The sequence below is a fragment of the Congzhengia minquanensis genome, assembly GCF_014384785.1.
GTDB lineage: Bacteria > Bacillota > Clostridia > UBA1381 > UBA9506 > Congzhengia > Congzhengia minquanensis.
In genome coordinates, this window is sequence record NZ_JACRSU010000003.1 from 346,029 (window position 1) to 461,371 (window position 115,343).

A 115,343-nucleotide genomic window follows, 5' to 3' on the forward strand; every position below is an offset into this window, starting at 1 on the left:
TCCGTCAATAGCTGATACACACCGTTGTAGGCGTTTTCCGGCACGGAGTCGCTGTAAACCACGGGCAGGGCGCTTGCCCCTGTGCCATATCCGTCAAAAAAGCCGCTTATGCGCTGACGGCCTGTTGACGAAATTTCCGAGTGGGCCGCAACAATAATTTTGCCCTGGCCGCCGGTGAGCGCGTGCAGAGTTTTGCCTGCCTTTTGCCCTGCGGCAAAATTGTCGGTGGCAATTAAAACGTGCCCGTCGTCTAAATTCACGTCGCTGTCTAAACAAACGTAGGGAATTTTGGCGGCTTTCATTTTTTTTGCGCTTTCTATCAGCGCGTCTTCGTCGGTGGGAATGAAAATTACCCCGTCGGGCTTTCTTGCAATTACCTCGTCTGTCAAGGCAATTTGCCCTGCAACGTCGCTTTCATAAAGGGGCGCGTCAATGGTAACATGCACGCCCTGTTCCTCTGCCGCAAGCTCAATGCCCTTGTTCACCGCCGTCCAGAACTCAATGCCCGTATCCGACGATTTGCCGATTACCGCAATGGTATAGTCCTTTTTTTCTGCGGGGTAGAACATCACCAGCGCTACCGCCGTCAGCAGCGCCGCCACGGTGAGGCCGGTTATAATTCGGTTGTAAATTGGTTTCATGCGTCCCCCTCCTTTGTGCCTGTTTTGGGAAGCAAAATCATGACCCGGGTGCCGCGCCCCGGTTCGGAGGAGTAGGTGAGGCCATATTCTTCGCCAAAATAGAGTTTAATGCGTTTGTCTACGTTTTTAACGCCAATGCCGGACGAATGCCTGCCGCCAGCCGCAGGTTCGCTGTTTGCGTCAAGCAAACTGCGGATTTGCTCCTTTGTCATGCCCGTGCCGTCGTCTTCTACGTTCAGAATGAAATCTGCCCCGGCGTCGAAACCAGAAATTACCACCATGCCCGGCCCGTTTTTCTCTTTAATGCCGTGATAAATAGCGTTTTCCACTAACGGCTGGAGCATAAGCTTAATTACCAAACAGCCATACAGCTCCCCGGGAATGTCGATTTTAAAGTTTAACTTATCCGCGTAGCGGTATTTTTGAATGGTTAAATAAGATTCAATGTTTTTCAGTTCCGTTTCCAGCGGCACAAGCTCGTTTTGGTCTGATATGCTGGAGCGGAACAGATTGGAAAGGGCCAGGGTCATTTCCACCACGTCCTGCGATTTTTCCATCTCTGCCATCCACACAATGGAGTCTAACGTGTTGTAAAGAAAATGGGGATTAATTTGTGCCTGCAGAGCCTTTAACTCGCTTTTGCGCTTGTTTTCCAGTTCCTCCTTGTTTTTTTCCACCAGTTCGTCAATGTGGGAGAGCATGGTGTTAAACACGCTGGCTAACCGGCCGATTTCGTCTTCCGTGGTGATGTTCACCTTTGTGTCAAACGCGCCCTGCTCGGCCCGGCGCATTCCGGCAATGAGCTGGTTCATGGGCTTTGTCAGCATGGAGGAAAGCTTTTGGGAAATGAAAAAGCCAATTGCCAAAAACACCAAAAACAGCACAATATAGGTGTTGTTCACCATGCGCCGGTAGGTGAGGATTTCTTTTAAATCGTAGGTTCCTGCCACTTTCCAGCCGCTTTTTTGCGAGGTTTCCACGGTGTAGTAGCGGCCTGTGGCGTCGTTCCTTGTGGTAAACGCCGTGCGCGGATCGCGGCTCACAACGTCGGTGGCCTCTTGCTTGATGTTGGCATAAATTAATTGCTGGTGGGGGTGGTAAACCATGCTGCTGCTGTTTAATATGAACACATATCCGTTTTCGCCCAGCGTAATGTTTACGCACAGGTCGCGGATTACGTTATAGTTTAGGTCAATCAGCAAAACGCCGGCAGGCGCGCCGTCTTTGTTTCTCACGGTTTTCGCCATGGAGATAACCCAGCGGTAATCGTCTTTGATGATATTCTGCACATAAGACGAGGTGATGGCATAGCCGCTGTCTGCGGCCTTCGCCTGCTGATACCACTGGGTTTCCTGATAGTTTGCATAGGGGTTTAGGGTTTGGTTTTCCTTGTCTAACACAACCCTGCCGTCGTCTGAAAACAAAATGATGCTGCTGATGTCGCTGCGCACGCTTAAAACCGCGTTCATGCGTTCCCGCACCTCTTGGCCGTTATCCGAACCGGACAAAAAGCGTTTTACGTCGGAATCGGCCGCTATGGTGTCGGAAATGTTGTCCATGTAGCTGATGTAGTTGTCCACCTGGTCAGACAGCATTCCCACCAGCTTTTGAGTGTAGGCTATGGTGTTGTTTTCCATAATGCGCAGGGTGAAATAATACGACAGCGAGAACACCGTCGCAGTGATGGTGAAAATTAAAATAATAAAGGAAATCAGAATTTTAAAGCGAATGCTTTTCGTGTATTTCATGTTTTTCATTTCTGTAGTCCTTCGGCGTCATGCCCGTATGTTTTTTGAAAATTACGCTGAAATAGTGGGGATCGGCATAGCCGCTCCTTTCGGCAATTTCATACAGCTTAAAATCGGTGGTGGAAAGCAGGCTTTTTGCCTTTTCAATCCGCAGATCTGTTAAATATTCCAAAAACGTTTTGTGATACTTTGCCTTAAACAGCGCGCTGAAATAGCTTTGGCTCACAGAGAGAAAGTCGCAAACGTCACTGAGGGACAAGTCCTGAGATGCAAAGTTTGCCCGGATATATTCCTCAGCCCGCTCCATTAACAGCCTGGAAAAGCCGCCCTTTGCACTGTTAATGCACGAAATGCACAGCTCGGTGAAGGCGAGGAGGGAAGCTTTTAACTCATCCGGGCCAACGCTGTCTGAAATTTCGGGAATAGAAAAGGTGCGCAGGTTGTCCGCGCAGGTTTCTGTCAGTTCCTCCACGGCTTCTGCCGCGTCTGCTGCCATGTCGTGAATATATACGTTAATGCGGGCATAAGACAGGTATTTTCGCCGCATGTGGTCCAGCATGGCGGAAACCACTTCTTTTGCTTCATTCCCCTGACCTTGGCGAATGGCTTTCACAAACTCGGCGTTGTAGCGCTTTGCATGGAACTCCGGCATAGACTCGCCCTTGCCCAGCCCCTCTGTGAAAATCACGCTGCCGTCTTCAATCATGGCATTTAAGGCAGCAATTTCCGCTGTTTTTTGAAACAGCGCGGGAAGGGCAGCCAAATCTTTTTCCTGGTCGCTGACGTAAACAGACAAGCTTACGCCTAAGGATAGGCTGGCCTCTCTTTGAATTTTATTTGCCATGCGTTCTGCTTTTGTGCCATCATTTAAAATGAGCACTGTGTTTTCAAACGCAAAGGCTGTGCCGTCTGCTCCCGAAATCTCTCCGGCCAACTGCGCCAGCGAAGCGTTAATATCCTTTGGGGTAACACTTTGTTTTGCCGCTGCTTTTGCCAGCCTGTCCACACAGAAAATAAGCACGCGATAGCCGTTTCTTTGCGGAGATATGCCAGCCTCGGCGGTTAAGGCCTCCGGCGGCAATTGGCCAGAAACCGCGGCCCTCAGCGCGTCTTCCCGCATAATCTGTTCCGAGCGGGTAAGCTTGTTTTCCATCTGTGTCAGCTTTTGCAGCTCCTCGGTTTCGCGGTCTAACTCCTGTTTAATGCGTGCCAATAGTTCCCGCAGAATTTTTGCCGAAATGGGTTTTAGCACATAGTCGTTTACTTTAAGAGCCACTGCGGCTTTTGCATATTCAAACTCGCTGTGGCCCGTTAAAAACACAATTTTTGTTTTGGGAAACCGTTCTTTTGCTTCCTCTGCCAGCGCAATACCGTCCATTACGGGCATGCGAATGTCGGTTATCACCAGTTCGGGGCGGTGTTTTTCCATAAGCGCAAGAGCCTCGCGGCCATTTTCGCACATGCCGCAAAGGGAAAAACCCGCAGCAGCAAAGTCCACGGTTTTGGCAATGCCTTCCCGCACGTTGGGCTCGTCTTCCGCTATAATCACGCGATACATGCCGGTTGCCCCCTTTCTTTTACAGGTGAGATTTTTTCTTCAGCTCGGCGTAAAAGCTTCTGCCCTCAAACAGCAAAAGCCCCGCCAATAAAACCGCGCTCAGCGCAATGCAGATGAACGTAGGGTAGACCACCCTGATGTTCCCCGTGAGGTAGAGCGCAATGGGCGCAAGACCAAGAAGAACGTCGGTGAACAAACTCAGGATATATTCCTTCGGCGGCACCTTCAGCACAAAGTTGGTGACAGAAACCGAAATCAGCGCAGCGGAGCACAAAATGGGCACCGCATAATCGAACGACCAATTGTGCCAGCCTGTGACATAGTCCCACAAGATGCTGAAAATGCAGAACACCAGCGTAAGATATGTGATGTGCTTTGAGATGTTGGTAAGCCGCCGGAATGCAATGGTTGTGATGATGAAAAAGCACACGGCGCCAAACGCCACAAAATGTGCCCACATGCCGCTTTGGGGAATCATCAAATTCACGGCGGCAGACAGCACGCAAACGGCGATGGTGGCGAATAAAATCAGTTTTTTAAGGATTTTAAACCGGCTTTGTTTTGCTGTTCCGATTTCGGGGAACATTTTTTCGCTTTCGCCTGTCACCTGCGCCTGGCACAGGGGGCAAACGTTCTGCGTGCCCCGGATCTGCACGTTACATTTACTGCAAAATTTCATTTATGGCAAGTCCTTTCTAATCGTCTTCAAAGTTGCTCACAATTGTGACGTCAATTCCCAAAGACGTCAGCTTTCTGAAAAAACGGCGCTCAATGTCCGTGCTCACAAAGGCAGAGGCGAAGCCAACGGTAAGCCTGTTTTCAAACGAACAGACGCAGGCCTGAATTTTGTCTGTGCTGTTATACACGTCGAACTGATGGATAAAGGGCGCAATTTCATCGGGCATGGAAACAACGCCTACGTTTGAAATGGTGGCCGTGGTGTCTTTGCCTGAAACCCGGTAGGCGAGCTTCAGTCCCTTGTCTTTTATCATCAGCGGGATGGGCTTTATAAAAATGTTGTGCTCAATGCGGGAAAACTGGTTTAGCTGGTTTAACAGATTTTCTTTGGTGAGCTGGCGTTTTAAATCCGCGTCTACCGCGCGGCAGACCTCCTCTAAGCCGGGATTTTTTTTATAAAAGTTATATTGCACGGAAACCAGGTTGAAAAAGTTCCGGGCTGAAACCGAGGGGAAAAATCTGCGCAAATTTACCGGCACGGCTAACGACACTGGCCTCCGTTTTGCACGCATGGGCAGCTCCTCAGCAATGGCCGTCATAAAACAGGCAGATAAAAAGGCAGTTACGGTAGCATGGTTTTGGTGGGCCGCGTCTAACACCTGATTTACGGGCATGCAGCCGCTCACAATCCGCATGCGGTCTTCAAAATACTGGGGCGATTTAATGGCACACCCCTTTTTTTGTTTTTGCTTTCGTTTATTTGCTTTTTCCTTGGTGTAATATTTTGAAAAGCTGTCGTCGCCCATCTGCGCGCGGGACGCATCGTAGTCAAACTCAGGCTCAGCCACTGCATATTTTTTTGAAACATATTTTATCACCAGCATCCGCAAAAAATGCATGGCGCCGGTGCCGTCGGTTAAGGCGTGAAACACCTCTAAATTAATGCGGCGGCTAAAATAGGTCACCTCAAACAAAAGCCCTTTGTAGCCGCTCTCATAAATTTTGGCACAGGGGAGCTTAAACTCCTTCCGCACTTTGGGGGAAAGGTCGGTGTCCTCAAAATAATACCAGAACCAGCCCCGCTTTAACACTGAGCGGAATACGGTGAATACCTTAATCGTGTCGTCTAATGCCTGCTGCAAAACGGTTTCGTCAACCTCCTCGTTCAGTTCGCAGGAGATACGGAACACCTGGGTGTTAAATTTTGCAATGGACGACGGGAAGATTTTTGCCGCGTTGTCCAGTTTACTCCAATTCGTATCCATTTATGTGTCATCCCTTTCAAGGGTATCCAGTTTTGTATCGTCGCAAGTTTCATTTAAAAACAGGTCAATCAGCCTGTGGCACTTTTTCACCTGCTCAAAGGTTGCAGGCAATGAGAAAAAGCCGTGCAGCGCGTCCTCAATCCGGAAGGTTTGCACCGGGGTTTTCGCCAGCCACAGCCTTCTGGCATATTCCTCACCCTCGTCGCGGAGGGGGTCGCACTCGGCGGTAATCAGCAGTACGGGGGGCAGGTTGGACAAATCTTCCGCCAAAAGCGGCGCAAAATAGGGATTGCTAAGATTTCGTTTATCCTGCACATATAAATCCATATACTCGCAGATGCGCTTTGCTGTCAGCAAAAAGCCCTCGCCGAATTTTTTCACCGACGCAAAGGGGGATGTTTCCGTGTGGTCGTGAAACGTTGCGGGATAGATTAAAATTTGCGCCCGAACCGGCGGACCGCCCCGGTCGCGCGCCATTTGGCAAACCACCGCGGCAATGTTCCCCCCAGCGCTGTCGCCAATAACAATGGGCTTGCCAAAGGCTTTTTCTACCTGGCACAGGGCGCTGTAGCTGTCGTTTACAGCGTAAGGAAACGCAAACTCCGGCGCTAAGCGATAGTCCAAAGCAATCACGCGGCTTTTGGTGCTTTCGGCCAAAGACGCGCAGGTGGCGGTGTAGCTGTCTACATCGCCAACCACCCAGCCGCCGCCGTGAAAAAACAGCAAAACTGCTTTCCGCGCCAAATTTTTGGGCGTGAAAATCCTGGCGGGAACATAGAACCCGTCTTCCGCCTGAAACGAGGTTTTTTCAATGGTGCAGGTAAGCGCAATGGGCGGGTGAATGAGCCGCTGGATTTTTCGGTTAATTTTATAGGTTTTACGAACGTCTAATTCGGGATATGACAGGGCGGCAAGTGCCGCTTTCGTCAGTTTGTTAATGGCCATTGCCTGCCGCCTCCAATCCGTATCGTTTTCTTTATTTTATCACAAAGACAGCGTGTTTACAAGGGAAAACGAAGGCTGATTTCAAAAATTTAACATTCGACAAAAGCCGCGGGCTTGTGCAGGAATACAAACGCCTGACAAAACAAAAAGCACACCGTGCATCAAAAAGTGTGCTTTTTTGCTTTGTTTATATAGCGGAGCTTTGTTTTCAAATTTAATTGTCAATTGGCTAATTTTATCACTGCTGTTTCAATTTGTTTACCATATGCTTTCGTTTCATAAATTAAACCATTTTTTGTTTTAATTGCGTTATAACTTTCTGTCCTGTAATCCTTATAACTGCTTTTATAAAAGCTCCGGAATAAGCTCACGGATATTTATGCTGCGCACGTCAGTCCTGTGTTTTGCACAGTGGCTGGCGGCAATGCCTGCCGCCTCGCCCATGGCGGCGCAGTTGGCGGTTACGCGAAAAGATGCCATTGCCTCATGGGTGCCGGATATGGTTCTGCCCGCAACCAGCAAATGGTGAATGTCCTTTGGAATGAGGCACCGGAACGGAATTTCATAAGGCTTTACGCTCCTTACGTCCTGCCCCAAATTGCTCTGGGTGTGAATATCAATGTTAAATGCCGCTTTCGTTATGCCATCGGGAAACGATGCGCCGGAAAGCAGGTCATTTGCCGTCAGCGTATATTCTCCCACAACCTGCACCGACTCCCGCACGCCCATCACCTGGGAAGAGCAGATAAGGTCTAAGTCAGAAAACGCCTTGTCGCTGCGTTTCAACAGCTCCACCGCCTCAATCATTTGCCGCCTGCCTTCAATGGCTGCGGCAGTTAAATCTTCGGCGGAGAAAGGATCTAGCCCATACATGTGGGTATATTGAATGGCCCCAAACCGGGAGTTGGGTGAGGTGATTAGATAGGGCATGTCAAAGGGAAGAGGCTTGCCCGCTTTTTTGAACATAGCGATAAAAATATCCTTCAAAAGCGCTCCGTCGCGATATGCCTGCGGCACATTGCCCACCAGAAACATCAGCGTCATGGCCTGGCGCGTTTCACTGTTTTCCTTTGTAACGTTTGCGCCGGCAGAAATTGCGCACAGCGCGTCGCCGGAGCAGTCTACAACAAAGTCGGCAAAATAGGCTTTTCTGCCGGAAACGCTTTCACAAATTACGCCAGTGATGGTGCTGCCCTCCATAACGGCCTTTGAAAAGGCTGTTTGAAACAGCAGTTTAACACCTGCTTCGGCGCATTTTTGCTCCAACAGGTGCTTCATATACTCATAGTTCATGCTTTCGTTCCAAAAACCGCCCCAGAATCCTTTCTTGTCTAATTCGTTAATCAATTCCCGCATAATGCCATTTTTGTTCTCATGGTCAAAAATGGGGTTAATAAAGCCGCTGGTCCACATGCCGCCTAAACAGTTTTGCCGCTCAATCAAAAGGGTTTTTGCTCCACAGCGCGCAGCGGCAATGGCCGCACAGCTTCCGGCGGGGCCGCCGCCCACCACAATTACGTCAAACCGACCCGCCACCGGGGTTGTGAGCTGTTCATTCATAAATTCCATTTTTCTCTCCATTTTATTTATAATTTATTGATAATCCGTAATTCCTTTGCCGCTGTTGGGGTTAAAGTGTGAATATACCTGATCGGCGCAGAACAGCGCTAAAAGCACAGTGCAAATTGTTCGTTTCTGCCGCTGCGGTATTTTTTGAAACAGGCCGTCCAGAGCGGGAGCAATGAGGTAGACTGCTGCGCAGCCGCCCAGAGCGAAAACTAAAAGCCCTTCCAGACAAATCCGGCCGTTTAAATTGAGGAAATAACCGCTGTAATCCCACCATTTCATGCCTTTGCTGAACTCCAAGTACCAGGACGTGGCATATTCAACAACGCCGCACAGCACCATGGTAGCGGCAAACATAAGTACGGGCTTGCTTCTGAATTTTTTTAGCAAAATAAGAACCAAAACGCCGCCTGTCCCGTAAATAGGCAGCCACGGCCCAAAGGAAACGCCCCTGTTTACAAAAACGCCGTCCTTAAACAAATGCAGACTGACCTCCCACACCCAGCCAACAAAGGAAAACGCAAAAAATATTAAAATCAGCGACGAGACGCTGTAACTTCTGTTGTAATCTGCGCGGGCCCAGTGCCTTGCAGGAGCAGGGGGAATAAAATAATCGTTAACAGGATATTCGCCAATTTGCTCCTCTTTATCCAGCAGAACATCGCACAAACGGTCGACTCCCGAAACGCAGCCAGCTTTGGCTTGGGCGCGGAGTGCCATATAAAATTCTGCGTCTGTCAGCTTTTTATATGGCTGAATAAAAAGGATTTCCAGCAGGTTAAACGTAAGCATATTCAAAAGGCTCCACGGCAGGAACGAAATATCCAGCACAAAGGCCCTCCATTTGTTCCCTTTCATCATTTCACGAGAAAGAGAAATCGCCTCCCGCGGGCTGATGTCCGGATTTTCTGCAGCGATAAACGGAACAAGCCGGTAAGAGTATGTTTTAATCAATCCGCCGACAATGGTAAAGGTCCAAAAAAGCTGGAACAGCCACTTGACAAACATAATTTTTACAATGCTGAAACAGCGTTTAATGTGCCAGGGAAATAAAATCCTGTTGAGCCGCGTACGACTGTAAATTCTGGCCTCAAGCAGATACCGGCAGAAGCCAATTTGCAAAACGTTTTTTAGAAAAATAAAAATTAAAAAACTGATAAGAGCACCTGCACCGATAATAATGCCGGGGCTGATCCGGTCGCTGAACACAATTTGGTTTATGGTGTTCATAATTCCATAAATCACGCTGCCTGCACCCTGGGTGTTGTTTGCAAACTGCGACAACACGCCGCCTGTCCAGCGTTTTGCCGTGTCGTTTTCTATGCCCATTCCGCCCAGAAAGCTGTCGACGATTTCCGTGTTACTGGTGCTTTCCTGCCGCGCGTTATCCACTGTTTTAGCGGCAGATGCCCCGGCAGACGGCCTGCTGTTCGGATGAAACATCTGTTCCGCGCTTTTAACCGGACTTACGGCATATCCCAGGGCAATTGAAACAAGCATACAGGTTATGACAATGCCCAAATAATTTCTTTTTAATGCGCCTTTCGCGTGGTGCTTTAAATCTTTTCTGTTCCACATAGCTAATTCTCCCTGTTATTAAAATTGAAAAGCCGAAAGCGGCAGAATGATATGCCCCAAAACGGTGGTAATCAAAACCGTATAAAATAAAATTTTTCCAAAAAATTCTGCAAATCCGCTCTCATTATATTTCGACCGTATTCTGTTAATGACAACAATCAGAACGGTTGCAATCAGAACGGTGTAAATTCCCCACACATTGATAAACTCAAGCAGGCCGGTGTGCAAAGCATCGGGCACAAGATTTGCACCAATCATCAGGTTGGTTACAGTTCCGATTAAAATTGCGGGCATCATACCCAAAGAATCTGTTTGGTGGTGTGCACAAATATACAACGTTATCAGCGCCCAAATTCCCGTTCCGATTAATGCAATAATACATTTCAAATAAAGGCCGATAGAATTGCGCTTTAATTCCATCGCAGTTAAAACTTCTGAATAGCTCTCCGTGCCGCCGCCTTTGTAATAGGCGCCCTCTGTATTGGCACTGCGGCGGTGAATAAAGAGCGCAGTGCCGCTTCTGTCAAGAGAAAACCCCGCTGCGTTCAGCTTCGGATTAATTCCGCTGTTTTCCTTATCTGGAATAAGCACAATGTGCTCAATATTATCAAGGGGCTTTAAATAGAGCCTGAGCTGATACGACCCCAGGGGAAACCGTTTTGTGCCAAATTCCTTCGACACATCTGCCGTCACTTCAAAAAGCTGATAATTGTTTCCGTTTTCCCTGTGTTCATCCTTTTTCACAATGTTTTTTATAGTCCCCTCATACAGTTCAAAACGGTGCTCCATATCCAAATCGTCAAAGCCGCTCCAATTAAACCAGCATTTGAATGTGACAGCATATTTTGAGTTTTTAATATCCACGCTGTCCAGCCGCTCAACATACGTGCCGGTTGTCAATTTCGCAGCGTTAGCAGAGGCGGCGATTTCAGCCTCCGTATAGGTGTCTGCTTCTGTGAAATAATAGTCCCAGCTTAGCTGTTCATTTTTTTTATCTGCGATAAGATAAACGCTTGCAGAAGTGATAAAAGCTGCCGCTGCAAATGAGACAAAGCAAAACCAGAAAAGCAGCATTTTTCGCTGCTGCGATGTTAATTTGTATCGTTTCATATTTACAGGCCCCGCTTATTAAATTTGTTGGAAACTCAAAAAAATCCCCGGCATTGGTTGCCGGGGTAATTTTTATGAACTATAAATTGCCGCCGCGGTAAAGCGGATATTTTGCACAAAGTGCTTCTACGCGCTTTGCAACGGCTTCTTTGGAATTTTCAAAATCGGAAATGAGCATATGAATTAGCGTGCCGATTTCCACCATATCTTCCTCTTTCATGCCGCGGGAGGTAACCGCCGGCGTGCCGATGCGAATGCCGCTGGTGATGAACGGGCTTTTTGTTTCAAACGGAATGGTGTTTTTGTTCACCGTAATGCGCACCTCGTCCAGCCGTTTTTCCGCTTCTTTTCCTGTTACGTCAAAGTTCGTTAAATCTACCAGCATCAGGTGGTTTTCCGTGCCGCCGGAAACTAAGCGAAAGCCCTGCTTGGTTAAAGTGTCGGCCAAAACAGCCGCGTTTTTCACAATCTGATTCTGATAAGCCTTAAACTCGTCTGTTAACGCTTCTTTAAAGCATACGGCCTTAGATGCGATAACGTGCATCAGCGGGCCGCCCTGAATTCCGGGGAAAATGGCCTTGTCAATCATCTTCGCATATTCCTCGCGGCAGAGGATTAGTCCGCCCCTGGGGCCGCGAAGGGTTTTGTGGGTGGTGGTGGTTACAAAGTCGGCATAGGGCACCGGGTTGGGGTGCAGCCCTGCCGCAACCAAGCCTGCAATGTGGGCCATGTCCACCAAAAGATATGCGCCCACCTCTTTTGCAATTTGAGCAAAGCGCTCAAAATCAATGATTCTGGGATATGCGCTTGCGCCTGCAATAATCATTTTCGGCTTGCATTCCTTTGCAAGCTTTAAAATTTCGTCATAGTTAATTTTCTCGTCCTTTTCGCTTACGCCGTAGGGAACGATGTTAAAATATTTACCGGAAATATTCACCGGGCTGCCGTGGGACAAATGTCCCCCGTGAGAAAGGTTCATGGAAAGCACGGTGTCGCCGGGTTCAAGGGCAGCAAAAAACACGGCCAGATTGGCACTTGCGCCGGAGTGGGCCTGCACGTTTGCGTGCTCTGCGCCAAACAGCTCTTTTGCGCGCTCTCTTGCCAGTTCCTCGGCCTTGTCAACAACTTCGCAGCCGCCGTAGTAGCGTTTGCCGGGATAGCCTTCCGCATATTTATTGGTGAGCGGCGAGCCCATGGCGCTCATCACCGCCTCGGAAACACAGTTTTCCGAAGCAATCAGTTCAATGTTCCTGTTCTGCCGTTCCAGCTCTTCTGAGATAACGCCGGCAATTTCAGGGTCGGTGTTTTTTATGTAGTCGAAACCAAACATTTTTTATAAAACCTCTTTTCAGTTATGTAGTAAAACGACGGCAAAGCCGCCCGAAAGCCAAGCGGCTTATTTTTTCTTTTTCTTCTTTTTACCCTTAGAAGCGTGCTGAATTTTCTTCTTTTCCACCGGCGCTTCGGGGTGGGTTTTTAAAATAACCGCTGTTACAATGGACAGCACAATGAAATATACCGCCATTAAAATGAAAACAGAAACAACGGCGACCTTCATTGTGAAAGCCGGAACGAGCTTTGTAACAAACCCAAACCGCGGCGCATAGGTAACCAGTGCGGCAATGAACATGCCGAAAAAGATTGCGCTGTAGTTTTTGATTTTCGGAAATTTTGTTTTGCCCAGCACAAAAAACACAATTGCCGCCACGGCGGAAATGATGCCGATAATCCCCACGGTGTAAGCCGTTTGAATTGCGTAGCCCGCGCTGATAAAATTGTAGACGTAGAGCATAATGAGCGCCCCGCAGAGCAAAATTCCAAAGTTTAAAATCAGCCTGTTGGATAGTTTTTCCCGTTCTTCCCTTGTCATAACTTTTGTCATTTGTCCCCAATACCTTTCTGCCCATAGATATTTAACGCGCCCGGCGCGGGCAAAGCCGGGGGTTTCAATTGTTAACTGAGTTCGCCAAATGCATACATCACGGCGGTGAGCACGGCACAGCCGGCAGTTTCGGTGCGCAAAATCCGTTTTCCAAGCGTTACGGCAGGAATTCCCGCCGCGGAAAATGACGCAATCTCCTCCGATTCAAACCCGCCCTCAGGGCCGATGAAAAAGCCCAGGCTTTTTGGTTTTCCATTGCCGGAAGCGGCCTCTAAAACAGATTTTAGCGGCATGTCCCGCTCGTTTTCATAGGCCGCAAAGGTAACGTCCAGCGCGCCGGCCATTAAAATGGCCTCAGGAAGCGGAACAACGCCTGTTACCTCAGGAATTACGCCTCTGCCGCACTGTTTTACAGACTCTGCCGCAATTTTGCGCCAGCGGGCAAGCTTTTTTTCCTCCGCCTTTGCGTCCCGCACAGCCGCCACACAGCGGTGGGCGGATACGGGCACAATACGGCCAATTCCCAGCTCGGTGCACTTTTCAATGATGAAATCCATCTTTCCCTGCTTGGGCAAAGCCTGAAACAGGGTAACGGCAAGCTCCGGCTCTGCCAGACAGGGGTGCGATTCGTTGATGTTCAGCTCCACCCGGTCTTTATAAAGGTCTGTAATAACAGCGGAGAAGTCTGTTCCCTGGCCGTCGCACAGGGTGATCGCGTCGCCCGCTGATAGTCTTAAAACCTTAGTAATGTGAGCCGCGTCGCTGCCGGAGATAACGGTGTGCCCATTTATAATTGAGTTTTTTTCTATAAAAAATTTCGGCATTTTTCCGCCTTTCTAAGCAAAAAACGCTTATTCATTATATCATTTTGCGTCCGGTTTGTCAAGAGAAGACGCACCGGCTTTGCCGCCGGCAAAAAACGCGTGCAGAGCGGCGCAGTCTGAAAAAAACGCGTCGGAGCGTGCGCGGATTTGTGTTTCGTCCTGAGCAGAATTCCGGTCTGCCACGGCAACGACTGCAATGTTTGCAGCATTTGCCGCCTCCACGCCGGCCAGGGAGTCTTCCACCACCAAACAATCGTCAGGGGATGCACCGAGGGCGGACAAAATCAGCTCATGCACCTGAGGCGAGGGCTTTAGCTCTGTTACATCGTCCCGGGTGTAAATGCGCGAAAACAGCGCGCCAAAGTTTGCCTTGCTTTTGATGTTTTCATTCCACTGCATATACTTTTCCACATTGGCCCGGGAGGTGGTGCTGGCAAGCACCAGGGTTCGCCCCTGCGCCTTTAAATAAGACAGCAGTTCCGCCGCGCTGGGCTTTAACTTCACGGTGTTTTTCAAATAGCCGTCTGCTATTTCATACCGCAGTTTGTGAATGTCCTCCGCTGACAGGCCTGATCCGCAAAGCATTCCTAAACTGGCACAGTAAGCTGCATAGGGGGCTTTTTCTCCGCGGAACCGGGTTAAAAGCTCGTCACGCCGCGTTTGAATAACGGTTTCTTCTTCAGGATGGCCGCCCAACTGCAAAATCAGCCTGCGGTCCACCTCGTTCCACATGCCGACCGAGTCTATCAGTGTGCCATCTAAATCGAAAATGATTACCTTTTTATCTTTCAGCATTGCTTACTTTTTATAAATATCCGCGTTTTCTAATCGGCGCATAGCTTCTTTCGTCTGCTCCGGGTCGCCGAAAGCCGTGAGCCGGAAGAACCCTTCGCCATTTTCGCCAAAACCCGCCCCCGGCGTGCCGTTGATGGAAAGCTTGGTGAGCAAATAGTCGAAAAAGTCCCACGACTTCATGCCTTCCGGGCACTTAAGCCAGATGTAGGGTGAATTTTCGCCGCCGGTGTAGAAAATGCCCAGCTTTTTCATGGTTGCTACAATTACTTTGGCGTTTTCCATATAACCGTCAATGTTTTCCTGAATTTGCTTTCTGCCCTCGGGGGAGAACACCGCCTCGGCACCACGCTGAACGATATAGTTCACGCCGTTAAACTTGGTGGTTTGGCGGCGCAGCCACATTTTGTTTAAGGAAAGACCGTCTGACTCCAGCTCCAGAGGAACAACGGTGTAACCGCAGCGCGTTCCCGTAAAGCCTGCCGTTTTCGAGAACGAGCAGAATTCAATGGCACATTTTTTCGCGCCCTCAATTTCAAAAATACTGCGGGGAAGGGAGCTGTCCCGCACAAAGGCCTCATAGGCTGCGTCGAACAGAATTATCGCGTGGTTATCAATTGCATAGTCCACCCACGCTTTCAGCTGATCTTTGGTATAAACCGCACCGGTGGGATTGTTGGGCGAGCACAGGTAAATAAGGCCGGCTTTCACCGCTTCGTCCGGCATGGGCAAAAAGCCGTTTTCTTCATTGGCGTTCATGTAAACAATATTTCTTCCGTCCATGATGTTCGTGTCCACATACACTGGATACACCGGGTCGGGAACCAGTACGGTGTTGTCTTTGTCGAACAAATCTAAAATGTTGCCCACATCACTTTTTGCTCCGTCGCTGACAAAAATTTCATCTAATTCCAGGCTTACGCCTTTTTCTTTATAATAATTTAAAATGGCTTCTTTTAAAAAGCCATAACCCTGCTCCGGGCCATATCCGCGGAAGCTTTCTGCTTTGCCCATTTCGTCGCAGGCCTTTTTCATGGCGTTTACCACGGCGGGGCAAAGGGGGCGGGTTACGTCGCCAATGCCAAGCTTAATGATGGGAAGCGCCGGATTGGTTTTTTGAAAATCTGCCACTTTTTTTCCGATGGTGGAAAACAGATAGCTCTGTTGTAAATTTTTGTAATTGGTGTTTAAGTTCATATGTTGCATCTCCTCCAAAGTATGTTGTATGTTTATACCTCAACCTCGCCGCAAAACGCATAGGCGGCAGGGCCGGTCATGTAAACCGCGTCGTCTGTGTAACAAATGGTTAAATCGCCGCCGCGGAGCTTTACCAAAATGTCTGCACCCTTTTCGCACAGTCCATTTTCACAGGCGGCTACCGCCGCCGCACAGGCGCCTGTGCCGCAGGCCCAGGTTTCGCCGCTGCCGCGTTCCCACACGCGCATTGTAAGTTCGTTTTTGCCCGTTAACCGAACAAATTCGGTGTTCACCCGCTCCGGGAACAGGGGGTCGTTTTCAAACCCGGGGCCAATTTTTTCAAGGTCTAAGCCATAGGGGTCGTCTGTAAAAATTACGTTGTGTGGATTGCCCATGGAAACACAGGTGATTTTGTGCACCTCGCCGCCCACTGTTGTTTCAAAGCCCACAATTTTGTCGCCGGTGAGCGTTACGGGGATTTTCTCCGGCGCAAGCTCGGCTTTGCCCATGTTCACGCGCACCGCCGCCACTTCGCCGTTTTCTACGGAAAGGGTCAGGCGCTTTGTTCCGCTTTTCGTTTCCACCAAGATGGTGGTTTTAGAAACAAGCCCGTGGTCGAACAAAAATTTTCCCACACAGCGAATGGCGTTGCCGCACATGTTCCCCTCCGAGCCGTCGGCATTAAACATGCGCATTTTTGCATCAGCTTTTTCAGGCTCGTCCGGCGGCAAAATCAGCACAATGCCATCGCCGCCCACAGAAAAGTGCCGGTCTGAAAGCCGAATTGCAAGCTCCTCGGGGTTTTCAATTTCTGTTTCAAAACAGTTAAAATAAATATAGTCGTTTCCAATGCCGTGCATTTTTGTAAAATGAAGTTTCATTTATCGATTCCTTTCTTTAAAGGGTCTGTGCCTCCATAGGTGGCGAGTACCGCCCGGGCGACCTTTTCTTTTGTCACACGCATGTCCATGGCGTGGCGCTTTAAATAGCTGTAGGCCTGGTCTTCTGACAAAGACAGCCGTTCCATGAGCACGCATTTTGCCCGGTCAATAATGCGGATTTCCTCAATCCGCTTTTGCAGCTGGACGTTTTCGTTCTTGAGCCCCAAAAGACGGCTGCGCGAGGCCTCTAACAGCTTCACCGCCTGATAGAAAAACGGTTTGTGAAAGGGCTTTTCCAGCACAAAAATCCCAAATTCCTCCACCCGTTCTAAAATGGAGTCTGCCAAATCGGATTTTACTAAAAGCATAACGCCGGAGACGGTAGAGTCTGCACAGTAAAGCGCAAAGTCGTGACCAAACTCGTCTGACAGCGGCGTGTTGATGATTACCAAATCGTAGTCGGCGTCAATCACCATGCGCCTTGCCTCGCTGCCGCTTGATGCAAAATCAAGGGTTTCACAGTCGCCCGAGGAAACCAGGTCTTTTAAGTAATTCTGGTTTTTGGGGGCGCTGTTGGCAATTAAAATGCTGTTCACGTTTCACTCTCCTTTTAAGGCAATTTCGGCCGCGATCAAACCGTTAAAAAGTAGGCGTTTTGGCAAAAAGCCTCCGCTGATTCCGCCGCCTGCATTGTTTCAAACTCTTTTATTTTGCAGGCTGTGTAAAAATCTACAAGCTGACGCGGCAAAACCGTGCTGATAAACGGGGAGTCTGCTGCGGCCTGCGCCGCGTCTTTTAAGGAAAGGGGCAGGCGTTCGCTGTTGCCAATGGCCTCTTGCGTTTCAGCAGGAGGGCAGAGGGGAAGACCGCGGGCAATGCCGTCTAACCCGGCGTTTAAAATCAGGCACAGGGCCAAATAGGGGTTTGAAGCTGCGTCCGGCGAGCGCAGGTTTACCGTTGTGCCGCCGGGCGTTTCCTTCACCCGGAGCAGGCTGGTCAAATTTTTGTAAGACCAGGAAACGTCGTTCGGCGCGCCGGTTCCAAACCGTTCATAGGAGTTGGTGAGGGGGTTTAAAAACACGGTTATTTCCGCGGCGTGGTTCAGCACACCGGCAATAAAGCTTTCGCTTACCGCGTTTGCACCGCCCTTTTCCAGCGATATGTTAACATGCAGGCCGCTTGCGGCCTCATTTTCTAAGGGAAGAGGCAGAAACGAGGCAAACAGCCCGTTTGAAGCCGCCATGGTTTTCACCACCGACTTAAAGGTGATGAAATTATCCGCCGCCAAAAGGGGCGGCGCGCTGTTAAAGTGAATTTCGTTCTGGCCCGGCCCCTTTTCGTGGTGGGAGGCCGAGGGGGAAATGCCCATTTTTTCTAAGGTGAGGCAAATATCACGACGCACGTTTTCGCCCTTGTCTAGGGGTGCCACGTCCAGATAGCCTGCATGGTCGAACGGAATGCTGGTGGGGCGGCCTGCGTCGTCCCGCTCAAACAGGTAAAACTCGCACTCTGTGCCGATTTGCGCCGTAAGCCCCTTTTTTTTCAGCTTTTGTTCTGTTTGCCGCAGCAGGTTTCGCCCGTCCCCTAAAAAGGGCGTGCCGTCGGAGCAGCGAATGTCGCAGAACAGCCGCACAACCCGCCCGTGGGACGGCCGCCAGGGCAGCACTTTTAACGTGGCGGGGTCGGGGAACAGGGAAAGGTCCGTATCCGTAAAATCCATCATTCCCAAAAGACGGGAGGCATCGAACGATATACCCGTTCGAAATGCCCGGGAAAGCTCACCGGGCATGATGGAAATGTTTTTCATGTTTCCAAAAATGTCGCAGAACGCCAAACGGATAAACTTCACGTCGTTTTCCGATACAAACTGCAGCACCTCTGATTGTGTATAGTCCATTATTCCACATCCTTTACGATGGTATAGGTTCCGCCTTCCAAATCGCAGCACGTACCGCCGCGCAAAAATGAATATCCTTTTGGCAGAACAATTTGGCCGTGAATGGTTTCCGGCGCGGTAACGCTGAGCACAATGGTGTTTATAGCGCCGCCTGCGTCAGTGTTTCGAATTTTGTTTACAAAGTCGTCTACGTTCCGGTCTGCACGTTTCCAGCCCACAGAAATTTTTCCGTCGGGTGCGGTAAACTCGGCTTTGGCAAACGCAAGTCCGTCCACAAATGAGGGGCAAACGTCCGCCCGGCGCACGTCGTCTGCATTGGGATTAAAGCGCAGTCCGGCCAAAGATTTTACAAACCAGCTGGCAATATCGCCCAAAAAATGGTGGTTTAAGGAAGGTATGTGTGCCGTTTCACCCTCTTGAAAGCTCAAATCCTTTTCAAAATTCTCGTATAACGTAGTAGCACCATCCTTTACCCATTGACCGTAACCAGGGTAAGTGTCATTTGTAATCATGGCGTATGCTAGTTCGCTTTCTCCCAGAGCGGACAGCACGTGGAATAGATAGCGGAGCCCGATCATGCCGGAGCTTAAGTGATCATTTTTCTCATGAATCATATCTAAAAGCACTTGCTTTGCCTGGGGAATCTCTTCGTCCTTAAACAGCCCCAGTGCTAAAAACAGCGCCTGAGAGGTCTGGCAGTTTCCGGCCGCGGTGCAGGTTTTAGGATCCATTAAATTGATGCGGAGGGCATTTAAAAGGTTTCCCGCAATGTGTGCCGCAAATCGCGCCTGGGGGAGAAGTCCCACTTGCTCAAACAGGAAAGATGCCTTGTTTGCCATATCGAATACGATAGCACTATCGGTAAGTTCTAGGGGTGCATCTGCCGAGTTAGTGGCGGCAGTGCCATCCTCCATGGGCTGGAGCCAGTCACCAAGACCAATGGCCAAAAGCCCCCGTTCGTCAAACTGGGTCGTGGCGTAGTGAAGATAGCGCATAATCATGGAGGCGTTGTCGATTATAATCTTTTTATCGCCGGTGTATTGATACGTGTAGTAGGGCAGGTTCACAATAACCGAATCCCACGCGGGGCCGTTGCCCCATTCAAAGCCCCAGCCGCCAGTGGGCACTATGCCGGGAACTGCGCCGTCCTCTCTTTGGCAGGCACGGATGTTTGCCAGCCATTCTGCAAAGCTTTTTTCTGCGCCCAGCCACTGGAGCATGTGCTCGGCAGACATGGAAGCGTCTCCCGTCCAGCCGTTTTTTTCCCGATGGGGGCAGTCTGTGGGAAAGTAGTAAAAGTTTGCAAGGTCTGAGCGGTGGGCCATTTCATATAATTTGTTCACGGTGCTGTCAGAGCAGGAGAAGCTGCCCCGCACCGGAAGGTCTGAGTGCATTTCAAGATAGGTCAGCGCATCCTTTGTGGCCTGATCTTCCGATAGGCCCTCCACAAACACATACTGAAACCCGTGGTAGGTAAAGCACGGCACAAACTCGGCCTCGCCGCCGCGACAGATGTAAACGTCTTTTTGGTTATATTTTTGATAAATATCCCAGCTTTCGGGGCGGACAAAGGAAATATTTTCTAGATAGGGCTTTTTGTCCATCAATATTTCCACATGCGTCATGGTGATTTTTTGACCCGGCCTGCCGTTTATCTTTAAGCGGCACACACCGGCGGTGTTCACCCCGAAGTCGTAAATATATCCGCCGGTACACTTAAAAATGTTCACCGGTTTTATTTCGGCAGACACCGCGATGGGTTCGGCCTCACATAGCTTGGGCGTGCCTCTGGGAGCGTCAGCGGATTGGGCGGGCTGCCAGGAAGAGTCGTCAAACCCCGGTTCGCTCCAGCCGGGAAGCTCTAAATTTGCGTCGTACCAGCACCCCATGCGCAGGTCGTCGAAAGTGATGGGGGAGGGATGTGTAACAAAGGTTTCGTCTGCTGAGAAAAGCTCCTGGCCGTTTGCTGTTAAGGTCATGGCGAACTTAACGCTGCTGCGCCAGCTTGCTTTTTCAAAATCCCAAATAAAGCCGCCAAATGCGTTATGCATGCCATTGCCCAGCATTACGCCAATCACATTTTCTCCCTCGGTAAGATAATCTGCTACGTCGTAGCAGTCAAAATAGCAAAGGTCGTCCGGCGCGCTGATATAGGGTGCCAGCGGCCCTTTGGTAATGTTTTTGCCGTTCACATACAGCTCATAAAATCCCAGACCGCAAATGGTAATTTTAGCCCACCGGGGTGTATTGTCCAGCGTAAAGCGTTTGCGGAACAGCGGCGCGTTTACGTGGTGGTCGAAGGTACACATTTGGTCGTTCGCCTTGATAAAATTCATTGACAGGTTCATTATGTTCAGTCACCTTTCCGCCCATGTTTTGGGCTGTGTTGTCTGCCGTCCCGTTAAAAAGAGCCGGCCGATTTTTCTATAATAAATGTGACAGAGCTGCCAGGCGTCTGCCGTCCTAACCGAAAATCGATGAGATAAGCCGTTTCTTCCGGCTTCATGTCCATTTTACAAATGCTGAGCCGGGGGGTAAACACCTCTTTTGACACGTACACCTCGGCCTTTACACCGCAGACAATGGTGAAGTCTGCAATTTTTACTACGCCGCCCCCCAGCATTTTCGGCTCAATACGGGTGACAAACCGTTCGGTGAAATCGTTGATTTCGCCGGATAGGGTGTCGGTTACAATCAGCGCTGCGTCGCTTATGGTAAAGCTCCGCTGGAAGGAGTTTAAGCCCGGCGCGCTGTAGGCTTTGGAAAGCTCTAACCGAAAGCCCGCCTCCGTGTGGGACAGCACCTTCGCACTGTAAGCTTCCCCTGCCGGCTGAGGCTTTCCGTCAATCATGGGCACGCTGTGCCCCCGGGAGGAGGCGCAAAGGTCATTTTCGCGCTTTTCGCCGAAATAGCCGTTATAATATTCTGGCCAGCCTAAATCGTCTAAAATAAAATTGCCGCCGGAAAACAAAACAAAGCTGCCTAAATCGCAGTGGTTGTGCGGCTCGGCATTGCTGCCGCCCTTTGCGGCAAAATAAAGCCGATGCTTTTTGTTGATATACCAGCCAGAGTCCTCTAAAAAATAACAGCTTCTGTCATAGGTTCCTTCCGTTTCTAATTTTTCGTCATACCAGAAAAAGTTGCGGATTAGTGCGCAGAAGTGGTGGCGAATGTCGTCGCCGAACACTGCCTCATATTTTGCGTCGGGCACGGTTACCGAAGAAAATTTCTTCTTTAAATAATGCAAAAGCCCAATGTCGAACCTTAAATTGTGGGGCGCGTCAGCAAAGGGCAGAACATAGTCTGCCGTGATGTGGGCCTTTTGGGCAAATTCCGCCATGCGCCGCACCTTTTCGCCGGAAAGCAGGTTTAGCCGCCCGTTGGTATATTCACAAATTAATTCCGCGCTGTAAACGAAAAAACCAAACCCATATTGCCAGTAGAGCGGACCCTCTAAGCAGCCGCCGTCATTTTCATAGCTGTCTAAAAAGGTCTGAAGCGAGGCAAGCACCCGGTTTTCAATGGTGTTCCACACGTCGCTTAGCCCCAGATAAATCACGGCACAGGCAATGGAGCCTGCGCACACGGCAGACCAGTTGTTTTTCGGCCAGGTTATGTCGGTTTTCACATAAGGCGCAATTACCCTGCGCTGAATTTCAGAAACGGCACGTGTTCGTACAAAGGGGGCAATTCGGTCTCCCAGCAAATAGAGAATTTCGCTCAGCGTGAACGCAGTTTCCGTGGAAAACAAATCCAGGTTTTCCGCGGCTTCTTTTGGCGTTTTGTCCTTAGCAATATGAGCGGGGAACGACCACGAGAACTCGTCTAAAACTGCCCAGACGGCATCCTCCAGCGCAGAAATCCATTTGCCGTCGGCCTCATAAAGGCTCATAACTGCAAACACGTTTAAGCGTTTGCGGTGCTCAATATAAAGCGCTTCATATTCCGTTCTGCTGCCCGTTTCGTGAAACAGGCGGAATTTTGAATAGGGCAGACAGCCGGCGGTTGTGTTGATTAGCTCCTCCGCCGTCTTTTTTATGGGCGCAATCAATTTTTTTGTGTGCCTGCCTGCCGGCAGCTTTGTCTGAAACTGGTTATACATTGGCGTTTGTCCCTCCCGCGCTTTTGCCGCGTCATAAATTTTTCCTTTTTATTATATCAAATATATTTCATTATACCAAATCCTGCACCTGTTTTCAATGCTGTTTTCAAAAAAATGCGCGAAAAAAAGGCCGGCAAACCTGCCGGCCCGTTGACGCATTTAGTTTTTGGTATACATCTGTTGATACGGATTTTTCGAGTCCGGCGTGAGTACAAAAAAGTCGGACGAGATAATGGCTTCAAAATCCTCGCCGAATAGGGCGCAAAACTCGGCAATGTCGGCCTCAATTTCTTTTAAGTCCGCCTTAGTGGCTTTCACAGCGCAAACCTGCTTCGGCAAGTTTTTCGGCGGTGTGTTTCCCCTTAAAAACATTTTGCCGCCGTGCATGCCCGTTCCGCAGAAATTTTTCACCGGAGCGCCGCCGTCTGCGCCCAGGCCCAGAACAATAATCCTGCCGCCGGCCTGATATTCGCCCAAAAAGCTCCCCGCCGTTCCGCCTATTACGATTACGGGGATTTTTTCGTGGTATTCCTTCATGTGAATTCCGGCCCGGTAGCCCGTGTTGCCGCGGACAAATATTTTGCCGCCTCGCATGGCATAGCCTGTCGCGTCTCCCGAGGAACCGTGGATGACAATTTTGCCGTCGTTCATGGTGTCGCCCGTGGCTTCCTGGGCGTTGCCAAACACCGTAATTTCCCCGCCGTTTAAATATGCTCCCAGGGCGTTTCCCGGTGTTCCGTGAAGTTCAATTTGCTTTTGCTCCAGGCCGCTTGCGATATACCGCTGGCCAATGCAGTTGTTAATTATAATTTTTTGTTCACTTGCCTGGCGCACCTTTTGGTTCAGGTCAGAAAAATGCATGGAATTTGCTTCAATAATCATGACTTGGCACCTCCTAAAATAACGTCGCGCTTTTGTCTGGAAAAGGCCATCAGACCGGGACTGCGGCGAATTAAATCAAAATCAATGGTATCTAAAGGCGTTTGGTTTCGGATGAGGGAAGTGTAGATGCCCGAACGTGTCACGTCGCCGATAATGATAAAACCTTTTAAAAGTCCGTCCTTCACCACCAGTTTTTTATAGGCATTTTCCGATTTTTCAACGTACGCTATGCCGTCGTAAGAGCCGGCAGTGACTAAGTGAAGACCAAAAAAGCCGGCAGCGTTAATGGGAATTGCGTTGTCATAAACTGCTTGGCCTAAGGCCATGTTGACACCGGCGCAATGTCCCTGCATGTAGGCGTTGGGCAGCAAAGCCAAAATTTTATTCTGTCCGGTGGTGAGATCGCGGCTTACGGTGCAGTCCCCGGCAGCAAAAATGTTTGTAAATTCTGTTTGCTGACGATTGTTGGTCACAATGCCGCGCTTTGCGTCTGCTCCTAAATTGCATATCAGTGAAGTGTTTGGCCGCACGCCAACAGCCACTACCAAAACGTCAAACTCAATTTCCCTGCCGCTTTTCAAAAACGCCTTTTTTTCCTCAAACCGCGATGCACCATCGGCCAAAACAAAGTTTATACCGTGGTGTTCCATTTGCCTTTGCACAATGGCGGCTGCATCTTCGTCTAACACGTTGGGCAGAATCCGGTCTGCCAAATCCACCACGGTTATTTTGCCTGCCAAACCGGCAATGCCTTCGGCACATTTTAGCCCAATCAGTCCGGCGCCTAAAATTAAAACGCGTGATTTTGGCTTAAGCGCCTGTTCTAATGCTTCTGCATCGGACAGGGACATAAAGGTGAATTTATTTTGCACTGTGCTCAGACCGTCGATGGGAGGAACGGCGGGGGAGGAACCTGTGGCAATCAGCAGCCTGTCGTAGGAAAGTTTTCTGCTGTCTGACAGCGTGACGGTTTGTTCCTTTTCGTCAATTTTTTCACATTCCGTTCCGAAAAAAACCGTGCACCCGTTATCTTCATAAAATGAGTCCGGGCGGTATTTCATTTTTTCCTTGGTGGTCTGGCCGCACAACAAATAGCTGATAAGCGGACGCGAATAGGTGTGATGGGACTCGTTTGAAACAATAGTGATGTCCCCCTCTTTATCCACAGTTCTGATTCCCTCAACGGCGCCAATTGCTGCTGCGGAATTTCCGATGATTACATAACGCATATTTTAGCCCTCCTCCCGTTCTTCAAATACAATTGCGCGGTTCGGACAGCCGGCCACGCACGCCGGCTCCCCGTTAGTTGTTTGCGCACACAATTCGCACTTTTGCACTGCTGTACCCTCGCCTGGCACAATTGCCCCATAGGGACAGCTTAAAATGCAGGTAAAGCACCCCACACACTTGCCGCTGTCGATGGAAATGAGTCCGTTGCGTTGCGTGAGCGCACCGGTGATGCAGGCTTTCACGCACAGGGGGTCTTCACAGTGACGGCACGAAACTGCAAAGCAAATGCCGTCGGCTTCTTCTATCTGAATTCTTGGATGAATTTTTACACCTTTTAACGCGCTTACCATGTCTTGACTGCCGGAGTTTGCAAAAGCGCAGTTATATTCGCAAAGATGACAGCCCAAACACCAGTCTTCGTTTACATAAACTCGTTTCATCGTTTAAAACCCTGCCTTTCTTTTTTTATTCTCCAGCATGTTTAATCCCCAAAATTGCAAGTTCTTTTTCGGTAAGTCCCACACCCCGGAGCATGAGCCGGTTGCCCCGCAGGGCTTCGATGGAGTTAATGCCCATGCCGCCCATCATTTCTTTTATCTCATGTGTCCAGGCATTTACCAGATTTACCAGCCGGTTTTTGCCAATTTCAGGGTTTAACCGTTTCACCAAATCAGGCCGCTGGGTGGCAATGCCCCAGTTGCACCTGCCCCCCTGGCAGGACCTGCACAAATGGCACCCTAAGGCCAAAAGGGCCGCCGTGCCGATATATACCGCGTCGGCACCTAAGGCAATTGCTTTCACCATGTCTGCGCTGGAGTGGATGCTGCCGCCCACAACGATTGACACGTTGTCGCGGATGCCCTCCTGGCGGAGCCGCTCATCTACGCTGGCCAAAGCCAGCTCAATGGGAATGCCTACGTTGTCGCGGATTCGGGTGGGCGCCGCGCCTGTGCCGCCGCGAAACCCGTCGATGGCAATAATGTCCGCGCCGCTTCTTGCAACACCGCTGGCAATGGCCGCCACGTTGTGCACCGCCGCAATTTTCACAATTACGGGCTTTTGATAGTTGGTGGCCTCTTTTAAAGAAAACACCAGCTGCCTAAGATCTTCAATGGAATAGATGTCGTGGTGGGGAGCGGGGGAAATGGCGTCGCTACCCTCTGGAATCATGCGGGTTTTCGCAACGTCGCCCACAATTTTTTCGCCGGGTAGATGACCGCCGATGCCCGGCTTTGCGCCCTGGCCCATTTTAATTTCAATTGCCGCGCCGGCGGAGAGAAAATCCTTGTGCACGCCAAACCGGCCCGACGCCACCTGAACAATGGTGTTTGCGCCATATTCATAAAAATCTTCATGGAGGCCGCCCTCGCCGGTGTTGTAATAAATGCCCAGCTCTTTGGCTGCCAACGCCAAGCTCTTGTGGGCGTTATAGCTAATGGAACCGTAAGACATGGCGGAAAACATTACCGGGGTGGAAAGCGTGAGGGATGGGGTGCGGTTGTCAACAATGTCACCGTTTTCGTCCCGTTCAATGCGGCTTGGTTTTGCGCCCAGGGTAACTTTGGTTTCCATCGGTTCCCGCAAAGGGTCTATGGAGGGGTTCGTCACCTGGGACGCATTGATGAGAATTTTATTGAAATAAACAGGAAAATCTTTGGGATTGCCCATGGAGGAGAGCAAAACGCCGCCGCTTTCGGCCTGTTTATATATTTCAGTAATGGCGTTGCTGTCCCAGTTTCCGTTTTCCCGGAAGGTGTGGTCGGTCTTCACAATTTTCAGTGCCCGGGTTGGGCAGAGCGAAACGCACCGGTGGCAATTGACACATTTTGCACTGTCGGAGAGCACGATGCCTGCTTCTTCATCAAACGTATGCGCTTCGTTGGCGCATTGGCGCTGACACACCCGGCAAGCAATGCATTTGTTTGTGTCGCGTATGATTTCATATTCAGGATAGAGAAAATTAATTGGCATTGGGTTCACCTCCGTTTAACGTTACAATTACAGGCTCGCCGCCTGCGGGGGACCAGATTTTGTCCAGTTCAGGCGCAATAATCCGAATTGCCGCCTCCTCGCTGGCAACGTAGACAATGTCACCGCGTTCTGCAGCCACCATCGACCGCAGCTTCAGCCGGTCGTTCAGCGCCATCATACCGCCCTCAAAGCCCAAAAGAATGGAAAACGGGCCGGTGATGAGCAGGCCGGGAAAAGTTTCCCGCAGGTATGTCAGCCGTTTTTTATCCTTTTCCGGCATCTGATCAATGGTGGACCAAAACGGCGCGGCTATGACCTCTGCGGTTTCTTTTAAAGAGAGGCCCTTGCGTCTGTTTAAGAAATCTATCATATAGGTGATAACCTCGGTGTCGGTGAGCAGGCAGCACTTGTAGCCGAACATTTCAATATAGCGGCGATTCGCGTCGTAGGACGAAATTTCGCCGTTGTGGACAATGGAATAGTCCAGCATGGCAAAGGGATGGGCACCGCCCCACCAGCCTGGGGTGTTGGTTGGGTAGCGGCCGTGAGCCGTCCAGCAGTAACCCTCATATTCCTCTAAGCGGTAAAATGCGCCCACGTCTTCGGGAAAGCCCACCGCCTTAAACACTCCCATGTTCTTTCCGCTGGAAAACACATAGGCACCAGAAATGTGGGTGTTGATTTTCATTACGCTCCGCGCCACAAACTCGCGTTCTTCTAGCTGACTGTCGGCAAGTTTTGTTGGAAGCGGCGTTACAAAATAGCGCCAGATGAGGGGTTCGTCGGTGATGGACGCAACCTTTCTGGTGGGAATTTTTGAAAGGTTTACCACGTCGAAATGCAAATCCAAAAACTTTTCACATGCTGTTTTTGCTTCCAAACTGTCATAAAAAATGTGAAACGCATATAAATCGCGGTATTCGGGATAAATGCCATAGCCGGCAAAGCCGCCGCCTAATCCGTTGGAGCGGTCGTGCATTACGGCGATGGATTTTATGATGTCGTCCCCCGCCATACGTCTGCCATTCTTAGAAAATATGCCGGAGATGGCGCAGCCGGACGGAATGCGAACCTGGCCCTCTTTTACCATATGAAAAACCTCCTTTAAATTCAAAAAAAAAAATAGAGCACCACCGAAAAGCCAGACCTGTCTTTTCGGTGGAACTCCATTGTTCCGTTATTCCTATTATAAACAAAAAATGAAATTTTGTCAAGGAAAAATTTCAAAAAAATTTAAACTTCCATCAGTTCGTCAAAGGTAATGCCAAACACCTCTTTCAAACTTTTTAGCTCATCCGCCCGAACGTGTTTTTGACAAAGCTCAATCCGCGATAGGGTGTATGGGCTTATGTCGCAGCCCGAAAGCTGCAGTTTTTTTGCTAGCTGCTCTTGGGACAAATCTCGCATTTTGCGCAGCTTTTGAATGTTTTTTCCCAACCTCATTTCATAATCTGTGCTCATGAAAGAAATTTCACCCTCTTTTAAGCATAAATAATGACCGGACAATTAAGAATAAACGTCCGGCAGTTAGTTGTTATTTCACCTCCGGTTCCAAATCGGAGAAAACCGGATCGTCATAAAAGGACTTCAGTTCAATTTCCAGTCCGTCACAAATTTTTTTCAGCAGAACAGTGCCAACGTCCTTTCGCTCTTCATTAAATATGCTGTAAATGGTAGATGGAGAAACTGCGGACATTCTGGCAAGTGTAGTAATTTTAATTCTACGTTCATCGCATAAATCTTTAATGCGAATGACAATAGCCTGTTTAATCCCCATAACCGTAACCTCCCTTAGTCTAAATTTTACACAATTGTGCAGTTTGGCGTATACGTTTCCGCGTAATATTAAGAAATACTTAAAGATTCGATTACGAGTAATGAGTGAAAAAACAAGAATTTTGTCAATATTCATAGATTTATCGCATTGGTTACATCGTGTAGCTTTGGGAAAAGTAAATAGGTTTTGGCTTTTTTGAAACGCAAAAACTGTAAAAATTATAAAAATTCAAAAAAAATGAAAAAAAGGGATTGACAAAAAAAAGCTTTCGGCGTATAATGACAACTGTAAACAGCAAAGGCGCTGCGAAACGTATCCCGTTTCCGCAGTGTCTTTTTTTGTTTTTACCGCATATGTTGAAATTGATGATATAGGGAGGAATTGAATATGGCAAACATACCGGAATTTTTCGGCTCGCTGGTTTTTAACGACCAGACCATGCGGCAGCGTCTGCCGAAGGATACATACAAGGCGCTGAAAAAAACCGTCCGCATGGGAAAACCCATTGACAAAAGCATTGCAAACGTTGTTGCGGCAACCATGAAGGACTGGGCGGTGGAGCACGGCGCAACCCACTACACCCACTGGTTCCAGCCCATGACGGGCATCACGGCGGAAAAGCACGACAGCTTTATTACCCCCATTGAAGACGGCAGCGTGATTTTGGAGTTTTCGGGCAAGGAGCTTGTTCAGGGTGAGCCCGATGCTTCGAGCTTCCCGTCTGGCGGACTTCGGGCCACCTTTGAGGCAAGGGGATACACCGCGTGGGATCCTACGTCATATGCATTCATTAAAGACGGTGCGCTGTGTATTCCTACCGCGTTTTACTCCTATGGCGGCGAGGCGCTGGACAAAAAAACGCCATTGCTCCGTTCTATGGAAGCGTTGAACATTCAGGCTCTTAGAATTTTAAAGCTGTTTGGCAAAACCAACGTAAAGCGCGTGTTCACTACTGTTGGGCCGGAACAGGAATATTTTTTGGTAGAGCGTTCCATGTTTGACAAACGGAAGGACTTAATTTTTACAGGCAGAACGTTGTTCGGCGCAATGCCCCCCAAGGGTCAGGAGATGGACGACCACTATTTCGGCACCATTAAGCCCAGGGTCAGCGCCTTTATGAAAGACTTAAACGAGGAGCTGTGGAAGCTGGGGGTTTTGGCAAAGACCGAGCACAACGAGGTTGCCCCTTCTCAGCATGAGCTGGCCCCCATTTTTACCACCACCAACATTGCGGCGGACCACAACCAGCTCACCATGGAGATTATGCAAAAGGTGGCCCAGCGTCACGGGCTGGCCTGCCTGCTTCACGAAAAGCCCTTTGCCGGCGTAAACGGCAGCGGCAAGCACAACAACTGGTCTATGAGCACCGACACCGGCATAAACTTGCTTGAGCCCGGCGATTCTCCCATGGAAAATGCACAGTTTTTGCTGTTTTTGTCTGCGGTTATCAAAGCAGTTGATGAATATCAGGATTTACTCAGAATTTCTGTTGCAACACCGGGCAATGACCACCGCTTAGGTGCAAACGAAGCGCCTCCGGCTATTGTGTCTATGTTCTTGGGCGAGGAATTAGAAGCGGTGTTAAAAGCCATTGTGAACGAGGACGAGGACTATGTTCACCACGGCAGAGAAGAATTTGAGGTGGGCGTTTCGGTGCTTCCGAAAATTTCGAAGGATGCAACCGACAGAAACCGCACGTCACCCTTTGCATTCACGGGCAACAAGTTTGAGTTCCGCATGCTGGGCTCTGCAAGCTCCATTTCTGATGTAAACGTTGTGCTGAACACTATTGTGGCCGAAGCGTTGTGCCAGTTTGCCGATGCACTGGAAAAAAGCCCCACTGTGGAGGAGGACTTACATTCCCTCATTCAGGCAACGGTGGAAAAGCACAAGCGCATTATCTTTAACGGCAACAGCTACAGCAAAGAGTGGGAGGAAGAGGCGGCAAGGCGCGGCCTTTATAACTTAAAGACAACCGCAGAGGCGCTGCCATATTTTGTTTCCGACAAAAACGTGGCGCTGTTTAACAAGCACCACATCTTCACCGAAGTGGAAATGGAGTCGCGGCTGGAGATTTTGCTAGAAAATTATAGCAAAACTATTAACATTGAGGCGCTGACCATGCTGGAAATGATTAAAAAAGACATTATTCCCGCAGTTTGTTCCTATATTAAAGATTTAACAGAAATTGCTACCATGAAGAAAGGCCTCTCAGCCGACATCAACGCAGATGTGGAAACAGAGCTCATCGCAAAGCTTTCGTCTCTTTCCGCTTGTCTTTATAAGAAGGCGGAGAAACTGCAGGCCGACATGGTTTCAGCCAGCGACTATGAAGATGATGCGCAAGCGCTGGCAAACTATTATAAAAACACCATTTTTGTAGATATGCAGGAAGCCCGGGCCGACGCAGACGAATTGGAAACCTTAGTTGGCGAACGGTATTGGCCCTATCCTACCTACGGCGAGCTTCTGTTCGGTGTTAAATAAGTGAAAATAAAATAAAATTTACCTGAGACACAACGGCGTGCCCGGGGAGAAACGGTTTTACGTTTTTCCCCACGGCGGGCCGTTGTTTTATTTTATAAATAAATTTAGCATAAAATAGGAGGAAGGAACTATGGACGTAAACAGCATTCTCACAAACGGGGAAATCACTTCCTTTATTGAAGGGGTTGTGGACAATGCCGCTTTCGGTATTTGGTTTTTAATCGGCGCGGCACTGGTGTTCTTTATGCAGGCGGGCTTTGCCATGGTGGAGTCGGGCTTTACCAGGGCGAAAAACGCCGGGAACATCATTATGAAAAACCTGATGGATTTTTGCATTGGCACGGTTTGCTTTATATTTATCGGGTTTTCCCTGATGATGGCAGAAGACTATGTTATGGGCATTATCGGCGTACCAAACTTAGGAATTTTCACTGATTTTGGCGGATTTATCGAAGCAAATGCTTCAAGCTTTGTGTTTAACCTGGTGTTCTGCGCAACGGCGGCCACCATTGTTTCCGGCGCAATGGCAGAGCGCACAAAATTTGTTTCCTATTGCATCTATTCTGCGGTTATTTCGCTGGTGGTGTATCCCGTCGAAGCGGGCTGGATTTGGAATTCTCAGGGCTGGCTGGCGCAGATGGGCTTTCACGACTATGCAGGCTCCTGCGCAATTCACATGGTGGGCGGCATTGCAGCCTTCATTGGCGCAGCTATTTTAGGGCCTCGTCTTGGAAAATATACAAAGGACAAAAACGGCAAAGTGGTTAAGGTAAATGCAATTCCGGGCCACGCCATTACCATTGGCGCACTGGGTTGTTTCATTCTGTGGTTTGGCTGGTATGGCTTTAACGGCGCGGCGGCAAAAAGCGTGTCTGAGCTGGGTTCCATTTTTCTCACCACAACCATTGCCCCGGCAGTTGCAACAGTTGTCTGTATGATTTTCACCTGGATTAAAAACGGCAAGCCAGACGTTTCCATGTGCTTAAACGCCTCGCTGGCAGGGCTGGTTGGAATTACGGCAGGGTGTGCGGCGTTAGACGCTGCAGGCTCGCTAATTGTTGGCGTGGTTTCTGGCATTTTGGTTGTGGTTGTGGTTGAATTATTAGACTTAAAGCTGCACATAGATGACCCAGTGGGCGCGGTGGGCGTGCACCTGGCAAACGGCATTTGGGGCACATTGGCGGTGGGCCTGCTGGCAAACCCCGATGCACCTGCGGGCTTAAACGGCCTTCTTTACACAGGCGATCCGCACCAGCTTTTTGTTCAGTTCATTGGAGTCGTAGCCGTTGCAGCATGGGCAGTGGTAACCATGTTCATTACCTTTACGGTAATTAAAAAGACCATTGGTCTGCGGGTAACACCGGAGGAAGAAATTATGGGACTGGATGCAACAGAGCACGGCCTGCCCAGTGCCTATGCAGACTTTGTGCCTGCGGTTGAAAAGCTGGACATTCCTACATTGGGTGCTGTTGGAGCTGTTCCCAAATCAAGGGCAATTGACGTGAAGGACGTTTCCACAAAGGCGCCCGAGGGCTCGGCAAAGCTTACAAAAATAACCATTATTGCCAAGCAGGGCAGGTTCGAGGCATTAAAAGAGGCGCTGAACCAAATCGGCGTAAACGGCATGACGGTAACCCAGGTCATGGGCTGCGGCGCGCAGAAGGGTAAGCCGGAATATTACCGCGGCGTTCCCATTGAAATGAATCTGCTGCCCAAAGTGCAGGTAGACGTGGTTGTAAGCAAAATTCCGGTTATAACTGTGGTTGAAGCGGCAAAAGACGCGCTTTACACCGGCCACATCGGCGACGGCAAAATTTTTGTTTACGACGTGGAGGATGCAATTAAGGTCCGCACTGGGGAAACAGGCTACGATGCGCTTCAGGACGATTAAAAAAGTTAAGATACTGTAAAAAAAGCACGGTTTTTCGAAAACCGTGCTTTTTATCTGATATTTTACTTGACTAAAGTGATTTTATGAACTATAATATAGATTATGTCAAATTTTACAGTTTCCGGAGGTTTCCCGTGCTACAAAAAGTGTTAGGCGGCAGAAGATTTTGGGGGTCGGTTTTGTCCCTTGCAATTCCCATTGCCGTGCAGAATTTGCTTACAAGCTCGTTTACGCTGGTAGATACGCTCATGGTTGGCCAACTTGGCGACGTAAGCCTTGCGGCTGTGGGCATGGCGGGCCAGTGGAGCTGGTTTTTAAATATGGTTTTATTCGGAATTTGTTCCGGTGCGTCAGTGTTTTTCGCCCAATATTTTGGCGACAAAAACCACGGCGGCATTGTAAAAACGTATGGAATTGCAGTGTCGTCTGCCTTTTTGGTGTCGCTGGCGTTTTTGGTTGTGGGACTTTCCGTTCCCAAAGGCGTTATCAGCATTTTTAACCGGGACGCCGGCGTGTTAGACGCCGGAAGCAGATATTTAAAAATTGCGGTGTTTTCCTATCCGGCCATTGTGCTGAACATGATAGCATGCGCCGTTCTGCGCTCTACAAAACGGGTGAAGCTGCCCATGTATGTGGCGTTTTTCACCACCATTGCCAACGCCTTTTTAGACTATGGCTTAATTTTCGGCGCATTCGGCCTGCCGGAAATGGGCATTGAGGGCGCGGCTGTGGCAACGGTGATTTCGTCTTGGTCCGGCCCAGTGATTATTTACATCGTTATGGCCATTCAGAAAGACGACATCTTTTTCGCCCCGGTGAGGGAGATTTTCGGCTTTACCAGGCACATGGTGGCAGACTTTTATAAAAAAGCCCTGCCAGTTATTTTAAACGAATCGCTGTGGGGCCTCGGCACCATTTGCTATAACATTATTTTTGCAAACTTAGGGTATGAATATTCCGCCGCAGTGACCATTCTGCGTACCTTTGAAAACATTGCTTTTGCGTTCTTTGTTGGGTTTAACAACGCGGGCTGTGTTATGGTTGGGCAGGACATTGGCGCGGGCAACATCAAGCGCGCTTTAAAAGACGCAAGGCGGTTTATGATAATTGTTCCCTTAGCGGGCGTGGTAGTGGGCATTTTTGTGCTTTTCTTCCGCGAACAGCTCATTTACATCTTTAACATGGGCGGCAAAATTACAGAGAAAACCCTGTCCGCCGCAATGGGCATTATGCTTGTTTACGCCATTGAGGTGCCCATTCGAAACATTCCTTATGTGATTATTGTGGCTATTTTCCGTTCCGGCGGCGACACGAAAACCGGCATGAAATATGACCTGATTTGCCTTTGGGCAATTTCGCTGCCTGTTACATTCATTGCGGCGTTTGTTATTAAGCTTCCGTTTGTGCTGGTGTTTGCGTGCAGCTATGTGTTTGAGGACTATTTAAAATCCGTGTTGTGCCTGAAACACTTTTTCTCGAAAAAATGGATTAAACCCGTAACCGAAACGGGCCGGGCGGCCTTACAGGAATATATGGCTGAAGCGGAGTGATTTTAAAATGTTAAAAGAAACATTAAACGGGCTGAATTTGCCAAAGTTTCCTTTTGGCATGCCCATTGAAGAAGCAAAAAACACCATGCTGGGTGTTTTGCTGGAAGAGGAATATGGCGTTTTGCCAAACCGTGAAACATCTTTAAGCTGGGAAACCGTTAGTGAAGAAAAAGATTTTGCCGCAGGCAAGGCCATTTTGCGCACGGTGAACATAACGGCGCAGTTTGAAACCGACGCGTTTACGTTCCCCGTTCGGGCGGCCATTCCAAAGGGCAAAAAAAAGGTGCCGTTTTTTGTGCACATCAACTTCCGGCCCGACGTGCCGGACAGATATGAACCAACAGAAGAAATTATCGACAGCGGCTTTGCCGTTTTATCGTTTTGTTATAAGGAAGTAACGTCAGACGACGCAGATTTTTCCAACGGCGTTAGCCCCTTTCTTTTAGGAGCAAACGAGCAGGTTCGCCCGAACGACTGCGGCAAAATTGCCATGTGGGCCTGGGCGGCCTCGCGGGTGTTAGACTATGCCGAAACCCTGCCGGAATTAGACCAAAACCGGGCCATGACGGTGGGACATTCCCGCTTGGGCAAAACGGCGCTTTTGGCCGGCGCGCAGGACACGCGCTTCGCCCTTGCCATTTCTAACGATTCCGGCTGCAGCGGCGCGGCAATTACCCGCGGCAAACAGGGCGAGCGAGTGGAAGACATTTGTTCGCGGCTGGGCTATTGGTTTTGCAAAAACTATGAGAAATATCGTGGGAAAGAAGACGACATGCCGTTCGACCAGCACTTTTTGCTGGCGGCAATTGCGCCGAGAAAGGTTTATGTAGCCAGCGCGGCTGAAGATTTGTGGGCAGACCCGAATTTTGAATTTTTGTCCTGCGTTATGGCAGGAGATTATTTTGAGCACTACGGCCAAAAAGGCTTCGTTTACAGCGACAGGTTCCCGGCGGTGGGTGAAAAGCTGCACAAAGGGAACGTGGCATATCACAGGCGCGGCGGCACGCACTTTTTAAGCCGTGAGGACTGGCGTTTGTTTATGGAATATGCCAAAACTATTTAGCTTATAAGAGAGGTGAACCCCTCTTTTATATACATACACACATAAAGCAAGCACGAAAAAAGGGGACGCGACGGTAGATTTTTACCGTCGCGTCTTTCTGTCAAGGGGTAATTTTAGCATATAGGGGATTATTTCTATATGAATCGGTGCAAGACGGGATTCAGTGAAACCGTCTTGTCCCTTTTGACAGCTGAGGGGACGGTAGTTATGAACACCTCCGCCCCTGGGAGAATCAAAAATTGACAATTGAGCTGCAAAATGATATAATGATTCTGTCTAGGAAATACTATATCTGTCTTTGTGGCTTTTTTTGTGCTCTTTTTGATTTCACTCTTATTATAATACGCTTTTGAGCGCGAATTGTGAAATTGCACAAAACGAAAGGGTGAAAATTATGGATAATGCACAAGTGGCAAAGAGAATTAAAATACTTTGCAGTGAAAAAGGTGTTTCTGTTGCAAAAATGCTGAATGAAAGTCATGTTACAAAAGGAATTATTCACGATTTAGAGGTCAGAGACAGGACACCATCAACGGCAACTTTACTCAAGATTGCAAATTATTTTGATTGTTCAGTTGATTATCTTTTAGGTAGAACAAACAATTCAAATTCGCACCGCAGTTAAAGAGGGACAGATGTATGCAAAATGAACAAATAGCAAACAGGATTAAGCGGTTATGCAAAGAAAAGGATATTGCTGTTAACACGCTAATTCGCGAATGTAATTTAAGTAAAAGTTTAATTTACGATTTAGAAAAGAGAAACACCTCTCCGTCAGTGAGAACTTTGACCAAAATCGCAGACTATTTCGATTGCTCGCTGGATTATCTTACAGGTAGATGCAAAAACCAAAACGCTCATCGTAGCTAGGAGGACAGAGATTTGCAAAACGGACAAATTGCGAATAGAATTAAACTGTTATGTAAGAAGCACAATGTTACAGCAAAAGCTATGCTTGAGGAGATTGGACTAAATAAAAATTTTATGTATGATTTAAGCAAAGGTAAATCTCCAACTGTGAAAAATTTAACCAAAATAGCAGATTATTTCGATTGTTCGCTGGATTATCTTACAGGCAGATGCAAAAACTAAAACGCTTATCGTAGCCAGGAGGATGGAGATTTGCAAAACGGACAAATAGCCAAGAGGATAAAATGTTTATGTAGGGAAAATAACATTACAGCAAAATATTTCTTAGCGGAAGTTGAGTTAAACAAGAATTTTATTCAAGAATTGGAGAAAGGTAAATCTCCAACTGTGAAAAATTTAACCAAAATAGCAGACTATTTCGACTGCTCGCTGGATTATCTTACAGGCAGATGCAAAAATCAAAACGCTCATCGTAGCTAGGAGGACGGAGATTTGCAAAACAAACACATTGCAAAGATGATTAGGAAGCTGTGTAAGGAAAAGGGCGTTACGATTAAAACGTTGTCGGAAGTGTGCGGCTTAAGTACAAGTTTTATGTTTGATTTAGAAAAGAAAGACGCATCTCCATCAGTCAAAACCTTAACCAAAATCGCAGACTATTTCGACTGCTCGTTAGATTATTTAGCCGGTAGGTCGGACAAGGAGTAACCATGACGACATTTCAAAAAATATATGAGGTGGTGGGGCAAATTCCAGAAGGATTTGTTGCCACCTATGGTCAGGTGGCGGCAATGGCCGGCAATCCGCGCTGGGCAAGAGTGGTGGGCTACGCTCTTCACGTTCTGCCCGACCCTGCCTTTGTTCCGTGGCACCGTGTGGTTGCCAAAGACGGCCGCATTTCCACCGCCAGCGATATAAACGGCGAAAGCTTACAGGAGGCCCTACTGCGGTCTGAGGGCGTAACGTTTACCTTAGACGGAAGGGTAGACCTTCAAAAACATTTGTGGAAACCTGTTGACAGAACCGGGTTTGTGTGATATACTTTTTCTCAAGTAAAATCTTTAAGTGGCACAGAGATGCCAGCAAGGTTTCATATGGTCAGCGGATACAGCAGCGGTGCGTATCTGTGTAAGTTTGCGCGTACAAGCCTTGTCGGTATCGATAAGGCTTTTTTCATTTGGCATATTCAAGAAAGGCAGGAGATTGCTGTGACGTATTTGCTGAAAGGCGCGGTTGACTTAAAAACAGGGGAAAAAAGCCCCGTGGTAACCGGGGAGGACAAAACCAACGTTGAAATTTTAAACTTGGAGGGCTGTGTGGCGGTTCCCGCCTTTGCCGACGTGCATGTGCACTTCCGCGAGCCGGGCTTTTCCTATAAAGAGACCATTGAAACCGGGGCGGCCGCAGCCGCAGCAGGCGGATTTACCGCCGTTTGCCCCATGCCGAACCTTTCCCCCGTGCCGGACAGCGTAAAAAAACTGGCCGCGGAGCAAAGCTGCATTGGGGAAAACCCCAAAATCCGAATCATTCCTTACGGCGCAATTACCATTGGACGGCAGGGTGAAACCCTTTCCGACATGGAGGGCATGGCAAAAGACGTTGTGGCTTTCACCGATGACGGAAGCGGCGTGCAGAACGACGGGGTGATGCTTGCCGCTATGGAACGGGCAAAGTCTTTGGGCAAAATTATCTGCGCCCATTGTGAGGATAATTCCTTGCTGCGCGGCGGCTATATCCACGACGGGGAATATGCCAAAGCCCACGGCCATGCGGGTATTTGTTCGGAAAGCGAATATAAACAGATTGAGCGGGATTTGGAGCTGGTGGAAAAAACCGGCTGTGCCTATCATGTTTGCCATGTGTCTGCGGCGGAAAGTGTGGACTTAATCCGCAAAGCAAAGCAGGCCGGGCTGAATGTTTCCTGCGAAACTGCACCGCACTATCTGGTGTTGACGGAAAACGACTTACAAGAAGACGGACGGTTTAAAATGAACCCGCCAATTCGGGCCGAGCGGGACAGGCAGGCGCTAATCGACGGAATTTTAGACGGCACGGTGGACATGATTGCCACCGACCACGCCCCCCACAGCGCCGAGGAAAAGGCAAAGGGCTTAAAAGAAAGCGCCATGGGCGTGGTGGGCTTAGAAACCGCATTTCCCGTGCTTTATACCCATCTGGTGAAGCCGGGGGTGCTGACCCTTGAAAAGCTGATTGAACTGATGAGCACAAACCCGCGCAAACGGTTTGGCCTGCCGGAACACCCCGGCGATGTTGCGGTGTTTGATTTAAGCGACGAATATGAGGTTGACCCGGTGGCGTTTTTCAGCATGGGCAAAAGCACGCCCTTTGCCGGAATGCGGGTGTTTGGCAGGTGCATGGCCACGTTTTGCGGCGGAAACCTCGTTTGGAGGAGATAACATGAAACAGGAAATTTTTGAGGTTGCGGGAAAACGAAACCTAACCGACACGGTGTTTGAAATGCTTTTATACGGCGACACGTCGGCTATCACCGCGCCGGGGCAGTTTATTAACATAAAACTGAACAACTTTTTTTTAAGGCGCCCCATTTCGGTGTGCGACTGCGACGAAAACGGCCTTACCATTATCTACAAGGTGGTGGGCGGCGGCACGGCGGCTTTGGCAAACATGGTTCCCGGCGACGAGGCAGACTGCCTGACAGGCCTCGGCAACGGCTACACGCTGGAGGAAAGCGGGGCAAGGCCTCTGCTTGTTGGCGGCGGCGTGGGCGTTCCGCCTCTTTTTGGCTTGTGCAAACAGCTCGTTGCCCAGGGCAAACAGCCTACGGTGATTTTGGGCTTTAACACAAAGGCAGAAATTTTTTATGAAAACGAGTTTCGCGCTCTTGGCGCGAAGATTCTTGTGACAACGGCAGACGGCTCTTACGGCATGAAAGGCTTTGTGACAAACGCTATGGGCGGATTGGATTATACATACTGTTATACCTGCGGGCCGGAGCCTATGCTGAAAGCAGTTTACAGCGCCGCTGAAACCGGCGGCCAGTTCAGCTTTGAAGAGCGCATGGGCTGCGGCTTCGGCGCGTGCATGGGTTGTTCGTGCGAAACAAAATACGGCGCAAAACGCATTTGCAAAGACGGGCCGGTGCTAAGAAAAGAGGAAATCGTATGGTAGACACAAAAGTTGTTTTAAGCGGAACAGAGCTTGCAAACCCCATCATTCCCGCCAGCGGCACCTTTGGGTTTGGATATGAGTTTGCAGAAATTTATGATATTAATATTTTGGGAACGTTCTCCACAAAAGGCACCACAAAAGAACCCCGGTTTGGAAACCCCACGCCGCGGATCGCCGAGTGCGAGGCCGGCATGTTAAACTCTGTGGGACTGCAAAACCCCGGGGTGGACAAGGTGATTTCAGAGGAATTGCCCAAGCTCTCCAAGTGCTTTCACAAAAAGGTGATGGCAAACGTCAGCGGTTTTTCGGTGGAGGACTATGCTTACAGCTGCGAAAAGTTAGACAAAGAGCCTCAAGTGGGCTGGCTTGAGGTGAACGTTTCTTGCCCTAACGTCCATAACGGCGGCATGAGCTTCGGCACCTCGCCGCAGTCTGCCGCAGAAGTGGTGCGGGCAGTGAAGCAGGTGACGAAAAAGCCGGTGTTTATGAAGCTTACTCCCAACGTGACGGACATTGTTTCCATTGCTAAAGCCTGTGAAGATGCAGGGGCAGACGGAATTAGCCTGATAAACACCCTGCTGGGCATGCGGATTGATTTGAAAACCAAAAGACCTGTTTTAGCAAACAAAATGGGCGGTTTTTCCGGCCCGGCGGTGTTTCCTGTGGCGCTGCGCATGGTGTATCAGGTTTACGAGGCGGTGAAAATCCCCATCATCGGCATGGGGGGCGTAATGTCTGCTGAAAATGTGATTGAAATGATGCTTGCGGGAGCTACGGCAGTGCAGGTGGGCGCGGCCAATTTAGTGGAGCCGCTGACCTGCAAACAGATTATTGAAGCTTTGCCGGGCGAAATGGAACGGCTGGGAATTGAAAAATTATCAGATATAATAGGAGGAGCGCACTGATGGGAAAAGATGTAATTGTGGCCTGTGATTTTGCAGGCAGGGAAGAAGTGCTTTCGTTTTTGGACAAGTTCACAGAGGAAAAGCCTTTTGTGAAAATCGGCATGGAGCTGTTTTATGCCGCCGGGCCGGACATTGTGCGCGAGATAAAGCGCCGCGGCCACAAAATATTTTTAGATTTAAAGCTTCACGATATTCCGAACACCGTGAAAAAGGCCATGGCGGTGCTTTCAGGCCTTGACGTGGACATGACAAATCTGCACGCGGCAGGCACCCAGGCAATGATGGAGGCGGCCATAGAGGGGTTAACCCGGCCGGACGGCACGCGCCCGATTTTAATTGCGGTGACGCAGCTCACCTCTACCAGCCAAGAGCGCATGGAGCGCGATATTTTAATTGAAAAGCCCATAAACGAGGTTGTAATGCATTATGCCGAAACCGCCAAACACGCGGGACTTGATGGGGTTGTGTGCTCGCCCCTGGAGGCAGAAGCGGTGCATGAAGCCTGCGGCAGTCAGTTTTTAACCGTAACCCCCGGGGTGCGGTTTGCCGGCGGCGAAGTGGGCGACCAGGTGCGGGTTATGACGCCGGAGCAGGCAAAAAAAATTGGGTCGGACTATATTGTCGTGGGCAGGCCCATCACCGCAGCGGAGAACCCCGTTGCGGCCTACCGCCGCTGCGTGACAGAATTTGTTGATGAATAGAAAGGGTTGTGAAACAATGGATATGAAAATAAAAATTGCACAGGATTTATTAAAAATTAAAGCGGTGTTTTTCAGACCGGAGGAGCCGTTTACCTGGGCCAGCGGTATTAAAAGCCCGGTTTATTGCGATAACAGGCTTACGCTGACCGCGCCCGAGGTGAGAAACGATGTGGAAAACGGCTTGGTGGAACTGATTAAAACGAACTTTCCTGAGGCGGAGGTGCTCATGGGCACGTCTACCGCGGGAATTGCCCACGCCGCCATCTGCGGCCATTTGATGGGCCTGCCCATGGGCTATGTGCGTTCGGGCAGCAAAGATCATGGCCGGCAGAACAGAATTGAAGGTAAGCTCAATCAGGGAGACAAGGTTGTGGTAGTGGAGGACTTAATTTCCACCGGCGGCAGCGTGATTGACGTGGTGGAAGCCCTGCGCGATGCCGGGGCCGAGGTGCTGGGCGTTGTGAGCATTTTTACCTATGGCATGCAAAAGGGGTTAGACCGCCTGCGCGACGCAAAGGTAGAAAACCACAGCTTAACGGATTTCGACACGGTGGCACAGGTTGCGGCTGAAACGGGCTATGTAAAGCCGGAAGACGTGGCGCGGCTGATTGCGTTCCGCAACAACCCGTCTGACGAGTCGTGGATTGGGAAATAAGATTCGTTCCAACGGCGCCGCCGGCTTAAATGGTGCCGAGGGCGGCAAACGCCCCGCGGGGGAAGAAAGGCAGGTTTTTTTATGAACCATTTAATAGACATTTTAGAGCTTTCCGAGCAGGAGATTGACCGGCTGATTGAAATAGCAGAGGACATTATCGCCCGGCCGGAGCAATATAGCGAAGCATGCCGGGGCAAAAAGCTTGCTACGCTGTTTTTTGAGCCGTCTACCCGCACGCGGCTGAGCTTTGAAGCGGCCATGTATGAGCTGGGCGGAAATGTTTTGGGTTTTTCCGAGGCGCAAAGCTCCTCGGCCTCAAAAGGCGAGAGCGTAGCCGACACCGTGCGGGTGGTGGGGTGCTATGCCGACATTATCGCCATGCGCCACCCCAAAGAGGGGGCGCCGGTGGTGGCGTGCCAGTCTTCTACCGTGCCGGTGATTAATGCTGGGGACGGGGGGCACAACCACCCCACCCAGACGCTGACAGATTTGCTTACCATTCACCGGGAAAAGGGCAGGCTGAACAACTTAACCATTGGCCTTTGCGGCGACTTGAAGTTCGGCCGCACCGTTCATTCGCTGCTTTTGGCCATGTCGCGGTATGAAAACATCAATTTTGTGCTTATATCGCCGGAAGAGCTGAAAATTCCCGACTATTTAAAAGAAGACTTTTTAATGAAAAACCATGTGCCGTTCACCGAAACCACCTCGTTGGAGGAGGCCATGCCAAAGCTGGATATTTTGTATATGACCCGGGTTCAGCGGGAACGGTTTTTTAACGAGCAGGACTACATTCGCCTGCGGGACAGCTATATTTTAACCGCGGACAAGCTCAAGGCGGCAAAAGACGACATGTGTATTCTGCACCCTCTGCCCAGAGTGAACGAAATTTCGAAAGACGTAGACAGCGACAGCCGCGCCTGTTATTTTAAACAGGCGCTGAACGGAAAATTTATCCGCATGGCACTGATTTTAAAACTTTTGGGGCTGGAACGTGAAGGGGGCAAGGCATTATGATTATTGGACAGATTAAAAACGGCATAGTGCTTGATCACATCACCGCGGGCATGGGCATGGAGCTTTATAACAAGCTGGGTTTAGGCAGCCTGGCCTGCCAAGTGGCGCTGATTAAGAACGCGGAAAGCAAAAAAATGGGCCGCAAGGACATTATTAAAATTGACGAGGCAATTGACATTGATTTAGACGCGTTAGGTTATATTGATGAGAGCATTACCGTAAATATAATAAAGGACGGAAAGCTTTTTAAGCGGAAGCACCTGGAGGTGCCGGAGCGGGTTGTGAACATTTTAAAATGTAAAAATCCCCGGTGCATCACCACCACCGAGCAGGAGCTGCCTCACATTTTTAAGCTTACCAACCGGGAGAAAAAGGTTTATCGCTGCATCTACTGCGAAAGCAAGGGAAACTGATTGCAATTTGGTTTGATTTGTGATATACTGGAAAAAAATAAATGTTTAGGAGACGAAATATGAACAACAATATTGTGGCAAACGTTGGCGGGAACGCCGTTTACGCACAGGAAATTGACGAAATGGTGGCAGCTTACGCCCAGCGCGGCCAGAACTACGACACGCCCCAGGGCAGGGCGGCGCTTTTGGAGCAGGTGATTAACAAAAAGCTTTTGCTGCTTGATGCAAAGAAAAATTTGCTGGAGCACAATCCGCAGTTTAAAGCGGAGCTTGATAAAATTAAAGATGAAATGCTGGCAAACTTTAACGTGCAGAAGGTGATTGAAAACATCACCGTGACAGACGACGAGGCGCAAACGTTTTTTAACGAGAATAAAGACCAGTTTCAAAAGGGCGAAGCCGTTAGCGCAAGCCACATTTTGGTGGACAGCGAGGACAAAGCAAACGAAATAAAAGAAAAGATTGAAAGCGGCGAAATCGGTTTTGAAGACGCGGCAAGACAGCACAGCACATGTCCGTCGTCGCAAAACGGCGGCGCGTTGGGCGAGTTTACCCGGGGACAGATGGTGCCCGAGTTCGACCAGGCGGTTTTCTCTATGGACGTGGGCGAACTTCGCGGCCCGGTGAAAACTCAGTTTGGCTATCATTTAATTAAGCTGACAGGCAAAACCGGCCCGGAAAAACTAAAGTTTTCCGACGTAAAAGACCAGGTGAAAAACATGGCGCTGACCGAAAAACGGCAAAAGGCGTTAAACAGCAAAATTAACCAATTGAAAATTTTATATCCGGTTGACAAAATGTAATTAAAAATCCGCCGGCACGGCCCGTGGGCAGGCGGAATTAAAAAATAATACGGGAAGAAAGGTTATGTGGCGTTTATGATTACACAGGCTTATAAGGCGGCGCTTTCGGTTTTGGCAAAAAAACCGTTTGTGCTGTGGGGACTTTCACTCATGTCGGGGCTGCTGTGCATTTTGGCGGTTATTTTCTGCCTGCCGCTGCCCATTGTGTTCATTCCGGTGAGCTTAACGCTTTCCGCTGGCATGTCGATTATTTATTTAGACGGGCTGCGGGGTAAACAGGTCAATTCCGACCAGCTGTTTTTAGGGTTTAAAAATTTCTGGCACGTTGCCGGCGGCATGGCGTGGATGATGCTTTGGGTGCTGATTTGGTCGCTCATTCCCTTTGCAGGCATTATAATCGGCATTGTTAAGGCATATTCTTACCGCTTTACGCCCTACATACTGATGACGCGGCCCGAAATTTCTGCAACCGAGGCGCTGCGCGTTTCCATGCGCGAGACCCAGGGCAAAAAGGGCGCAATGTTTGGCGCAGATATTATCATTGCGTTGGGATTCCTTGTTGTGGTTATGATTTTGGCGCTGCTTGCCCAAATTCCCATTCTGGGCGTTTTGTTTGCCTTGCTTTTGGCGATTGTGTATATTGTGTTTATCGCGTTCGGCCCGCTGTTTTTAGGGCTGGTGGAAGCTTATTTTTATGAAACCAGAAACCACAGGCCGGTGTATTATCAATATCCGCCCTATGGCCAGACGCCCGGCGGCGCACCCAATGGCGGACCATATTATCAGCAATATCCGCCGCAGTCTGCGCCCAACGGCGCGCCAAACGGCGCACAGCCCCGCCCGCCGGTAACACCGGCGCCTGAGCCGAAACCGGCAGCACCGGAACCGAAGCCGGCAGCGCCGGAGACAAAAGCTGAGGAGCCGAAGCCTCAAGAACCATCTGAGACGAAATAGCACAGAAAAAAACGCGGCGGATTTTCCGCCGCGTTTAAAAATTACTGCTGATTGCAATCACACTTACCACAGGAGATATACAGGAAAGGAGCAGTAATTCATTTTAGGGGGAGAGAAACGGCGTGGGACCGCTGTTTCTCCGTGAAATCAGTTGACAGAAAGCGCAATTGCTGTTATAATGATATTGTCACATATTACTATTCCAGGGCAATCTCTGTCTTTTTTTGATTTCATTGTTATTATACAACAGGAATATCTGTATGTCAATACCGAAAACAGAAATTTCTGTAATTTGTGAACTGTTACTAAATAAGGAGGGGAGCTGTTATGCAAAATAAACAAATTGCAGAACGTATTAAAGCACTTTGTGAAGAAAAGTCACTTGCAAAGTCTGCTGTTTTGAAAGCTTGCGAAATTAATCGCAATTTTATTTATGACTTAAAACATAACGATACATCTCCATCCTGCGACAAAATCGTAAAGTTAGCAGACTATCTCGACTGTTCAACGGATTATCTTTTGGGCAGAACGGATAACCCGAAGATAAACAAATAAAATTTTTAAGGCCGCATGAAAGCGGCCTTTTTTGTGTCTTTTTGTCCTTTAGCGGTTTGACAAGTTTAGCCAAAAGTGGTAAAATTAAAAAATATATGTGATAAAAGGGGTGGGAAAATTTGAGAAAGCTTTTTGAATATATTGCGCCGCTGAAGTTCTATATGCTGGGCGGCCTGTTTTTAAAATTTTTTGCCGCCATGATGAACCTTTTGGTGCCGTCGGTGCTGGCAAAAATAATCGACGACGTGGTGCCCGCAGGCAACGTCAGCATGATTTTTGTCTGGGGCGGCGTTATGGTTTTGTGCTCGGCGGCAGATCTTGTTTCCAACGTAATTGCCAACCGAATGGCCACAAAAAGCGCGGGTAAAATTACCCGAAAGCTGAGGCGGGACGTTTATGAAAAAATCTCTTACCTTTCGGCAAAGCAAACTGACACGTTCACCATTCCTAAGCTCATTTCCGTGCTCACCTCCGATACATACAACGTGAACCAAATGCTGGCGAGAATGCAGAGAATTGGTATTCGCGGCCCGGTTCTACTCATCGGCGGCCTGTTTGTCACCTTCAGTTTAGACCGTGCTTTAACCCTGGTGCTGGCGGCCCTGCTTCCGCCCATTGCCGTAATTGTATATTTCATTACGAAATACAGCATGCCAATTTACGCCGCCATTATGCGGTCGGCCGACTCGCTGGTGCGGGTTGTGCGGGAAAACTTTGCCGGTATTCGCGTAATTAAGGCGCTCTCGAAAACCGACTATGAAAAAGAACACTTCCGCACCATTAACACGGAGCTGTTTGAAAAAGAAAAAAAGAGCGTAAATTTAATGTCCATCACAAGCCCCGCCACCACGCTGATTTTAAACGTGGGGCTGTGCCTGGTAATTTTGGTGGGAGCATATCGCGTAAACGGCGGCCTTTCCCAGCCGGGCAAAATCATTGCGTTTATGACCTATTTTACCATTATTTTAAACGCAATGATTGGCATAACCAATATTTTTATTATGTATTCTAAGGGCGCGGCGTCTATGGAGCGTATTGCCGAGGTGCTGGCGGCAGAGGGCGATTTAAAGGTTTTAGACCTTCCGAAAACAGACACAGCGTTTCACGTGGTGTTCGACCGCGTTTGCTTTTCCTATAACAAGGTGAAAAACAATGTAGAAGATATAAGCTTTGCACTGAAGCGCGGCGAAACCTTAGGCATTATCGGCGCAACGGGCAGCGGAAAATCTACGCTGATTAACCTTTTAATCCGGTTTTACGACTGCGACTCCGGCGGCATTTTTATTGATGGGCGCGATGTGCGCAGCATTCCGAAAAAAGAGCTTTACAGCAAGTTTGGCATTGTGTTCCAAAACGATTTTATCATGTCCGACACCATTGCGGAAAACGTGCGGTTTGGACGCAGCATAGAAGATGAACAGGTGGTTCAGGGATTAGAAAACGCCCAGGCAATGGATTTTGTGTCCCATCTTGCGGAACGGCAGCAGCACGAGCTTACCGCCGGGGGCAGCAACATCAGCGGCGGACAGAAACAGCGGGTGTTAATCGCCCGCGCTTTAGCCACACGGCCCGAAATTCTGATTTTAGACGACTCGTCCAGCGCGCTGGACTATAAAACCGACTCCCAGCTTCGCAAAACGCTGAGCCGCCTGCTTCCGGACACCACAAAAATTATTGTGGCACAGCGCATCAGCTCGGTGAAAAACTCCGACCATATTTTAGTTTTAGAGGGCGGCCGCATGTTAGGCTATGGCACACATGAGGAGCTTTTGGCAACCTGCGGGGAATATAAAAGCATTTTCGATTTGCAGATGGGAGGGTTAAGCAATGAAAAATAAACCTTCTTACCGCACGGCCACAGGCAAAACCAAAAAGAAATATTTGCTGCTGCGGCTGTGGAAATATATGAGCCGTTACCGGCTGCTTATTGTTTGCGCTGCAGTGCTGATGCTTGTGAGCAACATTTTTGCCCTGCTGGGGCCAAAGCTTTCCGGCGACGCTATCGACGCCATTGGCACAAAGCCCGGCGGCGTTGATTTTCCCACTGTGTTCTATTATGTGAAGTTTATGTTGTTGTTTTATGTGTTGTCGGCGGTGTCGTCTTATGCGCTGTCGCTGATAATTCAAAAAATTGGGCGCAGAATGTCTTATGAAATGAGAAAAGACGTGTTCGACAAATTGGTTTCCCTGCCGGTTGGCTTTTTCGACCAGCATCAGGCCGGCGACATTATCAGTATTATTTCCTATGACGTGGACACGGCAAACTCTTCTTTGTCCAACGACTTTTTGCAGGTTTGCCAGAGCGCGGTAATCATCATCGGCTCGTTTATTATGATGCTCACCATTGCGCCGGTTTTGGTTTTGGTGTTTGCTGTTACCATTCCTGTGTCGGTGGTATGGACGCGGTATATCACAGGGAGAGTGCACCCGCTGTTTCGCAAACGCTCAAAAAAGCTGGGTGAATTAAACGGCTTTGTGGAGGAGATGATCGGCGGTCAGAAAACCACAAAGGCCTACCGGCGGGAAGAGGCGTTTTTAAAGCGGTTTGACGTGAAAAACGACGAGGCGGTGGACGCTTATACCACTTCGGAATATTACGGCACCATCACCGGCCCGTCGGTAAACTTCATTAACAATGCGTCGCTGGCCTTGGTCAGCGTGTTCGGCGCCTTTCTTTACTTTTTGGGCTCCATCGGCATTGGGGACATTTCGTCCTTTGTGCTCTATTCCAGGCGGTTTTCCGGGCCGATTAACGAAATAGCCAACATTTTGGGCGATTTGCAGTCTGCCTTTGCCGCAGCGGAGCGGATTTTCAGACTGCTGGACGAATTGCCCGAAAAAGAAGATGACAAGGCTGCGGCGGTGCTGAAAGACGTTTACGGCGACGTTTTGATTGATAACGTAAGCTTTGGCTATACGCCGGAAAAGATGATTATAAAGAACTTAAACCTCCACGCCGAAAAGGGAAACTTAATTGCCATTGTCGGCCCCACCGGGGCGGGGAAGACCACCATCATCAACCTGCTTATGCGGTTTTATGATGTGCAGCAGGGCGACATTTTGGTGGACGGGCAGAGCATTTATTCGCTGACCCGGGAAAGCCTGAGAAAAGCATATACAATGGTTTTGCAGGACACCTGGCTGTTTGGCGGCACAGTGTTTGAAAACATTGCCTACGGCAAAGAGAACGTCACCCGGGAAGAAGTGGTTCAGGCCGCAAAGGCGGCAAAAATTCACGACTTTATCGAGGCGCTGCCAAACGGTTATGACACTATGCTCACCGACAACGGCATTAACATTTCAAAGGGGCAAAAACAGCTTTTAACCATTGCCCGGGCCATGCTGTTAGATTCTAAAATGCTGATTTTAGACGAGGCCACCTCCAACGTAGACACCCAGACGGAGCGGGCAATTCAAGACGCAATGCGAAAGTTAATGGCAGACAAAACCTGTTTCGTTATTGCCCACAGGCTGTCTACCATTCAGCATGCAGACCTGATTTTGGTGGTGAAGGACGGCAACGTGGTGGAACAGGGCGTGCACGACGAACTGCTTGCAAAACGGGGCGCTTACTTTTCGCTTTACAATTCGCAGTTTGACACATATGATTAAAAAAAGGGAGGCAAACTATGATGAAAACCATTCTTTGCATTGGCGAAGCATTAATCGACTTTATTCCGGCTCAAAAAGGGTGTGCGTTAAAGGATAACGCAGTGTTCGAGCGGGCCTGCGGCGGTGCGCCGGCAAACGTGGCGGCGGCAGCGGCGCTTTTGGGCGCGCCTGCAAAAATGATTACCCAGCTGGGAAACGATGCGTTCGGGGACTACATTACCGAGGTGCTGAAAGGCGCCGGGGTAGACACGTCTTGCATTTTGCGTACAGATAAGGCCAACACCGCTCTTGCCTTTGTTGCGCTTAAGGAAGACGGCAACCGGGATTTTATGTTCTACCGCAATCCCAGCGCCGACATGCTGCTGGAAAGCTCCCAAATAAAAGACGAGTGGTTTTCCGACTGCGGCATTTTGCACTTTTGCTCGGTGGATTTAATTGATGCGCCGGTGAAAGATGCACACCGCCGGGCCATTGCTCTGGCTAAGGCGAACGGAGCTAACATCAGCTTCGACCCCAACATTCGTCTGCCGCTGTGGGACGACGAACAGGAGTGCAAAAAAACGGTGCAGGAGTTTATTGATTTTGCAGACATTTTAAAAATTTCTGACGAGGAATTAGAATTTATCACAGGGGAAACAGATATAGAAAAAGCCGTACCCGGTTTGTTTGCCCGGGGCGTGAAGATGATTATGTTCACCCGGGGCAAGCAGGGAGCGAGCATCATTACGCCTGACTTTACCGTTTTTGCAGACAGCGTAAGCGTCACCGTGCAGGACACCACCGGCGCGGGGGACTCAATTATTGGTGCGTTTCTTTTCTGCCTGACGGAAAAGGGCGTAACAGACCTTTCTGCCGTTTCAAAAGAGGATATGGAGGCTATGCTTCGCTTTGCTAATTTCTATTCGTCTTACAGCGTGACGAAAAAAGGCGCCATTACGTCTTACGCCGGCTATGACGAAATTATAAAGTTTATAAAAAAGCAAATTAATTAAAAATATATATTTTGGGATTGCGTAAAGACGCTGCAGAAAAATAAATGTTTTTCCGCAGCGTCTTATTCGTGAATTGAAACGTTTATAGAGAGAGCAAAAAATAAAGAGCGTACACCAAAGCATAAATAGCGTGAGGACGATTGGGATATGGAATTGTAACAGTTTTTAGATATAAAAAGACAAAAAATAATATCCCGTAAAAATCATCGGAAATATTGACAGTAAGCGGATTTTAGTGGTATAATATAACAATGTAATATGAACCAAATAAAAATGAAAAGATATTTTTTAGAAAGAGGCTTGACAGATATGAAAGCATACGACATAATTTGATAGGCGGGGTATGTCTGCCTTTTTCTATATTTTTCAAAAATATATTTCTCGGTAACAGACGTGTTTTTTTACGGGCGGGACATGCCTGTTTTGTATTTGGGCGGGCATATCTGCTTTATGAATTTCTTTAGAAACGTAATATAAACGAAAGGATGACGAAAAATGAAAAAATCAAAAAACAGGTTGTTGTCAGCAATACTTGTAATGTGTATGATGATAAGTATGCTGTCCGGCGTGAGTCTGACTGCGTTTGCGGAAGGTCCGATCAACATTTCTTCGGTTGATGATTTAGAGGCGCTTCGCGATGCGGTCAACAACGGAGAAACCTATGCGGGAAAGACGGTTACATTGACCGAAAACCTTGATTTGGGAACGATACCAAATTGGACGCCGATAGGAACAAGCAGCAACCCGTTTGAAGGAATATTTGACGGTGACAGCCATATTATCTACAATCTGACAATTGACACAGACGTCCGTTACTGCGGACTGTTTGGGTATGTTTCAGGCGGGGCTATTAAAAATCTTGGTCTTGAAAATGTGAAAGTCACTTCAACGGCTAACGATGTTGCCGGTCTGACCGGGTTTGCAGGATACGGCTCAACGATTGAGCGCTGTTATGTAACCGGTGTTGTTACGGGTTATGCTGCGGTAAGCGGCATTGCAGGGTCAACATACGGCAATGTGTCAACGGTGAGGAATACATATGCACGCGTACAGATTAACCGTACATCGACCAGAGGAGACAGCGCAGGCATTTCCGGATGGAATGAGTCGGGAAGCGTTAAAATTGAAAACTGCTATTCTGCTTGCACCGGCGAGGTTCGTCCGATTGCCGGCTGGAGCGACGGTGCTGCAGTTCCGAACGGGCAAATTATAAATACATATTTTGATCAAACACTTTCTCCCGATTTCAGTGCTTCGAGCGGCAGAGTTGATTTGGGAAGAACATCGGAACAGCTAAAAACAAAAACAACATACGAGGGCTGGGATTTTGAGTCTGTTTGGACAATAGACGAATCAATAAACGGCGGCTATCCGTATTTGCAGGGATTTACGCCCGGTCTCGGCGGCGCACCCGGTTCAATTTCTGTTGCTGTGAAGGATGCAGACGATAATCCAGTGACAGATGCTGATGTATATATCACAAACGGAACGGACAACATTCCCCTGAATCATCAGGGAGACGGAATTTACAGCGGCACGGTTGAAACAAATGGCGAAACCTATGAACTCTATGTGAACGATAAAGAGATGGGTTCATTCACACAGAACGGATCGGGTGCTTTGACCATCCCTTCTATTACGATTGAAGCTGCGGCAACGCAGCCAACGAAAGTAGGACCGTTTATCGTGAGCGGCGGAGTTGAGGGACAAGATTATAAGTATACGGAAGTTTTTGACGACGAACACAACGTGTATGATAATGTACTTACGGTTTTAACGAATATACCGTTGAGCATTACGGCGAGTAGCACTGTAACTACTGCGCGGATTGCTGTTGCGGACGGAGTAAATGCGAACATTACTTTGGATAATCTGAAAATTGATTTGAAGAATCATAACGGCAGCGCGCTGGCTGTTCCAAACGGTGCAAGTCTGAAACTGACATTAGCGGGAGATAATCTGCTCAGAAGCTATGCGGCAGGCCCGGGCATTTTGGTGGATAACGGCGCAGAGCTGGAAATCAACGGAACGGATACCGATATCCTTGAAGTTTATGGATCACAGTTGTACTCCTATACGGATCAGGGTGGCACCAGCGGTGGTTATGCAACCGGATTTGCCGGCATAGGCGGACCGAACTCCGGCAGTGCATATAACTATACAGGAAAAATTACGATCAATGGCGGTACAATCACGGCGCATGGTTTTGGATACGGCGCCGGTATCGGCGGCGGAGATTATGGCTCGGGCGGCATCATCACAATCAATGGCGGCATTATTACCGCAACAACGGGCGAAGGACTGCCAAACGGATGGATAGACAGCTCTACCGCAAATGCCAGTGGTATCGGAGCTTCCCAGGGACAACCGGGCGGCACAATTTTGATTACCGGCGGTACGGTGAAGGCTTCAGGCGGATATGGCTGTGCCGGTATTGGCGGAGGTACTGCCGATGTGACGATCACAGGCGGTGATGTAACAGCTTACGGAGGCCCGAAAGCGGCCGGTATTGGCGGATATGACCAGAATAAGGGAAATATAAAAATTACCATAGGGGCCAATGCTACTGTTACTGCATACGGCGGTTCCGGTGGCTGTGGGCTTGGTCAGGGATCAAATAAAACAGCGCCTACGACATTGAATGTTGAGAAGGGCGCAAAGGTAATTGCGTTTTCAAAAGAAAATAGCAATCGCCCGGCTGTAACAGCAGTTGCCAACAGTGCAGAGAATTCGGCAAATATGGTGAATGCTTATATCACAAATATGACATTGCCGTTTGATGTGCCGATTACGGCTGTGCTCGGTGATGAAACTGTTAATCTGACTGTTCCGGCCGGCACGGGAGGCGTAGCATTTACCACAGAAGCGGCAGGAGAATTTATTGCAAAAACATCTGCTGCTGTCGGCAACGTTATTTATCGGTTTATCCCGGAGGATAAAAGTAAAGTTACAATCACATCCTCCGCAATGTTTGGGATGGAAAATGTTGTGGCGGTATCTGCGGAGAGCCTGAATGTTGCAGAACTTACCATTGGCGAGAGCAAAACATCGTACGAAACTTTTGCTGAAGCTTGGAAAACCGGTGTAGACTCGGCACAGCCGTTTACTCTGAAACTGCTTGCGGATGTAAAATCCTCGGATTACAAGGGCAAAATTACAGATTTCTATGGTACGATTTCAGTAAAAAATATATCAGCAACGCTTGATTTAAATGGTTTTACTCTTTTGCAGGATACGGAAAATAAATACAGCATTTTTTCACTTTCGGATGCTTCGGATTTTACGATTGAAGATACAAGCAATGAAAAAACGGGAAAAATCACAAGTAATTTTACATATGGAGACAGGGATGTCGGCGGTCAGGAGCCGGGGAACGGTTTGGTTAATATACTGTATGAAGACAGTAAGCTGACTTTAAACGGTGGTACTGTTTCCGGTATCCAAACCGCTGAAGGCAAAATATACTGTGCTGTAAATGTTAACAAGGGTACCTTTGTTATGAACGGCGGAAAAATTGCAAATAATGCCTGCACCGGCGTTGTGGTTAGGAACGGCGGTAAGTTTACCATGAACGGCGGAGAGATAAGCAAAAATACAAGCAACGGCATGGGCGGCGGTGTTCTATCCCGCTGGGGCGTTGTAGAAATTAACGACGGTGCGAAAATTACAGGCAACAAGGCTCTTTACCCTTATTGGGGCAGAGAAGGCAACGGCGCGGGCGGCGGCATTGCTGAAATTACAAGCGGCACTACCGGCGACGGACTGAGTGAGGCAGCCTCCGGGGTTATTTTAAGCGGCAGCATTGACATCAGCGGAAACTTTGGTGCGGATAATCAGGCTGACGATATTGCGGTTATCGGTTTGGAAACATACCAAGACGCTGCGGCTTATAAAAGCTACGCTGTTACCGTTCAGGAAGATTTTTCCGCGGTAAATAAAATAGCTATAAGAAAACTAAACACCGGCAGTGCCATTGTGGTTCACGCAGGCAATAAAAGCCAGACTGAAAACTTTTATCCGGGACATCCGGATTATACCTTTGGTATGTTTGAAAACAATTCACTGTATCTGACAAAGAGTATAAAAACCAGCCAGGTGACAGCAAAGGTTCAAATTGAGGGTGCGGAACGGCAGCTGTCATATACCGAAAGTGATTATACGCAGATTCCGTACAATACAGTCCGTGAAGTTATTCCGGTAACGGCTTTTGATTCGCCGGACTTCACCTTTTTATATCAGAATGAAAGCGGTAATGTAATCGGCGCTTTTCCGACGGATATTGGCAAATATAATGTTGAAATCTCGTATATATATTACAATTTAAAAAACGGCTCGGTTTATGAAAATAGCAGGACTTTCTACTTTGAAATTGTAAAAGCCGACCCGACGTATATAGTTCCGACAGGCTTGACGGCGACCTATGGCGATGTGCTTGCGAGTGTTATGTTGCCGGATGACTGGACATGGAAAGACAGTACTCAGAGCGTTGGAAATGCGGGGAACAATACATTTAAGGCGAAATTTACGCCGGATGATACGGAGCACTACAATATCATAACAGATATTGACGTTTCAGTAGCAGTAAGCAAGGCAAATCCGGTTTATACCGTTCCGACAGGCTTAACGGCAACCTACGGCGATACGCTTACCAATGTTACATTGCCAATCGGCTGGACGTGGGCAGATAATACACAGAATGTCGGCAGCGTCGGCAATCATACTTTTAAGGCGGCATTTACGCCTGCTGACACGAACAACTATAACCTTGTAACGGACGTTGACATATCTGTTGCAGTAAACAAACGCCCGGTTAATATCATTTGGAGCAGCACAGAAAATTTTGTGTATGATGGTACGGAAAAGACAATCTCGGCTGAAATTGAAAACCTTGTTTCCGGCGATACGGCAAATCTAACGCTTGACGGAATTGTGAAAGCAACCGAAAAAGGCAGTTATACAGCTACGGTTACAGCGGTTGATAACAGTAATTACACGCTTGAAGGCGGCACAAATCTGGAAAAGAATTGGTCGATTTCCGAAACCGAAAATAAGTGGACACAGGAATTAACAATCACCGGCTGGGCTTACGGTGAAGCAGCAAATGCACCACAGGCAACGTCGAAATTTGGTACGGTGGTTTTCAGCTATTCTGAAAGTGAAAACGGTGAATATACGGAAAATATTCCTCAAAATGCCGGAACCTATTGGGTAATGGCGGCCGTACCCGGTACGATAAGCTACGCTGAACTTTCTGCAAAGAAAGAATTTGTGATTGCAAAAGCAAATCCTGTCATAGAAGAAGCACCGGAAGCAACACGGGTGCGCAGAGATTATGAGTTGTCTAATTCAACTCTCAGCGGCGGTATTGTAAAGGGCGTGAACGATACTGTTCTTGAGGGGTTATTTGCTTGGAAAGACGGAACAGAAGTAATGAATGAAACAGGCGAATTTACAAAAACGGTTGTATTTACGCCAGTTGATGGAAACTATGTGCCGGTTGAAATAGAGATAACCGTAACAGTTTACCGCCCGTCAGGCGGAGGAACTACCACGACACGCTATACCGTAACATTTGACACGCAGGGTGCCAGCAAAATTTCATCGTCAACCGTAACAAGAAATACTGTTGTGAAAGAGCCGGCAGAACCTACGAAAAATGGATATGTTTTCAGCGGGTGGTTTACCGATAAGGAATGCACAGAGGAATATGATTTTACAGCAAAGGTAACAAAAAATATTACTTTGTATGCAAAATGGACCGAGGACAAAAAAGAACCGTCGGAGCCAACAGACCCAACTAAGCCTACCGACCCGACAGAGCCGGAGAAATGGAAAAATCCTTTTACCGATGTGAAAGAGGATGATTGGTTCTATCATGCGGTACAGTATGCGAGCGAAAATGGTCTGTTCAGCGGCGTAACGGAAACTGCATTTGCCCCCGATGAAGCCATTACCCGCGGTATGCTGGTAACGGTGTTGTGGCGCATGGAGAATAAGCCTGTTGTCAATTATCTAATGACTTTTGCGGATATAGATGGCAGTGCCTATTATGCGGAGGCGGTACGCTGGGCGGCAAGCAATGGTATTGTCAAAGGCTATTCTGATACGGAATTTGCACCGGACAAATTGGTTTCCAGAGAAGAAATTGCGGCAATTATGCAAAGATATGTTGATTTCAAGGGAATGGATACTACAGCAAAGGCTGATTTGAGTAAATTTACAGACCATGCAGCCGTTTCAGAATGGGCGAAAGGAAATGTACAGTGGGCAGTTGGTTCTGGTTTGATTTCCGGCGAGGACAATAACCGTATTGATCCGCTTGGCAGCGCAACCCGTGCGGAAACAGCGGCCATTCTGCAAAGATTTTTAGAAAAAACAATCAAATAATACAACAGCCCCTAAACGAGATTAAACCGGAAGTGCCGCCCGACAGGTTTCCCTGTCGGGCGGCACTTTTGTATCTGTTAAAGTTTTCCATTAATTTAATAAGGTGTGCTCTTATCATTTCGGATGCGTTTGTGCATTCCGCGTTTGATAAAAGGATAAATCAAAAACGGAAGTGAAAAAAATTAAAAACACTCAATCATTAAAAGAGTAAAAAGTGCCGTTTTTGGAAATGGTACATATAGGCGGATTTAAAAATCGAAAGCGTTCGCTGAAAACTTTTGTGAAAGGGTGTTTTTTAGTGCAGACAATTCATTATGTAATAACCGATGAAAACGGAATTCACGCACGGCCGGCCGGGCTGTTTGTAAAGGCGGCGGCCGGGTTTGCGTCCGATATTAAGATTGCGAAAGATAGCAAAGAGGCCGACGCAAAACGTCTGTTCGGCGTAATGGGCCTAGGCGTGAAACAAGGCGATGAAATTGTGGTTACCGTAAACGGCGCTGATGAAACAAAAGCCGCAGAGGCATTAGAATCGTTTTTAAAAGCGAATCTTTAAGTAAATTTAAGCCGCAAACCAAAGGCGGCGGAAAGGTTTGGGATTTTAAATGATTACGATACAGGGCAAGGGCGCGTGCGGCGCAATCGCCATCGGGCGGCTTTCGTTTTTTAAGCGGGGCGAAATCAGCGTAAAGCGCGAGCGGGTAGAGGACACAAAGGCCGAGCTTGAACGGTTTGAAGCGGCAAGGCAGGAGGCACAGTCGCAGCTGCGCGCGCTATATGACAAGGCTTTAATAGAGATCGGAGAAGCCAACGCCCAAATTTTTGACATTCATCAAATGATGTTGGAGGACTTAGATTATATCGACTCTGTTACCAACATCATTGAAAACCAGCAGATGAATGCGGAATATGCTGTGGCGGTGACGGCGGACAATTTCGCCATGATGTTTTCTTCTATGGACGATGAATATATGAAGGAGCGTGCAGCAGACGTGAAAGACGTTTCAAACCGGGTTTTGCGCTGCTTTCAGCAAACGGCAGACGGCACCGTGCTTTCCGGCGACGGTCTAATTATCTGCGCAGACGATTTGGCTCCCAGTGAAACCGTGCAGCTGGACAAGTCGAAGGTGCTGGCGTTTGTAACGCAAAAGGGGTCTTTAAACTCCCACACCGCCATTTTGGCCAGAACAATGAACATACCAGCCGTGATTGGAGCAGGGGAGGCGCTTAATCCGGAGTTTGACGGAAAACCAGCTGTGGTGGACGGCTACACCGGCGAGGTGTTCATTGAACCAGACGCCGACACGCTGGCTCTTTTAAAGCTTAAGCAGCAGGAGGACGAGAAGAAAAAGGCGCTGCTGCAGGAATTAAAGGGCAAGGAAAATATTACGTTAGACGGTAGAAAAATTAATATTTTTGCCAACATTGGCGGCCTTTCCGACATTGGCGCGGTTTTGGTAAACGATGCAGGGGGCATTGGCCTGTTCCGCAGTGAGTTTTTATATTTGGAAAACAACAATTTCCCCTCGGAGGAATTACAGTTTGCCACCTATAAAAAGGTTTTGGAAAGCATGGCAGGGAAAAAGGTTATCATTCGGACGCTAGACATTGGCGCGGACAAAAAAATTGAATATTTCGATTTAGACGCTGAGGAAAATCCGGCGTTGGGCTACCGCGCTATCCGCATTTGCCTCACCCGGCAGGATATTTTTAAAACCCAGCTCCGGGCGCTCTACCGTGCTTCTGTTTTCGGAAATCTTTCCATTATGTTTCCCATGATTATTGCCAGGGAAGAAATTTTGGAAATTAAAAAGATTATAAATGAAGTAAAAATTGAGCTTGCGGCAGAAAACGTGCCGTTTTCAGACGACGTGGAAATTGGCATTATGATTGAAACGCCGGCGGCGGCTGTGATTTCGGATATATTAGCCCCCGAGGTGGACTTTTTCAGTGTGGGCACTAACGACTTAACGCAATATACGCTGGCAATTGACCGGCAGAACCCTAAACTGGACGGTTTTTACGATCCCCACCACGAGTCGGTACTGCGGCTGATTCAGTTTGCCGCAGACAGCGCTCACAAAAACGGAAAATGGATTGGTATTTGCGGCGAACTGGGTGCGGACCTTTCTTTAACGGAACGGTTCTTAAAGATGGGAATTGACGAGCTTTCGGTTTCCCCCTCCCTCGTTTTAAGTTTAAGGGACAAGGTGCGCAATAGCTCCTGTAAATAAAAGAATGCCGCCCCTGATTTTGGGGGCGGCGTTTTTGCAAGGAAGAAAGGCGGCGACGCTGATACAAGCGCCTCCGCCTTTCCTTGTTAGGGGTTTTATCAATTAAGGGGTAGGGATCCATTGAAAATGACTGCCGGTATTTGCCGGCTGTTAGTGAATTCTATTCGTACAGCAGGGGCTTGATTTCGTCGGTGTCGATGTTCGACTTGTCATACCAAGCGTAGCCTGTGTCGATTAGCTTGTCAACAGATTCGCCGTTCATTGCTTTTACAGCAGCCTCAACAGCCTTGTAGCCAATCTGAATGGGGTTCTGGGTAACTGCACCTAAAGCTGTGCCGTTTCTCACTGCGTCGGTTTGCTTTTTGCCGGAGTCGAAGCCCACAACTGTGATAGAATCTGCCTTGTTCAGCTCTTCAACTGCCATGATAACGCCAACGGCAGAACCTTCGTTTGCACCGTAGAGGCCCTTTAAGTCGGGGTTTGCGGCAATAATGCTCTTTGCAGCTTCGGCAGATTTTAAGTGGTCACCGTCGCCATACTGAATATCTACAATTTGAATGTCAGGATAAGCCGACTCAATTCTGTTTTTAAACCCGTCGCGGCGTTCCTGGCCTGTGGTTGAGGTTTGGTCGTGTACCACCATGCCAATTTTGCCAGATTTGCCAATGGCTTCTGCCAGCTTGTCGGCTGCCGCCGCAGAGGCTGCAATGTTGTCGGTTGCGGCGGTTGCCACAACTGCGTCTGATTCAACGCCGGAGTCGAAGCCAATTACCGGAATGTTCTGAGATTTCGCCATGTCCAGCGAGGTTGCAAGAGCTTTTGAGTCAAGCGCCGCAATGCAAATTGCTTTCGGGCTTTTGCTCAGTGCATTGTTCACCATGTCTACCTGCTTGTCGATCTGGGCTTCTGTTTCCGGACCTTCAAAAGTGATGGATACGTTATAGTCTTTTGCCGCCTGCTCTGCGCCCTGTTTTACGGCCTGCCAGAACTGATGCTGAAAGCCTTTTGCCACAACGGCAATATAGGGTTTTCCATCCTGCGGAGTGGGTGCTCCGCCGCTGTTTGTTCCACAACCTGCCAGCAGGCCAACAGAAACTGCCGCCGCCATGGAAAGCGCCATTAGTCTTTTTTTCATAGAAATCGTCCTCCTTAAATTTTTAAAATTTCATTATGCTTGTTTTCTTTTTCTTAAAATGTCAATGTAAACCGCAAGAATTACAACACCACCGATTACAACAGTTTGCCACTCCTGGGGAACTGCCATAATTTTCAGCCCGCTGGTTAAAACCGACATGATAAACGCACCGATTACCGTTCCCAAAATGGTGCCGGAGCCGCCGGAAAGCGATGTTCCGCCAATTACCACCGCTGCGATTGCTTCAAGCTCGTAGCCCTGGCCCAAAGCCGGCTGCGCCGAGCCTAAACGGGACGACATGAGCATGCCTGCAACACCGCAGAATGCGCCTGCCACCATGTAGATGATGGTGAGCCATTTTTTTACGTTTACGCCGGAAAGCCTGGTTGCTTCTTCGTTGCTGCCGATTGCAAAATCGTAGCGTCCCAGCAGGGTTTTGTTTAAAAGAAAGGTTGCTAAAATGGCTGCGGCTACAAAAATGAGCACCGCGTTAGGAATTCCGGGAATGATGTTGCCCAACGCTATTTTGTTCCAGCCGTCGGGATAATATACAGGTTTTGCGCCGGAGAGCACCAGTGACAGGCCCTTTGTTACCATCATCATGCCCAGGGTTGCGATAAACGGCGGAATTTTCAGCCGCGATACCAGTGTACCGGAGATGAGGCCAACCAAAGCGCCGGTTAAAACGCAGACCAAAACGGCCAGGGGAAGCGGGAAGCCTAAGTTCACCGCAGTAATGCCGCCTACAACAGACGCAAACGTCATGGTTGTTCCGATAGAAAGGTCAATTCCGCCCGTTACGATGATAAACGTAACGCCGATTGCCAAAACGCCGTTCACACAGGTCGACAGCAAAATGGAAACCAGGTTGCTGGGGGTGAAAAAGTATGGGCTGGCGACGGAGAAGAAAATCATCAGTAAAATGAGCGTTCCGAACGCAAAGAACTTCTGCGCACCGGCGGAATGAAAGAATTTTGAGAATTTATTTTCTTGATTCATTTTTATTTCCTCCTTCTTTATTGTCTCATTGTTGCATATTTCATAATTTTTTCCTGGTCAGCCTCGCTGATGTCCAGCGTACCGGTGATGCGGCCCTCACACATGACCACAACCCTGTCGCTCATCCTTAAAATTTCAGGAAGCTCGGAAGAAATCATGATGATGGATTTTCCCTGTTCTGCCAGGTCGGTTAAAAGTTTGTAAATTTCACTTTTCGCGCCTACGTCGATACCGCGGGTAGGCTCGTCAAAAATTAAAATGTCACAGTCGCGGCACAGCCATTTCGCAATGACCACCTTTTGCTGGTTGCCGCCGGATAAGTTGCCTACCAGCTGTTTTGTGGAGGGGGTTTTGGTTTTTAGCATATCCACATATTTTTTTGCAGCCTCGGCCGCTTTTTTGTCGTTTACAATGCCGCCAGTGTTAAAGTTTTCATAGTTTGCCAAAACGGTGTTGGCCTCAATGTTCATTCCCAATGCCAGGCCGAACTGCTTTCTGTCTTCAGAAAGATAGCCAATGCCGTGCTTCACGGCGTCTTTGGGTGAACGTATGTGGGCTTTTTTACCGTTAATGAAAATTTCGCCGGAGTCGATTTTATCCGCTCCGAACACGGCCCTGGCGGTTTCGGTACGCCCTGCGCCCATGAGGCCAGCGAAGCCTAGAATTTCACCCCTGCGGAGGGAGAAGGAAACGTCTTTCACCTCTTTGCCGGCGTTTAGGTTTTTCACTTCCAGCACCACGTCGTTGCCCTTAACGTGAGAGGCTTCTTTGGGGGGCTCATAAATGGTTCTGCCCACCATGAGGCGAATGATTTCATCCATGCTGGTTTCGGCGGTTGTTTTTGTGGCGATATATTCGCCGTCGCGCATTACGGTGATGCGGTCTGAAATTTCAAACAGCTCCTCCATGCGGTGGGAGATATACACAATGCCCACGCCCTGCTCTTTCAGCCCCGCAATAATTTTGAACAGCTCGCGAATTTCCGATTCGGTGAGGGCTGCAGTAGGTTCGTCCATAATCAAAATTTTCGAGTTAAACGAAAGCGCTTTTGCAATTTCAATCATTTGCTGTTTGGCAACGGTTACGTCGCGCACTTTGGTTTTAGGGTCTAAGTCCAGATTTAACAGTTCAAACAGGCTTTTTGCCGCGCGGTTTTGTTTCGATTCGCTCAGGTATAGGCCGCCCAGCTTGGTTGCTTCTCTGCCAATAAAAATGTTCTGTGCTGCCGTTAAGTCTGGCATTAGGTTCAATTCTTGGTGAATGATGGAAATTCCTAAATTTTGGGCTTCTTTCGGCGTGGTGACGTTGATTTCTTCACCGTTGTATAAAATGGTGCCGCCGTCTTTGCCATATACGCCGGTGAGAATTTTCATCAGCGTGGATTTGCCTGCGCCGTTTTCTCCAATCAGGGCGTGAATTTCGCCTTTTTTCAGGTCGAAATGGCAGTTCTTTAAAGCGTGAACGCCGGGGAACCGCTTTTCAATGCCCGTCATTTCAAGCATTACACCCATTTTTAATCACCTCTCCTTTTCGTTTTGCTTGGCTTATACTTTTATTATAGTGATTTTTGTCGGAATTGAAATAGAAATTCTAACACAAAAAGTTGAAATTTTTATGATAAAAGGGTTGTTTGTACTTGGGCAATATGGTAAACTATAATCAAATTCGTTTCATTAGGAGACTTTTCATGGACGGAAAAAAAGGTATTCACCCATCGGTAGGCGTGGGTATTTTATCGGTTCTTCTGATTTTTATATTTTTATTTATGCTTATCAACGCGTCAACTCTGCGGGCTGCTCTGCACGATAGCACGGAAAATTATGCTTTGGACATGTCCTCCCAGCTTGCCGGAGACATTTCCAGCCGTATGAAAGCCGTTCAGATGGAAATGAAGCTGATGGCAGACTCGATTTCCATGGTGAGCGGAACAGACAAAGAGCTTGCAGAATTTATTGAAAGAAAGTCTGAAATTTCGGGCTTTGACGCAATGGCTTTTTTGGGAGCGGACGGCAGGGCGGTGCCTGCTGACTTTTCTTTCAGTATGTTTCAGGAGGGGATTGACGCCTCTTTCCGCGGGGAAATGCGGGTAACTGCCTATACGGAGGGGCAAAATGTGCTGTACACCGTTCCGGTGTATAAAAACAATCAGATAACAGGCGTTTTGGCAGGTTTGCGCAACAAAGCAAACATGCAGGCGCTCATTCAGCCAACGAGCTTTGAAGGCAGGGGTTTGACCTGTATTGTTGACAGCGACGGCAAGGTGATTATCTCGCCAACAGACATTAAACCCTTTTTAACGCTGGACACAGTCTTCCATGAAAGCGGGAAATCAGAAGCTTCGCGGGCTGTGATGGAAATGAAAGAGGATTTGGAGAACCGCAAAGAGGGCGTGTTCCGTTTCATGGCCGTTAGCGGGGAAGAATTGTTTCTTTCCTATCACGCGCTAACGGTGAACGACTGGACGCTGCTAACCTTAATTCCTGCCGACCTGATTTCGGGCCGGGCGGAGAAATATATTTTCTACTCTTTTTTAATCATTGGTTTCATTGTGGTGATTTTCGGTCTGTTCATTTTTGCCGTGTCCCGGTTTTACGCGAAAAGCCGCAGACGTTTAGAGCAGATTGCCTATGTAGACAGTGTTACCGGCGGCAGGAACAACGCGGCGTTTCGTGAGGCATATATGAAGCTGACGGAAGCGGAGCCGCCTCCGTTTACGATTGTTCTGTTTAATATTAAGAACTTTAAGCTGATTAACGAGAATTTTGGAACCGAGCAAGGGGATAAAACTCTGCGCTATGTTTATGAAACTTTGAGCGGCATGTTAAAGCCAGGTGAAATTGTGGCCCGCAGTTCGGCGGACAACTTCTTTTTGTGCCTAAAAGAGCATAGCAGAGAAGTGATTTCGGCCCGGCTTGAGGAGATGACAAAGGAGTTAAACCGGTTTAGTAAACTGATTGAAACGCCTTACCACCTTACGGTTTTAAAGGGAGCGTATATTGTAGAGGATTTGAGTTTAGATATTACTATTATTCAGGACAGGGCACGCATAGCGTATCAGAGTAGGCTTGACGGCGAAAATACGGACTGCGCCTTTTACGACGCCGCTTATACAGAGCGTATGAAAGAGGAGCAGGAGCTGGAACAGGCCTTTGAGCCGTCGCTGGAAAATCACGATTTTACACTGTATTTACAGCCAAAGGTGCGGCTAAAAGATGGGCAGGTTGGCGGGGCAGAGGCGCTGGTGCGCTGGAACCACCCGGAACGGGGCATGATAAGCCCGGGGATGTTTATTCCACTGTTTGAGCAAAGCGACAAAATTTGCCGGTTAGACCGCTATATGTTTGAGCAGGCGTGTGTTTGTTTGGAGCGGTGGATAAAAAGCGGCAATAAGCCTATTCCCATTTCTGTGAACCTTTCAAGGCGGCACTTTGACGACCCGAATTTTTTAACATGGTTTTCTGAAACGGCACAACGGCACAACATTCCCAGCGGTCTTTTAGAGTTTGAGCTGACAGAGTCGATTTTCTTTGATAATTTCAAAATTAACATTGTGAAACAGCGTATCCGCCAGATGCACGAGCTGGGGTTTCAGTGTTCGCTGGACGATTTTGGTTCTGGTTATTCGTCTTTGGGGCTGGTGAAAGAGTTTGACATTGATGCGATTAAGCTTGACCGCAGATTTTTTAAAGACATTGAAGACCAAAAGTCCCGGGACGTGATAGACTGCCTCATCACACTTTCTAAAAAACTGGGGCTCACCTCTGTGGCGGAGGGAATTGAAACAGAGGAACAGCTTAGCTATATGCAAACGGTGGGCTGTGACCTGGTGCAGGGCTTTATATTTTCAAGGCCCCTGCCGGTTGAAGAATTTGAAACATGGTGGGAAAAGAAAAACCGCGGGACAAGTTAAGTCCTGCGGTTTTATTTGTTTATTTCAGAATTGTCAGTTCGGCCCAGCAGATAGTCTACGGAACAGCCCAAGTAGTCTGCGATTTTAGCTAAATTATCGGCTCTTGGAATTGTGCCGCTTGTAAAATGCGACATGGTGCTGTGCCCCATGCCGCACGTTTCAAACATCTCCTGCAAAATAATTTTTCTTAATTTTGCTATATGTTTAATTCTTTTTGCAATGTCGTATGAATTATACATAAATTGGCCGTCCCCCTAATTAGTGATTAATTTCAGGATTATCGGTTCGGCCCAGCAGATAGTCTACGGAGCAGCCTAAATAATCCGCGATTTTGGCCAAGTTACTGCTAAGCGGCGTGCGCCCGCTGTTCATATTTGAAAGTGTGTTTTCTGCAAGTCCACACGCTTCCAGCATATCTTTTAAGACAATTTTTTTCATTCTGGCTGTTTTTTTTATTCTCTTAGAGTTGAACTGACTCATACATAATAGACCAGCCTCATTTTATAATTTTATAAAATGGTGTGACTTTGGTTCGTTGGTTCGACCCAGCAAATAGTCGACGGAGCAGTCTAAGTAGTCCGCTATTTTGGCGAGCGTATCACTTTTAGGTACAGAACCGTGATTCATATGTGAAATAGTGTTAATCCCCAAATTACAGGCAGATAGCATTTCATTTAACGTAATCTTTTTTGATTTTGCTATTTTTTTAATTCTCTTAGATATTTGCATTGCCTCATACATAAGAAATAACCTCATTTATTTTTGATGTAATTCAGTATCGTCTGTTCGTCCCAAAAGATAATCGACGGAGCAACCTAAATAATCTGCGATTTTTGCCAAGTTATCGGCTCTTGGTATTGAGCCACCGCACTGCATTGAAGACAGAGCATTTTTGTTTAAACCACATTTATTTAACAAGTCTTTAATAGCGACATTGTTTGCCTTTGCTATCAATTTAACACGTTTCGCGATATTCTCAGATTGATACACAAATTGCCGCCCCCTATTTTTAGTGGTTAATTTCAGGATTATTTGTTCGTCCTAAAAGGTAATCTACTGAACAGCCAAGTTCATCAGCAATTTTTGCTAAATTGTCAGCCCTTGGAATAGAGCCAGCTTTTATGTGGGAAATCGTATTTTTGCCTAATCCGCAGTTTTCCAAAATTTTATTTAGAGAAAGGTCATTACTGTAGGCCTGAATTTTAATTCTGTCTGCGATATTGTTTGATTTATACAATTTTAACACCTCAATTTTGTTCAAATTTAACAAAACCCCAAAAATGGATAAAAATGTATTGACAATACCTAAATTTGGGGATATAATATAAACATAACCAAAAAAGAGCAGAATATTCCCCAAGTGTTATTTCATTGTACGTAGCAGTTCAATTATATCATTGCGGAAAAATTTTGTCAAGTTTTGGTTACATGCGGGAAAGAAATGAAGTATAAAATCCACAGGACATCTCTTTCCCGCAATCATAAATCCCCTATAGGTGCGACTTTCCGACGCCGCATCTTTACCCTTTTAAGATTATGGGAGATCAAAACGGAAAGCCTTGAAGGGGCAGTGTGCGTGTTTGCGAGTGTGCTTTGGATATGCTTTATGTGTGTGTATTTGTGTGTGAATGTGTGAGTGTGTGAGTGCGTGCGTGTGCGGCGAAAGCGCCCCTGTCAAGGCGCAGAAAACAGGCTTCGGCCTGTTTTTTGTTTTTTACTCCATAAACAGAACAAAAACTTTTGTTTTCTTCGTCATACATGTTTTCCCGGGTAATTACCCGCTTTTTTTATGTCCGTTTTTCAATAAATTCATCAATCATGTTCATATATCGCATCACGTCTTCGTCCTTTGAACGGTAGCCTTGCAGCAGGAATGCGTGCTCTGCGCCGTGCAGCGGAATATATTCGCAGTCGTTTTTTTGCTGCTTCATACTGTCGCAGTAACGCTCTGTAATTTTGCAGTTTACTACAGTGTCGCTGTCGCCGTGCAGGAGCAAAAGCGCAGGCTTTATTTTTTGAATATGAAAAGCAGGCGAGGCCTTAATAAAATCCTGCTCTGTTTTTGCAATGTGTTTCCAGCTTGGTTCGGTGCAGTCTAAAACCGGGTTGGCGGCAACCACCATGTCTGCGTTTATGCTGTCGTCTATGCCGAGCATCAGGCTTAAGTGGCCGCCGGCAGAGTCGCCCATTAAAATTAGCCGCGTTGTTTCGGTTTGCCGGCGTATGAAGGCAACCGCATCCTTGCAGTCGTCAATTAAATCGAATACGGTTGTGGTTTCGTCAAAGTCGATGGAGCGGTAGGAAAACACAGCGGCAGTAAAGCCCTTGCTTACATAATACTGCGCCTGAAAATTCATCCAGCTGCCGTCCCAGGTGACTGCGTCTTCTTTCACGGCATACCAGCTTCCGCCGTGAATTGCAATTACAAGGGTTTGCTTGTTTTTGTTATCCTCGGGAACATAAATTTCCACCGGCAGCCGAACGCCGTTCACGGTCTTATAGGAACAATCTATGCCCGGTTTAATTTGCTTTAAACGATTTATTTCAGCTTTTAATTCGTTCATTGCTTGTCACCTCTTTTTTATTATACAAAAACGCGGCTTATTTTTCAACCACTTTTGCCGCGTGTGTTGACAATTTGTTTGGGCTGGGATATAATTATTTTAAATATTGAAAAAAAGGGGAGACACGAAAATGAAAAAGAAACTGTTATTGCTGGCCTTAGCGGCTGTTATGGCCATGCTTTCCTGCTATGCAGTGTTTGCTGAAGAAGGGAAGCCCACGCTGTTTATTGTGGGTGACGGCGTAGCCGCCGCCCAGGGCGCGGACAAATTTCCGCAGCAGGGCTGGGGCGAATATGTGGCGGACGTGGTAACGAATATTACGGTGGAAAACTGCGCTGAAAATGAGGAGAATTTGGCTTCTTATGTTGAAAACGGCGCATGGCAGGAGGTTTTGCCCCGTGTGACTGCAGGTGATTTTGTGATGGTGGCGTTCGGCGCAGACAGCGTTGATCCCGCAAAAAGCGAAAACTATTACAGCGCATATCTGTTAAAGCTGGCACAGGGCATAAAAGCGGCAGGCGCGCAGGGCATTTTTGTTACACCTGCGGCTGTTGGCAGCACCATTGATGCGAACAATCGGCTGAACCCGCTAATTAACAGCGTGAAATCTGTGGCCGCAAGCTTTGGATTTACGGTGGCAGATTTGAACGGCAGAATGCGGGAAAATTACAAGGACTATCAGGGCACGGAAAAGGACGGAAAGGTGAGGACCTCATACGACGCGCTGTTTTTGTCTAAAAGCCAGCTTTCCTATTTTGAGCAGATTGGCGCCGTAAGCGATTCGGCAAAACAGGCGGCAGAAAACAAAGATTACATTCATTTCAGTGCAACCGGTGCAAAGTTTGCGGCAAACCTGGTTGCAAAAGAACTGTTTGAAAAGGAAAATCCCTTCAAACAATATACAAAAGACGTAACCGACCCCAAGCAGAGAACGGTGCGCTATGACGTCATTTCCAAAATGCGTGAGGGAAATTTAAACGGCGTTTTCTTCGACGGAATGGAATATAACGGCCTGCCCACTCAGGTGTTTGCCTATGTGGGGCTGCCGGAGGGCGCTTCTGCGGAAAACAAAGTGCCCGCAATGGTGCTGACTCACGGCGCTGCCGGGCATGCGTATAAAGATTGGGTGCAGCTTTGGAACAAAAAGGGCTATGCGGCAATTTCGTTTTACTGGAGAGAGCCGGATGCAAAAAATGACAACACCATGCCGGACGGTTCGGCGCTTCAATATAACCCCGGCCCCCGGCGTTCAGACATCAGTGATACGGCACTGCAAGGCGAAAAAGAAGACCAGTTTATGTATCACGCGACGTCTGACATCAGCCTTTCCTATAACCTTTTAAACGCCATGCCGGAGGTGCAAAAAGATCAAATTGGTTTAACCGGCATTTCCTGGGGCGGCATTATCGCAAGCCGCGGTATGGGTGAGGATACCAGATTTCAGTTTGCAATGCCGGTTTACGGCTGCGGCAATCTGCCTATGAGCACGGGCACCATTCATCCCACCAGTGTTTGGGACGGAAAATATACCTTTAAAAATACGGTTGATGCAAACATGCCTGTCTTTTGGATCAATGTGTCTAACGACACGTTTTTCTCACTGCATGCCACTACACAGTGTGCTTTAGAAACCAACTCAGACGTGCTGATTATTTTAGGCGGCGGCCATTCGCAGCAGCACGGTTCAGGCGGAACCGGCGAGATTGACGAGCTGTTTTCCTATGCCGACCACATGCTGAAAGGCGGCCCGGCGCTGCCAAAACTGAGTAAAATTTCGTTAAGCGGCAGAACCGCGTCGTTCACCTGTGAAGCAGAAGCAGGACTGGAAAAAGCGAGGCTGATTTACAACACCACAGGAATGGTGTATGGAAACGGAGCCGGAAGCCAGGCCACCACCGAATGGACAACGGTGGACTTAAATCCGAAAACGGGGAAAATAAGCGTTTCTGTTCCGGCAAATGCTAAGGGCTTTTATGTTGAGGTGACAGATAAGAACAAAAACCGCATGACCACGGAATATTTAGAGTTTCATTAAAGAAGGTTTTTGGCATGGAAAAAAAGTTTATTTTGCAGGCAGATTATAATTTCGGATGGAATTATATATTGGCAAATCCTGATGTTAATGCTGCTGAAAAATTGGAGAAATGTTATTTTTATAATATTGATAAGCTTGGCATGAAAGTAGATGCGATTTTGTGGGAAAGTCATTGCTTTCTTCCACAGGAGTGCGAGAGCAACAACACAGACATTTATCAATGTTTTAAAGGACGCGGTATTGACATGATGCAGGTTTTAATTGATGCATGCCATAAACGGGGAATTGAAAGTATATTTCATCACAGAATTTCCGAGGTTGACAGCTCTCATGTGAAAAAGTTAAAGGGAAAAGATGGCTGGAACAAAACGAAACTTTCCCATCCTGATTGGATTATTAAAACTTGGTGGCGCGAAGGGCATTGGAATTTTGCTTCGGAGGGCCTGCGTCAATTTAAGCTGGATTATATCACAAGTATTATGCGGAAATATAATTTTGATGGGATTTGTATTGATTTTTCGAGACATTTGCCCTGCCTGCCGGTGGGAAGGCAATGGGAGGAGCGGCATTGTTTAACGCAGTTTATGTGCGATTTAAAAAATCGCATAAAAAGAATTAGTCCGGCAATAAAAATTGGAGCAAAGGTTCCGGAAAATAACAGAGTTTGTCATGATGATGGCTTTGACGTGGAAAGTTGGATTCAAAAGGATGCTGTAGATTTTCTTGTACTTGGTTCTCGAAGTGTAACCGTTGAAGTGGATTGGTATAAACAAATTACTATGGGACACGATGTTATGCTTTATCCCTGCTGGGACGTACACCACTCGTCTGATGCGCTCCATTTTATGCCAAAAGAGTTTTACAGGGGCCTCATTTTAAATTGGTTTTACAAGGGCGCAGACGGCATAGTGGGGTTTAATTTCGCTCCGGCGCCTGTAAATGAAATGAAAAAAATCGGCGTTGACCAGGCGTCTTCTGGCGATGCTTATGAAGAAGGCCAGGATTTTAAGGAATATTATGAAAGCTATATAGAATCGCAGGATGCGAACAAAAAAAGAAAATATGTGGCTGAACGGCGCGGCGGTTATCCTTATATAACCGGAAGTTTTACCACAAACTGTTACGCTCCGCTGCCTGCAGAGATTCCCAATGACGGAGGTTTCGTGGATATTCCTGTTGAAACGATTGGTGATTTTGGTGGGAGAAAAGCTACCGTAAAGCTGTTGATATCTAATGCCAAAGAGGGCATTGACCATTTTGCAGTTTTGGTTAACGGCGCAGAACGAAAGAATATTTCCGAAAATTTTCATTTCATAGACAGGCAAATATTTTGGCCTGAGCCGCAAAAACCATCAGGAAGAACTTATTGCATGACAGATAATCCGTCTGAACTGTTGGTTCTTTCCGAATGTTTTGACGGCTGTCTTTTGTCGGATAAAACCATTGTATCCGTTGCGGTAATTGACAGAACAGATTACATTCTGGACAATATAACGGTAGAACGGGTGGAACTGATAATAGACGGCGAAACATAAAAAGAGCAAAAAAGTCCGGTGCAGAAAAATTTCTGCACCGGACTAAATTTATATTAATAGTTTTCAGCGCGCACTTCAAAATAGCTTTGAGGGTGTGCGCAAACAGGACAAACCTGAGGCGCTTTTTTGCCGATTACCAAATGTCCGCAGTTGCGGCACTCCCACATAGTTTCCTCGCTCTTTTCAAACACCTTTTGCATCTCAACATTGGAGAGCAGGGCGCGGTATCTGTCCTCGTGGGACTTCTCAATTACGGCAACGGCGCGGAATTTAGCAGCCAGCTCTGTAAAGCCCTCTTCTTCTGCATCTTTTGCAAAACCGGCATACATATCTGTCCATTCATAGTTTTCACCGTCGGCGGCAGCGGCTAAATTTTTCGCTGTGTCGCCAAGCTCGCCCAGTGCCTTAAACCACATTTTTGCATGTTCTTTTTCGTTGTCCGCCGTTTTCTGAAAAATAGCGGAAATTTGTTCATATCCCTCTTTTTTTGCAACACTTGCAAAGTATGTATACTTGTTTCTTGCCTGGCTTTCTCCTGCAAATGCCGCCATTAAGTTTGCTTCTGTTTTTGAACCTTTTAATTCCATCATCAAAACACTCCTTTACATAAATTTTAATTTATTCATTTGTTACTTTGTAGCCCAGCTGTTCCCATGTTTTGGAAAGGTTATCAATTAAATCACGCTTTTTGTGGCCAATCCAATTGCTGTCGGTGTCGGTGTAAGTTACAACGTTTCCCTCAATTTTTAAGTCGGCCGCGTTTGCTTTTTGCTTTTCTTCAAAAATTGTTTTTGCCTGTGCTTCGTCGGCAAAGTGCATTTCATAGGTGATTGACTCTAACGTGCTGTTGGGAAAATTGTATGTTAAAACATCATAGTTACCGTTGGTTTCCGGTGTTGTCACAATGAGCCTGCCATTGCTGTTTCCATATCCTTCTGAATAGGAAGGAACAATTAACGATCCGTCTTCAGTGGTCTGAACGCCTTCGTCCGATTCAGTGGCCTCAGTGTTGTAAGACGGTTGTGCAGGGTCTGTGTTTTCTTGATTTTTATTTCCGCCGCAGCCTGAAACCGTTAAAAGTGCTGCGCATATTAAAATAAAGCCAATTAATTTTTTCATAGTATTCAACCTTTCTGCAGTATCAACAAAATTTTGCAATTAAATTTATTATACCACACGATTTTTATAATTTCAATGCAAATTTTGTGAACAAATTATATGGAACATGAACTTATTTTATGGTATAATACCTTTAAATGATATGAATGTGAGAGCGTTTTATGAACAGACAGAAAAGAATCATTGCAATTAACGATATATCGTGCTTTGGGAAATGCTCCTTAACAGCGGCCATTCCAATTTTGAGCGCGGCGGGCATTGAAACCTGTGTGCTGCCAACGGCGGTTTTGTCATCCCACACAGGTTTTTCGGGATATACGTTCCGCGATTTAACTGACGATTTACTGATGGAAGCCGAACACTGGAAGTCGCTGGGACTGACGTTTGACGGAATTTACACAGGATATTTAGCCTCGAAGAGGCAGGTGTCCTGCGTTGAAAAAATCATGGAACTGTTGCCGTCAGAGTTTGTTTTGGTTGACCCTGTAATGGGGGATAACGGCAGGCTGTATGACGGGTTTGATGAGTCTTTTGCCAAAGAGATGAAACGGCTGCTTCAAAAAGCAGACATAATTGTTCCCAACGTGACGGAGGCGGCGTTTTTAACTGATGTGCCGTTTGAAAGCGGGACGCATTCACAAGACTACATCGAGACCATGATTGAAAAGCTAAAACCTGTGTGCCGGGGGCAGATTGTTCTGACAGGCATTCATTCAGGGCCGCAAAAAGTGGGCACGGCAGTGTGGGACGGCGTTCGGCTGGAAATAATTGAAACCGAAAAAATCGACGTTTTTTACAGCGGCACAGGCGACGTATTTGCAAGCGCGCTGGCAGCGGCTGTAATGCTTGGAAAAGACACAAAAAAAGCGGCCGAAATTGCGGCCGAATATGTAATTGACTGTATTTTAAAAACCAGAAAAACATCAGGCGACAGAAGCTATGGGGTGAACTTTGAACTGTGCACAAAAGAGCTTTTGGCCGCTTTGGGACTACTATCATAAAAATACAAAAAAGTCCCCAGGGTGCCGTGTTGTTCGATTTATTTTTACCTGCCTAAGCAGGTGGGTATCCTCTCATCTGCTTTACATGTCCCCTGGCCGCGTATCCGCGGGGGGCATATGCGCCACAGACGAAGTTAGATTCCCTTATAAAAAATGTTGGTAAAATAAAAATCGTAAATCACGAACATCCCAGGGAGGCTCTTTTGTTAAACTTATTATACCACCGGCGCAATAAAATATCAATACATTTTTTGTTTTGTTACAAAGATTTAAAAATTAAAACGTCCGGTTCTTTATGGAGGTTTTGTTTTGATTGACACATTAGCAATTTTTAAAAACAGGGTGCCGGATTTTAACCGTCTATTGGCCAATGGGTTTGCAAAATCAGACGGCGGCTATCAAAATTCATATGAACTGCTTAACGGTGAGTTTGAAATGGAGATTTTTGTGTCTGACGCGGGAAAAGTTTCTGTTAAGGTTTTCGACGCGTTTCTTCGGGAGGAATATGTTTTGGTGCATATGCCGGGCGCCGGAGGCGGGTTTGTGGGAACTGTCACAGCGGCCTGTGAGGAAGTGCTGGTAAAAATTGCTGAACGCTGTTTTTATTATGAGGTTTTTAAAACCGAGCAGGCAAAACAGATTATGGAATATGCAGAAAAGACCTATGGCGATGAACTGGAATTTTTGTGGAGCAAGCTGCCGGATAACGCAATTTTAAGAAGGAAGGACACGCAAAAGTGGTATGCTGCGTTTCTAAAAGTGCCAAAAACAAAACTTGGACTTGATGGTTCTGAAATCGTTGAAATTTTAGACCTGCGCGCCCTGCCGGAGGAAATTGAACAAATTGTTGATGGGAAACGCTTTTTTGGGGGATACCACATGAATAAAAAACACTGGTACACAATCTGCTTAAACGGCTCCGTTCCTATCTGCGAAATTTTAAGCCGGATTGATGCAAGCTATCAATTGGCAAAAAAGAAATAAAAAGAAAGCCGCAGCTTTTGTGCTGCGGCTTTTAAATTTGAACCTATTCTTCCCAGTTGTGCCAAACGCTTTGCACGTCGTCGTTATCTTCTAAACTATCAATAAGTTTGCCCATAAACAAAAGGTCTTTTTCATCTGTTAACGTCACAGTGGTTTGCGGAATTTGTTCAATTTCAGCAGAAGCAAACGAATAACCCTTTTTCTCCAGCGCGTCGCGCACGTTGCTGAAATTATCTGTTGAGGTCAAAATTTCAAAACAGTCTTCGTTGGCGGTAAAATCCTCTGCGCCGGCGTCCAGCGCGTCCATCATAACGGCGTCTTCTTCTAATTCTTCCTCCGAATTGTCAATAATGATAACGCCTTTTTTGTCGAACAGAAAGCTTACGCAGCCGTTTTGGCCAAGATTGCCGCCAAACTTGTCAAAATAGTGCCGAAGGTCGCCTGCCGTGCGGTTTCTGTTGTCCGTCAGCGTTTCCACAATTACGGCAACGCCGCTGGGACCGTATCCCTCATAGGTAATTTCTTCATAGTTGTCCGCTCCAAGCTCGCCGGAGGCCTTTTTAATGCATCGGTCAATGTTATCGTTGGGCATGTTATTTGCCTTTGCTTTGGCAATGACGTCGCGAAGCTTGGAATTCGATTCGGGGTCCGGGCCGCCCGCTTTTACAATCACGGTGATTTCACGTCCCAGTTTTGTGAAAATCTTACCCTTTTTCGCGTCGGATTTCTCCTTTTTATGTTTGATGTTTGCCCATTTGGAATGTCCTGACATATCATCGCTCCTAAACTTTAATTTTGTATAATTTTTTATAATAATCGTAAAATAAATAAAAATCCATTTTGAAAGGAAATTAAAACGATGCAATATCTTATTGTGTTCTGTGTAGGCGGGCTTCTTTGCGCCATTGCACAGGTGTTAATAGACAAATTTAAACTCACCCCGGCCAGAATTTTGGTTATCTACGTCACGGCGGGTGTATTTTTAACCTTAATCGGCGTGTATAAACCGTTGGTAGAATTTGCAGGTGCAGGCGCCACTGTTCCGCTGACGGGTTTTGGATATACCTTGGCGAAAGGCGCAGCAAAGGGTGTGCAGGACCACGGTTTTTGGGGAATTTTTTCCGGCGGCGTAACAGGCTCTGCCGCAGGAATTGCCGCAGCCGTTGTGTTTGGCTTTGTCATGGCCTTAATTTTCAAGCCAAAGGCTAAAAAATAAATCCCATTTCCGCCATGCTGTAAAACCGGTTCCCCGCAACTATTATGTGGTCGGCCACGGCAACGTCAATGCCCTTTAAAATCTCTGCCAGCTTTTTCGTTGTGTTTTTATCGGCAGCAGAGGGCATTAGCGTGCTGTGGGGATGGTTGTGCGCAAAGACAACGTTTTTCGCGTTGTGCTTAATCACCTCTGCAACAACCAGACGTGGATAAGCCTCAATCCTGTCAATGGTGCCCTTGGCTATGATGCCGCTCCAATGAACGCGCCGGTTTGCGTCCAGACAGATTAAAGCAAACTCTTCGTTCACCTTGCCTTTTAAAAGAGAAACTGCATATTGGCCAATGCTTTCGGTGTCGTGCAGCAAATTGTCCCTGTCGCATTTCGATTTTTCGTAAACGCGGGAAAGGTGCGGCACCATGGAAAGGAGCGTTGCGCTGCTTTCACTCAGGCCCGGAAGCTTGGCCAGCTCAGACACGTCTGCCTCAAACACGTTTGCAATTGAGTTATATTCGTTCAAAATGGAATGTGCCAAAGGATTGGTGTCGCGTCTGGGGATAGCGTAGTAAAGCAGCATTTCCAAAACCTCGTGTTCAGCAAAACCGTCGAAACCGTGTTCTGAAAAGCGTTTTCGCATGCGTTCGCGGTGATTTTTGTGAATTGCATCGTCCATTTCGCTCAAGCACACATCCTTTATAAAAACATATATTTTATTTTACACTTTTTTTCAGAAAATTTCAACCTTTTTTCACAAATTTAAGATGTTTGCCAAAAAGCCGCTGTGTCAAAACAGAATTTTCAGAATATAATGTTATATAGAATGAAAGCGGCGGTGAAAGTATGCAAAGATGTCTTGTAACATTTGTGTCGCAGACTGCGGCATTTCGGTTTAAACGGCTGGCGGAGGATAACGGACTTTTTGTTAAAATTATTCAAACGCCAAAGGAATTGAGCCGCGGCGGCTGTTCCTATGCGGCGAAATGCGCAAGGGGCGACGCTTTAAAGCTTACTTCCCTGTGCCGCAGAAACGGGGTTGGCTACAGCAGGATATTTGCTGAATTTACCGACACCAGCGGCAGAAGAAGCTATGAAGAAATAAGGTAAATTAAAAAACCGGGCTTTTCAATTCTGAAAAGTCCGGTTTTGTTTATTCGCTTTCCGCCATGCGATATCCAACGCCTGGCTCTGTGAACAGATATTCCGGCTCGGCAGGGTTTTTCTCTAACTTGCGCCTCAGGTTTGCCATGTTTACCCGGAGGGTTTTGTTGTCTTCGCTGGCATAAGGACCCCAAATTTCTTTTAAAATATAGTCGTAGGTCAGCACCTTGCCCGAATATTTAGACAAAAGCTCAATAATTTTAAATTCAATATTTGTCAGGTGCACAGCTTCTTCTCGTACGGTTACCATATATTTTTCAAAATCGACTTTTAAATCCTTCGACTGATAGGTTTTAATTTTTTCCAGGCCTTCGTCAAGGTTCATCCGCTTGTGTCTGAGAGACGTTCTGATTCTGGCCAGCAATTCGCCGCCGCTGAACGGTTTGGTGATATAATCGTCGGCTCCTGCGTCCAGAGCGGCAATTTTGTCGTTTTCATGTTCCCGAGCAGAAACTACGATAATGGGGATGTTCGACCATTTTCGAATATCTTTTATAATATCTAACCCGTCAATGTCGGGGAGCCCCAAATCCAGAAGGATTACGTCGGGCACATAGCTGGGAATCATGGTTAGTGCTGTGTTGCCGTCGGGTGCTGTCACCACGGTGTAATCGTTGGTTTTAAGCAGTGCGTTTATGAATTTGCAGATGTTGTTTTCATCTTCTACAACCATAATTGTTTTTTTTCTACTCATTATTTTCCTCCTCGTCAAGTGGCAGGTAAAAGCTGACGAAAGCGCCGCCGTCCCTGCCGTTCTCCGCCTTCATTACACCACCGTGGGCCTTTATAATAGACGAGCATACAGAAAGCCCAATGCCCATATTCCGGTTGTTGTCCTGTGTTTGCGACGCGGCGATAAATTCTCCGTCGTTAATTTTATCCAATATCTCCTTTTGAAAGCCAAAGCCGTTGTCTGTTACAGTAAAACGCGCCCAGCCGCTTTCGATTTTCACATCTACTTTCAGTTCCGTTGCGCATTTGCCGTGGCGGATGGAATTTTCCATTAAATTAATCAGTACCTGTTCAATTAGAACACAGTCCATGGGAACAAACAGAATTTTTTGGGGAACAGAAACGGTAACCGAGGCTTCTGGATAATACTTTTTTAAACGCAGGACTGCGTGCGAAATAATTTCCTCCGCCGCTTCGGGAATTTTGTCCAGGGTTTTTGTGTCCTCCTGAATTCTGGTAATAGAAAGCAGGTTTTCCACCATGCGAATGAGCCAGCTTGCGTCTTCTCGAATTTCTTTGTGAATTTCCAGCCGTTCTTCCGGTGAAAATTTTTGTTCGTCTTCCATCAGCATATCGCTCATGCCTGCAATGGAGGTCAGCGGCGTTCTCAAATCGTGAGAAATAGCCCGAAGCAGGTCGCTGCGCATTTTTTCCTTTTCCGCTGTGGCCTTTAAAGTTTCCTGCTGTTTAATCTGTGTCGTCATGGTGCTGGTGATGACCGACACCGTCAGCATGCTGATAATGGTAATGGGATATCCGGCCATGGTCATATTAAACTCGAAGAAAGGAAATGTAAAAATATAATTCACACACAGCACACCCGCGACTGACGACAGAATTCCAAATAGGTATCCGTTTGTAAACCGGGATGTGAGCAGCACTGCCAGCAAATATATCATAGAAACGTAGACATTTCCGCTGTCAAAAATTCGGATAACACAGCAAAGCAGCGTTGCTGCAGCCAAAAAAAACAGCATTACCAGCCCGTCCCGCACGGTGAAAGGAAACAGCGCTTTTAAATTCAATTTCATTTTTTCCGCCCTCCGATCAAACTAAAATCATGAACTGCGGCTTTTAGGCGGCGTTTGCTACCGCCTCAGTTTCTATAAGATTCATTATATCACACACGCAATCAATTGAAAAGCGCACAGCTGCCTTTTTTACGTTAATATGCCGCTAAGAATTTGGTGCCGGTTGCCCGGGAAGATAGAATATGGTATAATAAGTCTATACAGAGAATAAATGGCTTTACAGGAGGCGTCCAACATGAAAAAAGACCAATCAGAGATGTCTTCAGAGGAACTGTGGCATTTGTATCCAATTATTTTGAGTGAACACAAGGACTGCTGGAAAGACTGGTATTTGGAAGAAAAGGAAACGTTAAAGAGAATTTTAAAGCTGGACAATATGATTTTAAGCCACATCGGCAGTACCTCGGTTGATACGATCTGGGCAAAACCCACGGTAGATATTTTAGTGGAGGCAGACGGCGGAGATTTTTCGGCGGTTTTTGAAACTCTGGCGAAGCACGGTTATATACATATGTACAGAACCAAAACCCGCATGTCGTTTGTGAAAGGCTATCTGCCGGAGGGGTTTGCCGAGAAGGTGTATCACATTCATGTGCGGCTGTTTGGGGACAACGACGAGCTTTACTTTCGGGATTATTTGATTGAACACCCTGAAACTGCAAAAGAATATGAAACACTGAAGCTGGGGCTGTGGAAACCCTTTGAGTTTGACCGGGACGGCTATACCAACGCGAAAGGCGAATTTGTAAAAGCGGTAACGGAAAAGGCCAAAAGGCTTTACCGCGGTAGATACATTCGAAGTGAAATTTAAAAGAAACGCCTGCAGATTTTCTGCAGGCGTTTCTTTTGTTAAAATAAAAGTTTCAGCGGATAGGGTTTGTTGTTACCCGAGGCTATTTCGCTTCCGTCTTTTGTTATGCGGTATTCGGAAATTTTCCCGTCCGCCCATGAAAAGCTGACAGAATATCCGCCCCGGGCACGCATGCCGTGTACCGCGCCCTTGTCCATCTCTTGGCTCACCGCCGGAAGCAGGGTAATTTCATTGGGAGCGCTTTTTACAAGCATTTCGCCAAGACCTGCTGCGAACCCGAAGTTTCCGTCAATCTGGAAGGGGGGATGGGCGTCAAACAGGTTTTTATAGGTGGATTTGATGAACATGTTTTTCACATATTGATAAGCCAATTCCCCGTCTAATAGCCGGGCAAACTGATTGATAATCCAGGCGTTGCTCCAGCCTGTGTGACCGCCGCCGTTCTCTAACCGTGTTTTTAAGGTTTTTTTGCAGGCATCAAACAGGGGCGTGCCCTCTTGAATGAGACCTGCCGGGTGCAGAGCATACATATGGGAAATGTGCCTGTGGCCAAGTTCGTGTTCTTGAAATTCCTCGTTCCACTCCATAATGCGTCCGTCGCTTGTAATTTTAAGTGGCGTTAAATGTTTCTTTATGTAGTCGCATTTTTTCTTAACGTCTTCTTTTCCGCCCAAAATCTCACAAATTTTGCCGGTGTAGGTTACAAAATCATCGATAATCCCAATGTCCATTGCGGTGATGCCGGAAACGGAAACCAGCTCTCCGTCCAGCACATAGCGGTTTTCCGGAGAGGTGGAGGCAACGGTTGTGAGGAATCCGTCTTCGCCTTTGTACAGCCAGTCGCACAAAAAGTCCAGCGCGCCGGTCAGCGTTTCAAAATTTTCTTTTAAAAACTCTGTGTCCCTGGTATAGTCGTAGTGCTCCCAAATCTCGCGGCACAGCCACAGTCCGCCCATGGGCCAAAAGGCGTGCATTGCGCCGATTCCGGCTGGGGAAGTGAGGCGCCACACGTCGCAGTTATGGCACAGCACCCAGCCGTTTGCGCCAAAGTGGTTTTTCGCGCTTGTTCTGCCTGCCTGGGAAAGCTCTTTTAAAAACGGGAAAATGGGCATGTGACACTCGGGAAGCCCGCTCATTTCTGCGCTCCAGTAGTTCATTTCTGTGTTAATGTTTACCGTGTAGTCGCTGCGCCAGGGGGGCATAATCTCCCTGTTCCAAATTCCCTGCAGATTGGACGGCTGCGTTCCCTCCCGGGAACAAGAAATTAAAAGATAGCGGCTAAAGTGGAACATCAGCGCCGCAAGGCTTTGGGGGAATTTTTCTGCAGCCGCGTCACGCAGCAGCTCGTCTGTAGGACGGCTGTCCTCCTCGCCCAGGGTGATTTCGCACCGGCTGTAAAGCGGCTGGTAATCTTCCAGGTGGCGGCGTAACAGTTCTTCAAACGTAAAGCGGGAAGCGCCGGAAATGTCTTTTTGGCAAAGGGCTAAATAGTCTTTCCCCTCTTTTGAGGGGGATTTGCACCAGGAAGAGTAACCTGTTTGAATGGAAACCAAAATGAGTGCGCGGCTTGCGTGGCTCACAGACAAAACGCCGCCGGAGCAGACAATACTGCCGTCTGTAACAATTTTTATCATACCGCAAAAGGGAATGGTGTCCTTTTCTTCATCATAGTAATATTTCTGCGCGCCCTTTTCTTTTGCGTAATAGTCAATATCCGCCGGGCACCGTCCGGTGATGAGAACAGAATCCGTCCCGCTTTTTACGCTGTGGTCTATGGCGCAGGATAAATATGCATCAAAGTGCAGGCTGCTCTCCTGCTCAGCACAAATCTCAGCGGCAAACACATTGTCCGGCTTGGAAACAATGGCCCGTCTGGCAATGGTGTTGCCGTTAAATTGAAATGATGAAGATACAACAGCGGTTTTTAAGTCCAGCTCCCGCCGGTAGTTTTTAATGGTGCTTTCTGAAAAAGAGCTGTCTCCGGGGGCATAGCGCATGGAAAAATCACTGTCTTTTTTTAAATCTACAGTCAGCGTGCCAAAGGGAAGATAAGCCGAAGCCTCGGTTCCAATCAGCTTTTCCGTTACCAGCTTGTCTGCCTCACGGTATTTTTTATTTTGAATAAGTTCTTTCAGCTGCGGAATATATTGTGCGGCCTCAGGGTTCGACCGGTCGTGAGGATAGCCGCCCCACAGGGTTTCTTCGTTGAACATGAATTTTTCAGAAACTGCGCCGGAATATGCCATTGCGCCCAGACGTCCGTTGCCCAGCGGCAGCGCCTCGTTCCAGGTAAGGGCCTCTGTTTTGTACCATAGTTTATGCAAGAAAATCATCCTTTCTGAACTTTTTCTTTATCATATCGAAAAGAGGGAGTGAAGTCAATCATTTTTTCAAAATTTTGTACGGCTTATGTAATATTTTTGTTACAAATTCTGAATATTCGTTGAAAAAAAAGATGTTTTGGGATATAATAAAAAATAAAACTATGTTTGAACTGGATTAAAGGAGCTTAGGGAATGACAAATATGGCTGGGAAAAGGATTTTAATGGCGCTAACCAGATTTGATATAGGCGGCGCTGAAACTCACGTTTTAGAATTGTCTTTAGAACTTAAGCGCATGGGATATTATGTTGTTGTCGTTTCAAACGGCGGCGTTTATGAACAGAATTTAAAAGAGGCTGGAATTCACCATTATAAAATTCCCATGCACTCGAAAACTCCTGTTAATATCGCAAAATCCCTGCGGGCGTTAAATAAAGTGATAAAAGATGAAAAAATCGAAATTGTCCATGCCCACGGCAGAATTCCTGCCTTTTTGTGCGGCATTTTAAATAAATTTGTGAAATTTACGTTTGTTACCACCGCCCATTGGGTGTTCGACACCTCCCACGGGCTAAAATATGTTTCTAACTGGGGCGAAAAGGTTATGGCCGTGAGCGAGGATATTAAAGCCTATCTCATGGAAAACTACCACACCAACCCTGCAGATATTTACGTCACGATTAACGGCATTGACACTAACAAGTTTTGCCGGGAGGCAGACGCTTCAAGCGTTATCTCAGAATTCTCGCTGTCGCCGGATTCAAAAAAAATTGTCTACATCAGCCGCATGGACAAAGACCGTGCCCAGCTTGCCTTTGAACTGGTGGAAATCGCGCCGGAAATTGTAAAGGAATTTCCGGATATTGAAATTGTAATCGTTGGCGGCGGCAATGTATTTTTAGAGCTTCAGAAAAAAACAGAAGAAATGAACAAAAGGCTTGGCAGCCGTCGGATTATTTTAACCGGCGGCAGAACTGATATTTATAAATTTGCCGCTTTAGGCGATATTTTTGTCGGTGTATCCCGTTCCGCGTTAGAGGCTATGGCCTGTGAAAAACCGGTAATTGTTGCGGGCAACGAGGGGTATATCGGCATATTTGACGAAACAAAGTTAGACAGTGCAATTGAAACGAACTTTTGTTGCCGGGGCCTTGCGTTGTCTTCCTGTGATAAGCTTTTAAAAGATGTGAAAACCCTTTTAAACAATTCTGTTGATGAAAATGCCCGGCTTGGCCGGTTTGGCAGGGAGCTTATTTTAAATTCTTATTCCCTGTCAAAAATGGCGCAGGACTGCATAAAGATGTATGTTGCGGCGTCGGACACGAAAAAGTGGGACGCTGTGATTTCTGGCTATTACGGATATAAAAATTCCGGCGATGAATCGCTTTTGTTTGCAATGCTGCAAAACCTGCGGGGTGAAAAGGAAGATATCCGTCTTTTGGTGCTGTCGAAAGATCCGCAGGCTACAGAGCAGGAATATGGCGTTCATGCAATGAACCGCTACAACCTTTTTAAAATCAGAACAGCCTTAAAACAAAGCAAGCTGCTTATTTTTGGCGGCGGCAGCTTGATTCAGGACGTGACCAGCGATAAATCGCTATGGTATTACCTTACCGTAGTGAAGCAGGCGGTGGGCCTTAACGTTCCCGTTATGTTTTATGCCAACGGCATTGGGCCGGTTACAAAGGCAAAAAACAGGGACAAGGTGCGCGACGTGCTGAACAAGGTGGATGTTATTTCCCTGCGGGATACCAATTCCTATTATGAAATCAAGCGCATGGGCGTTGGGCTTGACCGGGTGAAAATCACCGCGGACCCAGCACTTACCATTGACGGAATCAACCGGGACGAAGCACAGGCACTGCTCGCAGAAGAAGGGGTGCCGGCGGGGAAAAAGCTTTTGGGCATTTCCATCCGCAGCTGGTGGTCGTGTAAACCGTCGTTTTGGAATCAACTTGCCCGGGGGATTGAGCAAATTTGCAGACAGTATGACTATATTCCTGTTTGGATTCCACTGAAACACCCGGACGATATTACCGTTTCCAAAGAGGTTGCAGCAAAAATGAACATTAAAAGCTACACGCTTACCAAACTTTACAAAGCCAGGGAAATTGTGGGAATTGTGAATGCATGCGATTTAATCATCGCCATGCGTCTTCATTCTATGATATATGCGTCGGAATCCGGCGTGCCGGCCATTGGCCTTTCCTATGACCCTAAGGTGAGCGGTTTTGTGAAATATATCGGCGTAAACGCTACGCTGAATCTGGATGATTTTTCAGACGAGAAACTGGTTTCCATGGCGCGCAGCATCACCTTAAACCGGGAGGAAATTCAAGCGTCGTTAGAAGAAAAGGTTTCGGAGCTGAAAGCTAAGGCGATGGAAAATGTGGACATGGCTATGGCACTGATTAACAGGGCCGACGAATTTGAAAAAAGCGGTGATATATCTTGAGACTGATGGGAATTGACTTTGGCGACGCCAGAGTTGGCATTGCGCTTTCCGACCCGCTGGGAATTATGGCCCAGGGCTATGAAACGCTTGATAACGACGGGACAGACAGCCTGTTTTACAAGATTCAATCTATTATAAAAGAAAAAGAAGTTACAACCATTGTGATTGGGCTTCCGAAAAACATGGACAATTCGGAAGGATTTCGCGCAGACGCCACGAAAGAATTTGCGCAGAAGCTGAAATCCTTTACTGATGCGAAAATAGAGTTTTGCGATGAGCGGCTCACCACTGTGAGCGCCCACGGAATGCTCAGTGAGATGAACGTAAGAGGAAAAAAACGCAAGGGCGCGGTGGATACGCTTTCGGCCGCACTCATTTTGGAGACATATATGCGAAAAAACGGTTTTTAAAGGAGGTTACACAATGAAACGGGCATTCAGCTTGCTGCAGGCCTTAATGATTGCTATTTTGCTTTTTGGCACGGCAACGGCTTCTGCGGCGAATGAAATTTATTATGACGGGGAATGGCACACCTATATCGGCAGTTTTTTTAACCTGAAAATTAACAATGAAACGGTAAACTGCGAAGTTCCGCCCATTGTTTTTAACGACTATTCGGTTGTTCCGGCAAGGGACGTGTTTGAAAAGCTTGGGGCAGAGGTTCTGTGGAATGCGGAAAACGAAAAGGTGACCGTGAATTATGGAAGCACACAAATTATTCTTTACATAAACAACACAACAGCGTATAAAAACGGCGCGGCGGAAAAAATGCCTATTGCGCCGAAAATTATTAATGCAAAAACCATGATACCCGTGCGGTATGTATCGGAGTCTTTGGGATTTGGCGTGGATTTTGACTCGGTGACCGACACCATTTTAATCACCACGAACGGCGGGGCGGTAAAACCGCCTGTAACCAATTCATATACGTCTACACTGCAGTCTTATAGCTGTTCTTCCGGCGACAGCGGCTTTACTGCGGTGTTGAATTTTTCTGAAGAAAATGTGAAATATTCGTCTTTTACCTTAACGGAACCAGACCGGGTTGCCGTGGATATTGCCGGCGCAAAAATGGCATCTTCCATTCAAGACAGCACACTGGATTCAGCCATTGTTTCAAAGGTTCGGTTTGGGCAGCACAAAGACGCTCTGCGCGTGGTATTCGACTTAAAAAGTGCACAGAAATATAACGTGTCGTTGGCGGGGAAAAAGCTTACCGTAACCATTGGTAACGGTTCCGGCACAACTGAGCCCGATCCCCCTCCAGTGGTTACGCCTGACCCACCGGTCGAGCCAGACATCGTGATTGAGCCTTCGCGCTCCATCACCATTGACCCGGGGCACGGCGGAAGCGACCCGGGAGCGTGCTTTACCGATGAGGACGGCACAGTTTGGAAAGAAACGGACATTAATCTTGCGGTTTCGCTGAAAGTACGGGATATTTTAGAGGCAAACGGAGTGCGTGTGGTTATGACGCGCACAACAGAAAAAGACGTGGTGAGAAAGTCCCGTCCTGAACTTGCCAACAGCGAAAAAACGGCTCTGTTTTTAAGCATTCACACAAATTCTGTTGACGGCAATGAAGCAGCCAACGGAATTGAAACCTGGGGCAAACTGGAAACCAGCAAACCCTTAGCCGGGGTGACTGACAAAAGCTTTGCACAAAACGTGCAGAACGCCGTTATTCAGAAAACCGGTGCGCGGGACAGAGGCACCAAAAACAGCGTTGAACTTACCGTGTTAAAATATTCTGCAATGCCCTCCATTTTAATCGAGGTTGGCTTTATCACCAATACCAACGAGCGGGGCAATCTGTTCAGCGACGCTTACCGAAGCAAGCTGGCCCAGGGAATTGCAGAGGGCGTGTTAAAGACTTTCACCGATATGGGCGTTTAACATCGTATAAAAATAAATTTTTTCCTCATAATAAATCTATTAAGTGATTTATTTTGGAGGCAAAAATGGAGAATAATATCAATCAAAACAATACGAATCAAGACAGCGGCCAAAATAACCAGGCAATGAACGAAACGGTTTCGGAAAATATTAAGGATTTTGGCAGCACCGAGGTGCAGAACTCCAGGGGAAATATTCACTGCCTCACCATAGTGGGAGAAATTGAGGGACACACACAGCTTCCGCCCAGCAGCAAGGCAACAAAATATGAACACGTTCTGCCGCTTTTGGTGTCTGTTGAGCAGGACGAAAAGGTCGACGCGCTGCTGCTGGTTTTAAATACCATGGGCGGCGATGTTGAGGCAGGCCTTGCCATCGCTGAGTTGATTTCGTCTATGACAAAGCCCACTGCATCCATTGTTTTGGGCGGGGGACACAGCATCGGCGTTCCGCTGGCGGTTTCGGCAAAACGCTCGTTTATTGCCAGCTCTGCAACTATGACTATTCATCCCGTGAGAATGAGCGGAATGGTAATCGGTGTGCCGCAGACCTATGAATATTTTCGCCAGATGCAGGACAGAATTACCAATTTTGTGGTGAGAAATTCAAATATCAGAAAAGAAAAATTTACGGAGTTAATGATGAAAACAGGGGAAATGGCCAACGACGTGGGAACCATTGTTCCGGGGGACGAAGCGGTTGCCTGCGGCCTGATTGACGAAAAAGGCGGGCTTGACGCGGCGCTTTCCTATCTGTATCATGAAATAGAAAATGTAAAAAATCAAGAGGGGGCAAATCCATGTTGACGGATATTGAAATTGCACAAAGAGCAAAAATGGAGCCAATTGAGAAGATTGCCGAAAAAATCGGCGTGAAAGCAGAAGAGCTTGAATTTTACGGAAACGACAAAGCAAAGCTTTCCGGAGCGGTTTGGGAACGGGTAAAAACCAATTCTGACGGAAAGCTGGTTTTAGTAACGGCCATTAACCCCACGCCGGCAGGCGAGGGCAAAACCACCACCACGGTAGGGCTGGGACAGGCGATGGCAAAAATCGGAAAGAAAGCAATGATTGCCCTGCGCGAGCCGTCTTTGGGCCCCGTTATGGGAATTAAGGGCGGCGCGGCCGGCGGCGGCTATGCCCAAGTGGTGCCCATGGAGGATATTAATCTGCACTTCACAGGCGATTTTCATGCTATTACCGCCGCCAACAACCTGCTTTGTGCCATGATTGACAACCACATTATGCAGGGCAATGCGCTGGGCATTGACCCAACCAAAATCGCATTTAAGCGTGTGATGGATATGAACGACCGGGCACTGCGCCAAGTGGTTGTGGGGCTGGGAGGAAAGACCAACGGCTATGTCCGCGAGGACGGGTTTATGATTACGGTGGCCTCTGAGGTTATGGCAATTTTGTGCATGGCGGAAAACTTAACAGACCTAAAGGCACGGCTTGGCAGGATTGTTATTGGATATACATATGACGGCGCCGAGGTGAAAGCCCGCGACTTAAAGGCAGAGGGGGCAATGTGTGCGCTGCTGAAAGACGCCATTAAGCCCAATTTAGTGCAGACCTTAGAAAACACACCGTGTCTCATGCACGGCGGCCCCTTTGCCAACATCGCTCATGGCTGTAACAGCGTGCAGGCAACGAAACTTGCGCTAAAGCTCTCTGATTACGTGATTACAGAAGCCGGTTTCGGCGCTGACCTTGGTGCGGAGAAGTTTTTAGACATTAAATGCCGTGTGGCAAATTTAAAACCCTCTGCCGTGGTGCTGGTTGCAACAGTGCGCGCTTTAAAATATAACGGCGGTGTGGCAAAAGCAGATTTGGGTGAAGAAAACACAGAGGCGCTCTCCCGCGGGATTGTGAATTTGGGGAAACACATTGAGAATTTGAGGCTTTATGGCATTCCCGTCATTGTAGCCATTAACCGGTTTGGCCAGGACACAGATGCAGAGCTTAAAATGATTGAACAGTATTGCCTTGACAACGGCGCAGACTTTGCCCTTTCCGAAGTGTTTGCAAAGGGCGGAGAAGGCGGCGTGGCGTTGGCAGAAAAGCTGGTGGACGTAATAGAGCGCACCGAAAGCCGCTTTGCGCCGATTTATGACGAAACACTTCCCATAAAAGAAAAAATTGAAACCATTGTGAAAAAGATTTATGGCGGCGACGGCGTTTCATATACCGCTGCGGCGGAGAAGCAAATTGCAGCGCTTGAGCAGGTCGGATATGGCAAGCTGCCTGTTTGTATGGCGAAAACGCAATATTCCCTGTCAGACGATGCAAAGCTTTTGGGCAGGCCCTCAGGCTTCACTGTCACGGTGAAAGAGGTGCGGGTCTTTGCAGGAGCAGGATTTGTTACGGTTTATGCCGGCAGCATTATGACCATGCCGGGCCTGCCGAAATCACCTGCCGCAGAGCGGATTGACATTAGCGAAAACGGCGTTATCAGCGGATTGTTTTAAGACTTGTTATTTTCGTAACTGCATATAACAAAAAAAGCGCCCGAAGGGCGCTTTTTTAATGCTCAAAAATAAATTTTTGTACGTTATAAACAGACTCTGCACCGTCAGCGGCAGCGGTAATGATTTGCCGAAGCGTTTTCTGCCGCACATCTCCTGCGGCAAACACGCCGGAAACGGACGACTGCAAGTTTTTGTCCGTAATCACATATCCATATTTATCCAGCTTCACAAAGCCTTTAAACACGCCGCTGTCCGGTGTGCTTCCGATAGCTATGAACACGGCGTTTGTGTCAATGAGCGTTTCGGTTTCGTTCTTTACATTTTTCACTTTTACGCCGGTAACGGTGTTTTCGCCCACAATTTCTGAAACAGTGCTGTTTAGCACAAACCGAATGTTTTCTTTGTTTTTCGCCCGGTTATAAAGGTGCTTTGCACCACGGAATGTGTCGCGCCGGTGTACAACATAAACGGTTTTGCAAATTGCAGACAAAAACAGCGCGTCTTCTAACGCAGTATCGCCGCCGCCGACAACCGTTGCTGTTTTGTTTTTAAAAAAAGCTCCGTCGCAGGTGGCACAGTAGGAAACGCCTTTGGCGGCGAACTCCTCCTCGCCGGGCACGCCAAGCTTTTTGGGAAAAGCGCCGGTAGCTAAAATTAAGGCTTTGGCGCGATATTCTCCATTGGTGGTAACAATGGTTTTTATACCATTGTTTTCACGCACCTCCACCACCTCTTCTGTTTTAAATTCCGCGCCGAACTCTGCGGCCTGGGCACGCATGGACTCTGAAAACGAGAACACGTCCCGGATTTCCGGCGCGCCGGGGTAATTGTCAATTTCAGAGGTTTTCAGCATTTGCCCGCCGAAAAACAGTTTTTCAAGCACAACGCAGGAAAGGCCTGCCCGTCCTGCATACAGCGCGGCGGAAAGCCCGGCCGGGCCGCCGCCGACAATTGCTAAATCATACATTTTCATCATCCTCACTGTCGTCCGTTTTTGAAAGCATGGAAACGATGTCCGAATATACGCCCATGGGGTCGGCTTTAAACCCGCGTCGCAGGCGAATGGCTGTTTCCCTGCTGCCGGCAAAAACAGACATGGTAATAAGCGTATTTTTCCCTTCTTTCAGTTCTATATCCACATGATATGCATCTTTTCCAACAGGAATGATTTCACAGCGGTATTGTGCCTTTTCCCGTTCCCGGCGAAAATATTCGTCAATGGTGTTTTTAAGCGACGCGCGAACACTGGCCATAATTTTGTCTTCAAACATGTCTAACAGCTCGTTGCCCTGCTGGGTTAAATCAAACTTTTCTACCTCGTCGCGCCAAACCTTTTTGATGTAGTTGTCGGAAACCACAGCGTCAATGGCGGAACACAAGTCCATAAAATTAACGCTGGTTGCTGTGAGCATAAAGTGCTTTACCTCAATGTCGGTAATTGGAATATCTGCATAGCGGATGCAAAACAGCACCGACAGCTTGATTTCTGTTTCGTCGTTTAACCGGTAATATACATTGTCCCATATATTTTTTTTCACTTTGCCACTTCCCCTAATGCAAGATATCTTTCTAACATTATAGCACAGGCAGGCAGAAGCGTCAATCCAAATTCCTGTAATTCATGTGCTGTTGCAATCCTTTTAAAAATATGATATACTTACCATACTATGAAGCGAGGGTGGAATTTATGACGGTTAAAAAAATTTTGTCGCCGGCAAACGAATTTTTAAAAAAGGCTGCAAAGTTAAAGCAAAAAAAGTATCGGGACGAATTTGGCCTGTTTGTAACGGAGGGAGAGCGTTCCTGCCGTGAAGCGGCAGAGTCTGGCTTTGTTGTTGACTGCATCGTGATGACAGAACGTTTTTTTGAAAGTCATGAGGGTGAATTTGCAGGCTTTAACCGCATTGTCACCACAAACAAACTGTTTATGACACTCTGCGACACCAAAACACCTCAGGGCGTTTTGGCAGTGGTAAAAGTTCCGGAAGAACGGGAGCTTACAGGCAACCGTTATATATATTGTGATGGAATTCAAGACCCGGGAAACGCGGGTACAATGATTAGAAGCGCTGACGCGTTTGGATTCAGCGGGGTCATTTTTTCTGCCGGCAGTGTAGACGTGTTTTCACCAAAGGTTATCCGTGCGTCTATGGGTTCGGTTTTTCATATTGAACTAAAAACGTTGGCCGGCGCGGAATTTTTAGAACAGGCTAAACAGGGCGGATATTTTATTACGGCAAGTGCCCTGCATGGCAAAAGTGTAGATATTCACAACATGACGGTTTTAAAAAAGCAGATTTTTGTCATTGGAAACGAGGGAAACGGCGTTTCAAAGGAGATTTTGAAGCAGTCTGACGAAATTGTCCACATACCTATGAGCGGCGCGGCAGAGTCGCTTAACGCCGGGGTTGCGGCGTCCATTTTAATGTTTGAGGTGTCGAAGCATGAATAAGTTTATGCAGGCCGCGCTGAAAGAAGCGCAGCTGGCGCAGGAACAGGGTGAAGTTCCGGTAGGGGCGGCGGTGTTTCAAGACGGCAAGCTAATTGCCGCGGCCCACAATTTAACGGAACAGACAGGCGACCCCACCGCCCATGCAGAGCTTTTGGCGATAAAGGCGGCGCTTGCAAAGCTCGGCGCGAAAAATTTAATGGGCTGTGAGCTTTTTGTTACTTTAGAGCCGTGCGCCATGTGCACCGGCGCCATTCATCTGTGCAAATTAAACCGGGTTTATTTCGGCGCTTATGACGCAAAGAGCGGCGCCTGCGGCGGGAGTGTGGATTTGCCGGTTTCCGGCTGTTTTGACTATAAAACCGAAGTTTACGGAAGCATCGATGAGCCTCAGTGTGAGGCAATTTTGAAGGAGTTTTTTAAAGATATCCGGAAAGGGGGCAAGCATGGCGCAAAATTATAAAAAGCCGGTGAAGCAAACGGACATGGCTGCTCTCTTTCCACTGATTGCACCCATCATAGAGCAGGGGGGCGCAGTAAAAATCAAAGTGACGGGCTACAGCATGTATCCTCTGGTTTCGAGCCGCCGGGACAGCGTGCTGCTGGGAAAATATGAACGTTTGAAAATCGGCGATGTGCCGCTGTTTCGGCGGGAGGATGGAAGCTTTGTTCTGCACCGGATCGTCGGCGAAAAAAACGGCGCATATTTTGTAATGGGAGACTATGAAACAAAAAAGGAATATCCCGTTTATCCAAACCAGATTGTGGCAGTGGCCAAGGGCTTTTACCGGAAAGACAGGTTTTGGCCTTGCAGCAGCTTTCGCTACAGGCTTTACAGCGCGTTTTGGCGCAGGACGGTTGCGATTCGGCCGTTTTTATTAAAATGCCTTGCAAGAAGAAAATAACACCGCCGGCCGGCGGTGTTATTTTTATACTTGAACAAATTGCACGTTTTCAGGCAGAGACGTTAAAAACGCCGGAATGTCTGCATTCGAAAGAACCACATCAAGATCCGATATGTTACATTGAACAAAGGTGGAACGGGAACCAAGCTTTGAACTGTCGCACAAAAACATGGTTTTTTCCGCGCACTCCATCATGGTGTTTAAAACCGCCACACCTGGCTCTACACAGTCGGACAGAACGCCGCCTGCATCTAAAGATTTTACGGAAAAAATGCACCAGTCTGCATGGAATTTGCGAATGATGCTATCTGCAAAACTACCCGTTAAACAGGTGCGGTTTTCGCGGTTTAACAGCCCGCCTGCGGAATAGGTGGTAACGTCGCTTTGGGAGAGCAGAAATAAAACGTCCACGCTGGTAGTAACCACGGTGATGTCCTTTCTTGTGCAGAGCTTTTCTGCAGTGAAATAGGCGCTGGAGGAGTCGTCTAAAAACACCACGTCTCCGCTTTTAATAAATGTTTCAGCGGTTTCTGCCATTGCGCGCTTTACCGCGCTGTTTTTGTGGCGGCGTGCGGAGAAGGGCACAAACCGTTTTTGAGAATTGGAAAGCTCCGCGCCGCCGTAGCTTCGTACCACTAGTCCGCGGGATGCAAGCTCGCTTAAATCACGCCGGATGCTGGACGCGCTGATATGTAGTTTGTTTGCCAGGTCTTCCACCGTCGCATAGGTGCACTCTGACAGAATTGATAAAATTTCCTGTTTTCGCTCACTTTGATACATTTACATCACCAATCTGCGTACTTCTGCTTAAATATATCTATATTATATCGAAAATGGCAGCAAAAGTAAAGTGAAATTAAAAAGATATGCGCATTTTTGCGCAAATGTGAGCGCCGGACGGCCCTGCCTTTGCTTATTTTTCAACTTTTTCGCCGATGGTTGATTTTGGCGCGGCGGTTGGTATAATAATAGTATAGGCAACTGTTATGAAAGGAATTGGTGACATGAAATTATTTATTGACACAGCAAATATTGCAGAAATAAAAGAGGCAAACGACTGGGGTGTTATCTGCGGCGTAACCACCAATCCGTCTTTAATTGCAAAAGAGGGCAGAGTGTTTGAAGAGGTTGTGAAAGAAATTACAGACGTTGTGGACGGGCCGGTGAGCGCCGAGGTAATTTCGCCCGACGCGGAAAACATGGTGGCGGAAGCGCTTAAGCTCTCCCAAATACACAAAAATGTGGTCATTAAAATTCCCATGACAAAAGAGGGCCTAAAAGCGGTGAGCAAACTGTCTGAACAGGGGATTAAGACCAACGTTACGTTGGTTTTCAGCGCAGCACAGGCGCTTCTGGCGGCCCGTGCCGGGGCATCGTTTGCAAGCCCCTTTGTAGGACGGTTAAATGACATTGGAGCAGACGGGGACGGACTGATTTTTGAAATTGCGGAAATATTTAAGCTCCATGGCATTAAAACAGAGATTATTGCGGCCAGCATCCGCGACCCAAAAAATGTGACTGCCGCAGCAAAAATGGGCGCTCACATTGCAACTGTTCCGTTCAGTGTTTTAAGTAAAATGTTTGTCCATCCTTTAACGGAAGCGGGGATTGCAAAATTTATGGAGGACTGGAACTCCCATTTGGCAAAATAAGGGGCGTTTAGATGAACATAAATGAACTGTTGGGAAAACACCCCTGCAGCTGCGGCAGAACGCATGCTTGCGCAATTGCGCAGGTGCATATTGAGCGGGGCGCGGTTTCTCATTTAAAAGAGCTGTGCGAAAATTTTGAAACGGTAGCGGTGGCGGCGGACCACAATACATATGCGGCCTGCGGGGAGCAGGTGTGCAGCGTTTTAGGGGAAAAGCTTTGCAGCACCAAAATTTTTCAGCCAAAAGGGCTTTTGGTTCCAGACGAAACGTCTGCGGCTGAGCTTTTTCAAAGCGCTTCAGGCGCCGATTTAATTGTGGGCGTAGGCTCCGGCGTTATTCAGGATTTGTGCAAGTATGTAAGCTATAAAATGGGCGTGCCTTACATCATTGTGGCCACCGCCCCGTCTATGGACGGGTATGCGTCTACCGGAGCGGCAATGATTATGAACCGAATGAAGGTGACATATTCCTGCCATGTTCCCATGGCAATTTTGGCGGACACGGAGGTGCTAAAAAACGCGCCTTTGGAGCTGATTCAGTCGGGCTTTGGAGACATTTTAGGCAAGTATTCCTGTCTTTGCGACTGGCAGCTGAGCCATGTGGTGACAGACGAATATTTCTGCAGGGAAATTTTTGATTTAACCATGTCAATGGTGAAACAGACAGAGGTTTTGGCAAAAAAGCTGCTGGCAAGGGACGAAGAAAGCGTGAAAACGCTGATGGAGGCCCTTGTGGTGGTGGGAATTGCCATGAGCTATGCCGAAAGTTCCCGTCCCGCGTCGGGCAGCGAGCACCATTTGTCCCACTTTTTTGAAATTGTGGGGTTAATTTGCGGTGAACCTTATTTCCTTCACGGAATTGATGTGGCATATTCCGCCTATGTGACGCAGTGCCTGCGGGAAAAGATGATAGAAAATGGAATTCCGAAAGTGTTTCCGAAGTTTTGCCGTTCTAAGTGGGAGAAGGGCGTGAAGCAGATTTACAAGCAGGCCGCAGAGGGCGTGCTGGAATTGCAAAACGGCCTGGGCTGGCATGAACAGAGCTTAGAGAAAATTTACAGGGAAAAGGAAAAAGAAATTACCAGCGTGTTGCAAAGCGCGCCGAAGAGTGATATAATACTTGCGCAGCTAAAGAATGTGGGGCTGGATTTAGACGCGTTTGTGAAGCAGTATGGCAAAGAGAAAATTTTAAACGCCGTGTGGTATGCAAAGGACTTAAAAGACAGATATTCTGTGCTGTGGCTGTTCGGCGCAGTTTCACCGGCCGCGCCGTATTCTCAGCCGCAATAAAATAAAAAAGTTGTTGACTTTCATTTCCTCAAATGTTATAATATATCGTAGCCGCGTGCGTGAGGTTATAAACGAATGAAATATTCTACCGAAACGGCAGCGAGCAAGGTTGGAGGAGGTGCAAAAGATGTACGCAATTATTCAGACAGGCGGAAAACAGTATAAGGTTTCCGAAGGTGATGTTATTTACGTTGAAAAGCTCGGCGTAGCAGACGACGAAACAGTAACATTCAACGAAGTTTTAGCAGTTGGCGAAGGCGGCTCGTTAAAGGTTGGCGCGCCCACAGTTGACGGCGCTTCTGTTACAGCAAAAACGCTGGTTGCGGAAGGCAAGTCGAAAAAGATTATTGTTTTCAAGTATAAACCCAAAAAGGGTTATAAGAAAAAACAAGGTCACAGACAGCCTTACACAAAGGTTGTAATTGAAAAGATTAACGCATAAGTTATGACAGAAATTTGCGTTTATCGAAAGAATAAGGACATTGTAAAATATTCGGTCAGCGGTCATACCGGATTTGGCCCGGCAGGGGAAGATATTGTTTGCGCTGCCGTGTCGGCACTGTGCCAGGCTGCATTAAACGGCCTTACAGATGTTGTAGGAATAAAGGCGGGGTTTGAGGTGCGTGAAGGCTATTTAGCGTGCATCATTCCCGAAACCATTTCTGAACCTGAACGCCGCGACGCAGATATTTTACTGAAAACATTGGTTTTGTCCTTAAAGGATTTGGAAGAACAATACGGTGATTATATAACCATTACGGAACTGGAGGTGTAGGTATGCTTAAAATTAACATTCAGCTGTTTGCTCATAAAAAAGGTGTCGGCAGCACAAAGAACGGCCGTGATTCAGAGGCAAAGCGTTTAGGTGTTAAAAAAGCAGACGGTCAGAACGTTCTCGCAGGAAACATTTTGGTTAGACAGAGAGGAACAAAAATCCATCCCGGAACAAACGTTGGTAAGGGCGGAGACGATACATTGTTCGCTTTGGTTAACGGAAAAGTGAAGTTTGAGAAGTTCGGAAGCGGCAAAAAACGCGTCAGCGTTTATGAGGACGTTACAGCGTAATTAAAAAAACGGCTTTTAAGTCCCGGGTTTTTATCCGGGACTTTTTGCATTTTCGTGATAATATTAGAAAAATGGGGGCAAAATTTTATGGCTGAGGTAACCATCAGGGCAGAGTTTCAGACTTCAGTTGAAACTGTTTGGAATGTTGTTACAGACAATGAGCGGTACGGCTGGCGGAGTGATTTGGAAAAAATTGAACTGTCGGAGGACAAAAATATGTTTACAGAAATCTCCTGCGGCGGCATTAAAACAAACTTCACCATTACGGAAAAGAAGCCTTTTGAGCGGTATGCCTTTGACATGAAAAACAAAAATATGCAGGGGCGCTGGATAGGAAAGTTTGTACGCGGCGGCAATGGCGGCTGCATCATCGAATTTACAGAAAACGTAACTGCGTTTTCACCGTTTTTGAACCTGTTTGTAAAGTCTTACTTAAAAAAACAGCAGAAACAGTATGTGAAAGATTTAAAAAAGGCATTAGGAGAGGAAGGGTGACATGCCGAAACTTTTTGCAATTTCAGATTTGCACCTGAGCTTTTCAGCAGACAAGCCCATGAACGTTTTTGGTAGCAGATGGGACAACTATGAAGAACGCCTGCGTCAGAACTGGCAGGAGCAGGTTTCAAAGGATGATGTTGTGCTGATGCCGGGGGACACTTCATGGGCAACATATGTGAAAGACGCGGCATGCGATTTTCATTTTATTGAAAAGCTGAACGGAACCAAAATAATTTCAAAGGGCAACCACGACTATTGGTGGGAAACGTTGTCAAAGTTAAATCTGTTTTTGGAAACGAATCGGTTTTCCACCATACGGTTTGTGCACAACACCACAGAGGTGTTTGGAAACGTTGCGGTATGCGGCACGAAAGGATATCCGGAAACAGAGCAGGAGCCGGACTGCGATGAGGAACGAAAGCTTTACCGCAGGGAGCTGGTTCGCTTAGAAAATGCGATTTCAGAGGCGAAAAAGACCGGCGCAGAGAAGATAATTGTGATGCTGCACTATCCGCCCGGCGCAAACTCGGCCTTTGCAAAAGTTATGCAGGAGGAGAATGTGGACTTTTGTGTGTTCGGACATCTTCACGGCGGATATTTTAAAAATGCGGTGCAGGGGAATGTGCGCGGCGTAGAATACCGCTTGGTTTCCTGCGACTATTTAAAATTTGAGCCGCTGAAAATCTGCGAATTTTAAAACGGGTGTTTTTTATCTGCCTGAGAAAGGCCCACTTTCGGAGAGCACCCGTAGGCCTTTGTGTAGGCTTTGTAAAAGGAGGAATAGCCCGAAAAGCCGGCGCTGACACACGCGCTGCTGATGGTTTCGCCGCTGCGGCACAGATCGCGGATTAACAGCAAACGCTTGTTGGTGATGTAACTGCTAATGGTGTAGCCTGTGTGCTCGCGGAACACGCGGCACAAGTGATATTTTGATACAAAAAACTGTTCTGACAGATGCCCTAACGACAAGTCGCCGTCTAAATTTTGGTTGATGTAGTCAATCACCTTGCGGACGGTGGAGTTTGGTTTAGAGTCTGCGTCCGCTGCGGGCTGCATGTGGTTTAAGGCGTGCAGAATTTCCACCATGGCGCATTTTTTCACTGTGTCGCAGGCTGGTGTTTGTTCTTTTTCATATTTTTCAATTCTTGGCAGAATGTCTGCAATTTCAGAAACGGACACCAGACCGCCTGGAATCAGGTTGTTTTTTCCTGCCGGACGGTTCAAGAAAATATTTTTATACATCTTACAATTGTTTTTTTCAAAAAAATCGTGGGAGATGTTAATGACAATACGCTCATAGTCTGCCGGTCCGGTTGGATAAATGTCGTGCATCTCATTGTCCCGAATGATAATTGTGTCATAGGGGCGAAGCGGATAGGTAGAGCCCTCAACCACGAATTTCATGTTTCCCTTTATAAAAATAAAAATTTCATAACTGTCGTGGGTGTGCAGAGCAAAATCCTCCCGGGCAGGGTGCAGGCTCAGTTTGCGGAAATAGGTCATGGTTTTGTCCTCTGTTTGGAAGGAACTAAGCGTAACGCTGGGGGCATATTGGTTCATTTGCAGCATCTCCTTTCGGTTCTTGTTTTATCATAGCACAAAACAGCAATATTTTCAAGGTTTTTCACAATAAACACATTGTAATATGCAAATATTTGTATTATAATGATTTTGTAACCAAGATATAAAGGAGTGCGATTTATGAGCTATTCATTTACAATTTCCGGCTTTTCAGATGAAATTGATTCAAACGTGGTGAAGCAGTTTGAGCATCTGAACAAGCTGGGAATTTCTTATTTTGAGCCCCGGGGCATTGATGGAAAAAATATTGCCGATTTAGACGACGGCGAGGTTTTGGCATTAAAAGAAAAAATGGACCAATACGGCATTAAGGTTTCCTCCATTGGTTCGCCCATTGGTAAAATTTCGATTAACGATCCAATGGAGCCCCACATGGAAAAACTTGCCCGTGTGATAAAAACAGCAAAAATGTTAGACACAAAGTATATTCGGGTGTTCAGCTTTTTTATTCCAGAGGGGGAAGACCCGGCAAATTATAAAGAAGAAGTGCTTTCCCGCATGAAGCAGATGGTGGCGCTGGCGGAAAAAGAAGGCGTTGTTCTTTTGCACGAAAACGAAAAGGGCATTTACGGCGACATTGCGTCCCGCTGTAAAGACATTTTTGAGGCCGTAAAGTCTCCTGCTTTGGGCTGCGTGTTCGACCCGGCAAATTTTGTTCAGTGCGGGCAAACGGTTTATCCTGACGGGTTCCAATTGCTAAAGCCCTACCTTACCTATATGCATATTAAAGACGCAAAGCAGGACGGAACTGTGGTTCCCTCGGGCTTTGGCGAGGGTGGACTGAAAAAGATTATTTCAGAACTGAAAAAGATGGACTATCAGGGATTTTTAAGCTTAGAGCCACATCTGGGCAGCTTTGAGGGCTTAGCGGCCTTAGAGCTTTCTGACGAGATGTTAAAGCTGGAAGAAAGCGGGCCGGACAAATTTACAATGGCCTATGAAGCGCTGAAAAATATTATTGACGAAAAACAATAATTTCTTTAAAAGAAAGGAAGTTAAAAGCCATGGATAAGGTAAGAATTGGTATTATTGGTCTTGGTAACATGGGTACCAGCCACGCAGTACATATCACAGAGGGCAAGGTGCCCCGCATGGAGCTTGCTGCAATTTGCGATATTGCAGAGGCGAGAAGAACCTATGCAGAGGAGCATTTTCCGGGCGTTAAGGTGTTTGACAACGCCACAGACATGTATAAAAGCGGTTTGCTCGACGCGGTTATCATTGCCGTTCCTCACTACAGCCACCCGCCCCTCGCAATTGAGGCGTTTTCCTATGGGCTTCATGTAATGACAGAAAAGCCCGCAGGCGTTTATACCAAACAGGTTTTGGAAATGAACGAGGCGGCTAAAAAGTCCGGCAAGGTGTTCGGAATTATGTATAACCAGAGAACAAACCCTGTTTATCAGAAAATCCGCAGCATGATACAGCGCGGCGATTTAGGCGAAATTAAACGGATTACATGGATTATTACCAACTGGTACCGCAAACAGAGCTACCACGACAGCAGCGCGTGGCGCTCTACCTGGAAGGACGAGGGCGGCGGCACGCTGATTAACCAGAACCCCCACCAGCTAGACCTTTGGCAGTGGATGTTCGGCATGCCGGAGAAAATCATGTCGTTTTGCTCTTTCGGAAGATTTTACAACATTGAGGTGGAAGACGACGTAACCGCCTACATGCAGTATAAAAACGGCACCACCGGCGTGTATATTACCTCCACCGGCGAAACGCCGGGAACAAACCGCTTAGAAATTGCCTGCGACATGGGCCAGCTGATTATTGAAGACAACAAAATTAAATTTAAGAGAAATATTATGTCTGAGCGTGAATATAACCGGACGGACACAGATAGCATTTTCGGCAGCTTGGAATATTGGAACTGCGACATTCCGGTGGATTCCTCCGGCGGAGAGCAGCACGTAGGAATTTTAAAGAACTTTACTGCAGCCATTTTAGATGGGGAGAAGCTGCTTGCGCCGGGCTATGAGGGAATAAACGGCTTAACCATTTCTAACGCCATTCACTACAGTGCGTTTACAAACAAGTGGGCGGACGTGACGAATTTCCCCCACGACGAGTTTTATGAACTGCTTCAGGAGAAAATTAAAAACTCTACATTTAAAAAAGAAGTGAAAGAACAGAAAACGCTGGACGCAGATTCCATGTCGTCGACACACTAAAAGGAGAGATTAAAGTTATGGATAAACGAATTGGAGCACAGTTATATTCCTTGCGTACATTTTTGGAAAAACCGGAGGATTTAGACCCCACTTTTGCAAAAGTTGCGGACATCGGCTACAAAACCATTCAGGTTTCAGGACTGGGGCCTATGCCGTATTCTCTCATTAAAGAAAAGGCCGACCAGCACGGCTTGGAAATTGTCTGCACCCACATGGGCATGGACAGATATATTCACGAAATTGACGGCGTTATTGCGGACCACAAAGCAATGGACTGCAAAATTGCCGGTATTGGTGCAATGCCCGGCGAATACCGTGAGGATTTGGACGCCTTAAAAAAGTCGATTAACCATTTTAATAAATTTTCAGAGGAGCTGGGCAAAGAGGGCATTACCTTTGGCTACCACAACCACGGGTTTGAGTTTGTGAAGCTTGACGGCAAGTTTATTATGGATTATATCGTAGAAAACACAGACATCAGTTTCATTGTAGATACATATTGGTTTGCGTTTGCAGGAATCGACCCGGCGGCGTATATTAAAAAGCTGGGCAAGCGTGCCATTGTGGTGCATTTTAAAGATTTAAAAGCCCTGCCAAACAACACGGTGACCATGTGTGAGGTTATGGAAGGCAACTTAAACTGGGATTCCATTATCAAAGCCTGTGAAGAAGCAGGAGCAGGCTATGCTATGGTGGAACAGGACAACGCGCCGGACGGCGACGCGTTTGCCAGCATGGCGCTGAGCTATAAAAATTTGACCACAAAGGGCTTTATTTAAAACGGCCGGAAAGGAACGAGCGTTATGTTACATGCCGCAATTGTGGGATACGGCAACATTGGCCCCACCCATGCCGCGGGGCTGAAAACGGCGGAATTTGCGAACCTTAGCGTGATTTGCGATATTCAGGCGGACAGGGCCAAAAAAGGGGCGGCAGAGTACGGCTGCCGCGCGGTTTCTGATTATGATGAAGTTTTAAAGGACGGCAGCGTTGATGTTGTTCATGTCTGTACGCCCCATTACCTGCATAAGGACATGGCGGTGAAAGCGCTTTCTGCCGGCAAGCATGTGGTATTGGAAAAACCTCTTTCCATGAACAAGGCTGAGCTTAAGGAGCTAATTTCAGCGCAGGAAACCTTCGGGAAAAAGGTTTGTGTCATGTTCCAAAACCGGAAGAATAACGCTGTTCAGGTGTTAAAGGAACTGACAGACAGCAAAAAATTCGGTAAACTTCTTGCCATTTCCGGTTTTATGACCTGGGACAGGGACGAAGCCTATTACGCCCAGGACGAATGGCGCGGGAAATGGGCAACCGAGGGCGGCGGCGTGCTGATAAACCAATCGGTGCATCTTTTGGATTTAATGGGCTACATCGGCGGAAAAATTGAGGCGGTGAAAGCCTCCATTTCCACTAAGCGGCTTGCGGGCGTTGTTGAGGTGGAGGACACGGCTGACGCGCTGCTGTTTTATGAGAACGGCATGCGGGGCTGCTTCTATGCGTCCAATGCATATGCCACAACCACGCCTTTTCAGCTAACCGCCGAGTTTGAGCTGGGCAGGATCCGCTACAGCGACAATTTTTTGTATGAGATTAAAAACGGGGAAGCGCCCCGGATTGTTGCGGGTAACGACATGAACACCCCGGGAAAATCCTGCTGGGGCTCCGGCCATGCACAGGTGATTGACGAGTTTTATAAAGCGCTTGAAAACGAAACAGACGACTTTCTGGCCTTAAGCACGGGGGTCGATACGTCAAATCTTTTATTCTCCATTTATGAGAGCGCAAAGGACGGAGGAAAACAGGTAAAATTAACAGACTGAAGGAGGAAAAAACATGCAGATGACCTTTCGATGGTATGGGGACGATGACCCGGTAACGCTTTCTAAAATCCGCCAGATTCCGGGCATGACAGGAATTGTTTCCGCCATTTATGATATTCCGGTTGGCGAGGTTTGGCCGGGGGAAAAAATTAAAGCATTAAAAGAAAAGGTTGAAAGCGCAGGGCTAAAGCTTTCTGTTATTGAAAGCGTTCCGGTACACGAGGACATTAAAATGGGCACGGGAGACCGGGACAGATATATTGAAAATTACTGCCAAACCCTGAAAAACCTATCTAAATTCGGCATTGACTGTGTGTGCTATAACTTTATGCCGGTGTTCGACTGGACGCGCTCCGACCTGGCCCATGAGCTTCCAGACGGTTCCAACGCCTTAGTTTACTATAAAGACCAGGTGGCGCATATGGACCCGGTAAAGGGCGATTTGTCGCTCCCGGGCTGGGACGCAAGCTACACAAAAGACTCTTTGGCGCGGCTTTTGGAAAGCTACAGCAAAATTACGGAAGAGGACATGTGGAACAACTTAAAATATTTCTTAGACAAGGTGATTAAGGTTGCCGAGGAAGTGCACATCAAAATGGCAATTCATCCGGACGACCCACCCTGGAGCATTTTCGGCCTGCCGAGAATTATTACCAGCAAGCAGAACTTAGAGCGGTTTTTAAAGCTTTATGACAGCAAATATAACGGCTTAACGCTGTGCAGCGGCTCGCTGGGGGTAACAGAGTCGAACGACGTGGTGGACATGATTTATTCGTTTGCGGACAGAATTCATTTTGCTCATGTGCGGAACGTGAAAATCACGGAGGACGGCTCTTTTGAAGAGTCTGCACACCTTTCCTCCTGCGGGTCGTTAGACATTGTAAAAATTATGAAAGCGTATCACGACACGGGATTTACCGGATACGTGCGTCCCGACCACGGCAGAATGATTTGGGGCGAAACAGGCCGCCCGGGCTATGGCTTATATGACAGAGCGCTGGGCGCGACCTATATTAACGGTATCTGGGAAACCCTTGAAAAATTAGACAAGTAAGGGAGAACGCAATGAAAAAATTTATGGACGAAAATTTTCTTCTGGAAACAGAAACGGCCAAAAAGCTGTTTTTTGAAGTAGCTAAGGATTTGCCGATTTACGACTATCACTGTCATTTGTCCCCGGAAGAAATTTATGAAGATAAACAGTTTAAAAACATCACCGAGGTTTGGCTGGGCGGCGACCACTACAAGTGGCGCTTTATGCGCTGGATGGGCGTGCCGGAAGAGCAAATTACAGGCAGCGCCTCAGACTACGACAAGTTTTTGGCCTATGCAAAGGCCATTCAGTTTGCGGCGGGCAACCCGCTTTACCACTGGTCACACTTAGAACTGCAGCGGTATTTTGGCATTTATGAAACGTTGACGGAGAAAACTGCACCTAAGATTTGGGAAAAAGCGAACGCGATTATTGCAAGCGGCGACTTTTCTGCAAGAAAGCTCATTGAAAAGTCGAACGTGGCGTTTATCGGCACCACCGACGACCCCACCAGTGATTTAAAATATCACCTCGCTCTGGCGGAGGACAAAAATTTTAAAACAACCGTGAAACCAACGTTCCGCCCCGACCCGGCGGTGAACATTCAAAAGGACGGATTTGCCGAATATATTGAAAAGCTGGGCGCGGTTTGCGGCACGACAATTTCTGATATTGACGGGCTGTATGACGCACTTCGGTCACGAATTGAATTTTTCCATCAGGCCGGCAGCAGAATTTCCGATCACGGTATTGTGAGCGTTCCGTTCTTAAAGGCGGATAAAAACGAGGTAGACGCCATCTTTAAAAAGGCGCTCAGCGGTGAAACGGTAAGCGACTGTGAAGCTGAAAAATATCAGACGGCAGTTATGCTGTTCTGCGGAAAAGAGTATGCTGCGCGCGGCTGGGTAATGCAGCTTCACGCAGCGGCAATCCGCAACAACAACACGCCCATGTTTAAAAAGTTAGGACCCGACACGGGTTTTGATTCCATTTTGAATGTAAACCTGGCGGAAAAATTGTCTCGCTTTATGGACACGCTGTTGATTGACGGGAATCTTCCGAAAACTATTTTGTATAGCTTAAGCCCCATCGACAACTCTCTGCTGGTTTCCATGGCGGGCAATTTTGAGGGTGACGGCATTAAAGGCAAAATTCAGCACGGCTCGGCATGGTGGTTCAACGACCATATCGACGGTATGTTAGATCAGATGAAAACTTTGGGGAATCTTGGCGCGCTGGCCTCTTTTGTGGGTATGCTGACAGACTCGAGAAGCTTCTTGTCCTACCCCCGGCATGAATATTTCAGAAGAATTCTCTGCAATTTAATCGGTGGCTGGGTGGAAAACGGCATGTATGCCGACGACCGGGAAATTTTAGATAAACTCATTGCAGACGTTTGCTTTAACAACGCGAAAAACTATTTTTTAATGTAAAGGAAGATTGATGATGAAATTACCGTTTGATATTGACTTAAAGGGCAAGGTCGCAGTTGTTACAGGCGGCGGCGGTGTACTTTGCGGCATGTTCGCAAAGGCGCTGGCCTCCTGCGGGGCAAAGGTTGCCATTTTAGACCTTCGGAAAGAAGCGGCAGACGCGGTTGCCGACGAAATTAAAGCAGACGGCGGAACAGCCATTGGCGTCTGCGCAAATGTTTTAAGCCGCGAAAGCTTAGAAGAAGCGAAAAAGCAAGTGAACAATGCGTTCGGCACCTGCGACATTTTGTTAAACGGCGCCGGCGGCAACAACCCTCGGGGTACGACCACGAAAGAATACTACGAAATCGGCGACGAGGACAAAGAGGATTTGGTATCCTTCTTCGACTTAGACCCCGACGGCGTATCCTTTGTGTTTAACTTAAACTTTTTGGGAACGCTTCTTCCCACTCAGGTGTTTGCCAAGGATTTAATCGGCAAAAAAGACGCGGTGATTCTAAACGTGTCCTCCATGAACGCGTTTTGCCCGCTCACCAAAATTCCGGCCTACAGCGGCGCAAAAGCGGCTGTGTCAAACTTTACACAGTGGCTTGCGGTGCACTTTTCAAAAGTGGGCATCCGCGTGAACGCCATTGCTCCGGGGTTCTTTGTAACAGACCAGAACAGGGCGCTTTTGAAAAATCCCGACGGGAGCCTGACGCCCCGGTCGGAAAAAATTCTTTCGCAAACCCCTATGGGCAGGTTCGGCGAAGCGGAGGAACTGATCGGCACACTGTTATTTTTGGTGTCTGACGAGGCGGCGTCCTTTGTAAACGGTGTTGTTATTCCTGTTGACGGCGGGTTTGCGGCCTACAGCGGAGTTTAAGCATCTTTTTGCCGGGAAGCAATTGCTTCCCGGCTTTTTTTGTGATTTATTTGTCAAAAATACTTGCAAAAATGGAAATAATATGGTATATTATTGAATATTATCGATAGAAATGGGGAAGAAAACAAGCATGGATGCATTGAATCGAATTGTTCTGAAAATCAACGACATTGTTTGGGGCATGCCGCTGATTATTTTTATTCTGGCAGTTGGAATTTATTTAACCGTTCGTTTGGGCGTGCTTCAAATACGTCATTTGTCCAAAGCGTTAAAGTTCATGGTGAAAAATGAGGAGGGCGGCGACGGCGAGGTTTCAAGTTTTGGCGCGCTGTGCACGGCGCTTTCTGCTACCATTGGAACGGGAAACATTGTGGGTGTGGCGACTGCAGTGTGCTCCGGCGGCCCAGGAGCGCTTTTCTGGATGTGGATGGCCGCGTTTTTCGGCATGGCGACAAAATATGCCGAGGGCGTGCTGGCAATTAAATACCGCACGGTGGATGAAAATGGGCATGTTTTAGGCGGCCCGTTTTACTACATTGAGCGCGGCATGGGAAAACGGTGGAAGTGGCTTGCCAAGCTGTTTGCATTTTTCGGCGTTTGCGTGGGCCTGTTCAGTATCGGAACCTTTACGCAGATTAACGGCATTACCTCGGCGGTGAAAAACTTTTTCGACCCGGCAAACAGCTACATGGTGAGCCTGTTTGGCAGAGAATATTCCTGGTATGTGGTGATAGCGGGCTTGATTTTAACCGTTTGTGTGGCGCTGGTTATCATCGGCGGAATCCGCCGCATTGCAAACGTTACCCAAGTGATTGTGCCGTTTATGGCCATTACCTATGTGGTGTTCTGCCTGATTTTGCTGGTGCTCAATTACAGAGCAATTCCCGATGCGTTTGTTCAGGTCGTTCAGGGCGCTTTTAACCCCAGGGCCGTTACCGGAGGTGTTGTGGGCAGCATGATTGTTGCCATGCAAAAGGGCGTTGCGCGGGGCATTTTTTCTAACGAGTCCGGCCTGGGTTCCGCGCCCATTGCAGCTGCCGCGGCAAAGACCAAAGAGCCTGTGCGCCAAGGTTTGGTTTCTATGACGGGAACGTTTATTGACACCATTGTGATTTGCACTATGACGGGCCTGACCATTGTTTTAACCGGCGCGTGGAAAATTGAGGGGTTGGAGGGCGTTGCTGTAACCACTGCGGCGTTTCAGCAGGGGCTTCCCTTTGCAACCTCTGTGGCTTCGTTTATTTTAATGATTTGTTTGGTGTTTTTTGCATTCACCACAATTTTGGGCTGGGATTATTATTCCGAGCGGTGCTTAGAATATTTAACCGGCGGAAACAAAAAAGCGGTTTCGGTTTACCGCTGGATTTACCTTTTGGCGATATTAATCGGCCCTTACATGACGGTTTCGCTGGTGTGGAACATTGCAGATGTGTTTAATGGTCTGATGGCGTTCCCCAACTTAATTGCGCTTTCCGTTTTAAGCGGCGTTGTCATTAAAGAAACAAAAGAATATTTTAAAAAGATAAAATAAAAAACAGAGCCTAAGGCATTTGCTTTAGGCTCTGTTTTTTATCATTCAAATGTGGGTGTTGCATACATTGGCACGATTTGTATGTATGTGTTGCCGGGGTTTAACATGAGGGGCGAGCCGTCTTCTAACGTATAAACGGTTTTTGCCTCACGGGATTGTTTCGACCAGTTGATTTTCACCATTTTCCCGTCGGACAAATAATATCCCGTTCCGCTGCCGAGGTTGGATAAATCCTGCCTGTCTTTGTTTTCCCCGTCTGCCAGGGGTGTATTTTTAAGCTGGTATAAAATAATGTTTTTGGCACTGAGCGCCTCGCCGGTTTGGGAAACGTGTTCCTTACCGTTCACATAGCGGACATAGCGCTTTGCTGTTTCGTCATACACATAATTCAGCTTATAAAACTTGGCGTAGGGAATCGCGACCTTTGTAATTTCTTCGCCGCCCTCCGGCACCGTGTCAACCTTGTTATAGTCGGGAATTTTGTTATCTGTTTCCAAGCTATATCCCTTTTTGTTTTTTGCATAATCTGAAAGCTTCACCGTGCTGGTGTAGAGGTTATGCCACGTTTTGTCGTAGGTGTTGTCCCGCCAGAAGCAGGAGCCATCGCCTAAAACGCCGTTTATATTTTGAATGCCCAGAGCAGAAATGTCCTTTGCGGCTTTGGGGCTCCAGCCCGCATGGCCGTAGACTGCGCCGTTTTCCATTGCATAGTCTAAAAAGTAATGGCGCGAAGAGCGGACGGGGCCGATTTTTTCCAGGCCATAGTCTTTAAACAAAGCCATAAAGCGGGTGGACTGTCCCTCCACCACAATTTCATATACCAGATATGAATTTTCCAGCCCAATTTGGGGGCGGGCTTTTTCGCTGTCGTTATCAATCATAACGGCGATGGGACGCACATGTTCTTTTTCTTTCATTTCAGCATAAAACGGGTCTACCTCTTCCTCCGGTTCAACAGCATAGAGATTATTTTGTGCGTCGGGGTTGTCTTTTGGCTTCCCGCAGGAGGAAACCAGCATCATAGCGGCAAGGGCCAGCAGAAGTATTCTTTTTTTCATAAGCGTTCTCCTTTTAGTTTTTCAGAAAGGGCAGTCAGCGCCGCCTTTCTGTGACTTACCTTGTTCTTTTCCTCCATCGTCATCTCTGAAAAAGTCTTGCCATATTCCGGGGCGAAAAAGACCGGGTCGTAGCCAAAGCCGTTTTCGCCGCGTTTTCTGTCAACAATGATTCCCGGACAGCTCGTGCCGAAAGTTTCAATTTTTCTGCCGCCGGGAAAAATAAGGCACATCGCGCATGCAAACCGCGCCCCGCGCTTATCTTTTGGAACGTCTTTTAGTTCCGCGAGCAGTTTTTTTACGTTTTCGTCGTCTGTGGCGTGCTCGCCGGCAAACCGGGCGGAATAAACCCCGGGGCGGCCGCCGAGCGCTTCCACTTCCAGTCCGGAGTCGTCTGCCAAAACAGGCAGCCCCGTGCGTTTAGAAATCTCAAAGGCTTTAATATATGCATTCTCTGCAAAGGTTGTTCCGGTTTCTTCTACGTCACATTCAATGCCTGCATCAGACAGGCCCAGTACTTCAATGTCGCTTAGAATTTCACGGATTTCTTTGAGCTTTCCCTGGTTGCCTGTAGCAACTAACAGCTTATTTAACATATTTTTCTACCAATGCGTCGATTGTTTTTTCGCAATATCCTTCCGGGCGCGCTTCTTGAAACAGCGACCAGCACTCGTTGTGGGTAACGGAGGCGCCGGGGGCAATAGAGGAGATTTCGCCCAGGGTTTCCATTTCTAAAAACAGCGCGTTGGTAAAGGTTTCAAAGGACATGCCGCCGTCAGGATAACACCCGTTTTCAATGGGGGCATATTGTTTGATGAACAGGTCGCCGTGGTTAAAATACATGGCAAAGCCGTGCTCGCTGTTAATTCCCACTTTAAATTTGTCCGGATGGCCGCTCTTTTGCTCTAAGCCAATGTATTTGTTGCCCCAGGTAACGCGGTCGTCCATCATGTTGGTATAGGGCCAAAGCGCCATTAAACGGTTGCCTAAAAGGCCTGTGTCTTTCGTGGGCTGGGCCACAATTTCAAACCCGCCGGGAGATAAAACCGTCAGCGTCCAGGGGGCAAGCTTAACGTCCCAGGCGGCGCAGTTGGTGATTTTGTGCGTCAGGCTCACCTTGCTGGAATCCGGGTCTAAGGTAATAGCAATTTCAAACTGATATTGGTTCCAGGTCTGAGCCGCAGGCTTAAACACCGCACCGTTTTCAATCAGTTCATAGGGCACGGGCTCGTTGTCAGGATAATAGCTTTTGGGCATGCCCTCAGGGCTGGTCCAAAGCCTGTGTCCGCCATAGATATACCAGGTGCCGCCGCCGAATTTGTCAAAGGCCGGGCCAGATTCGCTGAAATCCTTGTTTACATCTTCAAACATCATGTTTTCCCCGTCTATGAATGAATAGTTGATCACGCGGGGGCCAACGTCAATTGTCACAAGCAGCTTAACGATGCCATTTGCAATTTCTAAACATTTGCCAAAATTTTTGTACTCTGTAACATTGGTTGTAACTTTTCCCATTTAAAAATCCTCCTTAAGATATATAAAAAATATATTATACCGTCGTTTCTAAAAACGCACATGCGCCTGAAACCAAAATTTCCGCCTCCTGTGCGGCGAAGAAAAAGGTGTCGCCTTTGCGGAAGGGGAACCTTTCGCCGCCGGCTTGAATAGTGCCTTCGCCGGACAGGAATGTGACGCTTGAAAATGAGTTTTGCGTGGTTTTTAAGGTTACTTCTGCATGAGACGTATATTTTTTTGCAGTGAAGTATTTACAAGACGCCACCTCATAAATTTCCACGCCGTTCTTTTGAGATAAAAGTTTAGGCGTAAAGTCTGTTTTTATTTCCTTTGCCAGGCAGGAAACATCGGCCGCCTTTTCCACATGGAGCTCACGGGGTTTTCCGTCTGCTCCTGTGCGGCCCCAGTCGTAAACCCGATAGGTGGTGTCGGAATTCTGCTGGATTTCGCAGATGAAAAGTCCCGCCCCAATGGCGTGAATGGTGCCGGATTTCACAAAAAACACATCGCCCGGTTTTGCCGGAACAAAGTTTAAATATTCCGTTAAGGTGTTGTTTTGCACCGCGGATAAAAAAGCTTCTTTTGTCATGTCCTGATTTAAGCCATAAACCAGTTTTGCGCCTGGCTCCGCCTCCACTACATACCACACCTCGGTTTTTCCGTAGCTGCCGTTTTCGTGTTTCATGGCATAGGTGTCGTCCGGATGAACCTGAACAGAAAGGTCGGCCTTTGCGTCAATGAGCTTAATTAAAACTGGAAAACGGTCGAACTGCGCAGCGTTTTTTCCGACAATATCAATTCCGTTTTCCTGAAATTCAGAAATTACAGCGGATAAGGTTTGCCCGTGAAATTCGCCGCCGACCACTGTACTTTCCCCGTTTTTATGGCAGGAAAGCTCCCAGCTTTCTGCTGTTTTATCAAATGGTGTATCTTTAAAATAAGCAGATTTTAGCTTGCTTCCGCCCCATATGTAGTCTTTAAATGCGGGACTAAGCCGAAATGGTTTGATCATGTTAAGACTCCTTTTGTGGAATTTCCTATTTCATTTTACCACACAATTAAAAAAATGTAAATAATATTTCAAATTCTATTGTGTTTTTCGCGCATTTCGTATAAAATAATAAAAAAGCCGCCAAATTTTGCGGCAAAAAATTGTAAGGGGAAAATTTGCTGTGAATGAAATGTACAATGCAATTGTCGGGCAGTCCGGCGGGCCCACTGCGGCCATTAACGCCAGCCTGGCCGGCGTAATTAAAAAAACATGCGAATCGGAAAAAATCGGGAAGATTTTCGGCATGTTAAACGGCATCAGCGGCATGATGGAAGAACGGATTGTCGACCTGAGCAGTTTGGGCAGTGATGAAGATAAGCTGTCGTTGCTTTCTAAAACGCCGGCGTCATTTTTAGGCTCCTGCAGGTTTAAACTGCCGGAGGAGGACAGCCCGATTTACGACAGGATATTCGACGTGCTGGAAAAGTATCAAATTCGATATTTCTTTTACATAGGCGGAAACGACTCTATGGACACGGTGTTAAAGCTTTCCGCTTTTGCATTGAAAAAGGGGAAGGATATCCGGTTTGTGGGCGTTCCCAAAACCATTGACAACGACCTGCCGGGTACCGACCACACGCCGGGATTTGGCAGCGCCGCAAAATATATTGCGTCTACCGTCCGCGAAATTTCGGCCGACTCTGCTGTTTATAACGTGAATTCCGTGACCGTGATTGAAATTATGGGCAGAAATGCCGGCTGGCTCACAGGCGCGTCTGCTCTTGCCCGGTATAAGGGTCTTGGGCCGGATTTAATTTATTTGCCGGAGCATACGTTTCATTTCAGTCAGTTTTACGACGACATTGCAAAAATATCTAAAAATAAGAAAAATATTGTGGTGGCCATTTCGGAAGGTGCCCGCACGAAAGACGGAAAATATGTCTGCGAGGCGGTATCCAACGGCATTGTAGACGTGTTCGGGCACAAATATCTGGGCGGAACAGCCCGCGTTTTAGAAGGGTTTGTTCGGAAAAAGTTTGGATTTAAGGCCCGGGGCATTGAGCTAAACGTTTCTCAGCGCTGCGCAGGGCACTTGCTCAGCAAAACCGACATATCAGAATCGTTTCAGGTAGGCAGCAGTGCGGTGGAGCTGGCGCTTAAGGGCAAAACGGGCATTATGACCGCCATTGCCAGAATGTCAAATGCGCCTTATCGGTCTGAATGTGTGGCGGTGGATATTGCTGCGGCTGCAAATCAAGAGAAAACGGTGCCCCGCCATTTTATCAGCGAGCGGGGAAACGACGTAACAGAAGACTTTATTCAATATGCCGCGCCGTTGATTGCCGGTGAAGTTCCGGTGGAATTTGAAAACGGACTGCCGAAAATGTTGGTGTTAGAAAAGGAAGCGTAAGCTTCCTTTTTTTGGATATATTTTGGTTTTTTGGGGAAAAATAGGCAAAACGAAACTGTGGAGGAAATCATGAACGTACTTTATAGAAACGGCGATATTTTAACAATGGAGCACGGGGCATATCCAGAGGCGGTACTCACCTTAGACGGCAGAATTGCATTTGTTGGCAGCGAGGAGGAGGCAAGGCGTCTTGCGCCGGAGAATGTTGTTGACTGCGATTTGGCGGGGAAAACCCTGATGCCGGCGTTTGTAGACTCTCACAGCCATATCTCTGCCGTGGCAAACGGGACCTTGCAGCTCAATTTGGAAACCTGCCAAAGTGCAGATGAGGTGAAAAAGGCTTTGTCTGCTTACATTGAAAAAAACCGCATTGGCCCTGACGAATGGATTTTGGCGTTTGGATATTCCGGCACGCTTTTGAAAATCGATTTAGACGAGGTGTGTAAAAATCCTGTGTTCGTCAGCGGAAAGTCCAAGCATTTCGGAATTTTTTCCTCCTGTGCGCTGCATCTTTTGGGAATTGATTCAAAAGACGGTTATTTGGAGGAAACCGCGCTGTATGAGGCGGAAAAACAAATCCCCATGCCGGGCTATGAAAAGCTGAAAGAGGCGTACCGGAAAGCTGAAAACGAATATTTTTCCTATGGGATTTGCACCATTCAGGATGCATGCGTGCCGCAAGAGCTGTTTTCGTTTTATAACGAGGCTGTGAAAGAAAATTTGTTTTGCGCCGATATTGTTGTATATGCCGATGCGCGGGATTTGAACAAAGCAAAAGAAGAACTGGCACAAATTTGGCAGCAGTATAAAAATCACGTTAAGATGTGCGGTGCGAAGCTGTTTTTAGACGGCTCGCCCCAAACGAAAACCGCATGGATGAAAGAGCCGTATGTTGGCGGCGGAACAGGATTTCGTGCAATGGACGACGAGGCGTTGCGTGCTCATCTTGAAACCTGCTCCCGGGATAATTTGCAGGTGATTGCCCACGCAAATGGTGATATGGCAGCAAAACAGTTTATTGACGCGCTTTTAGAACTAAAGCGCATGCCTCCGCGCCCGGTGGTGATTCACGCCCAGACCATTTCAAATGCAGAAATTGAACGGATTGCCGGCAAAGACATTTTGCTTTCTTTTTTTGTGGCGCACACATACTATTTCGGTGATATTCACATGAAAAATTTAGGGGCAAAAAGGGCGGGGCGCATCAGTCCCTGCGGAACGGCAGAGCGGTGCGGCGTGCGGTTTACACTTCACCAGGACGCACCGGTGATTCGCCCGGATATGTTCGAAACCATTTATTGTGCGGCTGCGAGGAAAACAAAAGACGGCGCGGCCCTTTCAGAGAAAGAGCGCATTTCCGTTTACGACGCGCTTTTGGCCGTGACGAAAAATGCAGCATATCAATGCTTTGAAGAAAACGACAAAGGAAGCATTCGGGAGGGCAAGAAGGCTGACCTGATTATTGTCAGCCAAAACCCGCTGAAAATTCAGCGGGAGTGCGTAAAGGATATTTTAGTTTTAGAAACCATTAAGGACGGCAAAACCGTTTTTAAGCGAGACCAAAAAATTTAATGAGATAAACGGAAATAAAAATACTGAACACGCTTAAAACCGAACTGATGGAAATGCCGTAGGCGCTGATTTCAGCTGAAACGCCCATCTGCTTTGCCATGGCAAAGCAGTTCACCGCAGCAGGGGAGGCGCTCATAATGGCCAGCACCATGAGGTGGTTTCCCCGCCAGCCAAACAGGGCCGCGGTAATTAACACAAACGCCGGCGCGAACAGATTTCGCAGAAAAGACGCAAACAAAATATAGGCCTTGTCCTCCTGAAATCCACGGAGGGTGATGGAAGCGCCGATGATGATGAGCCCCATGCAGGAGGCGATGTCGCCTAAGGTCTTAATGCTTTTTTCTGCAATGGGGAATACGGGAATTTGAAACACAGCAAATAAAAGTCCTAACGCGGTGCCGATAATTAAGGGGTTTTTTAAAATTCCCAGAATCACTGCGCCGGGGCTTTTTTTCTCTACGCCGTAGTACGACAAAATGATAACCGCCGAAACATTATACAAAATGATTACGAACGACAGAGTAACGGCGGTTAAAGTCACGCCGGCTCCGTCCAACAGGTTGACGGCAATGGGCATGCCCGCGATGGCGAAATTGGAGCGATAGGCCAGCTGAATGACCGCGCCCTTTTTCTTTTTGTCCTGAATAAAAAAGCACATGGCAATGACCACGCCAATCAGCACCAAAATCAGCGCCAGTGTGAAAAGAAAAAATTTGCCGTCGAAGCTTTGGTGAATGTCCGACGTGGATATGTTGTGAAAAATGAGGCACGGAGTGCCTACATAAAACACCAGCTTTACAATTTCATTTTTTGTTTTTTCGCTGAAAAAGTTTAACCTGTTTAGCAAAAGCCCAACAAAAATAACAACAAAAACAGGCAGAACGGCGTTTGCCGTGTAAACCATTAATTCCATTTATTCATTGCTCCTATGTAAAATTTAACTGCGTTTATTATATACCGAAAACCGCTTTGCGTCAACGGCATTTCGGCGGTTTACATTCTTTTTTCGGTTTTTTTTGTTTGCAGGGGCCGCACTTTTTGTCCAGAATGGGCCGGAGCTCTTTAAACTCTATTTCGTCTATAATCCGCAGCAGTTCGCACAAGCTGAATTTCCCCATAAATTTCACTCCTCTCAATATCAATGTATGATTTTTTCAAAATATTTTTACAAAATAATTAATTTTTTTGCGTTTATCCGTTGCAAAATCTGAAAAAGTATGATATTATAAATAAAATTGTTACAAATTTGTGAAATTGTAGGTTCAACACACAGGAGAAAAATTATGAAGAACAAATGGATCATACCTGTCGTGCTGTTTGCCGTGTTGGTGGTGTGTTACGTTGTGAGAGGCTTTTTTCAAACACGCATCACCGTGGAAATGCTCCAGACGGATAAAATTGAAGAAAGCAGTTCTGGTTTGGGCGTTTTGGTGAAATCTGAAAGCGTAAATTCGGTTTCCATCGGCGGCGCTGCAGAGGTTTCGGTGAGAAACGGCCAGCGGGTGTCAAACGGCCAGCTGATTGCCACAGTTTACGGCGGGACGACGGATGAAAGCGTGAAAACGCAGCTTGCCGATGTGAATAAAAAAATTAACGCCATGAAAGACAGTAATGCAGGCGATTCGGTTTTCATTAACGACGCGACAAAGATTGAAAGCGAAATAGCGGACACTGTGGACCAGGTGATTGTAAAAGTGACAGAACACGATTTAGAGTCCATTTCCGAATATAAATACCGCATCAGTACGTTAGCGGATCAAAAGGCCGTTGCAAAGGGAGAAAAGAAAGGATTTTCCAACGATTTGGTTCAGCTTCAGGCTGAAAAATCGGTGTTGGAATCGCAGCTTGGCAAAATCGAAAACGTGGTGGTTGCCTCCTCTCCCGGCATTTTTATTGAGGGCAGCGACGGGTTTGAAGAAACACTTACGCCGGATGCAATTTCAACATTAACGCCAAACACCGTAAAAGAAGTGATTAACCGGGACAAAAACGGAGAAATCACCCGTCAGGACGGCAGCAATTACACTTATAAAATTGTAAACAACTATTCCTATTATGTTGCAGTGAACGTTGCCGATTCCTTAGCCGGCGACATTCAGGTGGGCGACAGCGTAAAGGTGCGGTTTTCAGACTTTTCCGCCAGCGACTGTCCGGCTACGGTTCGGCATGTATCCGATAAAAACGAAAAGAACGAAAGAACCGTTGTGGCCGAATGCAGTACATATGTTGACGGGCTTTTGGCAAAACGTGTTGTAAATGTGGATTTTGTGAAAAAGAGTGTTACGGGCTATAAAGTAAAAGTTGAATATCTGCACACGGTGGACAATGCAGTGGGGCTGTTCATCAAGCGGGGCGCTGTGATGA

112 protein-coding genes and 1 other RNA gene (2 of these 113 cut by a window edge) are annotated in these 115,343 nt (G+C 47.5%); 60 read left to right on the forward strand and 53 right to left on the reverse strand.

The window, feature by feature from the left end; translation table 11 throughout:
• The 26 genes from H8698_RS09370 to H8698_RS09495 form a co-directional block, all read right to left on the reverse strand.
• Positions 1–641, reverse strand: the 5' portion of a protein-coding gene (locus H8698_RS09370) for a substrate-binding domain-containing protein (RefSeq protein ID WP_249313129.1). It extends 331 nt beyond the left edge of the window; the window shows 641 of its 972 coding nt (coding positions 1–641); its start codon is at positions 639–641; the stop codon falls past the left edge of the window.
• On the reverse strand, positions 638–2,398 hold the full coding sequence (locus H8698_RS09375; RefSeq protein WP_249313132.1) for a cache domain-containing sensor histidine kinase: 1,761 nt from the start codon (positions 2,396–2,398) through the stop codon (positions 638–640). The genes H8698_RS09370 and H8698_RS09375 overlap by 4 nt, the downstream gene beginning before the upstream one ends.
• Entirely contained in the window at positions 2,361–3,947 is a 1,587-nt protein-coding gene (locus H8698_RS09380) for a response regulator (RefSeq protein WP_249313135.1), read from the reverse strand. Before H8698_RS09380 ends, H8698_RS09375 begins: the two co-directional genes overlap by 38 nt.
• Before the next feature lie 19 nt (positions 3,948–3,966).
• The gene (locus H8698_RS09385; protein WP_249313137.1) at positions 3,967–4,626 is read right to left on the reverse strand and encodes a DUF6320 domain-containing protein; all 660 of its coding nucleotides are present in this window, start codon (positions 4,624–4,626) and stop codon (positions 3,967–3,969) included.
• A 16-nt stretch (positions 4,627–4,642) separates the two neighbouring features.
• The gene (locus H8698_RS09390; protein ID WP_249313139.1) at positions 4,643–5,890 is read right to left on the reverse strand and encodes a phthiocerol/phthiodiolone dimycocerosyl transferase family protein; all 1,248 of its coding nucleotides are present in this window, start codon (positions 5,888–5,890) and stop codon (positions 4,643–4,645) included.
• Positions 5,891–6,835: an alpha/beta hydrolase gene (locus tag H8698_RS09395; RefSeq protein WP_249313140.1), complete on the reverse strand. Its 945-nt coding sequence runs from the start codon at positions 6,833–6,835 to the stop codon at positions 5,891–5,893. It lies immediately after the preceding gene.
• Between the two features lie 345 nt (positions 6,836–7,180).
• Complete coding sequence (locus H8698_RS09400) at positions 7,181–8,404, reverse strand: FAD-dependent oxidoreductase (protein WP_249313142.1); 1,224 nt, start codon at positions 8,402–8,404, stop codon at positions 7,181–7,183.
• 24 nt (positions 8,405–8,428) lie between these two features.
• Positions 8,429–9,979, reverse strand: a complete 1,551-nt coding sequence (locus H8698_RS09405) for a DUF975 family protein (RefSeq protein WP_249313145.1) — start codon at positions 9,977–9,979, stop codon at positions 8,429–8,431.
• An 18-nt stretch (positions 9,980–9,997) separates the two neighbouring features.
• On the reverse strand, positions 9,998–11,089 hold the full coding sequence (locus tag H8698_RS09410) for a hypothetical protein (RefSeq protein ID WP_249313147.1): 1,092 nt from the start codon (positions 11,087–11,089) through the stop codon (positions 9,998–10,000).
• A 79-nt stretch (positions 11,090–11,168) separates the two neighbouring features.
• The gene (locus tag H8698_RS09415; RefSeq protein ID WP_249313149.1) at positions 11,169–12,419 is read right to left on the reverse strand and encodes a serine hydroxymethyltransferase; all 1,251 of its coding nucleotides are present in this window, start codon (positions 12,417–12,419) and stop codon (positions 11,169–11,171) included.
• Between the two features lie 66 nt (positions 12,420–12,485).
• On the reverse strand, positions 12,486–12,971 hold the full coding sequence (locus tag H8698_RS09420) for a hypothetical protein (RefSeq protein WP_249313152.1): 486 nt from the start codon (positions 12,969–12,971) through the stop codon (positions 12,486–12,488).
• Positions 12,972–13,042: 71 nt separating this feature from the next.
• Positions 13,043–13,795, reverse strand: coding sequence for a 16S rRNA (uracil(1498)-N(3))-methyltransferase (locus tag H8698_RS09425; RefSeq protein WP_249313154.1), 753 nt, complete (start codon positions 13,793–13,795; stop codon positions 13,043–13,045).
• 39 nt (positions 13,796–13,834) lie between these two features.
• Positions 13,835–14,590 carry an HAD family hydrolase gene (locus tag H8698_RS09430; RefSeq protein ID WP_249313163.1) on the reverse strand — a complete coding sequence of 252 codons (756 nt, stop codon included), beginning with the start codon at positions 14,588–14,590 and terminating at the stop codon, positions 13,835–13,837.
• A 3-nt stretch (positions 14,591–14,593) separates the two neighbouring features.
• Entirely contained in the window at positions 14,594–15,784 is a 1,191-nt protein-coding gene (locus H8698_RS09435; protein ID WP_249313166.1) for an LL-diaminopimelate aminotransferase, read from the reverse strand.
• Positions 15,785–15,816: 32 nt separating this feature from the next.
• Positions 15,817–16,665 carry a diaminopimelate epimerase gene (dapF, locus tag H8698_RS09440; protein ID WP_249313169.1) on the reverse strand — a complete coding sequence of 283 codons (849 nt, stop codon included), beginning with the start codon at positions 16,663–16,665 and terminating at the stop codon, positions 15,817–15,819.
• On the reverse strand, positions 16,662–17,261 hold the full coding sequence (locus H8698_RS13425) for an ANTAR domain-containing protein (RefSeq protein ID WP_249313171.1): 600 nt from the start codon (positions 17,259–17,261) through the stop codon (positions 16,662–16,664). The genes dapF and H8698_RS13425 overlap by 4 nt, the downstream gene beginning before the upstream one ends.
• Positions 17,262–17,296: 35 nt before the next feature.
• Positions 17,297–18,562 carry a glutamine synthetase family protein gene (locus H8698_RS09450; RefSeq protein WP_249313175.1) on the reverse strand — a complete coding sequence of 422 codons (1,266 nt, stop codon included), beginning with the start codon at positions 18,560–18,562 and terminating at the stop codon, positions 17,297–17,299.
• Positions 18,562–20,910, reverse strand: coding sequence for a family 78 glycoside hydrolase catalytic domain (locus H8698_RS09455; RefSeq protein WP_249313178.1), 2,349 nt, complete (start codon positions 20,908–20,910; stop codon positions 18,562–18,564). The genes H8698_RS09450 and H8698_RS09455 overlap by 1 nt, the downstream gene beginning before the upstream one ends.
• 53 nt (positions 20,911–20,963) lie before the next feature.
• Positions 20,964–22,664 carry a heparinase II/III domain-containing protein gene (locus H8698_RS09460; RefSeq protein ID WP_249313181.1) on the reverse strand — a complete coding sequence of 567 codons (1,701 nt, stop codon included), beginning with the start codon at positions 22,662–22,664 and terminating at the stop codon, positions 20,964–20,966.
• A 159-nt stretch (positions 22,665–22,823) separates the two neighbouring features.
• Entirely contained in the window at positions 22,824–23,546 is a 723-nt protein-coding gene (locus tag H8698_RS09465; protein WP_249313183.1) for a GltB/FmdC/FwdC-like GXGXG domain-containing protein, read from the reverse strand.
• Complete coding sequence (locus tag H8698_RS09470) at positions 23,543–24,775, reverse strand: NAD(P)/FAD-dependent oxidoreductase (RefSeq protein ID WP_249313185.1); 1,233 nt, start codon at positions 24,773–24,775, stop codon at positions 23,543–23,545. The genes H8698_RS09465 and H8698_RS09470 overlap by 4 nt, the downstream gene beginning before the upstream one ends.
• Positions 24,776–24,778: 3 nt before the next feature.
• Positions 24,779–25,216, reverse strand: coding sequence for a 4Fe-4S dicluster domain-containing protein (locus H8698_RS09475; RefSeq protein WP_249313187.1), 438 nt, complete (start codon positions 25,214–25,216; stop codon positions 24,779–24,781).
• Between the two features lie 25 nt (positions 25,217–25,241).
• A complete protein-coding gene (locus H8698_RS09480) occupies positions 25,242–26,747 on the reverse strand; it encodes a glutamate synthase-related protein (protein ID WP_249313189.1) in 1,506 nt (501 codons plus the stop codon).
• A complete protein-coding gene (locus tag H8698_RS09485) occupies positions 26,737–27,837 on the reverse strand; it encodes a class II glutamine amidotransferase (protein WP_177678934.1) in 1,101 nt (366 codons plus the stop codon). The genes H8698_RS09480 and H8698_RS09485 overlap by 11 nt, the downstream gene beginning before the upstream one ends.
• A 143-nt stretch (positions 27,838–27,980) precedes the next feature.
• Positions 27,981–28,208, reverse strand: a complete 228-nt coding sequence (locus H8698_RS09490) for a helix-turn-helix domain-containing protein (RefSeq protein WP_177678932.1) — start codon at positions 28,206–28,208, stop codon at positions 27,981–27,983.
• A 73-nt stretch (positions 28,209–28,281) separates the two neighbouring features.
• Positions 28,282–28,524, reverse strand: coding sequence for a helix-turn-helix domain-containing protein (locus tag H8698_RS09495; RefSeq protein ID WP_249313192.1), 243 nt, complete (start codon positions 28,522–28,524; stop codon positions 28,282–28,284).
• A gap of 387 nt (positions 28,525–28,911) precedes the next feature.
• On the opposite strand from H8698_RS09495, the gene H8698_RS09500 reads away from it, so the two are divergent.
• From H8698_RS09500 to ptsP, 26 genes are all read left to right on the forward strand, one after another.
• Complete coding sequence (locus H8698_RS09500) at positions 28,912–31,011, forward strand: glutamine synthetase III family protein (RefSeq protein ID WP_177678928.1); 2,100 nt, start codon at positions 28,912–28,914, stop codon at positions 31,009–31,011.
• A 130-nt stretch (positions 31,012–31,141) separates the two neighbouring features.
• On the forward strand, positions 31,142–32,902 hold the full coding sequence (locus tag H8698_RS09505) for an ammonium transporter (protein WP_249313194.1): 1,761 nt from the start codon (positions 31,142–31,144) through the stop codon (positions 32,900–32,902).
• Positions 32,903–33,036: 134 nt separating this feature from the next.
• Positions 33,037–34,452 carry an MATE family efflux transporter gene (locus tag H8698_RS09510; protein ID WP_249313196.1) on the forward strand — a complete coding sequence of 472 codons (1,416 nt, stop codon included), beginning with the start codon at positions 33,037–33,039 and terminating at the stop codon, positions 34,450–34,452.
• Between the two features lie 7 nt (positions 34,453–34,459).
• The gene (locus H8698_RS09515) at positions 34,460–35,515 is read left to right on the forward strand and encodes a glucuronyl esterase domain-containing protein (RefSeq protein ID WP_249313200.1); all 1,056 of its coding nucleotides are present in this window, start codon (positions 34,460–34,462) and stop codon (positions 35,513–35,515) included.
• A gap of 394 nt (positions 35,516–35,909) precedes the next feature.
• Positions 35,910–36,140 (forward strand): helix-turn-helix domain-containing protein, encoded by a 231-nt coding sequence (locus H8698_RS09520; RefSeq protein ID WP_249313203.1) that lies wholly within the window; start codon positions 35,910–35,912, stop codon positions 36,138–36,140.
• A 14-nt stretch (positions 36,141–36,154) separates the two neighbouring features.
• Positions 36,155–36,385: a helix-turn-helix domain-containing protein gene (locus H8698_RS13520; RefSeq protein ID WP_249313206.1), complete on the forward strand. Its 231-nt coding sequence runs from the start codon at positions 36,155–36,157 to the stop codon at positions 36,383–36,385.
• A gap of 12 nt (positions 36,386–36,397) precedes the next feature.
• Positions 36,398–36,607, forward strand: coding sequence for a helix-turn-helix domain-containing protein (locus tag H8698_RS09530; RefSeq protein WP_249313209.1), 210 nt, complete (start codon positions 36,398–36,400; stop codon positions 36,605–36,607).
• Positions 36,608–36,637: 30 nt separating this feature from the next.
• On the forward strand, positions 36,638–36,865 hold the full coding sequence (locus tag H8698_RS09535; RefSeq protein WP_249313213.1) for a helix-turn-helix domain-containing protein: 228 nt from the start codon (positions 36,638–36,640) through the stop codon (positions 36,863–36,865).
• 12 nt (positions 36,866–36,877) lie between these two features.
• Entirely contained in the window at positions 36,878–37,093 is a 216-nt protein-coding gene (locus H8698_RS09540) for a helix-turn-helix domain-containing protein (protein ID WP_249313216.1), read from the forward strand.
• Between the two features lie 2 nt (positions 37,094–37,095).
• Positions 37,096–37,422 (forward strand): MGMT family protein, encoded by a 327-nt coding sequence (locus H8698_RS09545; protein WP_249313217.1) that lies wholly within the window; start codon positions 37,096–37,098, stop codon positions 37,420–37,422.
• A 39-nt stretch (positions 37,423–37,461) separates the two neighbouring features.
• Positions 37,462–38,802 carry a dihydroorotase gene (locus H8698_RS09550; RefSeq protein WP_249313219.1) on the forward strand — a complete coding sequence of 447 codons (1,341 nt, stop codon included), beginning with the start codon at positions 37,462–37,464 and terminating at the stop codon, positions 38,800–38,802.
• Between the two features lies 1 nt (position 38,803).
• Positions 38,804–39,535, forward strand: coding sequence for a dihydroorotate dehydrogenase electron transfer subunit (locus H8698_RS09555; RefSeq protein WP_249313223.1), 732 nt, complete (start codon positions 38,804–38,806; stop codon positions 39,533–39,535).
• Positions 39,529–40,440, forward strand: coding sequence for a dihydroorotate dehydrogenase (locus H8698_RS09560; protein ID WP_249313226.1), 912 nt, complete (start codon positions 39,529–39,531; stop codon positions 40,438–40,440). The genes H8698_RS09555 and H8698_RS09560 overlap by 7 nt, the downstream gene beginning before the upstream one ends.
• Positions 40,440–41,141: an orotidine-5'-phosphate decarboxylase gene (gene pyrF / locus H8698_RS09565; RefSeq protein WP_249313227.1), complete on the forward strand. Its 702-nt coding sequence runs from the start codon at positions 40,440–40,442 to the stop codon at positions 41,139–41,141. Before H8698_RS09560 ends, pyrF begins: the two co-directional genes overlap by 1 nt.
• Before the next feature lie 16 nt (positions 41,142–41,157).
• Entirely contained in the window at positions 41,158–41,796 is a 639-nt protein-coding gene (gene pyrE / locus H8698_RS09570) for an orotate phosphoribosyltransferase (RefSeq protein WP_283245429.1), read from the forward strand.
• Between the two features lie 81 nt (positions 41,797–41,877).
• Positions 41,878–42,813: an aspartate carbamoyltransferase gene (gene pyrB, locus H8698_RS09575; RefSeq protein ID WP_249313229.1), complete on the forward strand. Its 936-nt coding sequence runs from the start codon at positions 41,878–41,880 to the stop codon at positions 42,811–42,813.
• Positions 42,807–43,226: an aspartate carbamoyltransferase regulatory subunit gene (locus tag H8698_RS09580; protein WP_488153824.1), complete on the forward strand. Its 420-nt coding sequence runs from the start codon at positions 42,807–42,809 to the stop codon at positions 43,224–43,226. The genes pyrB and H8698_RS09580 overlap by 7 nt, the downstream gene beginning before the upstream one ends.
• A 59-nt stretch (positions 43,227–43,285) precedes the next feature.
• The gene (locus H8698_RS09585; protein ID WP_249313231.1) at positions 43,286–44,029 is read left to right on the forward strand and encodes a peptidylprolyl isomerase; all 744 of its coding nucleotides are present in this window, start codon (positions 43,286–43,288) and stop codon (positions 44,027–44,029) included.
• Positions 44,030–44,095: 66 nt separating this feature from the next.
• Positions 44,096–44,983, forward strand: a complete 888-nt coding sequence (locus H8698_RS09590; RefSeq protein ID WP_249313232.1) for a hypothetical protein — start codon at positions 44,096–44,098, stop codon at positions 44,981–44,983.
• A 327-nt stretch (positions 44,984–45,310) separates the two neighbouring features.
• A complete protein-coding gene (locus H8698_RS09595; protein ID WP_249313233.1) occupies positions 45,311–45,538 on the forward strand; it encodes a helix-turn-helix domain-containing protein in 228 nt (75 codons plus the stop codon).
• Between the two features lie 119 nt (positions 45,539–45,657).
• A complete protein-coding gene (locus tag H8698_RS09600) occupies positions 45,658–47,376 on the forward strand; it encodes an ABC transporter ATP-binding protein (RefSeq protein WP_249313234.1) in 1,719 nt (572 codons plus the stop codon).
• Complete coding sequence (locus H8698_RS09605) at positions 47,366–49,150, forward strand: ABC transporter ATP-binding protein (RefSeq protein WP_249313236.1); 1,785 nt, start codon at positions 47,366–47,368, stop codon at positions 49,148–49,150. The genes H8698_RS09600 and H8698_RS09605 overlap by 11 nt, the downstream gene beginning before the upstream one ends.
• A gap of 17 nt (positions 49,151–49,167) precedes the next feature.
• On the forward strand, positions 49,168–50,142 hold the full coding sequence (locus H8698_RS09610) for a carbohydrate kinase family protein (protein ID WP_346726839.1): 975 nt from the start codon (positions 49,168–49,170) through the stop codon (positions 50,140–50,142).
• A 495-nt stretch (positions 50,143–50,637) separates the two neighbouring features.
• The gene (locus tag H8698_RS09615) at positions 50,638–56,529 is read left to right on the forward strand and encodes an S-layer homology domain-containing protein (RefSeq protein ID WP_249313238.1); all 5,892 of its coding nucleotides are present in this window, start codon (positions 50,638–50,640) and stop codon (positions 56,527–56,529) included.
• 298 nt (positions 56,530–56,827) lie between these two features.
• Complete coding sequence (locus H8698_RS09620) at positions 56,828–57,085, forward strand: HPr family phosphocarrier protein (RefSeq protein WP_249313240.1); 258 nt, start codon at positions 56,828–56,830, stop codon at positions 57,083–57,085.
• A gap of 49 nt (positions 57,086–57,134) precedes the next feature.
• Positions 57,135–58,763 carry a phosphoenolpyruvate--protein phosphotransferase gene (gene ptsP / locus H8698_RS09625; protein ID WP_249313242.1) on the forward strand — a complete coding sequence of 543 codons (1,629 nt, stop codon included), beginning with the start codon at positions 57,135–57,137 and terminating at the stop codon, positions 58,761–58,763.
• Positions 58,764–58,923: 160 nt separating this feature from the next.
• Here ptsP and H8698_RS09630 read toward each other — a convergent pair whose 3' ends face one another.
• The 3 genes from H8698_RS09630 to H8698_RS09640 are packed head-to-tail and all read right to left on the reverse strand — an operon-like array spanning position 58,924 to position 62,408.
• Complete coding sequence (locus H8698_RS09630) at positions 58,924–59,898, reverse strand: ABC transporter substrate-binding protein (RefSeq protein ID WP_249313244.1); 975 nt, start codon at positions 59,896–59,898, stop codon at positions 58,924–58,926.
• 33 nt (positions 59,899–59,931) lie between these two features.
• Positions 59,932–60,897: an ABC transporter permease gene (locus H8698_RS09635; RefSeq protein ID WP_177678148.1), complete on the reverse strand. Its 966-nt coding sequence runs from the start codon at positions 60,895–60,897 to the stop codon at positions 59,932–59,934.
• A gap of 17 nt (positions 60,898–60,914) precedes the next feature.
• Positions 60,915–62,408 carry a sugar ABC transporter ATP-binding protein gene (locus tag H8698_RS09640; protein WP_249313246.1) on the reverse strand — a complete coding sequence of 498 codons (1,494 nt, stop codon included), beginning with the start codon at positions 62,406–62,408 and terminating at the stop codon, positions 60,915–60,917.
• A 176-nt stretch (positions 62,409–62,584) separates the two neighbouring features.
• On the opposite strand from H8698_RS09640, the gene H8698_RS09645 reads away from it, so the two are divergent.
• Positions 62,585–64,807, forward strand: a complete 2,223-nt coding sequence (locus H8698_RS09645) for an EAL domain-containing protein (RefSeq protein ID WP_249313248.1) — start codon at positions 62,585–62,587, stop codon at positions 64,805–64,807.
• Positions 64,808–64,818: 11 nt separating this feature from the next.
• Here the strand turns inward: H8698_RS09645 and H8698_RS09650 are convergent, their stop codons facing one another.
• From H8698_RS09650 to H8698_RS09675, 6 genes are all read right to left on the reverse strand, one after another.
• A complete protein-coding gene (locus H8698_RS09650) occupies positions 64,819–65,046 on the reverse strand; it encodes a helix-turn-helix domain-containing protein (RefSeq protein ID WP_249313251.1) in 228 nt (75 codons plus the stop codon).
• A gap of 19 nt (positions 65,047–65,065) precedes the next feature.
• Positions 65,066–65,287: a helix-turn-helix domain-containing protein gene (locus tag H8698_RS09655; RefSeq protein WP_249313253.1), complete on the reverse strand. Its 222-nt coding sequence runs from the start codon at positions 65,285–65,287 to the stop codon at positions 65,066–65,068.
• Between the two features lie 21 nt (positions 65,288–65,308).
• Entirely contained in the window at positions 65,309–65,563 is a 255-nt protein-coding gene (locus tag H8698_RS09660; protein WP_337399433.1) for a helix-turn-helix domain-containing protein, read from the reverse strand.
• Complete coding sequence (locus tag H8698_RS09665; RefSeq protein ID WP_249313260.1) at positions 65,564–65,797, reverse strand: helix-turn-helix domain-containing protein; 234 nt, start codon at positions 65,795–65,797, stop codon at positions 65,564–65,566.
• 19 nt (positions 65,798–65,816) lie between these two features.
• Entirely contained in the window at positions 65,817–66,068 is a 252-nt protein-coding gene (locus H8698_RS09670) for a helix-turn-helix domain-containing protein (RefSeq protein ID WP_249313262.1), read from the reverse strand.
• Between the two features lie 526 nt (positions 66,069–66,594).
• Entirely contained in the window at positions 66,595–67,371 is a 777-nt protein-coding gene (locus tag H8698_RS09675; protein ID WP_249313264.1) for an alpha/beta hydrolase family protein, read from the reverse strand.
• Between the two features lie 130 nt (positions 67,372–67,501).
• Between H8698_RS09675 and H8698_RS09680 the strand changes: the two genes are divergently transcribed.
• Both H8698_RS09680 and H8698_RS09685 read left to right on the forward strand, forming a co-directional pair.
• Positions 67,502–69,406 (forward strand): dienelactone hydrolase family protein, encoded by a 1,905-nt coding sequence (locus H8698_RS09680; protein WP_249313266.1) that lies wholly within the window; start codon positions 67,502–67,504, stop codon positions 69,404–69,406.
• Positions 69,407–69,420: 14 nt separating this feature from the next.
• Positions 69,421–70,941, forward strand: a complete 1,521-nt coding sequence (locus H8698_RS09685) for a family 10 glycosylhydrolase (protein ID WP_249313268.1) — start codon at positions 69,421–69,423, stop codon at positions 70,939–70,941.
• A 53-nt stretch (positions 70,942–70,994) separates the two neighbouring features.
• Here H8698_RS09685 and rbr read toward each other — a convergent pair whose 3' ends face one another.
• Together rbr and H8698_RS09695 are read right to left on the reverse strand one after the other, a co-directional pair.
• Positions 70,995–71,528: a rubrerythrin gene (gene rbr / locus H8698_RS09690; RefSeq protein WP_177680994.1), complete on the reverse strand. Its 534-nt coding sequence runs from the start codon at positions 71,526–71,528 to the stop codon at positions 70,995–70,997.
• A 31-nt stretch (positions 71,529–71,559) separates the two neighbouring features.
• Entirely contained in the window at positions 71,560–72,060 is a 501-nt protein-coding gene (locus tag H8698_RS09695; RefSeq protein ID WP_249313272.1) for a hypothetical protein, read from the reverse strand.
• A gap of 161 nt (positions 72,061–72,221) precedes the next feature.
• Here H8698_RS09695 and H8698_RS09700 point away from each other — a divergent pair, with 161 nt between their 5' ends.
• Positions 72,222–73,061, forward strand: a complete 840-nt coding sequence (locus tag H8698_RS09700; RefSeq protein WP_249313274.1) for a pyridoxamine kinase — start codon at positions 72,222–72,224, stop codon at positions 73,059–73,061.
• A 9-nt stretch (positions 73,062–73,070) separates the two neighbouring features.
• Here H8698_RS09700 and ssrS read toward each other — a convergent pair.
• Positions 73,071–73,260: non-coding RNA, 6S RNA (gene ssrS / locus H8698_RS09705), on the reverse strand.
• Between the two features lie 110 nt (positions 73,261–73,370).
• On the opposite strand from ssrS, the gene H8698_RS09710 reads away from it, so the two are divergent.
• Positions 73,371–74,045, forward strand: a complete 675-nt coding sequence (locus H8698_RS09710; protein ID WP_249313276.1) for an MmcQ/YjbR family DNA-binding protein — start codon at positions 73,371–73,373, stop codon at positions 74,043–74,045.
• Between the two features lie 43 nt (positions 74,046–74,088).
• On the opposite strand, the gene H8698_RS09715 is transcribed toward H8698_RS09710, so the two are convergent.
• The gene (locus H8698_RS09715; RefSeq protein WP_249313279.1) at positions 74,089–74,817 is read right to left on the reverse strand and encodes a YebC/PmpR family DNA-binding transcriptional regulator; all 729 of its coding nucleotides are present in this window, start codon (positions 74,815–74,817) and stop codon (positions 74,089–74,091) included.
• Between the two features lie 87 nt (positions 74,818–74,904).
• Here H8698_RS09715 and spoVAE point away from each other — a divergent pair, with 87 nt between their 5' ends.
• Positions 74,905–75,261, forward strand: a complete 357-nt coding sequence (gene spoVAE / locus H8698_RS09720) for a stage V sporulation protein AE (RefSeq protein WP_177680978.1) — start codon at positions 74,905–74,907, stop codon at positions 75,259–75,261.
• On the opposite strand, the gene H8698_RS09725 is transcribed toward spoVAE, so the two are convergent.
• Positions 75,251–75,931: a JAB domain-containing protein gene (locus H8698_RS09725; RefSeq protein WP_249313412.1), complete on the reverse strand. Its 681-nt coding sequence runs from the start codon at positions 75,929–75,931 to the stop codon at positions 75,251–75,253. The genes spoVAE and H8698_RS09725 overlap by 11 nt on opposite strands.
• A gap of 167 nt (positions 75,932–76,098) precedes the next feature.
• On the opposite strand from H8698_RS09725, the gene H8698_RS09730 reads away from it, so the two are divergent.
• Entirely contained in the window at positions 76,099–76,362 is a 264-nt protein-coding gene (locus H8698_RS09730) for a putative Se/S carrier protein (protein ID WP_249313281.1), read from the forward strand.
• A gap of 43 nt (positions 76,363–76,405) precedes the next feature.
• Here the strand turns inward: H8698_RS09730 and H8698_RS09735 are convergent, their stop codons facing one another.
• Entirely contained in the window at positions 76,406–77,110 is a 705-nt protein-coding gene (locus H8698_RS09735; protein WP_249313283.1) for a response regulator, read from the reverse strand.
• The gene (locus tag H8698_RS09740) at positions 77,103–78,179 is read right to left on the reverse strand and encodes a sensor histidine kinase (protein WP_249313286.1); all 1,077 of its coding nucleotides are present in this window, start codon (positions 78,177–78,179) and stop codon (positions 77,103–77,105) included. The genes H8698_RS09735 and H8698_RS09740 overlap by 8 nt, the downstream gene beginning before the upstream one ends.
• 235 nt (positions 78,180–78,414) lie before the next feature.
• Between H8698_RS09740 and H8698_RS09745 the strand changes: the two genes are divergently transcribed.
• Positions 78,415–78,990 carry a GrpB family protein gene (locus tag H8698_RS09745; RefSeq protein WP_249313288.1) on the forward strand — a complete coding sequence of 192 codons (576 nt, stop codon included), beginning with the start codon at positions 78,415–78,417 and terminating at the stop codon, positions 78,988–78,990.
• Positions 78,991–79,028: 38 nt separating this feature from the next.
• On the opposite strand, the gene H8698_RS09750 is transcribed toward H8698_RS09745, so the two are convergent.
• Positions 79,029–81,314, reverse strand: a complete 2,286-nt coding sequence (locus H8698_RS09750) for a glycoside hydrolase family 95 protein (protein WP_249313291.1) — start codon at positions 81,312–81,314, stop codon at positions 79,029–79,031.
• A gap of 192 nt (positions 81,315–81,506) precedes the next feature.
• Here H8698_RS09750 and csaB point away from each other — a divergent pair, with 192 nt between their 5' ends.
• The 5 genes from csaB to H8698_RS09775 all read left to right on the forward strand — a co-directional run bounded on the left by csaB (position 81,507) and on the right by H8698_RS09775 (position 88,134).
• A complete protein-coding gene (gene csaB, locus H8698_RS09755) occupies positions 81,507–83,768 on the forward strand; it encodes a polysaccharide pyruvyl transferase CsaB (protein WP_249313293.1) in 2,262 nt (753 codons plus the stop codon).
• 5 nt (positions 83,769–83,773) lie between these two features.
• Complete coding sequence (ruvX, locus tag H8698_RS09760) at positions 83,774–84,178, forward strand: Holliday junction resolvase RuvX (protein ID WP_249313413.1); 405 nt, start codon at positions 83,774–83,776, stop codon at positions 84,176–84,178.
• Positions 84,179–84,191: 13 nt separating this feature from the next.
• On the forward strand, positions 84,192–85,664 hold the full coding sequence (locus H8698_RS09765) for an N-acetylmuramoyl-L-alanine amidase family protein (protein ID WP_249313295.1): 1,473 nt from the start codon (positions 84,192–84,194) through the stop codon (positions 85,662–85,664).
• Positions 85,665–85,729: 65 nt separating this feature from the next.
• Entirely contained in the window at positions 85,730–86,470 is a 741-nt protein-coding gene (locus tag H8698_RS09770; protein WP_430393574.1) for a ClpP family protease, read from the forward strand.
• Positions 86,464–88,134: a formate--tetrahydrofolate ligase gene (locus H8698_RS09775; protein WP_249313298.1), complete on the forward strand. Its 1,671-nt coding sequence runs from the start codon at positions 86,464–86,466 to the stop codon at positions 88,132–88,134. Before H8698_RS09770 ends, H8698_RS09775 begins: the two co-directional genes overlap by 7 nt.
• Before the next feature lie 55 nt (positions 88,135–88,189).
• Here the strand turns inward: H8698_RS09775 and trxB are convergent, their stop codons facing one another.
• Together trxB and H8698_RS09785 are read right to left on the reverse strand one after the other, a co-directional pair.
• Positions 88,190–89,101, reverse strand: coding sequence for a thioredoxin-disulfide reductase (gene trxB / locus H8698_RS09780; RefSeq protein ID WP_283245430.1), 912 nt, complete (start codon positions 89,099–89,101; stop codon positions 88,190–88,192).
• Positions 89,094–89,672: a DUF4364 family protein gene (locus H8698_RS09785; protein WP_177677410.1), complete on the reverse strand. Its 579-nt coding sequence runs from the start codon at positions 89,670–89,672 to the stop codon at positions 89,094–89,096. Before H8698_RS09785 ends, trxB begins: the two co-directional genes overlap by 8 nt.
• A gap of 149 nt (positions 89,673–89,821) precedes the next feature.
• On the opposite strand from H8698_RS09785, the gene H8698_RS09790 reads away from it, so the two are divergent.
• From H8698_RS09790 to H8698_RS09800, 3 genes are read left to right on the forward strand one after another with little or no spacing between them, the layout of a single operon-like run.
• Entirely contained in the window at positions 89,822–90,586 is a 765-nt protein-coding gene (locus tag H8698_RS09790) for a TrmH family RNA methyltransferase (protein WP_249313300.1), read from the forward strand.
• Positions 90,579–91,046 carry a nucleoside deaminase gene (locus tag H8698_RS09795; protein WP_249313302.1) on the forward strand — a complete coding sequence of 156 codons (468 nt, stop codon included), beginning with the start codon at positions 90,579–90,581 and terminating at the stop codon, positions 91,044–91,046. Before H8698_RS09790 ends, H8698_RS09795 begins: the two co-directional genes overlap by 8 nt.
• Positions 91,030–91,488: a S24/S26 family peptidase gene (locus H8698_RS09800; RefSeq protein ID WP_177677416.1), complete on the forward strand. Its 459-nt coding sequence runs from the start codon at positions 91,030–91,032 to the stop codon at positions 91,486–91,488. Before H8698_RS09795 ends, H8698_RS09800 begins: the two co-directional genes overlap by 17 nt.
• 24 nt (positions 91,489–91,512) lie before the next feature.
• On the opposite strand, the gene H8698_RS09805 is transcribed toward H8698_RS09800, so the two are convergent.
• Entirely contained in the window at positions 91,513–92,268 is a 756-nt protein-coding gene (locus tag H8698_RS09805; protein ID WP_249313304.1) for a DeoR/GlpR family DNA-binding transcription regulator, read from the reverse strand.
• A 224-nt stretch (positions 92,269–92,492) separates the two neighbouring features.
• Here H8698_RS09805 and fsa point away from each other — a divergent pair, with 224 nt between their 5' ends.
• From fsa to H8698_RS09840, 7 genes are all read left to right on the forward strand, one after another.
• Positions 92,493–93,140 (forward strand): fructose-6-phosphate aldolase, encoded by a 648-nt coding sequence (gene fsa / locus H8698_RS09810; protein ID WP_249313305.1) that lies wholly within the window; start codon positions 92,493–92,495, stop codon positions 93,138–93,140.
• An 11-nt stretch (positions 93,141–93,151) separates the two neighbouring features.
• Entirely contained in the window at positions 93,152–94,429 is a 1,278-nt protein-coding gene (locus tag H8698_RS09815; RefSeq protein ID WP_249313306.1) for a sn-glycerol-1-phosphate dehydrogenase, read from the forward strand.
• A gap of 127 nt (positions 94,430–94,556) precedes the next feature.
• Positions 94,557–94,871, forward strand: a complete 315-nt coding sequence (rplU, locus tag H8698_RS09820; RefSeq protein ID WP_249313307.1) for a 50S ribosomal protein L21 — start codon at positions 94,557–94,559, stop codon at positions 94,869–94,871.
• Between the two features lie 3 nt (positions 94,872–94,874).
• On the forward strand, positions 94,875–95,204 hold the full coding sequence (locus H8698_RS09825) for a ribosomal-processing cysteine protease Prp (RefSeq protein ID WP_177677426.1): 330 nt from the start codon (positions 94,875–94,877) through the stop codon (positions 95,202–95,204).
• Positions 95,205–95,206: 2 nt separating this feature from the next.
• Positions 95,207–95,494, forward strand: coding sequence for a 50S ribosomal protein L27 (gene rpmA, locus H8698_RS09830; RefSeq protein WP_177677427.1), 288 nt, complete (start codon positions 95,207–95,209; stop codon positions 95,492–95,494).
• Positions 95,495–95,581: 87 nt separating this feature from the next.
• Positions 95,582–95,989: an SRPBCC family protein gene (locus H8698_RS09835; RefSeq protein WP_249313309.1), complete on the forward strand. Its 408-nt coding sequence runs from the start codon at positions 95,582–95,584 to the stop codon at positions 95,987–95,989.
• Between the two features lies 1 nt (position 95,990).
• Positions 95,991–96,689, forward strand: coding sequence for a metallophosphoesterase (locus tag H8698_RS09840; protein ID WP_177679940.1), 699 nt, complete (start codon positions 95,991–95,993; stop codon positions 96,687–96,689).
• On the opposite strand, the gene H8698_RS09845 is transcribed toward H8698_RS09840, so the two are convergent.
• Positions 96,686–97,552, reverse strand: a complete 867-nt coding sequence (locus tag H8698_RS09845; RefSeq protein ID WP_249313311.1) for an AraC family transcriptional regulator — start codon at positions 97,550–97,552, stop codon at positions 96,686–96,688. The genes H8698_RS09840 and H8698_RS09845 overlap by 4 nt on opposite strands.
• A 141-nt stretch (positions 97,553–97,693) precedes the next feature.
• Between H8698_RS09845 and H8698_RS09850 the strand changes: the two genes are divergently transcribed.
• The 8 genes from H8698_RS09850 (at position 97,694) to H8698_RS09885 (ending at position 106,435) form a co-directional block, all read left to right on the forward strand.
• Positions 97,694–98,548, forward strand: coding sequence for a sugar phosphate isomerase/epimerase family protein (locus tag H8698_RS09850; protein WP_249313313.1), 855 nt, complete (start codon positions 97,694–97,696; stop codon positions 98,546–98,548).
• A 29-nt stretch (positions 98,549–98,577) separates the two neighbouring features.
• Positions 98,578–99,753 carry a Gfo/Idh/MocA family protein gene (locus H8698_RS09855; RefSeq protein WP_249313315.1) on the forward strand — a complete coding sequence of 392 codons (1,176 nt, stop codon included), beginning with the start codon at positions 98,578–98,580 and terminating at the stop codon, positions 99,751–99,753.
• Positions 99,754–99,770: 17 nt separating this feature from the next.
• Entirely contained in the window at positions 99,771–100,532 is a 762-nt protein-coding gene (locus H8698_RS09860; RefSeq protein WP_177679936.1) for a sugar phosphate isomerase/epimerase family protein, read from the forward strand.
• 24 nt (positions 100,533–100,556) lie between these two features.
• Positions 100,557–101,573, forward strand: coding sequence for a Gfo/Idh/MocA family protein (locus H8698_RS09865; RefSeq protein WP_249313317.1), 1,017 nt, complete (start codon positions 100,557–100,559; stop codon positions 101,571–101,573).
• A gap of 13 nt (positions 101,574–101,586) precedes the next feature.
• Entirely contained in the window at positions 101,587–102,627 is a 1,041-nt protein-coding gene (gene uxuA, locus H8698_RS09870; RefSeq protein ID WP_249313318.1) for a mannonate dehydratase, read from the forward strand.
• Positions 102,628–102,638: 11 nt separating this feature from the next.
• Positions 102,639–104,039 carry a glucuronate isomerase gene (uxaC, locus tag H8698_RS09875; protein ID WP_249313319.1) on the forward strand — a complete coding sequence of 467 codons (1,401 nt, stop codon included), beginning with the start codon at positions 102,639–102,641 and terminating at the stop codon, positions 104,037–104,039.
• 13 nt (positions 104,040–104,052) lie between these two features.
• A complete protein-coding gene (locus H8698_RS09880) occupies positions 104,053–104,904 on the forward strand; it encodes an SDR family oxidoreductase (protein WP_177678758.1) in 852 nt (283 codons plus the stop codon).
• 130 nt (positions 104,905–105,034) lie between these two features.
• Positions 105,035–106,435, forward strand: coding sequence for an alanine/glycine:cation symporter family protein (locus H8698_RS09885; protein ID WP_249313320.1), 1,401 nt, complete (start codon positions 105,035–105,037; stop codon positions 106,433–106,435).
• A gap of 41 nt (positions 106,436–106,476) precedes the next feature.
• Here the strand turns inward: H8698_RS09885 and H8698_RS09890 are convergent, their stop codons facing one another.
• Genes H8698_RS09890 through H8698_RS09905 form a run of 4 tightly spaced genes read right to left on the reverse strand, consistent with a single transcriptional unit; the run spans position 106,477 to position 110,017 of the window.
• On the reverse strand, positions 106,477–107,493 hold the full coding sequence (locus tag H8698_RS09890; RefSeq protein ID WP_249313321.1) for a DUF3048 domain-containing protein: 1,017 nt from the start codon (positions 107,491–107,493) through the stop codon (positions 106,477–106,479).
• Positions 107,490–108,086 (reverse strand): XTP/dITP diphosphatase, encoded by a 597-nt coding sequence (locus H8698_RS09895; RefSeq protein WP_249313323.1) that lies wholly within the window; start codon positions 108,084–108,086, stop codon positions 107,490–107,492. The genes H8698_RS09890 and H8698_RS09895 overlap by 4 nt, the downstream gene beginning before the upstream one ends.
• Positions 108,076–109,005, reverse strand: a complete 930-nt coding sequence (locus H8698_RS09900; protein ID WP_249313325.1) for a hypothetical protein — start codon at positions 109,003–109,005, stop codon at positions 108,076–108,078. The genes H8698_RS09895 and H8698_RS09900 overlap by 11 nt, the downstream gene beginning before the upstream one ends.
• 34 nt (positions 109,006–109,039) lie before the next feature.
• On the reverse strand, positions 109,040–110,017 hold the full coding sequence (locus tag H8698_RS09905) for a type I phosphomannose isomerase catalytic subunit (protein WP_249313327.1): 978 nt from the start codon (positions 110,015–110,017) through the stop codon (positions 109,040–109,042).
• 169 nt (positions 110,018–110,186) lie between these two features.
• On the opposite strand from H8698_RS09905, the gene H8698_RS09910 reads away from it, so the two are divergent.
• Positions 110,187–111,407 (forward strand): 6-phosphofructokinase, encoded by a 1,221-nt coding sequence (locus tag H8698_RS09910; RefSeq protein WP_283245446.1) that lies wholly within the window; start codon positions 110,187–110,189, stop codon positions 111,405–111,407.
• Between the two features lie 69 nt (positions 111,408–111,476).
• Complete coding sequence (locus H8698_RS09915; RefSeq protein WP_249313331.1) at positions 111,477–112,979, forward strand: amidohydrolase; 1,503 nt, start codon at positions 111,477–111,479, stop codon at positions 112,977–112,979.
• Here H8698_RS09915 and H8698_RS09920 read toward each other — a convergent pair.
• Both H8698_RS09920 and H8698_RS09925 read right to left on the reverse strand, forming a co-directional pair.
• Positions 112,957–113,892, reverse strand: a complete 936-nt coding sequence (locus tag H8698_RS09920) for an AEC family transporter (RefSeq protein ID WP_249313333.1) — start codon at positions 113,890–113,892, stop codon at positions 112,957–112,959. The genes H8698_RS09915 and H8698_RS09920 overlap by 23 nt on opposite strands.
• A gap of 61 nt (positions 113,893–113,953) precedes the next feature.
• Positions 113,954–114,097: a hypothetical protein gene (locus H8698_RS09925; protein WP_249313338.1), complete on the reverse strand. Its 144-nt coding sequence runs from the start codon at positions 114,095–114,097 to the stop codon at positions 113,954–113,956.
• 165 nt (positions 114,098–114,262) lie between these two features.
• On the opposite strand from H8698_RS09925, the gene H8698_RS09930 reads away from it, so the two are divergent.
• Positions 114,263–115,343 carry the 5' portion of a biotin/lipoyl attachment domain-containing protein gene (locus H8698_RS09930; protein WP_177680250.1) on the forward strand. 146 nt of this gene lie beyond the right edge of the window, so the window shows 1,081 of its 1,227 coding nt (coding positions 1–1,081); the start codon lies at positions 114,263–114,265; its stop codon lies off the right edge, out of view.

Excerpts from the sequence above, each read along its gene's own strand:
- H8698_RS09790 (WP_249313300.1), top strand. The coding sequence starts at position 89,822 with ATGACGGTTAAAAAAATTTTGTCGCCGGCAAACGAATTTTTAAAAAAG.
- H8698_RS09610 (WP_346726839.1), top strand. The coding sequence starts at position 49,168 with ATGATGAAAACCATTCTTTGCATTGGCGAAGCATTAATCGACTTTATT.
- H8698_RS09730 (WP_249313281.1), top strand. The coding sequence starts at position 76,099 with ATGCAAAGATGTCTTGTAACATTTGTGTCGCAGACTGCGGCATTTCGG.
- H8698_RS09735 (WP_249313283.1), bottom strand. The coding sequence starts at position 77,110 with ATGAGTAGAAAAAAAACAATTATGGTTGTAGAAGATGAAAACAACATC.
- H8698_RS09515 (WP_249313200.1), top strand. The coding sequence starts at position 34,460 with ATGTTAAAAGAAACATTAAACGGGCTGAATTTGCCAAAGTTTCCTTTT.
- H8698_RS09520 (WP_249313203.1), top strand. The coding sequence starts at position 35,910 with ATGGATAATGCACAAGTGGCAAAGAGAATTAAAATACTTTGCAGTGAA.
- H8698_RS09905 (WP_249313327.1), bottom strand. The coding sequence starts at position 110,017 with ATGATCAAACCATTTCGGCTTAGTCCCGCATTTAAAGACTACATATGG.
- H8698_RS09740 (WP_249313286.1), bottom strand. The coding sequence starts at position 78,179 with ATGAAATTGAATTTAAAAGCGCTGTTTCCTTTCACCGTGCGGGACGGG.
- H8698_RS09390 (WP_249313139.1), bottom strand. The coding sequence starts at position 5,890 with ATGGATACGAATTGGAGTAAACTGGACAACGCGGCAAAAATCTTCCCG.
- H8698_RS13520 (WP_249313206.1), top strand. The coding sequence starts at position 36,155 with ATGCAAAATGAACAAATAGCAAACAGGATTAAGCGGTTATGCAAAGAA.
- dapF (WP_249313169.1), bottom strand. The coding sequence starts at position 16,665 with ATGAAACTTCATTTTACAAAAATGCACGGCATTGGAAACGACTATATT.
- H8698_RS09410 (WP_249313147.1), bottom strand. The coding sequence starts at position 11,089 with ATGAAACGATACAAATTAACATCGCAGCAGCGAAAAATGCTGCTTTTC.
- H8698_RS09475 (WP_249313187.1), bottom strand. The coding sequence starts at position 25,216 with ATGAAACGAGTTTATGTAAACGAAGACTGGTGTTTGGGCTGTCATCTT.
- H8698_RS09895 (WP_249313323.1), bottom strand. The coding sequence starts at position 108,086 with ATGTTAAATAAGCTGTTAGTTGCTACAGGCAACCAGGGAAAGCTCAAA.
- H8698_RS09485 (WP_177678934.1), bottom strand. The coding sequence starts at position 27,837 with ATGGTAAAAGAGGGCCAGGTTCGCATTCCGTCCGGCTGCGCCATCTCC.
- H8698_RS09480 (WP_249313189.1), bottom strand. The coding sequence starts at position 26,747 with ATGCCAATTAATTTTCTCTATCCTGAATATGAAATCATACGCGACACA.
- H8698_RS09925 (WP_249313338.1), bottom strand. The coding sequence starts at position 114,097 with ATGGGGAAATTCAGCTTGTGCGAACTGCTGCGGATTATAGACGAAATA.
- H8698_RS09430 (WP_249313163.1), bottom strand. The coding sequence starts at position 14,590 with ATGCTGAAAGATAAAAAGGTAATCATTTTCGATTTAGATGGCACACTG.
- H8698_RS09765 (WP_249313295.1), top strand. The coding sequence starts at position 84,192 with ATGAAACGGGCATTCAGCTTGCTGCAGGCCTTAATGATTGCTATTTTG.
- H8698_RS09900 (WP_249313325.1), bottom strand. The coding sequence starts at position 109,005 with ATGGGAAAAGTTACAACCAATGTTACAGAGTACAAAAATTTTGGCAAA.
- fsa (WP_249313305.1), top strand. The coding sequence starts at position 92,493 with ATGAAATTATTTATTGACACAGCAAATATTGCAGAAATAAAAGAGGCA.
- H8698_RS09655 (WP_249313253.1), bottom strand. The coding sequence starts at position 65,287 with ATGAGTCAGTTCAACTCTAAGAGAATAAAAAAAACAGCCAGAATGAAA.
- H8698_RS09615 (WP_249313238.1), top strand. The coding sequence starts at position 50,638 with ATGAAAAAATCAAAAAACAGGTTGTTGTCAGCAATACTTGTAATGTGT.
- rplU (WP_249313307.1), top strand. The coding sequence starts at position 94,557 with ATGTACGCAATTATTCAGACAGGCGGAAAACAGTATAAGGTTTCCGAA.
- H8698_RS09645 (WP_249313248.1), top strand. The coding sequence starts at position 62,585 with ATGGACGGAAAAAAAGGTATTCACCCATCGGTAGGCGTGGGTATTTTA.
- H8698_RS09800 (WP_177677416.1), top strand. The coding sequence starts at position 91,030 with ATGGCGCAAAATTATAAAAAGCCGGTGAAGCAAACGGACATGGCTGCT.
- H8698_RS09585 (WP_249313231.1), top strand. The coding sequence starts at position 43,286 with ATGAACAACAATATTGTGGCAAACGTTGGCGGGAACGCCGTTTACGCA.
- H8698_RS09680 (WP_249313266.1), top strand. The coding sequence starts at position 67,502 with ATGAAAAAGAAACTGTTATTGCTGGCCTTAGCGGCTGTTATGGCCATG.
- H8698_RS09455 (WP_249313178.1), bottom strand. The coding sequence starts at position 20,910 with ATGAACCTGTCAATGAATTTTATCAAGGCGAACGACCAAATGTGTACC.
- H8698_RS09770 (WP_430393574.1), top strand. The coding sequence starts at position 85,730 with ATGGAGAATAATATCAATCAAAACAATACGAATCAAGACAGCGGCCAA.
- H8698_RS09465 (WP_249313183.1), bottom strand. The coding sequence starts at position 23,546 with ATGATTATTGAAGCAAATTCCATGCATTTTTCTGACCTGAACCAAAAG.
- H8698_RS09825 (WP_177677426.1), top strand. The coding sequence starts at position 94,875 with ATGACAGAAATTTGCGTTTATCGAAAGAATAAGGACATTGTAAAATAT.
- pyrB (WP_249313229.1), top strand. The coding sequence starts at position 41,878 with ATGAACCATTTAATAGACATTTTAGAGCTTTCCGAGCAGGAGATTGAC.
- H8698_RS09400 (WP_249313142.1), bottom strand. The coding sequence starts at position 8,404 with ATGGAATTTATGAATGAACAGCTCACAACCCCGGTGGCGGGTCGGTTT.
- H8698_RS09505 (WP_249313194.1), top strand. The coding sequence starts at position 31,142 with ATGGACGTAAACAGCATTCTCACAAACGGGGAAATCACTTCCTTTATT.
- ptsP (WP_249313242.1), top strand. The coding sequence starts at position 57,135 with ATGATTACGATACAGGGCAAGGGCGCGTGCGGCGCAATCGCCATCGGG.
- H8698_RS09630 (WP_249313244.1), bottom strand. The coding sequence starts at position 59,898 with ATGAAAAAAAGACTAATGGCGCTTTCCATGGCGGCGGCAGTTTCTGTT.
- H8698_RS09555 (WP_249313223.1), top strand. The coding sequence starts at position 38,804 with ATGAAACAGGAAATTTTTGAGGTTGCGGGAAAACGAAACCTAACCGAC.
- pyrE (WP_283245429.1), top strand. The coding sequence starts at position 41,158 with ATGGATATGAAAATAAAAATTGCACAGGATTTATTAAAAATTAAAGCG.
- H8698_RS09795 (WP_249313302.1), top strand. The coding sequence starts at position 90,579 with ATGAATAAGTTTATGCAGGCCGCGCTGAAAGAAGCGCAGCTGGCGCAG.
- csaB (WP_249313293.1), top strand. The coding sequence starts at position 81,507 with ATGACAAATATGGCTGGGAAAAGGATTTTAATGGCGCTAACCAGATTT.
- H8698_RS09405 (WP_249313145.1), bottom strand. The coding sequence starts at position 9,979 with ATGTGGAACAGAAAAGATTTAAAGCACCACGCGAAAGGCGCATTAAAA.
- H8698_RS09560 (WP_249313226.1), top strand. The coding sequence starts at position 39,529 with ATGGTAGACACAAAAGTTGTTTTAAGCGGAACAGAGCTTGCAAACCCC.
- H8698_RS09715 (WP_249313279.1), bottom strand. The coding sequence starts at position 74,817 with ATGTCAGGACATTCCAAATGGGCAAACATCAAACATAAAAAGGAGAAA.
- H8698_RS09775 (WP_249313298.1), top strand. The coding sequence starts at position 86,464 with ATGTTGACGGATATTGAAATTGCACAAAGAGCAAAAATGGAGCCAATT.
- H8698_RS09685 (WP_249313268.1), top strand. The coding sequence starts at position 69,421 with ATGGAAAAAAAGTTTATTTTGCAGGCAGATTATAATTTCGGATGGAAT.
- H8698_RS09460 (WP_249313181.1), bottom strand. The coding sequence starts at position 22,664 with ATGTATAACCAGTTTCAGACAAAGCTGCCGGCAGGCAGGCACACAAAA.
- spoVAE (WP_177680978.1), top strand. The coding sequence starts at position 74,905 with ATGCAATATCTTATTGTGTTCTGTGTAGGCGGGCTTCTTTGCGCCATT.
- H8698_RS09500 (WP_177678928.1), top strand. The coding sequence starts at position 28,912 with ATGGCAAACATACCGGAATTTTTCGGCTCGCTGGTTTTTAACGACCAG.
- H8698_RS09545 (WP_249313217.1), top strand. The coding sequence starts at position 37,096 with ATGACGACATTTCAAAAAATATATGAGGTGGTGGGGCAAATTCCAGAA.
- H8698_RS09860 (WP_177679936.1), top strand. The coding sequence starts at position 99,771 with ATGGATAAACGAATTGGAGCACAGTTATATTCCTTGCGTACATTTTTG.
- H8698_RS09910 (WP_283245446.1), top strand. The coding sequence starts at position 110,187 with ATGTACAATGCAATTGTCGGGCAGTCCGGCGGGCCCACTGCGGCCATT.
- ruvX (WP_249313413.1), top strand. The coding sequence starts at position 83,774 with ATGGGAATTGACTTTGGCGACGCCAGAGTTGGCATTGCGCTTTCCGAC.
- trxB (WP_283245430.1), bottom strand. The coding sequence starts at position 89,101 with ATGTATGATTTAGCAATTGTCGGCGGCGGCCCGGCCGGGCTTTCCGCC.
- H8698_RS09835 (WP_249313309.1), top strand. The coding sequence starts at position 95,582 with ATGGCTGAGGTAACCATCAGGGCAGAGTTTCAGACTTCAGTTGAAACT.
- uxaC (WP_249313319.1), top strand. The coding sequence starts at position 102,639 with ATGAAAAAATTTATGGACGAAAATTTTCTTCTGGAAACAGAAACGGCC.
- H8698_RS09725 (WP_249313412.1), bottom strand. The coding sequence starts at position 75,931 with ATGGACGATGCAATTCACAAAAATCACCGCGAACGCATGCGAAAACGC.
- rbr (WP_177680994.1), bottom strand. The coding sequence starts at position 71,528 with ATGGAATTAAAAGGTTCAAAAACAGAAGCAAACTTAATGGCGGCATTT.
- rpmA (WP_177677427.1), top strand. The coding sequence starts at position 95,207 with ATGCTTAAAATTAACATTCAGCTGTTTGCTCATAAAAAAGGTGTCGGC.
- H8698_RS09415 (WP_249313149.1), bottom strand. The coding sequence starts at position 12,419 with ATGTTTGGTTTCGACTACATAAAAAACACCGACCCTGAAATTGCCGGC.
- H8698_RS09420 (WP_249313152.1), bottom strand. The coding sequence starts at position 12,971 with ATGACAAAAGTTATGACAAGGGAAGAACGGGAAAAACTATCCAACAGG.
- H8698_RS09375 (WP_249313132.1), bottom strand. The coding sequence starts at position 2,398 with ATGAAAAACATGAAATACACGAAAAGCATTCGCTTTAAAATTCTGATT.
- H8698_RS09550 (WP_249313219.1), top strand. The coding sequence starts at position 37,462 with ATGCCAGCAAGGTTTCATATGGTCAGCGGATACAGCAGCGGTGCGTAT.
- H8698_RS09470 (WP_249313185.1), bottom strand. The coding sequence starts at position 24,775 with ATGCGTTATGTAATCATCGGAAATTCCGCAGCAGCAATTGGCGCCGTT.
- H8698_RS09915 (WP_249313331.1), top strand. The coding sequence starts at position 111,477 with ATGAACGTACTTTATAGAAACGGCGATATTTTAACAATGGAGCACGGG.
- H8698_RS09840 (WP_177679940.1), top strand. The coding sequence starts at position 95,991 with ATGCCGAAACTTTTTGCAATTTCAGATTTGCACCTGAGCTTTTCAGCA.
- H8698_RS09490 (WP_177678932.1), bottom strand. The coding sequence starts at position 28,208 with ATGAGCACAGATTATGAAATGAGGTTGGGAAAAAACATTCAAAAGCTG.
- H8698_RS09920 (WP_249313333.1), bottom strand. The coding sequence starts at position 113,892 with ATGGAATTAATGGTTTACACGGCAAACGCCGTTCTGCCTGTTTTTGTT.
- H8698_RS09885 (WP_249313320.1), top strand. The coding sequence starts at position 105,035 with ATGGATGCATTGAATCGAATTGTTCTGAAAATCAACGACATTGTTTGG.
- uxuA (WP_249313318.1), top strand. The coding sequence starts at position 101,587 with ATGCAGATGACCTTTCGATGGTATGGGGACGATGACCCGGTAACGCTT.
- H8698_RS09745 (WP_249313288.1), top strand. The coding sequence starts at position 78,415 with ATGAAAAAAGACCAATCAGAGATGTCTTCAGAGGAACTGTGGCATTTG.
- H8698_RS09395 (WP_249313140.1), bottom strand. The coding sequence starts at position 6,835 with ATGGCCATTAACAAACTGACGAAAGCGGCACTTGCCGCCCTGTCATAT.
- H8698_RS09495 (WP_249313192.1), bottom strand. The coding sequence starts at position 28,524 with ATGGGGATTAAACAGGCTATTGTCATTCGCATTAAAGATTTATGCGAT.
- H8698_RS09380 (WP_249313135.1), bottom strand. The coding sequence starts at position 3,947 with ATGTATCGCGTGATTATAGCGGAAGACGAGCCCAACGTGCGGGAAGGC.
- H8698_RS09855 (WP_249313315.1), top strand. The coding sequence starts at position 98,578 with ATGGATAAGGTAAGAATTGGTATTATTGGTCTTGGTAACATGGGTACC.
- pyrF (WP_249313227.1), top strand. The coding sequence starts at position 40,440 with ATGGGAAAAGATGTAATTGTGGCCTGTGATTTTGCAGGCAGGGAAGAA.
- H8698_RS09605 (WP_249313236.1), top strand. The coding sequence starts at position 47,366 with ATGAAAAATAAACCTTCTTACCGCACGGCCACAGGCAAAACCAAAAAG.
- H8698_RS09660 (WP_337399433.1), bottom strand. The coding sequence starts at position 65,563 with ATGAGGTTATTTCTTATGTATGAGGCAATGCAAATATCTAAGAGAATT.
- H8698_RS09650 (WP_249313251.1), bottom strand. The coding sequence starts at position 65,046 with ATGTATAATTCATACGACATTGCAAAAAGAATTAAACATATAGCAAAA.
- H8698_RS09850 (WP_249313313.1), top strand. The coding sequence starts at position 97,694 with ATGAGCTATTCATTTACAATTTCCGGCTTTTCAGATGAAATTGATTCA.
- H8698_RS09675 (WP_249313264.1), bottom strand. The coding sequence starts at position 67,371 with ATGAACGAATTAAAAGCTGAAATAAATCGTTTAAAGCAAATTAAACCG.
- H8698_RS09640 (WP_249313246.1), bottom strand. The coding sequence starts at position 62,408 with ATGGGTGTAATGCTTGAAATGACGGGCATTGAAAAGCGGTTCCCCGGC.
- H8698_RS09450 (WP_249313175.1), bottom strand. The coding sequence starts at position 18,562 with ATGGACTATACACAATCAGAGGTGCTGCAGTTTGTATCGGAAAACGAC.
- H8698_RS09865 (WP_249313317.1), top strand. The coding sequence starts at position 100,557 with ATGTTACATGCCGCAATTGTGGGATACGGCAACATTGGCCCCACCCAT.
- H8698_RS09695 (WP_249313272.1), bottom strand. The coding sequence starts at position 72,060 with ATGAAAAAATTAATTGGCTTTATTTTAATATGCGCAGCACTTTTAACG.
- H8698_RS09595 (WP_249313233.1), top strand. The coding sequence starts at position 45,311 with ATGCAAAATAAACAAATTGCAGAACGTATTAAAGCACTTTGTGAAGAA.
- H8698_RS09815 (WP_249313306.1), top strand. The coding sequence starts at position 93,152 with ATGAACATAAATGAACTGTTGGGAAAACACCCCTGCAGCTGCGGCAGA.
- H8698_RS09845 (WP_249313311.1), bottom strand. The coding sequence starts at position 97,552 with ATGAACCAATATGCCCCCAGCGTTACGCTTAGTTCCTTCCAAACAGAG.
- H8698_RS09890 (WP_249313321.1), bottom strand. The coding sequence starts at position 107,493 with ATGAAAAAAAGAATACTTCTGCTGGCCCTTGCCGCTATGATGCTGGTT.
- H8698_RS09385 (WP_249313137.1), bottom strand. The coding sequence starts at position 4,626 with ATGAAATTTTGCAGTAAATGTAACGTGCAGATCCGGGGCACGCAGAAC.
- H8698_RS09425 (WP_249313154.1), bottom strand. The coding sequence starts at position 13,795 with ATGCCGAAATTTTTTATAGAAAAAAACTCAATTATAAATGGGCACACC.
- H8698_RS09700 (WP_249313274.1), top strand. The coding sequence starts at position 72,222 with ATGAACAGACAGAAAAGAATCATTGCAATTAACGATATATCGTGCTTT.
- H8698_RS09805 (WP_249313304.1), bottom strand. The coding sequence starts at position 92,268 with ATGTATCAAAGTGAGCGAAAACAGGAAATTTTATCAATTCTGTCAGAG.
- H8698_RS09635 (WP_177678148.1), bottom strand. The coding sequence starts at position 60,897 with ATGAATCAAGAAAATAAATTCTCAAAATTCTTTCATTCCGCCGGTGCG.
- H8698_RS09435 (WP_249313166.1), bottom strand. The coding sequence starts at position 15,784 with ATGAACTTAAACACCAATTACAAAAATTTACAACAGAGCTATCTGTTT.
- H8698_RS09880 (WP_177678758.1), top strand. The coding sequence starts at position 104,053 with ATGAAATTACCGTTTGATATTGACTTAAAGGGCAAGGTCGCAGTTGTT.